General features: G+C 58.6%; 88 protein-coding genes, 1 tRNA gene and 1 pseudogene (2 of these 90 only partly in view). 52 read left to right on the top strand and 38 right to left on the bottom strand.

Going from position 1 to position 115,343, the window contains the following annotated elements; all coding sequences use genetic code 11:
* The 9 genes from I2E69_RS05875 to I2E69_RS05835 all read left to right on the top strand — a co-directional run.
* Positions 1 to 274 carry the 3' portion of a GNAT family N-acetyltransferase gene (locus I2E69_RS05875; RefSeq protein WP_195459850.1) on the top strand. Its footprint begins 347 nt before the window's first position, so 274 of the gene's 621 nt are visible here — the last part of the coding sequence; its start codon lies off the left edge, out of view; the stop codon is at positions 272 to 274.
* 147 nt (positions 275 to 421) lie between these two features.
* A complete protein-coding gene (gene argG / locus I2E69_RS05870) occupies positions 422 to 1,624 on the top strand; it encodes an argininosuccinate synthase (RefSeq protein WP_195459847.1) in 1,203 nt (400 codons plus the stop codon).
* Positions 1,621 to 2,583 (top strand): N-acetyl-gamma-glutamyl-phosphate reductase, encoded by a 963-nt coding sequence (gene argC, locus I2E69_RS05865; protein WP_195459844.1) that lies wholly within the window; start codon positions 1,621 to 1,623, stop codon positions 2,581 to 2,583. The genes argG and argC overlap by 4 nt, the downstream gene beginning before the upstream one ends.
* Positions 2,584 to 2,801: 218 nt before the next feature.
* On the top strand, positions 2,802 to 3,926 hold the full coding sequence (locus tag I2E69_RS05860; RefSeq protein ID WP_195459841.1) for an aspartate aminotransferase family protein: 1,125 nt from the start codon (positions 2,802 to 2,804) through the stop codon (positions 3,924 to 3,926).
* Between the two features lie 124 nt (positions 3,927 to 4,050).
* Positions 4,051 to 5,007, top strand: a complete 957-nt coding sequence (locus tag I2E69_RS05855; RefSeq protein WP_195459838.1) for an N-acetylornithine carbamoyltransferase — start codon at positions 4,051 to 4,053, stop codon at positions 5,005 to 5,007.
* On the top strand, positions 5,007 to 5,774 hold the full coding sequence (gene argB, locus I2E69_RS05850) for an acetylglutamate kinase (protein WP_195459835.1): 768 nt from the start codon (positions 5,007 to 5,009) through the stop codon (positions 5,772 to 5,774). Before I2E69_RS05855 ends, argB begins: the two co-directional genes overlap by 1 nt.
* 139 nt (positions 5,775 to 5,913) lie before the next feature.
* Positions 5,914 to 6,993 (top strand): M20 family metallo-hydrolase, encoded by a 1,080-nt coding sequence (locus tag I2E69_RS05845; protein ID WP_195460085.1) that lies wholly within the window; start codon positions 5,914 to 5,916, stop codon positions 6,991 to 6,993.
* Positions 6,971 to 8,269, top strand: coding sequence for an argininosuccinate lyase (gene argH / locus I2E69_RS05840; RefSeq protein WP_195459832.1), 1,299 nt, complete (start codon positions 6,971 to 6,973; stop codon positions 8,267 to 8,269). Before I2E69_RS05845 ends, argH begins: the two co-directional genes overlap by 23 nt.
* Before the next feature lie 69 nt (positions 8,270 to 8,338).
* Positions 8,339 to 10,234 (top strand): DUF4139 domain-containing protein, encoded by a 1,896-nt coding sequence (locus I2E69_RS05835; RefSeq protein ID WP_195459829.1) that lies wholly within the window; start codon positions 8,339 to 8,341, stop codon positions 10,232 to 10,234.
* A gap of 99 nt (positions 10,235 to 10,333) precedes the next feature.
* Here the strand turns inward: I2E69_RS05835 and I2E69_RS05830 are convergent, their stop codons facing one another.
* Positions 10,334 to 14,326, bottom strand: a complete 3,993-nt coding sequence (locus I2E69_RS05830) for a two-component regulator propeller domain-containing protein (protein WP_195459825.1) — start codon at positions 14,324 to 14,326, stop codon at positions 10,334 to 10,336.
* A 346-nt stretch (positions 14,327 to 14,672) separates the two neighbouring features.
* Between I2E69_RS05830 and I2E69_RS05820 the strand changes: the two are divergent.
* The 11 genes and pseudogenes from I2E69_RS05820 to I2E69_RS05770 all read left to right on the top strand — a co-directional run bounded on the left by I2E69_RS05820 (position 14,673) and on the right by I2E69_RS05770 (position 36,463).
* Positions 14,673 to 16,626, top strand: a pseudogene (locus I2E69_RS05820) (hypothetical protein).
* Positions 16,627 to 16,639: 13 nt separating this feature from the next.
* Positions 16,640 to 19,366, top strand: a complete 2,727-nt coding sequence (locus I2E69_RS05815) for a glycoside hydrolase family 2 protein (protein WP_195459815.1) — start codon at positions 16,640 to 16,642, stop codon at positions 19,364 to 19,366.
* A complete protein-coding gene (locus tag I2E69_RS05810; RefSeq protein WP_195459812.1) occupies positions 19,363 to 21,225 on the top strand; it encodes an FAD-dependent oxidoreductase in 1,863 nt (620 codons plus the stop codon). Before I2E69_RS05815 ends, I2E69_RS05810 begins: the two co-directional genes overlap by 4 nt.
* A gap of 25 nt (positions 21,226 to 21,250) precedes the next feature.
* Positions 21,251 to 22,654: a family 43 glycosylhydrolase gene (locus tag I2E69_RS05805; RefSeq protein WP_195459808.1), complete on the top strand. Its 1,404-nt coding sequence runs from the start codon at positions 21,251 to 21,253 to the stop codon at positions 22,652 to 22,654.
* A 48-nt stretch (positions 22,655 to 22,702) separates the two neighbouring features.
* Positions 22,703 to 23,899 (top strand): glycoside hydrolase family 105 protein, encoded by a 1,197-nt coding sequence (locus I2E69_RS05800; RefSeq protein ID WP_195459807.1) that lies wholly within the window; start codon positions 22,703 to 22,705, stop codon positions 23,897 to 23,899.
* A gap of 12 nt (positions 23,900 to 23,911) precedes the next feature.
* The gene (locus tag I2E69_RS05795; protein WP_195459804.1) at positions 23,912 to 25,216 is read left to right on the top strand and encodes a glycoside hydrolase family 105 protein; all 1,305 of its coding nucleotides are present in this window, start codon (positions 23,912 to 23,914) and stop codon (positions 25,214 to 25,216) included.
* Between the two features lie 160 nt (positions 25,217 to 25,376).
* A complete protein-coding gene (locus I2E69_RS05790; protein ID WP_195459801.1) occupies positions 25,377 to 28,553 on the top strand; it encodes a SusC/RagA family TonB-linked outer membrane protein in 3,177 nt (1,058 codons plus the stop codon).
* A gap of 16 nt (positions 28,554 to 28,569) precedes the next feature.
* Positions 28,570 to 30,405, top strand: coding sequence for a RagB/SusD family nutrient uptake outer membrane protein (locus tag I2E69_RS05785; protein ID WP_195459798.1), 1,836 nt, complete (start codon positions 28,570 to 28,572; stop codon positions 30,403 to 30,405).
* Positions 30,406 to 30,433: 28 nt separating this feature from the next.
* A complete protein-coding gene (locus I2E69_RS05780) occupies positions 30,434 to 32,101 on the top strand; it encodes an Ig-like domain-containing protein (protein WP_195459795.1) in 1,668 nt (555 codons plus the stop codon).
* Between the two features lie 75 nt (positions 32,102 to 32,176).
* Positions 32,177 to 33,400: an Ig-like domain-containing protein gene (locus tag I2E69_RS05775; RefSeq protein ID WP_195459792.1), complete on the top strand. Its 1,224-nt coding sequence runs from the start codon at positions 32,177 to 32,179 to the stop codon at positions 33,398 to 33,400.
* 111 nt (positions 33,401 to 33,511) lie between these two features.
* On the top strand, positions 33,512 to 36,463 hold the full coding sequence (locus I2E69_RS05770) for a glycosyl hydrolase 115 family protein (protein ID WP_195460082.1): 2,952 nt from the start codon (positions 33,512 to 33,514) through the stop codon (positions 36,461 to 36,463).
* Between the two features lie 61 nt (positions 36,464 to 36,524).
* On the opposite strand, the gene I2E69_RS05765 is transcribed toward I2E69_RS05770, so the two are convergent.
* Positions 36,525 to 36,824, bottom strand: coding sequence for a helix-turn-helix transcriptional regulator (locus I2E69_RS05765; RefSeq protein ID WP_229095396.1), 300 nt, complete (start codon positions 36,822 to 36,824; stop codon positions 36,525 to 36,527).
* A gap of 376 nt (positions 36,825 to 37,200) precedes the next feature.
* On the opposite strand from I2E69_RS05765, the gene I2E69_RS05760 reads away from it, so the two are divergent.
* The gene (locus I2E69_RS05760) at positions 37,201 to 37,752 is read left to right on the top strand and encodes a hypothetical protein (RefSeq protein ID WP_195459789.1); all 552 of its coding nucleotides are present in this window, start codon (positions 37,201 to 37,203) and stop codon (positions 37,750 to 37,752) included.
* A 135-nt stretch (positions 37,753 to 37,887) separates the two neighbouring features.
* Here the strand turns inward: I2E69_RS05760 and rplS are convergent, their stop codons facing one another.
* Complete coding sequence (gene rplS / locus I2E69_RS05755) at positions 37,888 to 38,268, bottom strand: 50S ribosomal protein L19 (protein ID WP_195459786.1); 381 nt, start codon at positions 38,266 to 38,268, stop codon at positions 37,888 to 37,890.
* A 359-nt stretch (positions 38,269 to 38,627) separates the two neighbouring features.
* On the opposite strand from rplS, the gene surE reads away from it, so the two are divergent.
* The 3 genes from surE to I2E69_RS05740 are packed head-to-tail and all read left to right on the top strand — an operon-like array spanning position 38,628 to position 41,063.
* A complete protein-coding gene (surE, locus tag I2E69_RS05750; protein ID WP_195459783.1) occupies positions 38,628 to 39,401 on the top strand; it encodes a 5'/3'-nucleotidase SurE in 774 nt (257 codons plus the stop codon).
* A gap of 43 nt (positions 39,402 to 39,444) precedes the next feature.
* Complete coding sequence (locus I2E69_RS05745) at positions 39,445 to 40,425, top strand: sensor histidine kinase (protein WP_195459780.1); 981 nt, start codon at positions 39,445 to 39,447, stop codon at positions 40,423 to 40,425.
* Entirely contained in the window at positions 40,425 to 41,063 is a 639-nt protein-coding gene (locus tag I2E69_RS05740; RefSeq protein ID WP_195459778.1) for a response regulator, read from the top strand. The genes I2E69_RS05745 and I2E69_RS05740 overlap by 1 nt, the downstream gene beginning before the upstream one ends.
* A gap of 118 nt (positions 41,064 to 41,181) precedes the next feature.
* Here the strand turns inward: I2E69_RS05740 and cls are convergent, their stop codons facing one another.
* Both cls and I2E69_RS05730 read right to left on the bottom strand, forming a co-directional pair.
* A complete protein-coding gene (gene cls / locus I2E69_RS05735) occupies positions 41,182 to 42,597 on the bottom strand; it encodes a cardiolipin synthase (RefSeq protein ID WP_195459775.1) in 1,416 nt (471 codons plus the stop codon).
* Between the two features lie 54 nt (positions 42,598 to 42,651).
* Entirely contained in the window at positions 42,652 to 43,656 is a 1,005-nt protein-coding gene (locus tag I2E69_RS05730) for a DUF4837 family protein (protein WP_195459772.1), read from the bottom strand.
* A gap of 118 nt (positions 43,657 to 43,774) precedes the next feature.
* Here I2E69_RS05730 and I2E69_RS05725 point away from each other — a divergent pair, with 118 nt between their 5' ends.
* Positions 43,775 to 44,347 (top strand): polysaccharide deacetylase family protein, encoded by a 573-nt coding sequence (locus I2E69_RS05725; protein ID WP_195459769.1) that lies wholly within the window; start codon positions 43,775 to 43,777, stop codon positions 44,345 to 44,347.
* A gap of 111 nt (positions 44,348 to 44,458) precedes the next feature.
* The gene (efp, locus tag I2E69_RS05720; protein ID WP_195459766.1) at positions 44,459 to 45,046 is read left to right on the top strand and encodes an elongation factor P; all 588 of its coding nucleotides are present in this window, start codon (positions 44,459 to 44,461) and stop codon (positions 45,044 to 45,046) included.
* A 231-nt stretch (positions 45,047 to 45,277) separates the two neighbouring features.
* Here efp and I2E69_RS05715 read toward each other — a convergent pair whose 3' ends face one another.
* Complete coding sequence (locus tag I2E69_RS05715; protein WP_195459764.1) at positions 45,278 to 46,564, bottom strand: MFS transporter; 1,287 nt, start codon at positions 46,562 to 46,564, stop codon at positions 45,278 to 45,280.
* A gap of 42 nt (positions 46,565 to 46,606) precedes the next feature.
* Complete coding sequence (locus tag I2E69_RS05710; protein WP_195459761.1) at positions 46,607 to 47,596, bottom strand: polyprenyl synthetase family protein; 990 nt, start codon at positions 47,594 to 47,596, stop codon at positions 46,607 to 46,609.
* An 87-nt stretch (positions 47,597 to 47,683) separates the two neighbouring features.
* Between I2E69_RS05710 and I2E69_RS05705 the strand changes: the two genes are divergently transcribed.
* From I2E69_RS05705 to I2E69_RS05660, 10 genes are all read left to right on the top strand, one after another.
* Positions 47,684 to 50,170, top strand: a complete 2,487-nt coding sequence (locus tag I2E69_RS05705) for a YfhO family protein (protein WP_195459758.1) — start codon at positions 47,684 to 47,686, stop codon at positions 50,168 to 50,170.
* 4 nt (positions 50,171 to 50,174) lie between these two features.
* Positions 50,175 to 51,056, top strand: a complete 882-nt coding sequence (locus I2E69_RS05700) for a cell division protein FtsX (RefSeq protein ID WP_195459755.1) — start codon at positions 50,175 to 50,177, stop codon at positions 51,054 to 51,056.
* Positions 51,057 to 51,317, top strand: coding sequence for a DUF3098 domain-containing protein (locus I2E69_RS05695; protein WP_195459754.1), 261 nt, complete (start codon positions 51,057 to 51,059; stop codon positions 51,315 to 51,317).
* Between the two features lie 83 nt (positions 51,318 to 51,400).
* The gene (locus I2E69_RS05690; RefSeq protein WP_195459751.1) at positions 51,401 to 52,192 is read left to right on the top strand and encodes an undecaprenyl-diphosphate phosphatase; all 792 of its coding nucleotides are present in this window, start codon (positions 51,401 to 51,403) and stop codon (positions 52,190 to 52,192) included.
* Positions 52,192 to 52,908, top strand: a complete 717-nt coding sequence (gene truB, locus I2E69_RS05685) for a tRNA pseudouridine(55) synthase TruB (RefSeq protein ID WP_195459748.1) — start codon at positions 52,192 to 52,194, stop codon at positions 52,906 to 52,908. Before I2E69_RS05690 ends, truB begins: the two co-directional genes overlap by 1 nt.
* A gap of 142 nt (positions 52,909 to 53,050) precedes the next feature.
* Positions 53,051 to 54,100 carry a tRNA preQ1(34) S-adenosylmethionine ribosyltransferase-isomerase QueA gene (queA, locus tag I2E69_RS05680; RefSeq protein ID WP_195459746.1) on the top strand — a complete coding sequence of 350 codons (1,050 nt, stop codon included), beginning with the start codon at positions 53,051 to 53,053 and terminating at the stop codon, positions 54,098 to 54,100.
* Between the two features lie 38 nt (positions 54,101 to 54,138).
* Positions 54,139 to 54,945, top strand: a complete 807-nt coding sequence (locus tag I2E69_RS05675) for a glycogen/starch synthase (RefSeq protein WP_195459743.1) — start codon at positions 54,139 to 54,141, stop codon at positions 54,943 to 54,945.
* Positions 54,929 to 56,587, top strand: coding sequence for a DUF4270 domain-containing protein (locus I2E69_RS05670; RefSeq protein WP_195459740.1), 1,659 nt, complete (start codon positions 54,929 to 54,931; stop codon positions 56,585 to 56,587). The genes I2E69_RS05675 and I2E69_RS05670 overlap by 17 nt, the downstream gene beginning before the upstream one ends.
* Before the next feature lie 78 nt (positions 56,588 to 56,665).
* On the top strand, positions 56,666 to 58,963 hold the full coding sequence (topA, locus tag I2E69_RS05665; RefSeq protein ID WP_195459739.1) for a type I DNA topoisomerase: 2,298 nt from the start codon (positions 56,666 to 56,668) through the stop codon (positions 58,961 to 58,963).
* A gap of 83 nt (positions 58,964 to 59,046) precedes the next feature.
* Positions 59,047 to 60,258 carry an aminopeptidase C gene (locus tag I2E69_RS05660; protein WP_195459736.1) on the top strand — a complete coding sequence of 404 codons (1,212 nt, stop codon included), beginning with the start codon at positions 59,047 to 59,049 and terminating at the stop codon, positions 60,256 to 60,258.
* Positions 60,259 to 60,561: 303 nt separating this feature from the next.
* Here the strand turns inward: I2E69_RS05660 and I2E69_RS05655 are convergent, their stop codons facing one another.
* Entirely contained in the window at positions 60,562 to 61,206 is a 645-nt protein-coding gene (locus I2E69_RS05655) for a pentapeptide repeat-containing protein (protein WP_195459733.1), read from the bottom strand.
* A 137-nt stretch (positions 61,207 to 61,343) separates the two neighbouring features.
* Here I2E69_RS05655 and I2E69_RS05650 point away from each other — a divergent pair, with 137 nt between their 5' ends.
* Positions 61,344 to 62,762 (top strand): BamA/TamA family outer membrane protein, encoded by a 1,419-nt coding sequence (locus I2E69_RS05650; RefSeq protein WP_195459731.1) that lies wholly within the window; start codon positions 61,344 to 61,346, stop codon positions 62,760 to 62,762.
* Here I2E69_RS05650 and I2E69_RS05645 read toward each other — a convergent pair.
* The 22 genes from I2E69_RS05645 to I2E69_RS05535 form a co-directional block, all read right to left on the bottom strand.
* Positions 62,759 to 63,325, bottom strand: coding sequence for a 4'-phosphopantetheinyl transferase family protein (locus tag I2E69_RS05645; RefSeq protein ID WP_195459728.1), 567 nt, complete (start codon positions 63,323 to 63,325; stop codon positions 62,759 to 62,761). The two genes, I2E69_RS05650 and I2E69_RS05645, sit on opposite strands and share 4 nt — an antisense overlap.
* Positions 63,322 to 64,602, bottom strand: a complete 1,281-nt coding sequence (gene gldE / locus I2E69_RS05640) for a gliding motility-associated protein GldE (protein WP_195459724.1) — start codon at positions 64,600 to 64,602, stop codon at positions 63,322 to 63,324. Before gldE ends, I2E69_RS05645 begins: the two co-directional genes overlap by 4 nt.
* A 16-nt stretch (positions 64,603 to 64,618) precedes the next feature.
* On the bottom strand, positions 64,619 to 65,947 hold the full coding sequence (gene ftsZ / locus I2E69_RS05635; RefSeq protein ID WP_195459721.1) for a cell division protein FtsZ: 1,329 nt from the start codon (positions 65,945 to 65,947) through the stop codon (positions 64,619 to 64,621).
* Between the two features lie 200 nt (positions 65,948 to 66,147).
* Entirely contained in the window at positions 66,148 to 67,632 is a 1,485-nt protein-coding gene (gene ftsA / locus I2E69_RS05630; protein WP_195459718.1) for a cell division protein FtsA, read from the bottom strand.
* Between the two features lie 12 nt (positions 67,633 to 67,644).
* Positions 67,645 to 68,745, bottom strand: coding sequence for a cell division protein FtsQ/DivIB (locus I2E69_RS05625; protein WP_195459715.1), 1,101 nt, complete (start codon positions 68,743 to 68,745; stop codon positions 67,645 to 67,647).
* 143 nt (positions 68,746 to 68,888) lie between these two features.
* A complete protein-coding gene (murC, locus tag I2E69_RS05620) occupies positions 68,889 to 70,271 on the bottom strand; it encodes a UDP-N-acetylmuramate--L-alanine ligase (protein ID WP_195459712.1) in 1,383 nt (460 codons plus the stop codon).
* A 2-nt stretch (positions 70,272 to 70,273) separates the two neighbouring features.
* Positions 70,274 to 71,371: an undecaprenyldiphospho-muramoylpentapeptide beta-N-acetylglucosaminyltransferase gene (gene murG, locus I2E69_RS05615; protein WP_195459709.1), complete on the bottom strand. Its 1,098-nt coding sequence runs from the start codon at positions 71,369 to 71,371 to the stop codon at positions 70,274 to 70,276.
* Positions 71,372 to 71,430: 59 nt separating this feature from the next.
* Positions 71,431 to 72,972, bottom strand: coding sequence for a YifB family Mg chelatase-like AAA ATPase (locus I2E69_RS05610; protein ID WP_195459706.1), 1,542 nt, complete (start codon positions 72,970 to 72,972; stop codon positions 71,431 to 71,433).
* A 45-nt stretch (positions 72,973 to 73,017) separates the two neighbouring features.
* Complete coding sequence (gene dnaB, locus I2E69_RS05605) at positions 73,018 to 74,574, bottom strand: replicative DNA helicase (RefSeq protein ID WP_195459704.1); 1,557 nt, start codon at positions 74,572 to 74,574, stop codon at positions 73,018 to 73,020.
* 245 nt (positions 74,575 to 74,819) lie between these two features.
* Positions 74,820 to 75,542: a ComF family protein gene (locus tag I2E69_RS05600; RefSeq protein WP_195459701.1), complete on the bottom strand. Its 723-nt coding sequence runs from the start codon at positions 75,540 to 75,542 to the stop codon at positions 74,820 to 74,822.
* A complete protein-coding gene (gene priA, locus I2E69_RS05595) occupies positions 75,526 to 77,784 on the bottom strand; it encodes a primosomal protein N' (protein WP_195459698.1) in 2,259 nt (752 codons plus the stop codon). Before priA ends, I2E69_RS05600 begins: the two co-directional genes overlap by 17 nt.
* Entirely contained in the window at positions 77,784 to 78,677 is an 894-nt protein-coding gene (locus I2E69_RS05590) for a YitT family protein (RefSeq protein ID WP_195459696.1), read from the bottom strand. Before I2E69_RS05590 ends, priA begins: the two co-directional genes overlap by 1 nt.
* 19 nt (positions 78,678 to 78,696) lie before the next feature.
* Positions 78,697 to 79,662, bottom strand: coding sequence for a TIGR01212 family radical SAM protein (locus I2E69_RS05585; protein WP_195459693.1), 966 nt, complete (start codon positions 79,660 to 79,662; stop codon positions 78,697 to 78,699).
* Between the two features lie 2 nt (positions 79,663 to 79,664).
* Complete coding sequence (locus tag I2E69_RS05580) at positions 79,665 to 81,188, bottom strand: DNA/RNA non-specific endonuclease (RefSeq protein ID WP_195459690.1); 1,524 nt, start codon at positions 81,186 to 81,188, stop codon at positions 79,665 to 79,667.
* A 76-nt stretch (positions 81,189 to 81,264) separates the two neighbouring features.
* Complete coding sequence (locus tag I2E69_RS05575; RefSeq protein ID WP_229095395.1) at positions 81,265 to 82,740, bottom strand: DNA/RNA non-specific endonuclease; 1,476 nt, start codon at positions 82,738 to 82,740, stop codon at positions 81,265 to 81,267.
* 19 nt (positions 82,741 to 82,759) lie between these two features.
* The gene (gene dtd, locus I2E69_RS05570; RefSeq protein ID WP_195459687.1) at positions 82,760 to 83,212 is read right to left on the bottom strand and encodes a D-aminoacyl-tRNA deacylase; all 453 of its coding nucleotides are present in this window, start codon (positions 83,210 to 83,212) and stop codon (positions 82,760 to 82,762) included.
* 12 nt (positions 83,213 to 83,224) lie between these two features.
* Complete coding sequence (locus I2E69_RS05565; RefSeq protein ID WP_195459684.1) at positions 83,225 to 83,911, bottom strand: RluA family pseudouridine synthase; 687 nt, start codon at positions 83,909 to 83,911, stop codon at positions 83,225 to 83,227.
* Positions 83,912 to 83,920: 9 nt separating this feature from the next.
* Positions 83,921 to 84,376: a cytidine deaminase gene (locus I2E69_RS05560; RefSeq protein ID WP_195459682.1), complete on the bottom strand. Its 456-nt coding sequence runs from the start codon at positions 84,374 to 84,376 to the stop codon at positions 83,921 to 83,923.
* A 300-nt stretch (positions 84,377 to 84,676) separates the two neighbouring features.
* Positions 84,677 to 85,366, bottom strand: a complete 690-nt coding sequence (locus tag I2E69_RS05550) for an SIMPL domain-containing protein (protein WP_195459676.1) — start codon at positions 85,364 to 85,366, stop codon at positions 84,677 to 84,679.
* Positions 85,367 to 85,615: 249 nt separating this feature from the next.
* Positions 85,616 to 87,028: a 23S rRNA (uracil(1939)-C(5))-methyltransferase RlmD gene (gene rlmD, locus I2E69_RS05545; RefSeq protein ID WP_195459675.1), complete on the bottom strand. Its 1,413-nt coding sequence runs from the start codon at positions 87,026 to 87,028 to the stop codon at positions 85,616 to 85,618.
* Between the two features lie 132 nt (positions 87,029 to 87,160).
* A complete protein-coding gene (locus tag I2E69_RS05540) occupies positions 87,161 to 88,294 on the bottom strand; it encodes a hypothetical protein (protein ID WP_195459673.1) in 1,134 nt (377 codons plus the stop codon).
* A gap of 30 nt (positions 88,295 to 88,324) precedes the next feature.
* Positions 88,325 to 89,149: an alpha/beta hydrolase gene (locus tag I2E69_RS05535; RefSeq protein WP_195459670.1), complete on the bottom strand. Its 825-nt coding sequence runs from the start codon at positions 89,147 to 89,149 to the stop codon at positions 88,325 to 88,327.
* 171 nt (positions 89,150 to 89,320) lie between these two features.
* Here I2E69_RS05535 and I2E69_RS05530 point away from each other — a divergent pair, with 171 nt between their 5' ends.
* The 10 genes from I2E69_RS05530 to I2E69_RS05485 all read left to right on the top strand — a co-directional run bounded on the left by I2E69_RS05530 (position 89,321) and on the right by I2E69_RS05485 (position 96,961).
* Positions 89,321 to 89,989 (top strand): MBL fold metallo-hydrolase, encoded by a 669-nt coding sequence (locus tag I2E69_RS05530; protein WP_195459668.1) that lies wholly within the window; start codon positions 89,321 to 89,323, stop codon positions 89,987 to 89,989.
* Between the two features lie 38 nt (positions 89,990 to 90,027).
* On the top strand, positions 90,028 to 90,759 hold the full coding sequence (locus I2E69_RS05525) for an FkbM family methyltransferase (RefSeq protein ID WP_195459665.1): 732 nt from the start codon (positions 90,028 to 90,030) through the stop codon (positions 90,757 to 90,759).
* Positions 90,749 to 91,426: a tRNA (guanosine(37)-N1)-methyltransferase TrmD gene (trmD, locus tag I2E69_RS05520; protein ID WP_195459662.1), complete on the top strand. Its 678-nt coding sequence runs from the start codon at positions 90,749 to 90,751 to the stop codon at positions 91,424 to 91,426. Before I2E69_RS05525 ends, trmD begins: the two co-directional genes overlap by 11 nt.
* Positions 91,427 to 91,429: 3 nt before the next feature.
* Positions 91,430 to 92,062, top strand: coding sequence for a hypothetical protein (locus tag I2E69_RS05515; RefSeq protein WP_195459659.1), 633 nt, complete (start codon positions 91,430 to 91,432; stop codon positions 92,060 to 92,062).
* A complete protein-coding gene (lpxB, locus tag I2E69_RS05510) occupies positions 92,059 to 93,198 on the top strand; it encodes a lipid-A-disaccharide synthase (RefSeq protein WP_195459657.1) in 1,140 nt (379 codons plus the stop codon). The genes I2E69_RS05515 and lpxB overlap by 4 nt, the downstream gene beginning before the upstream one ends.
* A gap of 6 nt (positions 93,199 to 93,204) precedes the next feature.
* Positions 93,205 to 93,519, top strand: coding sequence for a DUF3784 domain-containing protein (locus I2E69_RS05505; protein ID WP_195459654.1), 315 nt, complete (start codon positions 93,205 to 93,207; stop codon positions 93,517 to 93,519).
* Positions 93,520 to 93,528: 9 nt separating this feature from the next.
* Positions 93,529 to 94,164, top strand: a complete 636-nt coding sequence (locus I2E69_RS05500) for a fumarylacetoacetate hydrolase family protein (RefSeq protein WP_195459652.1) — start codon at positions 93,529 to 93,531, stop codon at positions 94,162 to 94,164.
* On the top strand, positions 94,164 to 94,760 hold the full coding sequence (locus I2E69_RS05495) for a Maf family nucleotide pyrophosphatase (RefSeq protein ID WP_195459649.1): 597 nt from the start codon (positions 94,164 to 94,166) through the stop codon (positions 94,758 to 94,760). The genes I2E69_RS05500 and I2E69_RS05495 overlap by 1 nt, the downstream gene beginning before the upstream one ends.
* Positions 94,757 to 96,742, top strand: coding sequence for a S46 family peptidase (locus tag I2E69_RS05490; RefSeq protein ID WP_195459646.1), 1,986 nt, complete (start codon positions 94,757 to 94,759; stop codon positions 96,740 to 96,742). Before I2E69_RS05495 ends, I2E69_RS05490 begins: the two co-directional genes overlap by 4 nt.
* A gap of 135 nt (positions 96,743 to 96,877) precedes the next feature.
* Positions 96,878 to 96,961, top strand: a tRNA-Leu gene (locus I2E69_RS05485).
* Positions 96,962 to 97,071: 110 nt separating this feature from the next.
* Here the strand turns inward: I2E69_RS05485 and I2E69_RS05480 are convergent.
* The 8 genes from I2E69_RS05480 to I2E69_RS05445 all read right to left on the bottom strand — a co-directional run bounded on the left by I2E69_RS05480 (position 97,072) and on the right by I2E69_RS05445 (position 105,885).
* Positions 97,072 to 97,569 (bottom strand): toxin-antitoxin system YwqK family antitoxin, encoded by a 498-nt coding sequence (locus I2E69_RS05480; RefSeq protein ID WP_195459644.1) that lies wholly within the window; start codon positions 97,567 to 97,569, stop codon positions 97,072 to 97,074.
* Positions 97,570 to 97,586: 17 nt separating this feature from the next.
* Positions 97,587 to 98,273: a hypothetical protein gene (locus tag I2E69_RS05475; protein WP_195459641.1), complete on the bottom strand. Its 687-nt coding sequence runs from the start codon at positions 98,271 to 98,273 to the stop codon at positions 97,587 to 97,589.
* 7 nt (positions 98,274 to 98,280) lie between these two features.
* Positions 98,281 to 98,907 (bottom strand): RHS repeat domain-containing protein, encoded by a 627-nt coding sequence (locus tag I2E69_RS05470; protein WP_195459639.1) that lies wholly within the window; start codon positions 98,905 to 98,907, stop codon positions 98,281 to 98,283.
* A 313-nt stretch (positions 98,908 to 99,220) separates the two neighbouring features.
* Positions 99,221 to 100,012, bottom strand: a complete 792-nt coding sequence (rhaD, locus tag I2E69_RS05465) for a rhamnulose-1-phosphate aldolase (protein ID WP_195459637.1) — start codon at positions 100,010 to 100,012, stop codon at positions 99,221 to 99,223.
* Between the two features lie 12 nt (positions 100,013 to 100,024).
* A complete protein-coding gene (rhaT, locus tag I2E69_RS05460; protein WP_195459634.1) occupies positions 100,025 to 101,050 on the bottom strand; it encodes an L-rhamnose/proton symporter RhaT in 1,026 nt (341 codons plus the stop codon).
* A gap of 6 nt (positions 101,051 to 101,056) precedes the next feature.
* Positions 101,057 to 102,310: an L-rhamnose isomerase gene (locus tag I2E69_RS05455; protein WP_195459631.1), complete on the bottom strand. Its 1,254-nt coding sequence runs from the start codon at positions 102,308 to 102,310 to the stop codon at positions 101,057 to 101,059.
* Between the two features lie 38 nt (positions 102,311 to 102,348).
* Positions 102,349 to 103,836, bottom strand: coding sequence for a rhamnulokinase (locus tag I2E69_RS05450; protein WP_195459628.1), 1,488 nt, complete (start codon positions 103,834 to 103,836; stop codon positions 102,349 to 102,351).
* 1,140 nt (positions 103,837 to 104,976) lie between these two features.
* A complete protein-coding gene (locus I2E69_RS05445) occupies positions 104,977 to 105,885 on the bottom strand; it encodes an AraC family transcriptional regulator (protein WP_195459625.1) in 909 nt (302 codons plus the stop codon).
* Positions 105,886 to 106,397: 512 nt separating this feature from the next.
* On the opposite strand from I2E69_RS05445, the gene I2E69_RS05440 reads away from it, so the two are divergent.
* The 5 genes from I2E69_RS05440 to I2E69_RS05420 form a co-directional block, all read left to right on the top strand.
* Positions 106,398 to 109,328, top strand: coding sequence for a SusC/RagA family TonB-linked outer membrane protein (locus tag I2E69_RS05440; RefSeq protein ID WP_195459622.1), 2,931 nt, complete (start codon positions 106,398 to 106,400; stop codon positions 109,326 to 109,328).
* A gap of 30 nt (positions 109,329 to 109,358) precedes the next feature.
* Positions 109,359 to 111,077, top strand: coding sequence for a RagB/SusD family nutrient uptake outer membrane protein (locus tag I2E69_RS05435; RefSeq protein ID WP_195459620.1), 1,719 nt, complete (start codon positions 109,359 to 109,361; stop codon positions 111,075 to 111,077).
* Positions 111,078 to 111,097: 20 nt separating this feature from the next.
* Positions 111,098 to 111,478, top strand: coding sequence for a hypothetical protein (locus I2E69_RS05430; RefSeq protein WP_195459618.1), 381 nt, complete (start codon positions 111,098 to 111,100; stop codon positions 111,476 to 111,478).
* 29 nt (positions 111,479 to 111,507) lie between these two features.
* Positions 111,508 to 114,054 (top strand): hypothetical protein, encoded by a 2,547-nt coding sequence (locus I2E69_RS05425; RefSeq protein ID WP_195459615.1) that lies wholly within the window; start codon positions 111,508 to 111,510, stop codon positions 114,052 to 114,054.
* 65 nt (positions 114,055 to 114,119) lie between these two features.
* Positions 114,120 to 115,343 carry the 5' portion of a calcineurin-like phosphoesterase C-terminal domain-containing protein gene (locus tag I2E69_RS05420; RefSeq protein WP_195459612.1) on the top strand. 387 nt of this gene lie beyond the right edge of the window, so only the first 1,224 of its 1,611 coding nucleotides appear in the window; its start codon is at positions 114,120 to 114,122; the stop codon falls past the right edge of the window.

The raw sequence follows: 115,343 nt of genomic DNA, 5'->3' as shown, positions 1-115,343 counted from the left end.
CAGTATCACCACGTCGTTGCCGGTCATGAAGCTCAACTCGCGGATGGGTTACGTCCCCGTGACCTTCTCGGAACTGACCGAAGACGAGGACTTCTGGCGCGGCTGCGAAGGCTGCTGCAACTACGACATCCTGCAACGCAACCAGCGGCGCATGTGCCTCTGCACGGGCATGCTCTACGATCCGGCCAAAGAACCGGTGGAAAAGCAGTCGCGGCTGGCTCCCTACCGGATGTTCTTTAAGAACAAGTTCAAAAAGCTATTTCACCTGAAGTAAAAATCCGGACCGCGACGCGACGAGTCCCTCCACGGAGAAGAGGTTCGGAGCGGGGCCGGAACGGAGTACGACGCCAAAGGCGGCGACAACGACCGGAAGATTTGCGAACCGGTCAAAACGAGTAAAAAAATTAAAACTGACATATCTATGGAAAAGAAGAAAGTAGTTTTGGCATTCAGCGGAGGTCTCGACACCTCGTTCTGTGTAAAATACCTCTCCGAGGAGAAGGGTTACGATGTCTACACGGCAATCGCCAACACGGGCGGATTTTCGAAACCCGAACTGGAGAAGATCGAGAAACGCGCCATGGAACTGGGCGCCACGGCGCATGCGACGCTCGACATCGAGCAGGAATACTACGAAAAGAGCATCCGCTACATGGTCTTCGGCAACATCCTGCGCAACGGAACCTACCCCATTTCGGTAAGCTCGGAGCGCATTTTCCAGGCCATCGCCATCATCGAATACGCCAAGCAGATCGGCGCCGACGCCGTAGCCCACGGCTCGACCGGCGCAGGTAACGACCAGGTGCGCTTCGATTTGACATTCCAGATTCTCGCTCCCGAAATCGAGATCATCACCCCGACGCGCGACATGACCCTCACACGCGAATACGAGATCGACTACCTGCGCAAGCACGGCATCACGGCCGACTACAAAAAGATGGAATACTCGATCAACAAAGGCCTGTGGGGCACGTCGATCGGCGGCAAGGAGACCCTCCACTCGGAACTGACGCTGCCCGAAGAAGCATATCCCAGCCAGGTGACGGCCGACGGCGAGGAACGCCTCACGATCTCCTTCGAGCAGGGCGAAATCGCAGCCGTCAACGGCAAGGCATATGCCGACAAGGTCGAGGCAATCCGCGCCGTGGAGGCCATCGGCTCGAAATACGGCATCGGCCGCGACATGCACATCGGCGACACGATCATCGGCATCAAGGGCCGCGTAGGCTTCGAAGCCGCAGCGCCGATGCTGATCATCGCAGCGCACAAGATGCTCGAAAAGCACACGCAGACCAAGTGGCAGATTTACTGGAAGGACCAGGTGGCGACGTGGTACGGCATGTTCCTCCACGAAGCGCAGTACCTCGAACCGGTGATGCGCGACATCGAGGCGATGCTCCTGTCGTCGCAGCGCAACGTCACGGGAACCGTGGAACTGATCCTGCGTCCGCGCAACTATACGCTCGTGGGCGTCGATTCGTCGTTCGACCTGATGAAGACCGACTTCGGCGAATACGGCGAGGTCAACAAGGCCTGGTCGGCAGACGACGTGAAGGGATTCACGAAGATCCTGGGCAACCAGATCAAGATTTTCTACAACGTCCAGAAACGCAACAAGAAATGATCCGCGCCGGTATCATCGGAGGCGCCGGGTACACCGCCGGCGAACTGATCCGGTTGCTGGTCAACCACCCGCAGGCCGAAATTGCCTTTGTACACAGTACGTCGAATGCAGGCAACCGCCTTTCGGACGTACACGGCGGACTGGAGGGCGACACCAACATGCGGTTCAGCGATTCGTACGACCTCGGGGCGATCGACGTGCTGTTCCTCTGCTCGGCCCACGGACAGAGCAAGGTCTGGATGGAGGAGAACGACATCCCGGCCGGGCTGAAAATCATCGACCTGGCACAGGACTTCCGCGACGAGACGTGCGGATTCGTCTACGGCCTTCCGGAACTGACCCGCGAACGCATCCGCCGTGCGGAGCGCGTGGCCAATCCGGGATGTTTCGCCACGGCGATTCAGTTGGCTTTGCTGCCGCTGGCTGCCGCGGGACTGTTGCAGGACGAAGTGCACGTGACGGCAGTGACGGGTTCGACGGGCGCAGGCGTAAAACCTTCGGCCACGACCCATTTCAGCTGGCGGTCGGACAACATATCGGTTTACAAGGCCTTCACGCACCAGCACCTGCTGGAGATCGGGCGCAACCTGCGGCGGCTGGAGCCGTCGTTCGGCTATGAAGTGAACTTCGTGCCGATGCGCGGCGACTTCACGCGGGGCATCCTGGCAAGCGTCTACACGACGTGTCCGCTCGACAACGAGGCGGCGTTCAGGCTCTACGCCGATTTTTACGCCCCCTCGGCATTCACGACCGTATCGGAACGCGAAATAGACCTCAAGCAGGTAGTGAACACTAACAAGGGGCTGCTCCACGTAGCCAAACACGGCGGCAAACTGCACATCGTGTCGGCTATCGACAACCTGCTGAAAGGCGCTTCGGGGCAGGCCGTGCAGAACATGAACCTGATGTTCGGGCTGGACGAAAAAGAAGGTCTGAAACTGAAAGCAAGTGCATTTTAACCGGCGGCTTTCAACCGCCGCACGACAACCGCTTTTTGGTCGGCAAAAAGCGGTGCAAAAACCGACCGGCTGACAAAAAAAGCTGAAAGACGCGGCCTAACGCTGGCTCCGGGCGACTATTCGCGGGTTTGCAAGCAAACCGTCCCCTGCGCTCGCGCTTTTAGTCCGCATCTTTCCCGACGCTTTTTTTGCCGGGCCGGACACCAAAAATTACGACAATGGAATTATTCAACGTATATTCGCTATATCCGATCGAACCCGTCCGGGGCAAAGGCAGTTTTGTCTACGACGCGGCAGGAACCGAGTACCTCGATCTCTACGGCGGCCATGCCGTCATTTCGATCGGCCATGCGCAGCCCGACTACGTACGGGCCGTGCAGGAACAGGTAGCCCGGCTCGGGTTCTACTCGAATTCGGTCGAGAACTCGCTCCAGACGACGCTGGCCGAAAAACTGGGCCGCGCGTCGGGATACGACGATTTCCGGCTCTTCCTCTGCAACTCGGGAGCCGAGGCCAACGAAAACGCCCTGAAACTGGCGTCGTTCCACACGGGGCGCGCCAAAGTGCTGGCCCTCTCGAAGGCTTTCCACGGACGCACGTCGGGAGCCGTCGCCGTGACGGACAATCCCGCGATTTCGTCGCCCTTCAACCGCACGCCCAACGTGGAGTTCGCACCGCTGAACGACATCGAAGCCGTGCGCGCGAAACTCGCCACGCGGGAGTTCGCAGCGGTGATCGTCGAAGGCATCCAGGGCGTTTCGGGCATCCACTGCCCGACGGACGAGTTCCTGCGCGCCGTACGCGCCGCAGCGACCGAAACCGGGACGCAACTCGTATTGGATGAAATCCAGTCGGGATACGGCCGCACAGGACGTTTCTTCGCCCACCAGGCGGCAGGCATCCGGCCCGACCTGATCACCACGGCGAAGGGTATGGCCAACGGATTCCCCATCGGCGGCGTGCTGATCGCACCCCACTTCGAAGCGCGTCCGGGATTGCTCGGAACGACCTTCGGGGGCAGCCACCTCGCCTGCGCAGCGGCAATCGCCGTACTCGACGTGATCGTACGCGACGGACTGGTGGAGAACGCGGCGCAGGTCGGCGAATACCTGCTGGCCGAACTGCACAAGATCGGCGGGCTGAAAGAAGTTCGCGGACGCGGCCTGATGATCGGCATCGAGATCGAGGGTTCGGGAGCGGAACTGCGCAAGCGGCTGCTCTTCGACAAACACATATTCACGGGCGGGGCGGGCGCTTCGACCGTGCGGCTGCTGCCGGCATTGTGCCTGACGCGCGAACTGGCGGACCGCTTCCTCGAAGCGTTCCGGGAGACGATGGGATAACGGCAGCCAGCACAAACTCCCGCCGAGGCCGGGCAGACCCCTAAACGGCACTTTTGCCGCCGGCGACAGCCTCCCGAAGCGGAACCCGAAACAATTAACAAGGAACGAAAAAGAAACGGAATCTATGGATAAATTTACCTGCGTACAAGACATAGGCGACCTGAAAACTGCCGTCGCCGAAGCGCTGGAGATCAAGCGCGACCGCTTCCAGTTCACAGGACTGGGGCGCAACAAGACCCTGCTGATGCTCTTCTTCAATTCGAGCCTCCGCACGCGCCTCTCGACCCAGAAGGCGGCGATGAACCTCGGCATGAACGTCATGGTTCTCGATGTCAACCAGGGAGCGTGGAAACTCGAAACCGAAAGGGGCGTGGTGATGGACGGCGACAAGGCCGAACACCTGCTCGAAGCCATTCCGGTCATGGGATCGTACTGCGACGTGATCGGCGTACGCTCGTTCGCCCGGTTCAACGACAAGGCCGAAGACTACGAAGAGCGCGTCCTGGAGCAGTTTATCCGCTACGCGGGACGCCCGGTCTTCTCGATGGAGGCTGCGACGCGCCACCCGCTGCAAAGTTTCGCCGACCTGATCACCATCGAGGAGCACAAGGCCACGGCACGTCCGAAGGTCGTGATGACCTGGGCCCCGCATCCCAACGCCCTGCCGCAGGCCGTACCGAACTCGTTCGCCGAGTGGATGAACGCCGCGGACTACGATTTCGTGATCACCCATCCCGAAGGCTACGAACTCGACCCGAAATTCGTGGGTACGGCGCGCGTCGAATACGACCAGCGCAAGGCCCTCGAAGGCGCCGACTTCGTCTACGCCAAAAACTGGGCGGCCTACACCGATCCCAACTACGGCAAAGTCTTGTCGAGGGATCGTTCGTGGACGGTGGACACGGAGAAAATGGCCCTCACCAACAATGCTTACTTCATGCACTGCCTGCCCGTAAGGCGCAATATGATCGTGACGGACGACGTGATCGAATCGCCGCGTTCGCTGGTGATTCCCGAGGCTGCGAACCGCGAGATCTCGGCCCAGGTGGTACTCAAACGACTGTTGGAGGGACTGGAATAATGGAGAAAATCACGGTCGTAAAAATCGGCGGCAACGTCATCGACAACCCCGAGGCGCTGAAGCGGTTCCTCGAAGAGTTCGCGGCATTGCAGGGAGCCAAAATACTCGTACACGGCGGCGGAAAACTGGCCACGCGCCTCGCCGAACGGCTGGAACTGAAGGTGCAGATGGTCGACGGACGCCGCATCACCGACAAAGGCACGCTGGACGTGGTGACGATGGTTTACGCCGGGCTGATCAACAAGCAGGTCGTGGCCGGACTGCAGGCCGCAGGATGCAACGCACTCGGCCTGTCGGGCGCCGACGGCAACGCCGTGACGGCCCGCCGGCGCGACCCCAATCCGGTCGATTACGGATTCGTGGGCGACATCGAACGCGTGGACTCAGGATTGCTGCGCAGGCTGCTGGAAGGGGGCATCACGCCCGTCTTTTCGGCCATCATGCACGACGGACAGGGGACGCTCTTGAATTGCAACGCCGACAGCGTGGCTTCGGCCATTGCGCTCGGAGCAGCGGAAATTGCACCTGCGGACCTGGTTTTCTGCTTCGAGAAGAACGGCGTGCTGCGCGACCCGGAGGACGACACGACGCTGATCCGCGAGATCACGTCCGAAACCTACGCCCCGCTCAAGGCCGACGGCATCGTGAGCAAGGGAATGATTCCCAAGATCGAAAATGCCCTGAAAGCCGTTGAAAAGGGAGTGCGGAGCGTTACGATCAAGCACTCGGAAAACCTGCTGAACGAAATCGGAACAACTATAAAATAACACCGTTTTGCGGCACGGGCCGTCTTGTTCACGACCTTTGGTCGTGTTTGCAAATCCGACCCCGCCCTAAACCCTCCCTCAGGGAGGGACTTAATGCCGCAAACGGCAAAATCAGCGCTCCGGAATGCCGAACTCGAAAATGAACATGAAGACCACGGAAGCCATCGGGTTACTGAAACAACTTATTGCGACACCCTCCCTCTCGCGCGACGAAGCGCGTACGGCGGACCTGCTTTTCGCGTTCCTCGCAGAGCGCGGAGCGACGCCCGAACGGCTGCGCAACAACGTTTGGGCCCGGGCGGAAGGATTCGACCCGGCACGGCCGACGCTGCTCTTGAATTCGCACCACGACACGGTGCGTCCGGCCGCTTCGTACACGCGCGATCCCTACACGCCCGCCGTCGAAGGCGACAGGCTTTACGGCCTCGGCAGCAACGACGCGGGGGCTTCGGTGGTAAGCCTCACGGAGACCTTCCTGACGTTCCGCACGCAGCCGCTGCCCTTCAACCTCGTGCTGGGCATCTCGGCCGAGGAGGAGTGCATGGGGGAGAACGGCATCCGGGCCTTGCTGCCCGCGCTGGGAAAAATCGACATGGCGCTGGTGGGAGAACCGACGGGAATGCAGGCAGCGCTGGGCGAGCGGGGACTGGTCGTCCTGGACTGTGTGGCGCACGGCAAAAGCGGCCATGCGGCGCGCGGCGAAGGGGTGAACGCCCTCTATATCGCATTGGACGACATCGCACGGCTGCGCGGATTCCGCTTCGAGCGGGAATCGGAGCTGCTCGGACCGATCGGCATCGCTGTGACGCAGATCGAAGCGGGCACACAGCACAACGTCGTACCCGACACGTGCCGGTTCGTCGCGGATATCCGCACCACGGACGCCTACACCAACGAAGAGACGGTCGAAATCCTGCGGGCCGCGATCCGTTCCGAAGCGACGCCCCGGTCGACGCGCATCCGCGCTGCGGCGGTCGGCGAAGGGCATCCGCTGGTGAAGGCGGCAAAAGCCGTCGGACGCGAAACCTACATTTCACCGACGACTTCGGACCGCACGCTGATGCCGTTCCCGTCGCTCAAGATGGGTCCGGGACAATCGTCGCGGTCGCACACGGCCGACGAATTCGTGCTCCTCACGGAGATCGCGGAGGGAATCGCCGTTTATGAAAAATACATCGAAAAATTGGCACAGGAATATGGCAACCAAACTTTGGGATAAGGGCTTCGAGCCCGACAGGATGATCGAGGAGTACACCGTAGGCAACGACCGCGAACTGGACATGCGGCTGGCAAAGTACGATGTCGAAGGGTCGCTGGCGCACATCGCCATGCTCGAAAAAATCGGGCTGCTGACGGCGGAGGAACTCGAAAAACTCACCGGGGGACTCCGCGAAATCGCGGCAGAGATCGAAGCCGGACGTTTCGAAATCGAACCCGACACCGAAGACGTGCATTCGCAGGTCGAGCTGATGCTCACCCGCCGGCTGGGCGACGCGGGTAAAAAAATCCACTCGGGGCGTTCGCGCAACGACCAGGTGCTCGTGGACCTCAAATTGTTCCTGCGCGACGAACTGAGGCAGATAGCCGACGCCGTGAAGGCCGTGTTCGACCGCCTGCAGGAGCAGAGCGAGAAATACAAAGAGGTGCTGATGCCGGGTTACACCCACCTGCAGATCGCCATGCCCTCATCGTTCGGACTGTGGTTCGGGGCTTATGCCGAAACGCTGATCGACGACATGCGCCTGGTGGCCGCGGCATGGCACATCGCCAACCAGAACCCGCTGGGGTCGGCGGCCGGATACGGCTCGTCGTTCCCGCTGGACCGCACGATGACCACCCGCCTGATGGGTTTCGAGGCGCTGCACTATAACGTCGTGGCGGCGCAGATGAGCCGCGGCAAAAGCGAACGCGCCGCCGCGGCCGCCATTGCCGCCGTGGCCGCGACGATCGGCCGCCTGGCGATGGACGTATGCCTGTTCATGAGCCAGAATTTCGGGTTCGTAACGCTCCCCGACGAGTTGACCACCGGGTCGAGCATCATGCCCCACAAGAAAAATCCCGACGTTTTCGAGATCATGCGCGGACGCTGCAACCGCCTGCAGTCGGTCCCCAACGAAATCGCACTGCTGACGACGAACCTCCCGGTGGGTTATCACCGTGACCTGCAGTTGCTGAAAGACATCCTTTTCCCGGCGACGAGCGAGATCAAACGCACGCTCGGAATGTGCGATTTCATGCTGGCGCATATTCGTGTAAACAAAAACATCCTCGACGACAAAAAATACGACTACCTCTTCACGGTGGAAGATGTCAACCGGATGGTACTCGCAGGTACTCCCTTCCGCGAGGCTTACAAGCAGGTGGGCATCGCTGTCCAGAAGGGCGAATACAGCCCCACGCGCGAGGTGAGCCACACCCACGAAGGCAGTATCGGCAACCTCTGCACGGCGGAAATCAGGCACAAGATGGAGCGCGTGCTCGAAGAGTTCGAGTAGAAGCCCGAACGCTTGGCTATTCGGAATATTTTCCTAACTTTGTTTGAACCAATCCAAACCGACAAAGTCATGGAGATAAAACGTATGCTGTTGCTGCTGCTGGGACTGGCCGCAGCGACCTCCGCAGCCGCGGGACCGCAGAAGGTGAAAACCGCCGTAGAAAAAGTAACCCTGTTCATCGACGGCGCGCAGGTGACGCGCACCCGGCAGATCGACCTCCCGGCCGGAAACTCGACGGTCGTATTCACCGGCCTGTCGCCCTACCTGGACGACAAAAGCATGCAGGTAAGCGCCAAAGGGAAATTCACGGTGACGGCCGTCAACCGTCTTTTCAACCATACGGACAGCCTCGAACGTTCGACGCGCCAACAGGCGCTGGAACGCGAAATCGCAGAAACGGAGCGGCAGCAGAAACAACTGAAGGCCTCGCGCGAGGTGATCGAAGCCGAGTATGCCATGCTGAAAGTCAACTGCTCGGTCGGCAACCGGAATGTCGCCACCCCGCTGGCCGGCATCAAGGAACTCAACGAGTACTACACGACGCGCCTGCAGGCCCTCAAAAGCAAAGAGTCGGGCATCAACGAAGAAGCGGCGAAACTGGACGCCCGCGAACGCCGGCTGAGGGCGGAATTGGCGGAACTGGGCGGCAGGCAGTCGGTTCCGATGAGCGAAGTGGAGGTCCGGATCGAAGCCCCCGCGGCCTGCAAGGCATCGTTCACACTGACCTACTACGTTCGTAACGCAGGCTGGTTTCCCTCCTACGACATTCGCTCGGGCGGGTTGTCGGAGCCGGTCGAAATCTCCTACAAAGCCAATATTTTCCAAAATACCAAAGAGGAGTGGAAGAACGTCGAACTGACGCTCTCCTCGTCGAACCCCAATACCGGGAGCATCGCCCCGCAGTTGCGGACCTACTGGCTCGACTACGGCCTCGCAGCACCGCGTTACAACGTCAACCTGACAAACAACACCGTTTCAGGTATCGTATTCGACAGCCGACGCGAACCGCTCGCGGGCGCCAGCGTACTCGTTCCGGGAACGACGATCGGCGCCATCACGGACACGCAGGGCCGTTATTCGATCACCGTTCCCAACGGTGCGACCAGCCTGCAATTCAACTACCTCGGCTACAAGCCCCGGACGCAGGCGATCTCGGGCAGCACGATGAACGTAACGATGCAGGAGGACATGACCGCAATGGACGAAGTGGTCGTTATGGGATACGGGACCCAAAAGAAGAATATGCTGGCGGGAGCGGCAATTCCGAGAAACGACAGCAAAATGCGGGTTACGGAAGTAGATTTTGCAGAATTTGACGCCGAGAGCGCCGTGATGGATGTCGAACAGACGCAGAACCAACTGGGCTACGAATTCGAAATCAAGCAGCCCTACACCGTTGCCTCCGACGGCAAGAGCGTCACGGCGGAGATCGGACGGTTCGACCTGCCGGCCGCCTACACCTACCAGAGCACGCCGAAGATCGACAAGGACGCCTTCCTCGTGGCGGAAGCGACCGACTGGGAGAAACTCAACCTGTTGCAGGGCGAGGCCAACGTCTATTTCGAAAACACGTTCGTCGGCAAGAGCATCCTCGACCCCAACCAGACGAGCGACACCCTCCGCTTCTCGATGGGCCGCGACCGGAATATCCGCATCGAACGCACCAAGGAGAACGACTATTCTTCGCGCCGGGCCATCGGATCGAACCAGACCCAGACCACGGGGTGGAAATTCGTCATACGCAATACGCGCACGGAACCCGTCGTGCTGACGCTTGCCGACCAACTGCCCGTGTCGCGCAACAGCGCCATAAACGTCACCGCCGAAGAACTGAGCGGAGGACAGTTGGACAAGGAGAGCGGCATCGTCACCTGGAAAATGGAACTCAAACCCGGCGAGCAGCGCGAACTGCGCCTGCGCTATGCGGTGAAGTATCCCAAAGGGCGGATGCTGGTGATCGAGTAACCCGGGAAACGCACGAAAACAAAAAGGACGGATTCAAATCCGTCCTTTTTGTTTTGAGTCCGGTGATATGCGGTTTGCAAATACATACCGCCCGCTGGGCTACTGCTCGGTATCGGTCACGAACTTCTTCGGGAGTACGCCGAACTGCTTCTGGAAACATTTGGCGAAGTAGGACGTGGAACTGAAACCGACCATATAGCAGACCTCGTTGATGTGGTAACGCTTGTCCTTGAGCAGTCGGGCCGCGGTTTTCAGGCGTTCGAGCCGCAGGTAGTCGTTCGGGGTCATGTCCAGCACACCCTTGATCTTGCGGTAGAAGCTCGCCCGGCTCATGTGCACCATCTCGGCGATGTCGTTGATCTTGAACTCGGGATTGTTAAGGTTGGCGTGGATGATCTCCTGCAATTTGAGGATGAAATCCGTATCCGCCGAGGAGGTCGCCATGGTGTTGGCCAGCACCAGCGGATTTTTCGAGAAAGCCTCGCTCAGTTTCTGCCGGCTCTTGATCAGGTTGGCGATCACCGACAACAGGTAATCCGACGAAAACGGCTTCTCGACATAGGCGTCGGCCCCGGCGTCCATGCCCGAAATCTTCGAATGGAGGTTCGTCTTCGCAGAGAGCAGGATGAGCGGGATATGGCTGTAACGCAAGTCGTTTTTCACCCGCCGGCAAAGCTCGATGCCGTCCATCTTGGGCATCATGATGTCGGAGATGATCAGGTTTATGTAGTTCTTTTCCAGCAGTTCCAGCGCCTCGACGCCGTTTTCGGCCGTGAGTACCGAGTAACCGTCGGACACCTGCCGTTTGATGAAAGCGCACATCTCGGGATTGTCCTCGACGATCAGGATGCTGTAAGCCTCCCAGCCGAGGTCACCCCGCTCGTCGGGAATGTTCTCGGGGTTCTCCTCCAAAGCGACATCCGCAGCGTCCGCAGCATCCTGCCGGCAAAGCGGGATAGTCAGGATAAATTCGTTGATATCCGTGTCGGCGCCCATGGCCAGCGTACCGTGGTGCAGTTCGGCCAGCGAGCGGGCCAATGCCAGGCCAATCCCCGTTCCGGTCGATTCACTCTTCCGGGTATGTCGGAAGAACGGGGCGAAGATAGCCTCGCGCATCTCCGGAGGTACGACCTCGCCGTCGTTGGTCACCGTGATCCGGAACGTAGTGTCCTGCACCGTCAGGCAGACCCGGATCAGCGTTTCAGAATATTTCAGGGCGTTGTTCAACAGGTTGCTCAGGATTTTGGTGAAGGCCTCCTTGTCGATCTGCGCGCAGGCCTCTCCGCTGCCCAATTCCAGTTCGAAGGTCTTGTGCTGCTGCTTGGCCGAGGAGCTGAACCGGTAGAACGTCTCCTCGACGATATCCGACACGTTATGCCGCGCAAGGTTGAGCGACAAATGTTCCTTCTCGATCTTCTGGAAGTCGAGCAGTTGGTTGGTAAGGTCCAGCAGCCGGTTGGTATTGCGGTCCATGACGATCAGGTCCTCGGCCATGCCCCGGTCGACCGTCGGCCGGGCCAGGATGTTCTCCAGCGGCCCTTTGATCAGCGTCAGCGGAGTGCGTATCTCGTGTGCGATATTGGTGAAAAAACTGATCTTGGCATTGTAAAGCTCCCGCTCCTTCTCCCGTTCGAAGGTCTGGATATGCTGTTGCTGCCGGCGGATGTTACGGCGCGAATAGTAGACGTAAACCAGTGCCAGGCCACCCAGCACGATCAGTCCGTAGACGACATAAGCCGCCAGGGAGAGGTAAAACGGCGGGGAGACTTCGATGAAGAGCCGTTTTTCGGGCCCCGGACCGGGTTTGCCGGTTCCGTCGGCCAACCGGACCCGGAAACTGTATTTGCCGTAGGGGATTTTCGAATAGGTGATCGTGGCGCTCCCGGGCGAATACTGCCGCCAACGGTCGTCGAAACCTTCGAGTTTATAGAGCAGGCGGTCCGTCTGCGGCTCGCGGTAGCTCAGGGCGGCGATTTGCAGCGACAAGGAGTTCTGGTCGTGCTTCAGGCGGATCGAATCCGAATAGATGATGCTTTTGCGCAGCGGGGAGTTCCGGCCCCCGACGACGACCTCCTCGTCGAGCAGCGAAAAACCCGTGATGTAGATCGGCGGCACGTAGTCGGTCCTGTTGCTGACGAGCGTTTCGGGATCGAAGGAGATCAGGCCTTCGATACAGCCGAAATAGATGATCCCCTCCTCGGATTTGTAACCCGACTTGTAGTTGAACTGGTTGCTCAGCAGGCGGTCGGTAACGGTATAGACCCGCCTGACGCTCCCGGTCCGGGGATCGAACAGCGCCAGCCCCCGGTCGGTCGTGATCCAGAAATAGCCCTGGTTGTCCTCGATGATCTGGAAAACGACATCGCTGGGCATTCCGTCGGAAGAACTGTAACGGACGAAGGTTTTTCCGGCCGGATTGAACCGGCAGAATCCCGAGCCTTCGGTGGTGAGCCATATCTGTTTGTTGCTGTCCTCGAAAATACTCGTGATATTGTCGTAAGGAAGCGAATTTTCATTGCCTGCATCGTGCAGGAACTGCGACCAGACATCGTTGCGCACATCGTAGAGGTAGACGCCGTTCGACAAAGTTCCCACCCAGAGGTTTCCGTTCGAATCCTCCCGGATGTCGTTGACCATCTTGCCGCCGTTGATCTGGGGAACATGAAGGAAACGGTCCGTCTCCCGGTTGTAATACTGCAATCCGTGCATGGTTCCCACGTAGATGCGCCCGCTGTTGGTCTTGCAGAGCGCAAAAACGTAGTTGCTGAAAAGACGGCCCGGTTTGTTGTCGTTATCGTATTTGCGGATACGGCGGGTCTTGGTGTCGATCACCCGGATACCGTTCGAAAACGTACTCACCCACAGATCGTCCCCGTCCATCAGCAGCCCGTGGACATTGGAGAAATCGCGGCTCGGAGCAAAGAAGTCGAACGACCGGGTCGCGGGGTCGAACGTGTAAAGCCCGGCGTCCTCCGTACCGACCCAGAGCCTTCCGTCGTTGCCCGGGCAAATCTCCCGCACGCGCCGCCCCCGAAGGCTGTGTACGGCATCGGTGTGGTAGTACTTGTCGAAATCGGAATTCCGCTGGGGCAGGTAGTTGATGCCCCCGAAGAACGAACCGATCCACAATCCGCCTTCCCGGTCTTTGTAAAGCGAGTAAACAGCATTGTCCGAAAGCGAATAGGGATCGTAAAGGGAACTCTGGAGATGCTGGTAACGCCGGGTGCGGACGTTGTAAACGACGATTCCCGACTCGGTCCCGATCCACAACTCGTCGGCCGAATACTGGAGGATATGCCGCACGAACAGCGGCGCATCGGGGTTGTCCGACAGCCGCAGGCGGGTAACCGTTTTCGTAACGAGATCCACCTCCGCCACACCGTGCTCCTCCAGTCCGAGATACATCCGGTTGTAGTCGCTCAGGCAGATGTAGGAGATGATGTCCTTGGGGTAAATCTCCTGTCCGCCGGCGTCGAGGAACGGCTTTACATGCTCGAACCCATCCTCGGTCCAGTAGAGGCCCCCGCCGTAGCCGGAGAACCAGATGACCCCGTTTTTGTCGGTCGTGAGGCTGCGCAGGGTCGTCCGCGGTTTGTAACGGCATTCGATCAGGCGGGTGTGGGGATCGTAGCAGAAGACATCGTTATTCCCCACGACGATCCAGACGCGGCCCTCCCGGTCGCAGTCCAGAATCGGAATAGGCTTGGTGATCGGCTTCCCGTCGTCGTCGTAAAGCGGCACGGCGGCAAAACTTTCCAGTTCGGGATCATAGATGTAAAGCCCCGAGTCTGTGCCGACCCATATTTTGTGATCGTGGTCCTGGACGAGCGATTTAATGAGGCTGTTCCCCAGTCCGGTTTTGAGACGGGGATCGTGCATGAAGGTCTTGAACGACTTCCCGTCGTAGCGGCACAATCCGTCTTTCGTGCCGAACCACATGAAGCCCTTATCGTCCTGGATGATCGAGGCGACCGTATTTTGCGACAATCCGTCGTTGATGTCCAGCCGATCGAAATGGATCGACTGCGCCCGGCCCGGAAAAAGGCCGCAGGCACAGAAAAATGCAAGGACAAACGGATAAAATTTTCCCATACGAAGTTCAGGTTGGTGAAACAAATATAGGTAAATAAAATCACAAATGGAGCGCCCCGGACAGGACGCCCCGAGACTGATTAAATAGACAACACATTAACAATAAGCAATATACACAAATTAAGAATTCCTTTTTAACCGGATACAAGACAAAATTGAGATAATTTTTGTGTTAATAGCGACTATATTTTCTCACTCCGGTTTTCCCTTTCATACCTTTGTTCCAACTAAACTCACCTAACTTAAAACGGCACGCCGAAAATGGCTGCCGGTTCGAACGGAACCTATGAAAAAGTACTTCTTTATTCTGTCTGCATTTTGCGCAATCGCCGGTGAAACCTTCGCCATGGAGGGCCGCCTGTCACAGCGAATCACGCTGAAGACCCCGGGTAATCCGGCCATAACCCACGAGCTGCGCGAATCCGCAGCCGAGGGGGGGGGGGAATTTAGAGGCTGACCAAGAACTGCCGCTGACCATCCGGCGGCAAAAAACAGAAACAGACAACGAAATCAGGATCGTACTCACCCTGACGGCGAACGATCTTCTATATTATAATGTAGAGCAGTTATTCCGCACCGGCCTCATTCACGAAAACTGCCTCTTCTACATGCCCGGGTTCTGGTATCACAAGAACCTGCGGTCGCCCAAATCGGCTCCTTCGTTCCACACCAGCGACAGTTGGCAGGTCCGCGAAGACCGCCTCAGCACACCCCTCACGGGTATCTACGACGAGGAATCCGGAACTTACTACACGGTGCTCCGCACGGATAAGCCCGACCGCGAGGCCCTCGCCTGTCACAATTACGGGGAGGTCATCCTCTCGGGCGAAACGTCGCTGGGATTCACCGGATTCCGCAACGCGGACACGCACGCCGCGCTGGTCTTCGGATTCCCGTACAGCGAAGCTCCGAAATCCTACATCCGCAAGCTGACGCTCGCCCCGGCGGTCCAGGCATTCGAAAAACTCGAAAAAGGCGAAACTCGCCGCCTGACGTGGACGATCCGCAAAGGCAGCAGCCCCTCCTACTCGTCGTTCGTCGCCCAAGTCTGGGACGACTCCTTCGACACGCTCGGCCCCCGTCCCGTCGAATCGCGCTACACCCCCGCCGAGGCCAAAAGCATACTGGCCGAATATTTCGTCCAGAGCTACGTCGGGGACTATCCGCTCAAATACACCTCCGGCGTGGAACTTCGCACGGCCGACTGCGAAAGCACGGGTATCGCCGAGATCGGGTTCGTGGGCCGCGTCCTGCTGAACGCCTTCAATGCGCTGGAGTACGGCGAAGCCAACGGGCGGAAGGAGCTCGCGGCAAACGCCAGGTCGATCTTCGACAGCTACCTGCAATACGGATTCACGCCCGGCGGACTTTTCCGCGAGGTAGTCGACTTCAAACGCAACCGGGAAGCGGACGTTTACAGCATCCGCCGCCAGTCCGAAGGCATCTATGCGATACTGAACTACCTCGACTACGAGAAACGCCGGGGCCGCAGCCATCCCGAATGGGAAGCCCGCATCCGGACCCTATTGGAAAAGTTCCTGACGCTCCAGAACCCCGACGGCAGTTTCCCCCGCAAATTCCGGGACGACCTGAGCGTGGTGGACGCTTCGGGCGGCAGTACGCCTTCGGCCACCCTGCCGCTGACGATGGCATCCGTCTATTTCAAAGCCCCGGCCTACCGGAAAAGCGCCCGGCACACGGCCGATTACCTGGAAAAAAACCTGATCTCCAAAGCCGACTATTTCTCTTCGACGCTCGACGCCAACTGTGAAGACAAGGAAGCGTCGCTCTACGCCTCGACGGCGATGTATTACCTGACATTCGTCGCCAAGGGCAAGGAGCGGCAGCACTACATCGACCTGTGCCGCGAGGCGGCCTACTTCGCCCTCTCGTGGTACTACCTGTGGGACGTGCCCTTCGCACAGGGTCAGATGCTCGGCGACGTGGGATTCCGCTCGCGCGGCTGGGGCAACGTGTCGGTCGAGAACAACCACATCGACGTTTTCATCTTCGAGTTCGCGACAGTGCTCGACTTCCTGGCCAAAGAGTGCGGCGAACCCCGCTTCGCCCGCATGAGTGCCGTGATCCGAAGTTCGATGCTCCAACTGATGCCCGTCAAAGGGTCGATGTTCGAAATCGGCCGCGCGGGCTACTACCCCGAAGTCGTGCAGCATACCGCCTGGGATTACGGCAAGAACGGCAAGGGCTTCTACAACGACATCTTCGCACCGGGCTGGACCGTAGCGTCGCTCTGGCAAATGCTGAGCCCCGACCGCGTGACGACATTTTTCGCCAACTAAAAACGACTGAAAAATGGCAAGAATACTACCGCTTCTCTTCCTCATTATCCCGATCGCCGCACCGGCACAGACCGCGCAGAAAGAGCGCGAGTACATCCACACCCTGACTTCGGCGGACGGCCACGGCGGGCAATTCGTCTGGAAAATGAAGCGCGCCGGCGAAGTCGGCGTCCGCTCGGAGGAGGTTTCCACGGACAAACTCACAACAGAAGACTGGCTGCCGGCAATAGTGCCGGGAACGGTGCTCAACTCACTGGTTTACGACGGAGTCTATCCCGAACCTTACTACGGGCTGAACAACAAACTGGAATCGGAGCTTATCCCCGATCTTTACCGCGTCGGACGGGATTTCTACACTTACTGGTTCCGGACCGAGTTCCGGCTCGACAAAAAGGCATACGGCGGACGAAAAATCTGGCTTCAGGCCGACGGAATCAACTACCGGTCCGAAATATGGCTTAACGGCAACATGGTGGGCAACACGGCCGGCATGTTCCAGCAGCGCGTGATCGACATTACCGACAAAGTCTCGTTCGACGGAGCGAACGTCCTGGCCGTAAAGGTCTATCCCGTAGACATGCCCGGCACGATCCGCCCCAAGGGCGGCAAGTCGTTCGGCGCCAGCGGCGAGTTCCAGAACGGCGGCAACGGCGAGATCGGCCGCAACGTGACGCAACTGATGACCGTAGGCTGGGATTTCTTCTACCTCGACGGCATCCGCGACCGCAACACCGGCATCTGGCGCGACATCTCGCTGTTCGCCACCGGACGCGTCCGCCTGGCCCATCCCTTCGTAAAATCCGAACTTTCCAAGCCCGGTTACGACGTGGCGCGCCAGACCGTCTCGGTCGAAGTCGCCTATCCCGACTACATTCCGCAGAACGTCTGGCGCAAAGCCAAGGTCAGCGGCGAAATCCGGGGCGAAGGCATCCGCTTCGAAAAGGAGGTGTCACTCTACCGCGGCGAAGTGAAAGAGGTGGTTTTCACCCCCGAGGAGTTCCCGCAGTTGGTGATCCGCAACCCGCGCCTGTGGTGGCCGCTGAACAAAGGGAAACAGGAACTTTACGACCTGACGCTGAAAGTAGAATTCGACGGCAAGGTCAGCGACTCGATTTCGACGCGCTTCGGCATCCGGGAAATCGCCTCCACGACCGCCACGCCGGACCGTTCGCGCACGTTCAGCATCAACGGCAAACCGCTCTTCATCCGAGGCACGAACTGGCTGCCGGAGGCCATGCTCCGCACGTCGGACGAACGCACCTACGCCGAACTGCGCTACACGGCCCAGTCGGGCGTGAACCTCATCCGTTTCTGGGGCGGCGGCATCACCGAATCGGACTATTTCTTCCAGCTTTGCGACTCGCTGGGCATCCTCGTATGGCAGGAGTTCTGGATGACGGGCGACACCAACCACCCCAACGACGAAGGCATCTACTATTCGAACGTGATTTCGACGGTGAAGCGCATCCGCAACCATCCATCGCTGGCCTACTACGTCTCCTCGAACGAGAGCACGGAGATGCCGCAGACGGAGCGGCTGCTGGCGCGCCTCGACGGCACGCGCGGCTACCAGATGCAGTCGGAATGCGGCGGCATCCACGACGGCAGCCCCTACAAGCAGGTCAACATCATGAGCCACTACGAAGACAAGGCTTCGCCGCGCGGCAGCCGCGTCTACGGCTTCAATCCCGAATACGGCGCCCCGTGCCTGCCGACGGTCGAATGCCTGCGCGAAATGATGGACGACAAGGACCTGTGGCCCATCAACAAAGAGGTCTGGGACTACTCCGACGGCAACGGCTTCCACCTCATGTCGACACTCTACACCGACATGACCAACGAATACGGCCCCTCGAAGAGCATCGAGGAGTTTGCCGAAAAGGCGCAGTTCCTGGGAGCGATGAATTACAAGAGCATCTGGGAGGTCTGGAATTACAACAAACTCGGCTACGGCGACCGCTACACCTCGGGATTCCTTTACTGGTATCACAATTCGGCCATGCGCCAGGTAGCCGGACGCATGTGGGACTGGTCGCTCGAACCCACCGCAGCGCTTTATGCCGCACAGAATGCCTGCGAACCCCTCCACCCGCAGTTCGACTACCTGAAAAACACGGTTTCGGTGGTCAACGACCATTACCGCGCCTACCGCAACTACAAGGTCTCGGCCGAGGTCTACGACCTCGACATGCGGCGCATCGATGCGCAGTCGGCAGTGGTCGACCTCCCCGAGGACGGGGTTGCGAACGACGTGCTGACGCTGAACTTCGCGGCGTCGAAGACCCCGGTGCAGTTCATCAAACTCAAACTCTTCGACGAGAGCGGCAAACAGGTGGGCGACAACTTCTACTGGCGTTCGGACAACGAATACAAGGGAGCCAACACGCTCACCGGCCCGGCGACGGCGGGATTCCAGTCGCTCGGGAAACTCGCCAAAACCAAAGTCGCCGCGGCTTATCAAACCTCGGCGGACAACACAAACCACTACATCGACCTCCGGCTGAAAAACACGGGCCGCACAGTCGCCTTCTTCACGCAGGTTCAGTGGCTCGACGAGCGGCGCAAGCCCGTACGTCCCTCGTTCTACACCGATAATTTCCTCTGCCTGATGCCGGGCGAAAGCCGGACGGTCCGCATCGAAACGGCGCTCGACAAACTCCCCGGGGAGGAATACACGCTCGTCGTGCGGGGCTTCAACCTCGACACGCGCGAATTCAAGGTCAAAATCAAACGCCCGTGAAACTTTCGCTGCATATCCTCTTCCTCGTGCTGGCCCTGGGAACCCAGGCCCGCACACGCTCCTACGACGTAGTGATCGTAGGCGGAACTCCCGCAGGGATCACCGCCGCCATCGCCGCCGCACGCGAAGGAAAAAGCAGTGTCATCCTGGAACGCTCGGCCCACATCGGCGGACTCCCGGCCAACGGACTGGGAGCCACGGACATAGCTACACGGGGCGCTACAACGGGACTGTTCGCCCGCTTCGTGGCGCTGAACAAAGCCCATTACACCGAAAAATACGGCGCGGATTCCCCGCAGGCGCGCGATTGCAGCGACGGATACCATTTCGAGCCTTCGGTAGCCGTAGAGAGTTTCCGGCAAATGCTCGCCGAGGCGGGCCCCGGACGGATTACGGTCCTGACCGGCCGCCAGTTCGACGCCGAGGCGCGCTACGTCGAGAAGCGGGGCGAGCGGATCGTCTCGATCCGTATCCTCGACCGTACGACGGGCCGGGAGGAGCACTACCGCGGCGCGGTGTTCATCGACGCGACCTACGAGGGCGACCTGGGCGCCGCAGCCGGGGTTCCGTTCCGGACCGGACGCGAAGGGGCCGACGAATACGGCGAACCGTGCGCCGGGAAGATTTACCGCTGGTGGAAACACGGCCCCGACGCCGAGGGCACGACCTACGAGGGCGACGACGCCATCCAGGCTTACAACTACCGCCTCTGTTTGACCGACGACCCGCAAAACCGGCTGGCCGTCCCCAAACCCGAAAACTACGACCGTGAAGAGTTCGCGTCGTTGGTCGGCGACGTACTGGACGGCCGCAACACGGATGCCCGTTACCGGAACGCAGATTCGGCGACGATCGCCCGGAACCGCCGGCGCATCGAAGCCGGGGAGCGGACCTCGGCTCCCGGCGACGCATGGGGGATGGCCAAAGTGACGAGTATGACCCGGCTGCCCAACGCCAAGACGGACGCCAACAACCAACACCTCGCGCTTATTTCCACCGACCTGCCCGAAGAGAACTGGCCGTGGCCGACCGCCGGCTGGGCGTGGCGCGACCGCTTCGCCCGGCGCCTGCGCGACTACACGCTGGGCCTGCTGTGGTTCGCCCAGCACGACGAGTCGCTGCCGGCGCACTTCCGCAAAGAGTGCCTACGGTGGGGCCTCGCCGCCGACGAATACCGCGACAACGGCGGATTTCCGCGCCAGGTATACGTCCGCGAAGGCCGGCGGCTGGAGGGTTGCTATTTTTTCACCGCCAAAGACGCCCTGCCCGAAGCCGAGGGGAAGCGTCCGCCGCTCCACAGCAGTTCGGTTACCGCAAGCCACTATGCCCTCGACTCGCACGCCGTGCGCAAACGCGAGGCGGGGCGCATACACCTCGACGGTTTTTTCAGCCACCCGACGGCCGTCTATACGGTTCCTTACGGCGTGATGGTCCCCCGGAAGATCGAAAACCTGCTCTTCCCGACAGCCGTTTCGGGCAGCCACGTCGGATTCTCGACCCTGCGCATGGAACCCTGCTGGATGGCCCTGGGCGAAGCTGCCGGGACAGCCGCGGCGCTGGCCATCGACGCCCGGACGGACGTTCGCGGGATTGCGGCGGATTCGCTGCAGGGACGGCTGCTCCGCCACGGGGTGACGCTGGTCTACCTGCGGGATATGAAACCCGGCGATCCCGATTACGCCCAAGCGCAGCGGCTGGCGCTGCGGGGCTTTTTCCCCGAATGGGAAGCCGGGCTCGACCGCGTGACGGACGAAAGCACGGCCCGGTTGTGGAGTTCGCTCGCGGGGCGCGAGGTAACGGCAGACGGCAAAACCACCCGGCGCGAATGGTTACGCCGGTTACAAACCACTTCGAAATAATCCAATAACCAACACGAAAGCGTATATGAAACACAAACTCTCCTTTTTCAGCATTTTTATGATCGTCGGAACGATGATGTTGTGCTGCAACAACTGCAGCAAGGACGATTCCGGCAGCAGTAACACCGGAAAGTCGTACCTGCGGGTCAGCTTCAGCGAGAAGATGGTGGGCAACGGCTCCGGTTCGTTCGAGGTCTTTATCTCGTCGAATGCCGAATGGACCGCCGAACCGCGCAGCAAATGGCTCAGCGTAGACCGCAGCAAAGGCAAAGGCGACCTGGCGGTCCGCATCTCCTTCGAAGCGAACGACACGGAGAAACGCACGGGTATCGTCCGTTTCAACGCCGACGGGGTCAACCCCGTCGAGGTGGCTGTCACCCAGTCGGCGCTGACCTTCACCAACCCCATCACCATCGGGGGCAATATCGCGACGATGCCCGACCCGTATATCGTACGCGACGGCGATTATTACTACACCTGCAAGGCGAGCGGCAACGGCATCGCCATCTCGCGCTCGACGCGGCTCACCATGATCAACAGCACCACCAAGAAGTGGAGCCTGCCCTACGAAGGTCCCACCAAGCCGTGGAACATCGCCGACCTCTGGGCGCCCGAACTGTTCCACATCGGCGACCGCTGGTATGTCTACTACGCCGCCGGACGCCGCGGCCAGGACGGAATCGAAGGGTACGCCACGCAGCGCAGCGGCACGCTCCGCTCGAAGACCGACGACCCGCTGGGCGAATGGGAAGACATGGGCATGCTCTACACGGGAGACAACTACCAGCCCGGCATCAAACCCACGATCGAGAATACGGAATATGCGATCGACCTGACGACGTTCGAGCTCAAGGGACAGCGTTATGCCGTCTGGTCGGGCAACGAAAAGACCAACAGCATCCAGCAGATCCGCATCGCCAAGATGTCGAACCCCTACACCATCTCCTCGTCGCTTGTCGAAATCTCGACCCCGACGCAGTCCTGGGAAACAATGGACGGACGGCAAATCAACGAGGGTCCCGCCGTGCTGATCAACGAGGCGAAGGGAAAACTCTTCATCGTCTACTCCTGCAATCCCTCGTGGACCAAGAACTACCGGCTGGCGTGGCTGATGCTCGACATGAACAGCGGCGACCCGATGAACCCCGGCGACTGGCAGAAGTCGAGCAATTACGTCTTCTGGCGCTGCGACAACACGAAAGACCCGGTATCGGGCGTCAACGGACTGGGCCACTGCACCTTCACCAAGTCGCCCGACGGAACCGAGGACTGGATCGTCTATCACGCCATGCGCTATTCCGACGGCGGTTGGGGCGAACGCTACCCCTTCGTCGAGAAATTCACGTGGAACGCCGACGGAACGCCCGACTTCGGGACCGGCGCCGGATGGGGCGAATCCCTGCTGCTGCCTTCGGGAGAAACCCTCTAAACACCACCGTATTCGTAAACCAAACTGAATAATACCACCGAAAACCGCATGAAAAAGTTTATTTTAGTTGCACAGACCCTGCTGTTGCTCGCAACGGCCTCGAATGTCCAGGCGCAGAAAAGCTACGACCTGAAGCATTTCCCGAAAGGCTGCCAACCCGAAGAGATCGGCGTGAGGCTCACCGAGCGCTACCTCCAGACCCCGCATTCGCACTGGGGCGACATCAAATCGAAATACAAGGTGACGCTGATCACCTACCCCGACGTTTGCGCGTGGCTGGGCGCCCTGTGGTTCACCACGGGAACCGGCAACGACAGCCTCTACACCCGGCTCGTGGAGCGTTTCGAACCGCTGTTCACCACGCAGAAGAACCTGCAGCCCGAGCTGTTCCCCAAGGCCCACAACGTCGTCGATTTCTACGTCTTCGGCGCCGTGCCCCTGGAGATTTACAAGCGCAACCACGATCCGAAATACCTGGAACTGGGTATGAAGTACGCCGACGGCCAGTGGGAACTCCCCGAGAACCCGCAGCACTACAAACAGTTGTCCGAGGCAAAGCAGTACGCCGAACAGGATTACTCGTGGCAGACGCGCCTCTGGGTCGACGACATGTTCATGATCACGGACCTGCAGGCCCAGGCCTACCTGGTCACCGGCGATAAGAAATACATCGACCGTGCAGCCCGCGAAATGGCGCTCTACCTCGACCGCATCCAGCGCCCCAACGGACTCTTCTACCACCACACCAGCACGCCCTTCTTCTGGGGCCGCGGCGACGGATGGATGGCTGTCGGCATGGCCGAGATGCTGCGGATGCTCCCGAAGGACAACCCCTATCGTCCGCGCGTCGAAAAGGCTTACCGGCAGATGATGGAGACGCTGCTGCGCTACCAGGCTTACGACGGCATGTGGCGGCAGATCATCGACGACCCGAACTCGTGGAAGGAGACCTCCTCGACGGCGATGTTCACCTATGCGATGATCCTCGGCGTGAAGAACGGCTGGCTGGACAAGAAGATCTACGGCACGGCTGCCCGCAAAGCGTGGATCACGCTGCTCTCCTACCTCGACGAGCAGGACAACCTGCGCAACGTCTGCGAAGGGACGGGCGCCAAAAACAGCGCCGAGTGGTACCAGAACCGCCGCCGCCTGACCGGCGACATGCACGGACAGGCCGCCCTGCTGTGGTGCGCCTATGCGCTCTCCTGCGACGTGAAACCGTATAAACTGGCCCCGAACCGGTAAACAAATCCCATTATGAGCAAAATCCTGAAATCAGTCCTCCTCGGAATCACCCTCGCCGGGCTGTGCCTGGCGGCGTGCACCGAAAAGGCGACCACCGGCACGGGCGTAAAACCCAAGCCTACGCCCGACCCGACGCCCGGAGTCGAAGATTACGACCTGGTCAACTTTCCCGACCGGAAAGACCCCAAGACCGTGGGCGAAGGCGTCGTGGAACTCTTCATCCGCTCGGGAAACTCCAACTGGGGCGACATGCACTCCAGTTCGAAAAGCACGCTGACCTCCTATCCCGACATCTGCGCCTGGCTGGGAGCGTTCTGGTATGCCGAAGCATCGGGGAACAACGACCTGTTCAACCGCCTGGTAGCAAAATTCGACCAGTTCCTCGAAGTGGACGACAAGAGCATCGAGCCCAACAAGAGCCTCGTGACGAAGATTCCCCGCACGGAAAACAATGCCGTAGACTACAACATCTTCGGTGCTGTGCCGCTCCACATCTACTACGTCAAGAAACAGCGGGGCGCGGCCGAAAAGGACATCAAAAAGTACCTCGACCTGGGCCTTCGTTACGCCGACCAGCAGTGGGAACTGCCGACCGACACGAAATACACCGAGAAACTGCCCAATGCAAAAAAATGGCACGACCAGGGCTATTCGTACCAGACGCGCCTGTGGATCGACGACATGTTCATGATCACGGCGCTCCAGGCACAGGCTTACCTGGCTACGGGCGACGAAAAGTATATCGAACGCGCTGCCAAGGAGATGATCCTCTACCTCGACCAGTTGCCGGGCGAGAACGGAGTCTTCTACCACGCACCCACCGCCAAATTCTTCTGGGCCCGCGGCAACGGATGGATGGCCGTGGGTATGCCCGAGATGCTGCGGATGCTCCCCAAAGATGCGAAATACGACGCCTACCGCAGCCGGATACTCGCCGAATACAAAAAGATGATGGCCACGCTGAGCGCCTATCAGTACGACAGCGGCCTGTGGGGGCAGTTGATCTATCCCAACCAGGGCGACATGTGGGAGGAGACCTCCGGATCGGCGATGTTCACCTACGCGATGATCCTCGGCGTGAAGAACGGCTGGCTCGACGAGAAAACCTACGGCGCCGTGGCCCGCAAAGGCTGGCTGGGACTCCAGACCTATCTGCGGACCGACTTTGAAATCCGGAACGTCTGCTGCGGAACCGGGGCCGGCTCGAGTTACGCCTACTACCGCGACCGGGAAAAATACACCGGCGACCTGCACGGACAGGCTGCCGTGATGTGGTGCGCCTACGCACTGACCGAACTGGCAAACGAACAAAAATAAACATCTCGAAAACAAACCTAAAACTCTCCTGCAAGCCTATGAAAAAACCACAGCAGACCGAATGAAGGAACATTCGGTCCGGGACGAAACCCTCCTCCCGGACCGCGGGCTCCACAGCCCGAACAACCCCGAATTATCATCATCAATCATCTAAAACCGTATGGCAAATTTTTATAAAACAAGCATCGGGCGCGCCAGAACCCTGAAAAGCGTAAGCCTTGCCCTGCTTCTTATGTTGTTCCTGTCGGTGAACGTCGGCGCTGCATATGCACAGGGCGCCTCCGCACAACCGGGAAAACGACGCATCACCGGAACCGTCACCGACACCGACGGATCGCCGCTGGTCGGCGCCACCGTCTACATCAAGGACACCAACGTCGGAACGACGACCAACACCGACGGACTTTTCGTCATCGACGTACTGCCCAAACAGCAGATCACGGTCAGCTACATCGGCTACCTGTCGCAGACCCTGCCGACCGACGGCCGCGAAGTGATCAACGTCAAACTCAAATCCGACACAGACCTGCTCGAAGAGGTCGTCGTAGTGGGCTACGGCAAGCAGAAACGCCAGGCGATGGTCAGTTCGATCGCCACCGTCGGGTCGCGCGACCTGATGCAGTCGTCGTCGAGCAACCTGACGAGCAACCTCGCCGGACAGCTCGCCGGCCTGATCAGCATCCAGCGCAGCGCCGAACCGGGACGTGACGACGCCGAATTCTGGATCCGCGGTATCAGCACCTTCAAGGGCGGAACCAACCCGTTGGTGCTCGTCGACGGAATCCCCCGTGATATCAACAACATCGAGGCCGACGAGATCGAGACCTTCAGCATCCTCAAGGACGCCGCCGCGACAGCCGTCTACGGCGCCGAGGGCGCCAACGGCGTCATTCTCGTAACCACGAAGCGCGGTACGATCTCCAAACCAAAAATCTCGTTCCGCATCGAGCAGTCGGTCGCCTCGCCGCAGCGCCTTCCCGAGTTCGTCGACTCGTGGGACTACCTCGAACTGGCCAACGAAGCCCGGTTCAACGACGGACTCACCCCCAGTTTCAGTTCTGCGCAAATCCAACTCTACCGCGACCGCGCGGACAACGACCTTTACCCGAATACGCAGTGGATCGACGAACTGGTCAAGAAAGCGGTGCACAGCCAGCGCTACACGCTCAATTTCCGCGGCGGCGCCGAGAACGCCAAATATTTCGTCTCGATGGCTTATTTCCAGTCGGACGGCGTCTTCAAGGAGAACCCCAACGGCAAGTATGACAGCAACTTCGGCTTCGAGCGTTACAACCTGCGCAGCAACATCGACCTGAAAGTGAGCAAGACCACGCGCCTGGGCGTCGACCTCTCGGGACAGTACGTACACCGCCGCACGGCCAACCGTTCGGCCGACGACATCTTCAGTTTCATGCTCCACACGCCGTCGTACCTCTTTCCGGCCATTTACAGCGACGGCACGCTGGCCTCCTACGAGAAACAGGCCGATTCGAACAACCGCAACCCCTACAACATGCTCTACAACCAGGGCTACCGCCAGGAGTGGGGCGTCAAGATCCAGTCGAACATCAAACTGGAGCAGGACCTGAAATTCATCACCCCGGGCCTGAGCGCCCGCGGAAGCGTCAGCTTCGACTACGACGGCAGTTCGCAGACGCTGCGCGACTATTGGCCGAGTCTCTACCACGCCAGCGGCCGCGATGCCGACGGCAACCTGGTCTTCACCACGACTGCGTCGGGATCGCCCGAAATCGTGGACCCCAAATTCACCTCGACGAGCTACCTGCGTAAAATCTATATCGAAGGCGCCATCAATTACCAGCGTGTCTTCAACTACGTCCACAACGTCAGCGCCATGATTCTCTACATGCAGAAAGAGCAGCAGAAGAACGATCCGGTGCTTCCCTACCGCAAACAGAGCATCGTGGGCCGCGTGACCTATTCGTACGACAACCGCTACTTCATCGAGGGTAGTTTCGGCTATACCGGCAGCGAGACTTTCGCCAAGAAAAACCGTTTCGGATTCTTCCCGGCAGTCGGTCTGAGCTATTTCGTCTCCAACGAGAAATTCTACCCCGAAGGACTGAAAAAGGTGATGAACAACGCGAAAATCCGCCTCTCGATGGGTCGCACGGGTAACGACGACACGGGAACCGACCGTTTCCTTTACCGCGCAACGTTCAACACCGAGGGCCACACCTTCAACCAGGGCATCGGAACCTCGGCCTCGAACGGCATGGGCGCCGGTATCTACGACCTGCGTTTCATAAACAACGACATCCATTGGGAGATCGAAACCAAACGTAACGTCGGCGTCGACCTGGGCTTCTTCGACAACCAGATCGAACTGACGGCCGACTACTTCAACAACCGCCGCAAAAGCATCCTGCTCGAACGCAACACGATCCCCGGCGTCGCCGGCTTCCACGCCAAACCGTGGCAGAACTACGGCATCGTGGACAACTGGGGCGTCGACGCCAGCCTGAACGCCCGCCACGACTTCGGCAAAGTCCGCGTCAGCGCCCGCGGTACATTCACTTTCGCCCGCAACAAGATCGTCGAGTACGACGAACTGAAACAGCTCTACGACTACCAGCGGATCACCGGCACGCGCGTGAACGAGAACACGCTCTACATTGCCGAGCGTCTCTACACCGAAGATGACTTCATCCGCACGCAGAACCCCAACGGGACCTATTCCTACGAACTGCGTCCGGGTCTTCCGCGCAACGCATTGCAGGGAACCCTCGGCCCGGGCGACATCAAGTACGCCGACCTGAACCACGACGGCGTGATCGACAGCAACGACAAGAAGCGCGGCGTGGGACATCCCTACAACCCCGAAATCAACTACGGTTTCGGCCTCAACGTCGAGTACAAAGGCTTCTACGTGAGCGCCTTCTTCCAGGGCACGGGCAACTCGTCGGTGCTGCTGGCCTCGGGCAACAACCACTTCTGGCCTTTCAACTGGTATGAGGACAAGTCGAACTACCGCACGCTGTTCCTCGACCGCTGGACGGCCGACAATCCGCGCCAGGACGTTACGATGCCCCGTCTGCACAGCCATTACAGCCACAACGTCAACAAGGAACCCAGTACGTGGTGGCTCCGGAGCGGCAACTTCCTGCGCTTCAAGAACCTCGAAATAGGCTACAACCTGCCCAAGACCTTCCTCCGCAAACTCCGGCTCGACGCCGTGCGCGTCTACATGCTGGGCAACAACCTTTGCGTCTGGGACGACATCAAGTATTGGGACCCCGAACAGGGCAACCGCAACCAGGGTATGAGTTATCCCATGTCGCGCACCTTTACGCTGGGAATCGAAGTGAACTTCTAATCAAGGAGAACGAACTATGAAACAGAAATTTGTAAAAATACTTTCCATCGGACTGCTGGCCTGCACGGTCTGGTCGTGCAGCTTCCTCGACGTGTCCGACGAGCTGGCCGGTGGCATCTCCGACATTTCGCAGGTATTCAGCAATGTCGACCGTACCAAAAAATGGTATTCGCAGGTCTTCAACAACCGTCCGGATTATTCGGCCGTATGGGTTACGAGCAGCCCGATGGGCAATCCCTGGACCGCGTATGCCGACGAAATCTATACGCGACTGGCCAACAATGCGGGCAAGTACACCGAATGGAACTCGGCCAACGGCAACTCGCAGCGCTGGAACACACTGTATGAGAGTATCCGCCAGGCCAATATCTTCCTGGAGCGGGCACATGCCATCGTGGACGAAGGCGGTCCCGACGCCGCCCGTCTGACCGAAGACGAAATCAAGCTCTACAAGGCCAACGTCCGCTTCATGCGTGCGGCTTACCATTACTACCTGATGGAGCTCTACGGACCGGTTCCCATCGTCGACCATTCGATGGAACTGGGAGACGATCTCGACCTTCCGCGCAACTCGCTGGACGAAGTGATCCAATTCATCGACCGGGAGTTGAAAGAGTGCATGGAGGAGATGGCGCAGGAGCCTTACCATAACACGGAGAACCTGCGCGCCGTGCCTACCAAGGGCGCCGCGCTGGCGCTGCGTGCGAAATTGTGGGTTTATGCGGCCAGCCCGCTCTTCAACGGCGGCTGGCCCGAGGCCGTGGCGCTGACCAACAAGGACGGCAAGCGGCTCTTCCCCGACCGGGACGAATCGAAATTGCAGACGGCGGTGGACCGCCTGCGCGATCTGCTCGACTATGCCGAGCAGGGCAACCGCTATGCACTCCTCAACACGGGCAATCCGGCCGACGACCTCTACAAACTCTTCCAGGAGTATAACACGGAGATTATCTGGGCCACGTCGACCAACTCGTGGGGTAAACTGGGCGACCAGGCCTTCGACACCTTCGCAACTCCGCGTTCGCAGCCCCAGGGACAGGGCGGTTTACACGTTTTGCAGGAGCTTGTCGACGACTTCTACATGAAGGACGGCAAACCCATCAAGGCTACCTCGTTCCTGGACAAATCGGAGCTCTACCCCGGTAACGAAACCGAGATGGGAACCTACAACGGCGTTACGGTGTCGAAAATATACATCGACCGCGAGCCCCGTTTCTACAACACCGTCACCTTCTCGGGCATGAAGTGGCACATGAGCAATCAGGAAATCCAGTTCTACCGGGGCGGCAAAGACGACAACTCGGTGGCCGACGGCGCCCCGCTGACGGGTTATATGCTCTACAAGCGTATGAACCGCACCGTCTACGGCGGGAACATCTCGGGCGCTGTAACCTCAAAGTACCGTCCGGTAATTATCTTCCGCCTGGCGGAGTTCTACCTGCTCTATGCCGAAATGCTCAACGAGGTGGATCCGGGCAACGACGACGTGCTTAAATACGTCAACCTGGTGCGCCGGCGCGCCGGAGTAGAAGACCTGGACGTACTCAATCCCGCCATCAAGGGTAACCAGACGTTGCAGCGCGAGGCCATCCGCCGCGAAAGCCGCATCGAACTGGCCACCGAAGGACAGCGTTACTTCGACGTGCGCCGCTGGATGATCGCCGACAAGGCGCCCGGCGAAGGCGGTCAGGGCGGTGATTTCACCGGCATGAACGTCGATCAGCCCCAGCCCGCCTACTACACCCGCACGAAGATGCAGACCCGCGTCTTCAAGAACAAAAACTACCTCTACCCCATTCCGCTGGACGAGATGAAGCGCAGCGACCTGCTCGTGCAGAACCCCGGCTGGTAGACCTATGTAAACCGAAAAACTTATGACAATGAAAAAAATCAGTATATTCCTGTTCGCAGCGGCCACATTGTTGGGTGCAGGCTGCGAGGACAGTTCCGACGCGGACAAGGTGATTCCCGTCTCGGCGATCGCCCTGGATGCGTCGCTGAGCGGCGGCGTCTCGATGGAGGTCGGCCAAACGATGAACATCGCCGGCAAAGTGACCGTGCTTCCCGAAGATGCCACCGACAAGACCGAATCCTACGAGTCGTCCGACACGAAGATCGTCACGGTCGACGAATCGGGCGTCGTGAAGGCCGTCGACCCCGGTCTGGCGATGATTACCATCAGTGTGGGCGGCAAACACTCGCATTTCGAGGTGAAGGTCGAAGCGAAGAAGATTCCCGTCGAGACGATTACGCTTCCCGACGAACTGACCGACGGCGTAACGCTGAAGGTCGGTGAAAAACTCGACATTGCCGGCAAGGTCACGATCACGCCGGGCAATGCCACGAACACGGAAGAGAGCTACGAATCGTCGGTTCCGATGATCGCATCGGTCAGCGACGAAGGCATCGTAACGGCAATTGCAGTCGGCGAAACGACCATTACGGTCACCGTCGACGGCAAGTCGGCCCGCTTCGGCCTGACGGTCGAGAAAGTCGCCGTAGAAACGGTCACCCTGCCCGAAGAACTGACCAAGGGCGTCACGATGATCATCGGTGAAGTACTCAATATCGCAGGCAAAGCGACGATCGCACCCGAAAATGCCACCAACAAGGCGGAAAGTTACGATTCGTCGAAACCGGAGGTTGCCACCGTCAGCGATACGGGCGAAATCAAGGCGCTCTCGGAAGGAAAAACGACCATCACCGTCGAGGTCGACGGAGTCAAGGCGTCGTTCGAACTCAATGTGGAGAAAGAGACCGTAGTCATTACTTCGATTGCGTTCACAAACGCGAGCGAAGAGGTCGAGTTCAAGGAATCCGGTTCGGAACTGAACCTGGCGCCGCTGATGACGATCCTGCCCGCAGATCACACCGAAGGCGTAGTCTTCGCATCCTCCGACACATCGGTAGCGACGGTCGATGAAAACGGTAAGGTTACGTGTCTGAAAGTCGGTGAAGCAACCATCACGGCATCGGCCCGGAACCACGCCGCCGTGAAGGGAGAAGTGAAGGTCATCGTCTGCGGCGATTACGACCGCACGGGATGGGAAATCAGCGCGACTTCGCATAAATTGCCCACGACACCCACGAATAACAGCAAAACAGCCGCTTTCGACGGTGACGCGAACGGGAAGTCGAATTTCGGCCAGACCCGTCCCGGCAAGATGTCCGGAGGCGTGGATCTGAGGTCGCAGCCCGACATCCAGATCTGGTTTGTGGTCGACATGCAGAGCGCCCGCAAAGTGAACTGTTTCCGCATCCGGCACATCTCCACGACTCAGCCCGATTTCGGAACCCGCTGGCTGAAGTTCGTCGAGATTCTGGGCAGCAACGACGGCGAAAACTTTACGCCGATTGCCGCCGATGTCAATTTCGAGAGCCAGTCGGCCGTATTGGCGAACCAGGAAACGAGCAACGTCCGGATTCCCATGTCGGAATACCGCTACCTGAAATTCGTCAGCGACAAGAACTGCTTCAACCCGACCGGAAATACAGCCCAGATCAATGAGCTTTACTTCGGCCGCGAAAAAGAAAACACGGGGGAATAAACTTTCCGGCTCCGACGGCCGGAGACACGGTCGCCGGAGTCAGGAATCTTTAACCGAAAAAACTACATTTCAATTATGAAAAAGATAAGTATTTGTCTGTTTGCCGCGGCGGCCCTGCTGGGCGTCGGCTGTGAGGACAATGTACCCGAACCGGGAACGATGGAGGTCCCCGTAGAAAGCGTCACGCTCGACGAGGAGCTGAGCGGCGGCCTGGTCATGGAAGTCGGCAAAACAATGGATGTTTCGCTGAAAGTAAAGGTGCTGCCCGTAAACGCCACCGACCTGGCGGAACTCTTCTATTCATCAAACGTCGAAGTGGCGACGATCAGCCCGAAGGGCATCGTAACAGCACAGAAGGCCGGTATCAGCATGATCTCGATCTATGTGGGCGGCATCGAAACCTACTTTACGGTGACGGTCGTTGACCAGATTCCGGTCGACATCGAGTCGCTGGTATTTACGGCCGGCGAAAAAGAGATGGAACTCGGAGGAAACGCTTTGGACCTCGCGTCCCTGCTTTCGACCCTGCCCGTGAACCAGAACGAGAGCGTTATCTTCTCCTCATCCGATCCGACGGTCGCCTCGATCGACCAAAACGGCATGCTCCACGCCCTCAAGATCGGCAAGACGGTCATCACCGCCGTACCCAAACGTCACGCCGATGCAGGTCCGGAACTGACGGCCTCCATGACCGTCCGGGTCGTGAAGATCATCACCGAAGACTGCGACCGCAGCGGTTGGACGATGACCTTCTCACACGACATTTGTAAGGACGCAAGTATCGGAAGCAGCGCAACCGCAGCCATCGACGGCAACGAGAATACGACGTTGTCACTGGTGCGTCCAGGCAAATCGTACAACAACGGTCCCAACCTTTCCGGGACCCCCGAAGCCGATATCTGGTTCCAGGTCGACCGCGGCGACAATCCGGAAAAAGTCAACTACCTGCGGATCCGCCATCGTCCGGAATCGAGTAACAACAAGAACATCCTTGTCCGCTGGTGGGGATTCAACCGCATCGAGGGCAGCAACGACGGCACGAACTTCGAGACTCTCGCCGAGTACATCGCGCTGACGCCCGATCCGAACGTATACGAGAACCTGCTGACGGACAATATCGCGATCCCGGAGAACAACTACCGTTACCTGCGTTTCATCGGCCAGAACGATGTCAGCACGACAGCGCCGTTCCTGGGCTTCTACTGCGCGCGCGGTAAGAACAACGGCGGCATTGACCCGGGCAGCACGATTCAGATCAACGAGTTCTACCTCGGTCTCCAAACCAAGATCACGGAATAATTCCCCGCGCCGAACGGTCGGTCCGCCCGATTTCCGGCGCACTGCAAACGAAAAGGCCCAAAGAAGCGTTCTTTGGGCCCTTTCTTTCACTTTCGGAAACAATAGACAATGATGCGAAAAAGTATATTATGCTTAACTTTTCTGTGCCTGCAGGCCGGTGCGCTGCGAGCGCAGGTAACGCTGGCCGAACGGGCTTCGGGCCGCACCGACTTCGAATTAGTCACTGCTGATTCCGGCTCCCCCGTCTGTTACGATGCGGCGGACGCCGCAGTCGTGGGAACCGCCGCGGGACTTTTCGCCGCGGACGTTGCCCGTGTAACGGGCCGTGAAATACCGGTCGTCGCCGGACAGGAACTCCCCGCCGGGACCCGCTATGCGGTAATCGTCGGAACGGTCGGCCAAAGCCGCTGGATCGACGAACTGGCCGCCGCGAAAAAACTCGACGTTTCGGCCATCGAGGGCGGCTGGGAGCGCTACACGCTCCGGCTGGTCGACCGTCCGGGCCACGGACTGCGCAAAGCGCTGGTCATTGCGGGCAGCGACCGCCGCGGCACGGCCTACGGACTGCTCTCGGTATCGCGTGCCATCGGCGTGAGTCCCTGGTACTGGTGGGCGGACGCTCCGGTGGAGCACCGGGAACGGCTGACGCTGCGCGTCGCGGATTACACGTCGGCGGCCCCTTCGGTAAAATACCGCGGCATCTTCATCAACGACGAGGACTGGGGGCTTTACCGCTGGGCGAAGGAGAACTTCGAAAAGGAGTTGGGCAACATCGGCCCGAAGACCTATGAGAAGGTGTGCGAACTGCTGCTCCGCCTGCAAGCCAACTACCTCGCCCCGGCGATGCACGACGCAACGACGGCATTTTACAAGATTCCCGAGAACCGGGCGATTGCCGACCGCTATGCCATTGCGATCGGCTCGTCGCACTGCGAACCGCTGGGGCTGAACACCGCCAGCGAATGGGATTCGAAAACCAGGGGCGAATGGGATTATGTCAACAACAAGGCGGGGGTGGACCGGGCGCTGAAAGAGCGCGTCGAGACATCGGCTCCTTATGAAAACGTCTACACGCTGGCCCTGCGGGGGCTGCACGACCGGGCGATGGCCGGCAGCGAGGACCTCGACGCGCGGAAAGCCACCATGCAGGAAGCCCTGCTGGCGCAGCGGCAGATTCTGGCCGACGTGCTGGGCAAACCCGCGGAAGAGATTCCGCAGGTGTTCACACCCTACAAGGAGGTTCTCGACGTTTACAACCGGGGATTGCAGCTCCCCGACGACGTGACGATCATCTGGCCCGACGACAACTACGGCTACATGAAACGGCTGAGCAGTCCCGAGGAACAGCGGCGCTCCGGACGTTCGGGCGTCTACTACCACTCTTCCTACCTGGGCCGGCCCCACGACTACCTGTGGATGAACACCACCTCGCCGACACTGATGTACGAAGAACTGCGCAAAGCCTACGATTCGACGGCCGACCGTGTATGGCTGCTGAATGCGGGCGACATCAAATCCTGCGAATTTGCGGTGGATTTCTTCCTGGCGATGGCTTATGACATCGATTCGTTCGATTTCCGGCGCGCCGCGACCTACCGCGCGGAGTGGATGAGCGGCCTGCTGGGCCGGGAATATTTCGACGAGTTCCAGAAAATCGCCGACACGTTCTACCACCTCGCATTCGTCCGCAAACCCGAATTCATGGGCTGGGGCTACCAATGGGCTACGGACAAATACGGCAAGGAGCGGAACACGGACACGGACTTCTCCTTCGCCAATTACCGCGAAGGCGACCGGAGGCTGGAAGCCTACACCCAAATCGCCGGACGCGTAACCTCGCTGCTGGAGCGAATGCCTGAGGAGAACAAGGCATGCTTCTACCAGGTGCTCTACTACCCCGTGAAGGCGTGCGAACTGCTCAACCGGATGGTGCTCAGCGGGCAGCAGAACCGTCTGTATGCGACGCAGCAGCGTGCCGCGACGGAATCGCTGGCCGCCGAGAGCCGTATGTGCCACGACAGCCTGCGGGTAATCACGGCAGGTTACAACGCCCTGCTCGGCGGCAAGTGGGACCATGTAATGACGATGAACCAGGGTTTCGCCGCCTCCTATTTCCAGTTGCCCGAATTGCGGAGCGCTTCGCTCGCCGGGCAGGCCGAACTGGGGATCACGGTCGAAGGCGAGGACGTGACGAAGGGCATGCGGAGTTTCCACGCATTGCCGGCGTTCAACACGTTCCTGAGGCAGTCGTACTTTGTGGACGTTTATAACAAAGGGGCCGAACCGCTATCTTGGAACGCCTCGGCAAGCGACGACTGGATCGTGCTGAGCCGGAGCGCAGGGACGACCCGCACCGAAGAACGGATCGAAGTCTCGGTCGACTGGGAGCAGGTTCCTGCCGGAGAAAGGGTCCTGGGAAGCGTAACGTTCCGCGGCGCCGGCGGCGAAGAGCTGGTACTAGTTTCGGTCTTCAACCCCGCTTCGCCCTCCCGCGAGGAGGTGGAAGGCCTCTATATCCAGCACAACGGGTATATTTCGATCCCGGCGGCGAATTTCCACCGCAAGCACGAAAACGACGCGATCCGCATCCGTCCCGTCCCCAACCTCGGCGTCGAGAATGCGGCGATCCAGTTGGGCGACCCGGCGGCCGCGAAACAAAATACCCGGCGGCGGGATGTCCCCGGCGTGGAATACGACTTCTACACCTTCGAGCAAGGCTCGGTCGACGTTTACACCTACGTACTGCCGACCTTCGTGATCAGCGCCGACCGGGGATACGCCGGACACGAGGCGACGAACCTCGAAACCCAGTACGGCGTCTCGATCGACGAAGGCCCGGTGATGAATCCCTCGACCTCGTCGATCGAGTATGCGCAAATCTGGTACGAAAGCGTCCTGCGGAACTGCCGGGTGAACAAAACGACGCTGCACATCGGCAAGCCCGGCAGGCACACGCTGAAAATCCTGTGCGGCGACGCCGGCACGGTGCTCCAGAAGATCGTGCTCGACTTCGGCGGCATGAAACGCTCCTACCAGGGGCCGCCGCCCACCCGGGTCGAATAGATAACGAAAAAAGGTCCTTTCCGAAGGACCTTTTTTTATGGCTGAAAGTTATCCGAACGGGTTATTCCTTCGGCGGATAGTTCAGAGGTGCGAAAAACTCATCGAGGGTAATCTTGTAGAATTTGCAGATGATAGAGATCGTTGTTATATTCGGAAAATTCTCGCCTGTTTCGAGATTAGGAATATTCAACCCTGTACCTCCAACCAATTTCTCTTGGGTATGACCGTGAATACTGCGGAGTTCCTTTACCCGCAATACGATTTTTTGAAGTAATTCCTCATCACGCCGTTGTTTCTGCCTTTTCATTAATACAAATGAAAAAGTGAAATCAAAAATTTGCGCTAATACATGTATTAACATAAAGAAATAATACTTATATTTGTATTAGTAAACTCTCAAATGCAGAAATTATGCTAACTTTGTTGCGACATAACACGACTTGATCGAGTCGTTAATATAATAGGTAAACAACTGCCTATACCTTAGCAAAAACTTGGGAACCTCTCCGGAGGATGTTTAATCAGGTATAATAGTTGTCAGTCCTTGTTATGTCCTGCCCGTTCTGCGGACAGGGCTTACAAGGGCGCAGGACAGCTTCTGATTAAGGGTTTCCCAAGACCTTTGCTAAGGGGCTGCTAATGCGCCCTCTTTTTTTGTACCTACCCTCTTCCGTTATACAATAAAACATTTATTATTAAACAATGTTTTATTCAATAAACAAGCAATAATATATTGTATGTGCGATTCCCGATTTATCAGCGCCCCCTATCTTGAAACCCTGTTTGCCGAACTGCGCGCACAGGCCCACCCCTTCTATGCGTTTCTCGCGGGGCTGCCGAAGGATGATTTTTACCTGTTCTGCGCTTACGATTACCGCCGGAAATCGGAGACCTACGAAGACTCCGGGCGTTACCGGTTCTCCCTGCCGGAATTTCTGGCCAAAGCCGGAGAATTCGATCCGCAGGACGAGTTCTGCATCTATTTCGTCGGAATGGGAGCACAGGAAGAGGAGGACAGCCCCGCCAGAATAGAACTGCTTTCGTGCGAAGATGCGACCGTCGGAACGCTTACGGAGCTTGCCGCGGAGTTTATGGCCCCCTATTGCGAAAAATGCCTGCGGACCGACACTCCGTTCCGGCTGGATGCCGAAACCATTGCCCGGCATGGATTCACGCCGGAAGATGTCGCCGCCCTCAGCGAGCCGGCAGAGCGTTGCAACGCCGCGGCCGCGGCCCGTTTACAGGCCGAATACGACGCACTGAAAAAAATCGGCAGCATCGACCGATAGCATTCGGAGCAGAGTCCGTCCGCCATTCTATCCCTCTCAGCGTCACTGACCGGCGGGCGGTTCTGCTCCTTTTCGGACACGAAAAAACAGGATGCCGCAAGCGGCATCCTGTTTTTTCGTTCTGACTGCGACGGATTATTTCTTCTCCGTACGGGTCATGCGCTTCTCCTTGATGCGGGCTTTCTTACCGGTCAGGTCGCGCAGGTAGTAGATACGTGCACGGCGTACGACACCGATCTTGTTCACCTCGATCTTGTCGATGTGAGGCGAGTAGAGGGGGAAGATACGCTCCACGCCCACGCCGTTCGAAATCTTACGGATCGTGAACATCTTGGTCTTGCCCGAGCCCTTGATCTGGATAACCACACCGCGGAAGCTCTGCACGCGCTCTTTGTTTCCCTCGATGATCTTGTAGGAAACGGTGATCGTGTCACCTGCCTTGAACGACGGAACGTCGGCGTCCGTCTTGGCCCACATCTGCTCGTTAACGAGCTTGATGATTGCGTCTTTGTTCATTGTTGCAACAATTTTTTTTATTTCGCATTCGACATTCCCGCTGCACCGTGCTTACCATACGGGGCCTTTGCCCGTAATCCCGCGTGGTCCGTCTCGGCCGTCCGTCTGCACCTGCATCCGCCGCCTTCGTCCGTCCCGCATCTGCGTAGTGCCCAATGAAAGAGGTTGATATACGCCCTGAAAGGGACTGCAAATATAGGAAGAAATTTCGGAACGGCGCAAGTATTGCATGAAAAAAGCGCAATTTATCACTATCTTTGTCAAAATAACATCGGCCCGGACAGGCCGCGCCCCGGCAAACGAAACGGCCGGGCTGCGTCCGGATTACACGGTTCCGGCCGGAAAACAAGCGAAAAAATATGAACGAAAAACTGATACTTGTAACCAACGACGACGGATACGATTCGAAAGGCATAGCGGCAGCCATCGAGGTCGCCCGGGCCTTCGGCCGGGTGGTGGTCGTGGCTCCCGAAACGACGCAAAGCGGCATGAGCCAGGCCATCACGATGTACAACCCCCTTTACCTGCGCCGCATCCGCGAGGAGGAGGGACTCGAGGTCTATGCTTTCTCGGGAACCCCGGTCGACTGCGTGAAGATGGCCTTCGACTACCTGCTGCGCGACGAACGCGTCGACATGGTGATCTCGGGCATCAACCACGGTTCCAACTCGGCCGTCAACGTGCTCTACTCGGGGACGATGGGCGCGGCCATGGAGGGCAGTTTTTACAGTTGCCCGGCCGTCGGTCTGTCGCTCGACGACCACGAGGCCGACGCTGATTTCGACGCCGCGGTGCTTTTCGGCAAGCGGATCGTAGGCGACATTCTCGCCGCTCCGGAACTCGAACTGCCGCTGTGCCTGAACGTGAACGTGCCCGTCGGGCGGCCCGAAGAGATCCGGGGTATAAAACTCTGCCGCCAGAACCGCGGCTTCTGGCGCGAGGAGTTCTACCGCCACGAAGACCCCCGGGGCCGGGAGTATTTCTGGCTCACGGGCGCATTCGTCAATGCCGAACCCGAAGCCACCGACACCGACGAATGGGCGTTGGCCAACAAATACGTGGCGGTGGTTCCCGTGCAGGTAGACCTGACGGATTACCGGCAACTGAAAAATCTTGGCAATGTGCTGAAATAGTAGTATATTTGTAAAAAGATAATCTTTACATACCCCGACGCCTATGCTGATCAAGGTCCTGCTCGTCATCTCCATCGCCATTCAGTCCCTCGCTACGGTCTATGCGCTGCGGCTGGTGCGCACCACCAAGTACAACTCGGTGTGGATTCTCTTCATCGTGGGCTTCTCGCTGCTGTCGGTCGAACGTCTCGTGCAGTTGCTGGCCGTCTCCGGTTTCCAGGTCGAGCCCCGCTGGTGGTTCGGTTATCTGGGCATCGTGGTTTCGGTCTGCCTCTCGATCGGCGTGATGTACGCCCACAAGCTCTTCAAATACATCAACCGCCTCAACCGCCAGCGGTCGCTGCTCAACAAACGCATCCTCACGGCCGTGCTCCGCACCGAGGAGAAGGCCCGTTCGCGATTCTCCAAGGAGCTGCACGACGGCCTCGGGCCGCTGCTCTCGTCGGCCAAAATGTCGCTCACGGCCCTTTCGCGCGAGGAACACGACGCCGAACAGCGCGAGATCATCGACAATACGACCTATGTGATCGACGAGGCGATCCGCTCGCTGCGCGAGATTTCGAACAACCTTTCGCCGCACGTGCTCAACGACTTCGGGCTGGCGCGGGGCGTGCAGAACTTCATCGACAAGAGCGCCGCGATGCACGACGTAAAGATTCGCTTCACGACCAACCTCCGCTCAGAACGTTACGACACCGACATCGAGGTGATCCTCTACCGCGTGATCTGCGAACTGATCAACAACTCGCTCAAGCACGCCGCCTGCTCGGAAGTCAACCTCTCGCTGTCGCAGAACGGCTCGGAACTGGCGCTCGACTATACCGACAACGGCCGCGGATTCAATCCGCAGGCGATGATGGACTGCGGCATGGGCCTCTCGAACATCGCGTCGCGCATCAACTCGCTGGGCGGCACATTCGACATTGCATCCGCCAAGGGCAGGGGCATGCGTGCGGCCATCCGCGTCAATACGCAGCAGGAGCCTGCGCCGCTGAACCGAAACCGTAAACGCCGCCGCAGGTAATGGAACCGCATAAAATCATCCTGGTCGACGACCATTCGCTCTTCCGCAACGGACTGCGGGGGCTGCTCGAACGCTGCACGGAGTGCCGCGTCGTCGGCGAAGCGGCCAGCGGCGAGGAGTTCCTGGCGATGCTCGACGGCGCCGACACCGACATCGTGTTCATGGATTTCGCCATGCCGGGGCTCGACGGGGCGCAGACGACCGAACGGGCGCTGGCGCAGCGTCCCGACCTGAAGATCATCACGCTCTCGATGTTCGGCGAAGAGAGTTACTATTCGCGGATGGTCGAGGCCGGGGCCCGGGGCTTCCTGCTGAAAGACTCCGATATCGGCGACGTGATCGAAGCCATCGACACGGTGATGGCGGGCGGCAGTTATTTTTCGCCCCAGTTGCTGTCGTCGCTCACAGGGCGTATGCGTACGCGCGAAGACGCCGCGGACGAACAGCTTTCGTCGCGCGAACGCGAAATCCTGGTGGCCGTCTGCCGGGGATTGTCGAACCAGGAGATCGCCGACGAACTCTTCATCTCGAAGCGCACGGTCGACAAGCACCGCGCCAACATCCTCGAAAAAACCGGCTGCAAGAATACCGCTTCGCTGGTAGTTTATGCCATCCGGAACGGCATCGTGGAGATTTAGTTTCCGATTCTCACAGGTGCGTCCGCACTACCTTATCCCGCCGCCCTGCATCAGGACGCGAAATTTGCTTTTCGGCAATTAAAAACAATTACCTGCCGAGCGGAAAAAACCGCAACACTTACAGCAGCGGGGAAAACACCCGCATGAACGACTCCGCCAGGCGGCGTTTGCGGGAGCGGTTGAACCATTCGCCGGGCAGCAGCGCGTGGCAGCGCGCGGCGTCGTCTTCGAAGACCGCAGCCATGCGGGCCGTAAATTCCGTGTCGTAGACGAAGGCATTGACCTCGAAATTGTGTTCGAAACTGCGGAAATCCATGTTCGCCGAGCCGATGACGGTCAGCCCGTCGTCGATAATCAGCAGTTTGGAGTGCAGGAAACCGGGTTCGTAGAAGAGTATTTTCACCCCTGCTTTCATCATGTCGTCGAGGTAAGAATGCGACGCCAGGTCGACGACCTTCGAGTCGGAGCGCGCCGGGAGCATCAGCCGAACATCGACGCCGGCCAGCGCTGCCACCTGTAAGGAGGAGTTCAGCACGTCGGACGGAAGGTAATAGGGCGTCTGAATCCAGATGCGTTTCTGCGCGTTCGAAACGGCGTAACTGTCGGCCTGCAGCAAAGCCCGCCACTTACCGAACGGACCGCTCGGCACGATCTGCAAAATATCGTTCGTATAACGTTCCGCCGCAGGATAATAGGCCGCAGCATAGATATTCTGTTTCGTGGTCGCCGACCAGTCGCTCAGGAACGACGCCTGCAATCCCGCCGCACCGTTGCCTTCGATCCGGAAATGGGTGTCGCGCCACGATCCCCACTCCGTGCCCCGGACATAGCGGTCGGCGATATTCATACCGCCGATGAAACCCACACGCCCGTCGACAATGGCGATTTTGCGGTGATTGCGGTAGTTGACCTTACTCGTAAAAAGCGGGAATTTGACGTGCAGGAAGGAGAACACCTCGATACCTTCGCGGCGCATACCCTCGAAAAACGCTTTTTTCACACCGCTGCATCCCACGTCGTCGTAGAGGATGCGCACCATGACCCCCTCCCGGGCCTTCGCAACCAGCGCATCGCGCAAGCGGCAGCCCGTCCGGTCGTCGCAGAAGATGTAATACTGGATATGGACATGGTGTTTCGCGCGGGCTATCTCCGCCAGCAGCGCCTCCATCTTCGACGCCCCGTCGGTGTAGGGGGTGATCCGGCTGCCGTAGAGCGGCACGGAGTGAATCGTAGAGGCGAGCAACGTGGCCAGCGGACGGTATTCGGCAGGAATGTCGGGCTGTTCGGCGTCGTGGGCCTCTTCGAGCTGCATGGTGATGCGCTTGCGCGTGCGGCGCGAGATGATGCGCTGCTTGGAGAGGTTCTGGCCGAAGAAAAAGTAGAAAATCAGCCCCACGACCGGGGCGAGCACCAGCACGATGATCCACGGCAGGGTCTTCAGCGGATTCCGGTTGTCGGTGATGATAACCAGAACGATACCGAGGATCGTGACCGTATAGATTACGAGAAAAGTATATGTCAGTATTTGCTGCATATCCATCGGTTTCTTCTCATCGTGCGGCCCGGAACCCGCGCCGGGGACGGGGTGTTACTGGTTCGGGAACTGCACCGAATAGAGCAGATGCTCGACGCCGCGCATGTAATTGCGCTTGCGGGGCTTGTTGAGATCGGGAGCGAAGACGTAGCAATCGAGCGTGAAGACGCGGTTGGTGGCCGTATCGACGGTCGTATAGCTGACGAACGGACCGCCCATGAAGTCGCCGTGCACGTCCCAGAAGCCGCGCAGTTCGCACCACAGGCGTCCTTCGAGCCGGAACAGGCGGTAATCGGGTTCGATCACGTCCGAAGTGGTCATATACGAGCCGTCCGACGGACCGGGAATCCGCGCCGCAAACTTGTTGCGTGCAGCGATCAGGGCCTTTTCGGTAAGCGCCTGCTTGCCTTCATAGGGGTAGGAATAGATGAAAAATCCCTGGCTCGCGGTAGGATATTCGTTGCGCGCCCAGAGGAAGTCGCCTTCCAGTTTGGCCTGGGTATATCCCTTCGGGACCTTCATTTCGACACCGAACGTCTTGAGGATATTGGCCTCGATCGAGGGGTTGCCGTAAGCGGCGTTAGCTTTCAGCGAGCGGTTGCGCTCGGCCTGTTCGAGTGCATAGACGAGGCTTTCGCGGTTCTCCGAAAGGTAGGCCACCAGCGCCTTGTCGTCGGGGCTCTGCACCGTCATCACGATCTGCGGCTCGGCCGTCACATCGTACTGCACGGCGGTATTGCTCTCTTTCACAGCCGGATCGACCAGGATCTTGAGGATATTGCGGTGGTCGGCAACCATGCCCGAAAATCCCCGCTCCTGGACGCGCAGCACGTCGAACAGCGGTTCTACCTGGTTCAGGTAGGGAACCGGAGCAGTGAAGATTGCGCGCAGCGTATCGCCGACCTCGCCCGTCCACTCTTTCTGGGGACAAACTACGATCAGTTCATAAGGTCTCCCCTGTGCACTTTTTTTCGGTTTGGTCAGGGTGTGGAAGGCATCACAGCCTGCCATCGTCGCGACGAGAAGCGCCGCAAATGCAATACGGTAAAACATTTTCATAGCCGGTCGATTCGAGTTGTCTTTTTACAAATATACGTATATTTTTTCCAAATGGCACGGAATTTCACTATTTTTGCGGGCTATGCGTTTGAAACCGCCAAAAATAATCCGACGACTGATGCCGGACCTGATCTGGGAGATCGACGACGAAGACGGCGTGTTCCTGACCTTCGACGACGGTCCTACGCCGGGTGTCACGGAGTGGATTCTCTCGACGCTGGACAAGTACGATGCCAAAGCGACCTTCTTCGTACTGGGCAAGAACGTCGAGATGTACCCCGACCTCTACCGGCGCATCCTCGACGCCGGGCACAAAGTCGGGAACCACACCTATTCGCACCAGAAGGGATGGGGCATGAGCCTCGAACGCTATACGGAGGACGTGGATTTCGCCAACGACCTGATACACAGCGAACTTTTCCGCCCACCCTACGCACGCATCACTCCGGCGCAGGCGCGGTTCCTGGGGCAGCGCTACAAACTGGTGATGTGGGACATCATTTCGCGCGACTACAACCGCCGCCTCTCGCCCCGCACGTGCCTGAAGAACGTCACGAAATACCTCGCACCGGGCGCTATCGTGGTTTTCCACGACAGCGAAAAGGCCTTCCGCAACATGCGTTACGCCCTGCCCCGCACGCTGGAGAAGATTCGCCAGATGGGCCTCCGGTGCAAACCGATCGAGCTTTAAATCCGGGCTGACAGCCCTGCACACAGTCCCGAAAAGGAGCGTGTAGGATTTCCGGGATTTTTTTATTAACTTTGCGCCCGTGAAAGATAATAATTGTAAACTTATAATCCTATGACAATTACAGCCGCTGATATCAAAATCGGCATGTGCGTCGAAATGGACGGCAAGACGTTTCTCGTAGTCGATTTCCAGCACTGCAAACCGGGCAAAGGTCCTGCTTTTGTCCGTTCGAAACTCAAGAACCTCGAAAACGGCCGCGTGCTGGACAACACCTTCTCGTCGGTGGGCCAGAAGATCGAGCAGGTACGCGTAGAGCGCCGTCCCTACCAGTTCACCTACGAGGACGACCTGGGTGCGCACTTCATGCACACCGAGACCTTCGAGGAGATCAACATCGACAAGAACCTGATCAACAACTACGACCTGATTACCGACGGCCAGATCGTCGAGGTGATGTTCCACACCGAGAAGGAGAGCGTCCTTTCGGCCGAGCTGCCCCCGATCGTCGACATGGAGGTGATCTACACCGAACCGGGCATCAAGGGCGACACGGCATCGACCAACTCGCTCAAACCCGCCACGGTAAACTCCGCGACCGCAAAAGACGGCGCCACGATCCGCGTGCCGCTGTTCATCAACACGGGAGACAAGATCCGCGTAGATACCCGCACGCGCGAGTATTACGAGCGTATCAAATAGTTTTCGATTCTTACGGGCACTGCTGCCCTGCAATAAAAAAGGTCCTTTCCGAAGGACCTTTTTTATTTGCCCTTCGGCGCGGCCGGGACATATTCTTCGCCTGAAGAACGGAAAGCGACATACCCCGGTTTCCGGATTCAGGAAAGCGGTTAATTAAACGGAATGTGGCGCGAATGGGAAACCCATCCGCGCCACACGGGAACAAGAGCAAAAAGCTCTGTATAATCGGAACTACTCCTCTACGGGAATGTCCTTGTTGACGTTCTTCGAACCTACGAGTGCGTAGAAGAGCATGTAGGCCAGACCGGCGATGATTACCCAGTAGCTCGACAGGTAGTTGGAGATGTCGGCAACATAGCCCTGGATCAGCGGGAGGATACCGCCGCCGCAAACCATCACCATAAAGATACCCGAGCCCATGGAGGTATATTTGCCGAGGCCCTCAACCGCGAGGTTGAAGATACCGCCCCACATCACCGACGTGCAGAGGCCGCACAGCGTGAGGAACATGACGCCGATGGGAACTTCGATCATGGCAAAGCCCGTACCGGTGAACACCGGCATACGGCCCATCGTATCGATCGGGGCGAAGATACCCAGCAATACGAAGGCGAGGGCCACGACGGAAACCACCGTCAACTGAACCTTACTCGACACCTTACCGCCGATGACACCGCCGATCAGACGGCCGCACATCATCAGGAACCAGTAAGTACCCACGAGCGAACCGGCCGCAGCCGCAGCCATTCCGACACCCGGCGTCGCAGCGTCGGGAGTAGAAGTCAGGAACAGGTTCATGAAGTTGGGGATACCCACTTCGACACCTACATAGATAAAGATAGCCACCGTACCCAGTACGAAGTGGCGGAACGACATGGCGCTGTGCTTATCCTTCTTCTCGGTCTTGGCGCTCTGGATTGCGAAGGGTTCGGGAATGCGAACCGCTGCCAGCACGAAGAATACGACCGCGAAGATACCCATAGCGATGAACAGGGCGGGAGCCGCATCGCTGATCGTCGCATTGGCTGCATTACCCATCAGGTAACCCACGAGGATCGGCACGATAGTCGCCGAAATCGAGTTGAGCGAGCCGCCGAACTGGATAAGCTGATTACCCTTCTTGCCGCCGCCGCCGAGCGTGTTGAGCATCGGGTTCACCACCGTATTGAGCATACACATCGAGAAGCCCGAAACGAAGGCGCCGATCAGGTAGACCGAGAAACTGCCGGCAACACCCGAAAGATACTGGATGCCCACACCGACGAAGCCCACGACCACGGCGGCCAGCGCCGTCTTCTTATAGCCGATGCGCTTGAGCATCATACCCGCCGGAATACCCATCACCGCATAGGCGATGAAGTTGGCGAAGTTGCCCAGCTGCGACATCCAGTTCGCCACGGCAAACTGATTCTTCACGATGACGCCCAGCGGATTCGAAAGTCCCGTCACGAAGGAGATCATTGCAAAGAGCAAGAACATCATGACGATGGGCAAGGTGTAATTTTTCTTTTGTTCCATAAAATTTATCAATGTTTAGGTTAATAAGTTTTCAGGGAGGGGTTATCGGTCCCGTTCGGCGATATAGGCGCAGAGGTTGACCAGCGCCGAGCGGTATTCGGAATCCGGATAGTCGGCGAGCATCTCCACGGCGCGGGCGATGTAGCCCTGCATCACCTCGGCGGCGAACGCAAGGCCGCCTTCGTTCTCGACCGTGGAGCGCAGGTATTCTACATCCTCGTCGTTCTCGTGGCAGCGGGCCAGCCGTTCGAGCAGCTCCTTGCGGCGGGATTCCGAGGCGCGGTCGAGCACGGAAAGCAGCGGCAGGGTGATTTTCCCTTCGCGCAGGTCGTTGTTGGCGGGTTTTCCGGTGTGGGCCGTCGGGGTGTAGTCGAGAATGTCGTCCTGGATCTGGAAAGCCATGCCCACGGCTTCGCCGAAGCGGCGCATCGTGGCCACCTTGTCGCGCGTGGCGCTCACGGCCAGGGCTCCGGCCGACGCGCTGACGCCCAGCAGGCTCGCGGTCTTCTTATAAATAATGTCGAGGTAGGCCTGGCGGGTCATCGTGCTGTTGGCGGCGCATTCGTCCTGCAGAACCTCGCCTTCGCACAGTGCGGCCATCGACCCGCAGACGTGCGTCACCAGGTCGAACTGTCCGCTCTGCAAACCGATATTCATATTTTTGGCAAGGATATAATCGCCCAGAATTACGGCTTTGTGCGACTGCCAGCGGGCGTTGGCCGACGGTTTCCCGCGGCGCATGTCGGCCTCGTCGATCACGTCGTCATGGATCAGCGACGCAACGTGGACCATTTCGACCAGCATGGCCGCGAGACAGGCCCTGCGGCCCGTAGCGGCCCCTTTGACCGGGGCGTTCATCGCCGCCGAAAGCATGACGAGCATGGGACGGATGCCTTTGCCGCGCGCCGAAAGGGCGTAACGCAGCATATCGGAGAGCAGCTCCCCCTCGGCCGTAAACTGGCGGCCTACGAATTCGTCGAAGGCCTCCAGTTCCGCAGTCACGGGTTTGCGGATGTCATCGAGTGTAATCATATCCGCAAAGATAGTCATTTTTCGCAATGAAGACACGGACTGTCAATGTTTTTTCGTACCTTTGGCAATCGGTTAAGATACGCTGAAATGGATTTTTCGAACACTATAGGATCAAAACTGCTGCCGGCCGCGGCGGCCCTCGCAATCTTCTTCGTAGTGAGCGCCGCCTATTTCGCCCCGCAGTTCCGGGGCGAGGTGCTGCCCCAGCACGATGTCATCCAATACGAAGGTATGGCCAAGGACATCAGCGACATGCGCGCCGCGACGGGCGAGGACCCGCAATGGACGGGCGGCATGTTCGGCGGAATGCCGGCCTACCTGATCAACGTTGCCTACCCGGCTCAGTTGGTGAAAAACACCGTGGGCAAAGTGGTGAAAATCATCGACACGCCCGCCGGATTCCTGTTTTTCGCCATGACGGCCATGTGGCTCATGCTGCTGATTTTCGGGGTCAACCCGTGGGTGGGCATCGTCGCGTCGCTGGCCTACGGACTTTCGACCTACTTCCTGCTGATCATCGGCGCGGGGCACGTCACGAAGATGTGGGCGCTGGTTTACGCCCCGCTGATGATGGGCGGCGCATGGATGACCCTGCGGGGCAACGTCTGGTGCGGCGCAGCACTCACGGCGCTCACGGCGTCGCTCGAAATCGGCGCCAACCACCCACAGATCACCTACTATTTCCTCGTGGCGATGGCCGCATTCTGGGTCAGCGAAGGCATCGCCTCCTTCCGGGAAAAACGGATGAAGAATTTCGCCCTGCGTACGGCAGCCCTGGCTGCGGCGGGCATCCTGGCCGTAGGATCGAACTTCTCGCCCCTGTGGTACACGGCCAAACATTCGAAGGAGACCATCCGCGGCGGTTCGGAGCTGGCCGCGACGGCCGAAACCTCGACGAGCGGCCTTGCCCTCGACTATGCCACGGCGTGGAGCTACGGCAAAGCCGAGACCTTCAACCTGCTGATTCCCGACTTCATGGGCCGCGAATCGGGCACGACCTTCCCGGCCGACGGACAGACCGCAGCCGTACTGAACGACTACGGGCTGCGCGGCGCGGCGCAGCAACTGGGCGTATACTGGGGCACGCAGCCTTACACGGGCGGCCCGACCTACCTCGGAGCCGCCGCCATATTCCTCGCCGCGCTGGGCATCGCGCTGGCCCGGGGCCGCAACAAATGGTGGATCATCGCCGCATGCGTGCTGATGATCCTGCTGGCCTGGGGCCGCAACCTGATGGGATTCACGGAATTTGCGTTCAAATACCTGCCCGGCTACAACAAGTTCCGCACCGTGTCGATGACGCTCGTCGTCGTGCAATGGGCCGTGCCGCTGCTGGGGGCGTTCGCCCTGATGCGGCTCTGGAAAGGCGAAATCCCCCGCGAACGGCTGCTGCGCGGACTGGCGTGGTCCGCAGGAATCACCGGGGGCCTCTGCCTGCTGTTCGCCGTCGCCGGAGGCCTGTTCTTCGACTTCGGGCGTGCGCAGAGCGCCGCCGAGATGACCGATACGTTCCGCCACATCTTCGAGAGCAACAACATGCAGTCGTACATCGACCGCGGGATGGACGTGGAATGGGCGGAAGCGACAGCCGACGCGATGGCCGCCGACCGTGCGGCGATGATGCAGGCCGACGCATGGCGTTCGCTGCTGATGATCCTGCTGGCGGCAGGCAGCGTGGCGCTGTTCGCCCTGCGAAAGATCAACAAATACATGCTGACGGGCCTGCTCGGGGCCGTGATGCTGCTGGACCTCGTGCCGGTCGACCTGCGGTTCCTTTCGTCGGACAATTTCGTTTCGACGCAGCGCAACCGGGTGACGGCCTCGGCGGCCGACAAGGCGATCATGCAGGACACGGACCCGGGTTACCGGGTGCTGAACCTCACGGTCAGCCCCTTCAACGACGCTACGACCTCCTATTTCCACCGTTCCGTAGGCGGTTACCACGGTGCGAAACTGGCCCGCTACCAGGACCTGATCGACCGTTACCTCTCCCGGGTCGACGACGGCGTGCTGGACATGCTCAACACACGCTACCTGATCGTTCAGGGCAAAGAAGGACAGCCCGAACCGCGCATCCGTACGACAGCCAACGGGGCGGCGTGGTTCGTGGACAGCCTCGTATACGTCCCGACGGCACAGGCCGAAATCGATGCGCTGGAAACCATCGACACCAAAACCACGGCGGTAATCGCCGCCAAAGACGAGACGCTGACTGCCGGAATTGCCCAGGCGGCTCCCGGCGCCGATTCCACCCGCACGATCGCACTCACGGAATATCGCCCGAACTACCTTAAATATGAATACACCGCACCGGAAAAATCGGCGGCGGTCTTCTCGGAGATTTTCTACGACCACGGCTGGACGGCCTATGTCGACGGCGAAGAGACGCCCTACTTCCGGGCCGACTACATCCTGCGGGCGATGACGCTCCCCGCCGGAACGCACACCGTCGAATGGCGGTTCCGCGCCCCGGGCTGGACAACCGTCGAAGGCGTAACGCTCGCCGCATCGCTCGCGATCCTGCTGGGCGCGATTGCCGCACTGGTATATTGTTTCCGCAAGAAAAAAGCGTAAAGTTATGAAAGACGACAAGCGTTTAAAACGAAAGGTACGCAACTCCTATATCGTATCGACAGTGAGCATCACGCTCGTGCTGTTCCTGCTGGGATCGGTGGGTTATCTGATGGTCGCGGCACTGAAGGTCGCCGACACGCTGCAGGAGAGCATCGCCGTCACCGTGGAACTGAAAAACGGGCTTTCGGACACGCAGAAGGAGGCCATCAACAAACGCCTGACGGGCGAAGAGATGGTCGCGACGATCGCCTACTCGGCCAAGGAGGAGAAGGTCGACGACCAGGAGTTCCGCAAGATGTTCGGCAGTTCGTTCGAAGAGGTCCTGCAGGAGAATCCGCTACTGGATTCGTTCGAGCTTACGCTCACGTCGGCATCGGCCGACAAGGAGCTGCTCGACTCGTTCATCGCCGCCGTCGGGCGCATCGAGGGCGTCGACCGCGTATCGTATCCGGCGCTGATGGCCGAACGGCTGCACGCCACGGTGAATAAAATCCGCCTCGTGCTGCTGCTGTTCGGCGGCGCGCTGCTGGTCATCTCGCTGATCCTGCTGAGCAACACCATCCGGCTGGCGATCTTTTCCAAAAGATACCTTATCAACACGATGAAGCTGGTGGGGGCTACCAAGTGGTTCATCATGAAACCCTTCCTGGGAAGCAGCGTCACCCAGGGAATCCTGGCCGGCACGGCCGCATCGGCACTCTTCTGCCTGGCGGTTTACGGGCTGAACGAAGCTGTTCCCGAACTGATGACCATTGCCGAGGCCGGCAAAATCGCCATCATTCTCGGCTCGATGATTGCGGGCGGCATCATCATCTCGGGGCTCTTCACCATCGCAGCCCTCAACAAATTCGTCAATATGAAGTCGAACAAGATATATCTTTATTAAATGAAAAACGAACAGAAAAAAGCACAGGCCCCCCTGCAGGAAGACCCGCGCATGCCCCTTACGCGCCGCAACTACATCCTGCTGGCGATCGGGTTCGCAGTTATCCTCCTGGGCTTCATCCTGATGGCCGGCGGAGGGAGCGACTCGCCCGACGAATTCAACTATGCGATGTTCTCGTGGCGGCGCATCACGCTGGCTCCGATCCTCGTGATCGGCGGTTTCGTCATCGAGATTTACGCAATCATGAAACGCTACAAGTAATTCCCGCCGGGTCCGGGATACCCGGGTCCGGTGCGCAGGCTCCGAAAACAGAACACCCGAAAATTTACACCCTCTCTGAATAAATGGATACACTACAAGCTATCCTGCTCGGTATCGTGCAGGGTATTACCGAATTCCTGCCCGTTTCGAGCAGCGGCCACCTGCAGATCGCCAAAGAGGTGCTGGGCGTACAGCTCGAAGAGAACCTCACGTTCGACGTGGCACTCCACGCCGCCACGGTGCTGAGCACGGTCGTCGTGCTGTGGAGCGAAGTCTGGCGGCTCCTGAAAGGACTCTTCTCGCGCCGGTTCAACGAAGAGCAGGCCTACGTGCTGAAACTCGTCCTCTCGATGATTCCCATCGGGTTCGTCGGATTCCTGCTGAAAGACCGGATCAACGACCTGCTCAACGCTCCCTATATCCTTGTGGTCGTAGGCGCCATGCTGCTGCTGACAGCGGCACTGCTGACCTTCGCCTACTACGCCAAACCGCGGCAGAAGGAGACGATCTCCTACCGCGACGCCCTGATCATCGGACTGGCACAGGCGTGCGCCGCCATGCCGGGACTCTCGCGGTCGGGTTCGACCATCGCGACGGGCCTGCTGCTGGGCAACAAGAAAGCCGCTGTGGCACAATTCTCGTTCCTGATGGTGTTGGCGCCGATCCTGGGCGAAACGCTGCTCGAAGCCATGAGCGGCGATTTGACCGCCGGCGTAGCTGCGACTCCGCTCGTCGCCGGATTCATCGCCGCATTCGTCACGGGATGCCTCGCCTGCAAGTTCATGATCGAAATCGTGAAACGCGGCAAGCTCATCTGGTTCGCAATCTACTGCACCGTCGCCGGACTGGTGTCGATTATAAGCTATTTCTGCTGATGAAAGAAACGCTGGACCTCCGCGGCATCAACTTCGAAGACGGATACATCGCCGTACTGGACAAGCCCCTGCGCTGGACCTCGACCGACGTGGTGCGCAAAATCAAATTCGCGCTCCGCAGGCTGGGCTACCGCAAAATCAAGGTCGGACACGCCGGAACGCTCGATCCGCTGGCCACGGGCATCCTGCTGGTCTGCATCGGCCGCGCCACGAAACTCGTCGACTCGCTGCAGGCCGAAGAGAAGGAGTATGTGGCCGACGTGATGCTGGGCGCCACGACCCCGAGCTACGACCTGGAGCACGAAATCGACCAGACCTATCCGTGGGAGCATATCACGCGGGAAGCCCTCGCCGAAGCCCTTGAGTCGCTCACCGGAGAGCGGCTGCAAACCCCGCCCGTCTACTCCGCCAAGAAGATCGACGGCACACGCGCCTACGAGCTGGCCCGCGCCGGGGAAGAGGTCGCCGTCCGCCAGGCGATGATCACCATCTACGAAATGGAAATACTGGAGTATGCCCTGCCCCGCGTGCGCATCCGCATCCGTTGCAGCAAAGGGACTTACATCCGCTCGCTGGCCCATGAAATCGGACAGGCGCTCCACAGCGGCGCACATCTTGCCTCCCTGCGCCGGACGCGCAGCGGCGGCTTCACGCTCGAAAAGTCGTATGAATTGGACGAATTTCTTGAAAATCTGCAAAATCTTGAAACAAAATAGCCTTTTTTGCGTATAGAAAATAATCTGTCTTGTTTTTCGGGACCATCCCGTGAAGCCAAGGCGGCAACAAACCTGCGCTTCGGGCGATTGTCCGGCACAGAAAATGTCGAATGAAATTCAACGTAAAAAAGAGCGTCTATTTATGAAATTATCGCAGTACGGGTATGACTTTTCACCCGAAATGCTGGCCAAATACCCGGCCAACAATCGCGACGAATCGCGTCTGATGGTCATCAACCGCGCCAAAGGCACAATCGAGCACCGTATCTTCAAGGACATCATCGAATATTTCGACGAAAAAGACCTTTTCATTTTCAACGATACGAAAGTCTTCCCGGCACGCCTCTACGGCAACAAGGAGAAGACCGGAGCCGAAATCGAAATCTTCCTGCTGCGGGAACTCAACCGCGAACTGCGGCTGTGGGACGTGCTGGTGGACCCGGCGCGCAAAATCCGCATCGGGAACAAACTCTACTTCGGCGACGACGACCTGCTGGTGGCCGAAGTGATCGACAACACCACCTCGCGCGGCCGCACGCTGCGTTTTTTGTTCGACGGCTCTTACGAAGAGTTCAAGCAAACGCTCTTCTCGCTGGGCGAAACGCCCCTGCCGAAATGGGTGCGTGAAAAGGTCGAGCCCGAAGACGCCGAACGCTACCAGACCATCTTCGCGGAGAAAGAGGGAGCCGTAGCCGCCCCGACGGCCGGCATGCACTTCTCGAAGCACCTGATGAAACGCATGGAGATCAAAGGCATCGACAAGACGTTCGTGACGCTGCACGTCGGGCTGGGGAACTTCCGCACGGTGGATGTCGAGGACCTCTCGAAGCACAAGATGGACTCCGAACAGTTCTTCGTCGAAGATCCCGCCGCAGCGTCGGTCAATGCCGCCAAGCAGCAGGGACGCAAGGTCGTGGCCATCGGTACGACGGTGATGCGCACGATCGAGACTGCCGTATCGACCAACGGCATGATCAAACCCATGGAGGGCTGGACCAACAAGTTCATTTTCGCGCCCTACGAGTTCACGGTGGCCGATGCCATGGTGACCAACCTCCACCTGCCCTACTCCACACAATTAATGATGGTAGCGGCTTTCGGCGGTTACGAAACCGTGATGAATGCGTACAAGGTGGCCAAAGAAGAGGGGTATCGTTTCGGTACTTACGGAGACGCAATGCTCATTCTTTAATTTTTTTTCACTACCTTTGTGCTATAAACCCTCAAAACATGGCAAGCAAGATACTGTACGTATGTCAGGAGATCACCCCTTATCTTCCGGAAACGGAGGGTTCCGGGCTTTGCCGTGCACTGACGCAGGCGATGCAGGAACACGGCAACGAAATCCGAACTTTCATGCCCCGTTACGGTTGCATCAACGAGCGCAGGCACCAACTGCATGAGGTTATCCGGCTGTCGGGCATGAACCTCATCATCGACGACAACGACCACCAGCTGATCATCAAGGTGGCGTCGATCCCTTCAGCGCGCGTACAGATTTATTTCATCGACAACGACGACTATTTCTCACGCAAGGCCGTACTGACCGACGACGCGGGCAACTACTTCCCGGACAACGACGAGCGGGCCATCTTCTTCGCCCGCGGCGTACTGGAAACCGTCAAAAAACTCCGCTGGACACCGACGGTGGTACACTGTCACGGCTGGTTTACGGCGGTAATCCCCGTCTACCTGAAACGGATTTTCGCCGACGACCCGATCTTCCGCGATGTCAAGGTCGTGGTATCGCTTTACGGCGACGGTTTCACCGGGGAACTCGACCCCGGATTCGCCTCCAAGATCGCCGGCGAGGGCGTCAAGGACAAAAATCTTGCGATTCTCGACACTCCGTCATACGAAAACCTCTGCCGCTTCGTTATGGATTATGCCGACGGTGTTGTGGCCGCATCCCCGGATGTCGACCCCAAGGTATTGGAGATGGCCCGCGCAAGCGGAAAGCCGATGCTCGAATATCAGTCGCCCGAGGCAGAGGACTTTTTCGATAATTACAACCGTTTTTATGAAGCAATTCAATAACTTCCGCCGCAGGCTGCTCCCCGTTGCAGCGCTGGCTGCCACGATTGGACTGATCCTGCAGGGCTGTACCAAGGTGGATGATACGCTGGGCGGAAACCTCATCCCTGACAATCAGCAGATGAAGGCGGGATTCGTGACGCTCCCCCGGGCCAACGAAATAAACCCGAAAAAATACGTCGAGACGCGCCTGTTCCAGACTGACTCGATCGTCAGTTCGAACATCACTTACGGCTATTTCGGCTCGATGCTCAACGACACGCTGGGCCGCCGCTCGATGGGCTTCCTCTCGCAGATGGTCAACTATTACCTGGTCGATTCGGGATATTTCGGCTACAAGCCGATCTTCGACTCGGCGCAGATCATGCTCAAGGTGACCAGCTTTGGCCGCGACTCGCTGACCGAGCAGTCGTTTGCCGTCTATGAGGTCCTCAGCAACAAGTACCTCACCGATAAACCCATAGCGCCCAACAAATCGGAGCGCGACTCGACCTTCTACCTCAATTTCGATCCCGCAACGGAAGGCGTCTATAATCCGGACGAGCCGCTCTTCACCTTCTCGCTGGGCGGCGAGGGTAAATATCCTTCGACCACGACGGCCGTAACGCTGAAACCCACCGAGGCCGGTAAAAAGTATATCAGCCGCCTGATGCTCCAGGAGGGCAAATATGCAGGCGACTATTCGATTTACAGCGCCGACAGCCTGAAATACTGGGTCGAGGAGTTCCGGGGCCTCTACATCGCCCCGGACCCGGCCAAGCCGCTCACGAAATACGGCAAAGGTACGATCTTCGCCACGGACCTGACCTATTCGGGCCTGTCGGTCTACGGACGTAACCGCGTGAAGGACGACCCCTCGCTGATCAAGGATACGATCGGCATGGTCTACTACTTCTACGAAGACGGCGCTGGATTCGGCAATGTTTCGGTGAACAACGTCAAGCGCGACTACACCGAGGCCACGATCGCGGACAAGATCGATATCGAGCAGGCCAAGGAGACAGCCACGACCCGTCTTGAGAATCCCCGTCTCTATGTCGAAGGCATGGGCGGCGTAGTGACCGAAATGACCTTCACCCCGGAGTTCTTCGCGGAACTGGAGGCGGAGATCACCAAGGGCAACAAGGACGGCAAGGATTTCAAGACCCTCGCCTTCAGCCAGGTCCGCATGTCCGTCTATTTCGAAGACAGCGACTACGAATGGGAGAAGATCGCGGAAGCCGACAACATCGTGCGCCTGACCGACCAGATGAACGCATACCCGAGCCGGCTGGGCATGTACACCAATTACAAGAAACTGACGCCGATTTCGGATTACGCCTACGTCTACGAGCAGAATTACAGCACGGAACTCGCCTATTACGGCAAGATCAACCGCAGCCGCGGCTGTTACGTAATGGACATCACGGGTTACATGCAGCAGCTCTGGAACAGCTACATGCAGGCCAAGGCCGATGCGGGCGGGGTAGTCGAAAATATCGACTGGAGTAAAGTCACCAACCTCTCGGTTTACATCGGACCCGAAGCATACAGCCTCTACACGACGACGTTCGGCGTGTTGCAGGGCATGTCGACGGAGGCCGGGGCAACCGTATCGAACAACGCTCCGATCCGGTTTACCATGGCGTACAACCTGATTAAATAAACAACAGATAAACCCTTTTGCGGAACCTAAGTGTAATGCTTAGGTTTTCGCATTTCTGAAAAGCCATCAAAAACAGCAATGCAGGAAAATTTAGTAATCGTAGAGTCCCCCGCCAAGGCCAAGACCATTGAAAAGTTCCTCGGCAAGGATTTCGTCGTAAAATCGAGTTTCGGACATATCCGCGACCTTGCGAAGAAGGACCTCGGCATCAATATCGGCGAAGGCTACAAGCCGGTCTACGAAATTCCCAGCGACAAGAAGAAAGTGGTCGACGAACTCACCAAACTGGCCAAATCGAAAACCGTCTGGCTCGCATCCGATGAAGACCGCGAAGGAGAAGCCATCGCATGGCACCTGACCGAAGTGTTGGGTCTCCCCGTCGACCAGACCAAGCGCATCGTCTTCCACGAGATCACCAAACGGGCAATCCTCGAGGCTATCGAGAAACCGCGCACGGTCAACATGGACCTGGTGAACGCCCAGCAGGCGCGCCGCATACTCGACCGACTGGTCGGTTTCGAACTGTCGCCCGTACTGTGGAAGAAGGTTCGCCCGTCGTTGTCGGCAGGCCGCGTGCAGTCGGTAGCCGTACGCCTGATCGTGGAACGCGAACGCGAGATCATCGCCTTCCGCTCGACAGCCTATTTCCGCGTCGTAGCACAATTCTACGCCGCCGCAGACCCCGAAAAAACGCTCTTCAAAGCCGAGCTCTCGTCGCGTTTCGAAACCGAAGCGCAGGCGGAAGCATTCCTGAAAAGCTGTATCGGTGCAACGTTTACGGTGGCCAAGGCCGAAGAAAAACCCGCGCAGCGCTACCCCGCGCCTCCGTTCACGACCTCGACGCTCCAGCAGGAGGCAGGCCGCAAACTGGGCATGTCCGTTTCGCAGACGATGTCCGTGGCACAGCACCTCTACGAACAGGGTCTCATTACCTACATGCGTACCGACTCGGTGAACCTCTCGCAGCAGGCGCTGGCCCAGTGCAAGGAGGAGATCACGAAACTCTACGGCGAGAAATACTCCCGCTGGTTCAATTACAAGACCAAGACCAAAGGCGCCCAGGAAGCGCACGAGGCCATTCGTCCGTCGTATATCGAACGCGATGCGATCGAGGGTACGCCCGCCGAGAAGAAACTCTACGACCTGATCTGGAAACGCACCGTCGCTTCGCAGATGGTCTGCGCCGAACTGGACCGCACGACCATCACCATCGACATGTCGGGTTCCTCGCACCAGTTCGTCGCACAGGGCGAAGTCGTCCGTTTCGACGGTTTCCTGCGCCTCTACTCCGAGTCCACGGACGACGACCAGGCCGCCGAGAGCGGCGAAGGACTGCTCCCGAAACTGACGGCCGGCGACCGGGTGCTCCCGTCGCAGATCACCGCCACGGAGCGCTTCACCTCGGCTCCGGCCCGCTACAACGAGGCTTCGCTCGTAAAGCGCCTCGAAGAACTGGGCATCGGACGCCCTTCGACCTACGCCCCGACGATCACCACGATCATCAACCGCGGCTACGTCGTCAAGCAGAATAAGGACGGACAGAAACGCAACTACGCACAACTGACGCTCACGGGCGAGAAGATCGCCTCGAAGACCCTCTCGGAGAACTACGGCAAGGAGAAAAACCGCCTCTCGCCGACCGACATCGGCATGGTGGTCAACGACTACCTGGAGGAACAGTTCGGCCCGATCATCGACTACAACTTCACGGCCAACGTCGAGAAGGAATTCGACCGTATCGCCGAGGGAGACATCACCTGGGACAAGATGATCGACGAGTTCTACGGACCTTTCCACAAGATGGTCGACTCGGCCATCACCACACAGACCGCCAAGACACGCGAGGTCCGCATCCTGGGCAACGACCCCAAGACGGGACACATCGTAAAGGCCCGCATCGGCCGCTACGGCCCGATGGTCGAGATCGAAGGAAACGAAGGCGAGAAGGGTCGCTTTGCGTCGCTGAAGAAGGGCCAGCTCATCGAGTCGATCACGCTCGAAGAGGCGCTGGAACTCTTCGCCCTGCCCCGTGACCTGGGACAACTCGACGGCGAGGAACTGACCGTCGGCATCGGCAAATACGGCCCTTATGTGCGCTACGGAAAATCGTTCGCATCGCTGGCCAAGACCGACGATCCCTATACGATCGGCTACGACCGCGCCGTGGAGATCGTCCGCGCACACCAGACAGCTGCCGCAGCGGCCAACACGCCCCTCAAGAGCTTCCCGGAGGACGCCGACATGCTGGTCAAAAACGGCCGCTACGGCCCCTACATCGCTTACAAAGGCAAGAACTACCGCCTGCCGAAGGGAGCGAAACCCGAAGAGCTCAGCCTCGACGAATGCCTGAAGATCGTCGCAGGATCGAAGAAATAGGCAAGCCGGGGCGGCCGGAATCCGCCGGAGTGGAACCAGAGAAGCCTCCGCAAGAAGGAAAAACTCAAAAAACCGAACGATAGATGAAAAAACTGATTCTCGCAGCACTCGCGCTTTGCTCCGTACTCGGGGTTGCGGCGCAGAAACCGGCCCCGGCCGAAGCCGAAGGCTACCGGTTCACCGATGTCAAGATCCTGCCCGTCACCCCGGTAAAGGATCAGAGCCGCAGCGGAACCTGCTGGTGCTATTCGACCCTCTCGTTCCTCGAAAGCGAAATCCTGCGCGCCGGAGGTCCCGAACTGGACCTTTCGGTGATGTGGATCGTGCGCAATATCTATTTCGAGAAGGCGGTGAAATACGTCCGGCTGCACGGCTGCCTGAACCTCGCCGTCGGCGGACAGGCCCACGACGTACTGCACGGCATCGAGGCTTACGGCATCGTCCCGACGGAGATTTACCCGGGACTGAACTACGGCTACGACAAACCCAATTTCGACGAGATCGACGCCGTGATCAAGGCCTATGCCGACGCGGTGATCACCGCCGCCGAGAAGCGCAAGGACGGCGGTAAGCTCACAACGGCCTGGCAGGCCGGACTGAACGGCATCCTCGACGCCTACTTCGGCGCGATGCCCGAGAAGTTCACCTACAAAGGCAAGGAGTACACCCCCGCATCGTTCGCCGCATCGCTCCCGATCGACCTCGGGGACTATGTCGAATTCGCATCGTTCACCCACCACCCCTTCTACACGGAATTCGCCATGGAGGTTCCCGACAACTGGAACTGGGACAAGGTGTGGAACGTGCCCCTCGACGAGTTTATGGAGATCATCGACAACTCGCTGGAGAAGGGTTACACCATCGCCTGGGGAACGGACGTAAGCGAAAAAGGCTTCAGCCGTACCAAAGGGCTGGGCATTATTCCCGAGGCCGACATCGGAGGCATGGAGGGAACCGAGGCCGAGAAATGGGGCAAACTCACCCAAAAGGAGAAGGAAGACGCCCTCTACAAGTTCGACAAGCCCGGCAAGGAGCGCACCATCACACAGGAGCTTCGCCAGGAGGGTTACGACAACTACGAAACCACCGACGACCACGGCATGCAGATCGTGGGCACAGCCGTCGACCAGAACGGCACTCCTTACTACAAGGTCAAAAACTCGTGGGATGTACGTCCGCCTTACGACGGATACTGGTATTTCTCGCGCCCGTTCGTCGCCTACAAGTCGATGACCGTGCTCGTGAACAAGAACGCCGTACCGAAGGCAATCCTCAAGAAAATCGACCTCAAATAGGCGTCGGAATCCCCGTAACGACAAAACAGCCCGGCTTTTGCAAGCCGGGCTGTTCGTTTATCGAAGTTTTGGTTTCTTTCAGTGTAAAAGGGAGATTTTACATCTCGCGCAATTTAATGCTCTCTCCCAACATGATCAGGGCGGTACGGAACCACTCGTTAATCTTTGCTTTCATACTAAATAATTTTAATTAATTCTTAAAAATCTTTATCATTTAAGACGAAGCAAAAGTACTACGCAGAAAGCAAACTTCCAAATATTTTATTAATATTTTTTATAAAATATGTAAATTTTTTGAAAAACTTATTCCCCTTCGATCTCCACGCCCAGCAGACGCACCAGCTCGACAGCTTGCAATGAATTGATTTTTAAACCTTTCAACTCAAACGATTCGAGTTCCCGGACCCGGATGCCGCGAATATCCGAATCGGCAAAAGAAAGCCCCCGCAGGCGCGTTCCGAAGAATTCGGCCAGTGTCAGGTCGCATTCGGTGAATTCGACACGCTCGAAACGGCAGTCGCCGAAAGAGGCGCTGTGCATCGGACAGCCCGCAAAACGCACCGCACGCAGCCGCGCAAAGGCGAAATTAGCAAACTCGCCTTTACAGCGCCCGAACGACAGGTGATTGAGCGTGGTTTCGGCGAGGTTCGTTCCCGAGAGTTTGCAGTCGGAAAACTCCACGCGGTGGAAACTGCTCCCCTGCAGGTCGGCATTCGAGAAGTCGCAGTTGCGGAAAACGACATCCGAAAACTGCGAATGGGCAAGTACGCTTCCGGCGAAAATACATCCCGCAAAGAGACATCCCTGCACCGAGAGGTGCTCGCGGTCGAGCGATGCGAAGTCCGCGCCGCGGAACGAAGCGTCGGCAATCTCTTCATCACAGGTCATCCGGACGGGATCGGAGGGTTTTTCGGGTTCCGGAAGCAGTTGCGGGCGGGCGATTTCCATAGGATGCAAATTGTTTGAATTGCTACAAAGGTAGGAATTTTTACCCGTTTCGTTGCGACTTTCGGGGGTTCGGATTGTTCATTTTGCGCAACCGGAAATATTGGCTATCTTTGTGTTCAACTCCGATCTCTATTTGAATGAAAAAGACCTATTTACTTCTCCTTACCGTTCTCCTGGCAACGATTTCGCTGCACACGTCGGCCCAGAGCACAGATACCTCGAAGGAGAATTTCCCCACGACCGAAAAGACGCTCTCGCAGATCGGGCAGGCAGAGACACACCCGAATACCAAACCTATTCCGCAAACCGATACCGCAGATCTCGCGGCAACCGTGAAGCGGCCGGGACTGATCCGCCGCATCATCGACTATTACAGCCGCTCGAACGTCGACCGCACCTTCGAAAAGAAAATCGACTGGAGTATCGCCCCGGGCCCCAACTACTCGTCGGACGTAGGTTTCGGCATCGGGTTCCTGCTGGCGGGCCTCTACCGGCTCGACCGCACGGACTCGATTACCGCCCCGTCGAACATCTCGATTTACGGCAACTTCACAACCGAGAAATTCGTACTCCTGCGCTTCTCGGGAGACAATATCTACCACCACAACAAGCAGCGGCTGAGTTACTCGGGGGCATTCGTCTACTTTCCCGGAGCTTTCTACGGCGTAGGTTACGAGGCCGGCAAGGAGGGCTATGCCCAGGATCTCACGACGACCATGGGCATCTTTCGCATCTCCTACTGCACGGCGCTCGTGGGCCGCTTTTACATCGGCGTCAGCGGAGGCATCGATTACACCGGAGCCAAATACAAGGGCTCGGGGATGGCCGATTACATGCAGCGCATCGACAACGGCGAAGTAGCAAAGCCCGGCGGGCAGGTCGGCGAGATGTACGACCTCTGGAAAGACGGGAAACGTTACGACCCCGAAAAGCAGGACCCCTTCTCGAATTTCATCGCCACAACGGGCGACAAACCCAACGCCTTCAACACCAGCCTCGGGCTTTTCGCCCAATACGATACGCGCGACGTTACGTTCAACGCTTCGAAAGGCGTCTTCATCAAGGCCGAAGCCAAATGGTATCCCGAATGGCTGGGCAACACGCGGCGCACGTTCGGACGCTTTACGCTGACCTTCGATTTCTACCAAAAACTCTGGAAAGGCGCCATACTGGCCTATGACCTCTACGCCGACGCTACGGCCGGAACGCCTTCGTGGCACATGTATGCCAAAATGGGCGGCATGGAGCGCATGCGCGGTTACTACGAGGGCCGCTACCGCGACAAACGACTGGTGGAAACGCAGATCGAACTGCGGCAGAAAATTTACCGCCGCCACGGCATCGTGGGATGGATCGGCGGCGGACAGGTCTGGGGTACAGAGGCCTTCCGCTGGGGAAATACGCTTTGCAGTTTCGGATGCGGCTACCGCTTCGAATTCAAGAACCGCATGAACATCCGCCTCGACTACGGCTGGGGAAACTTCGGCAACCAGAACCTGCCGTGGGACCGCAAACGCTCTTCGGCGTTCCTGTTCACCGCATCGGAGGCTTTTTAAAGGATATATACGACGATATAGCCGTCTTCACGGCGTACGGAGAGCCCGACAGGTTCTCCGTTTTCGATCCGGCCCGTCAGCATGCCGGCGGCAAGGTCGACCTGCTCGACACGGAGGTCCCTCCGGAAATCCAGTTCCCGGCGGCCGGAATACTTGTAAAGTGCCTCTTTCGCACACCAGACGATTCCCGGCCAGAAAGGATCGCCGGAAAGGGATTTCTCTTCGGGCGTCAGGTAGCGGCTCACGGCGCGGCTGAAATTGCGCGTCTCGGGCTCGATATCCACAGCACAACGGTCGGGGGAGGCGCAGACGGCGATGCGGCCTGCGCAATGGGAAACGGAAATATGGACGGGTAGGTCGGTCACGACCGGAGCGCCCAGCGAATCATAGGCGATCCGCACGTCGGCGCCCAGTTCGCGGCGTACGACGGCCCGCCACGAAAGGAACTCGGCACGGCGGTGTTCCGATGCGAATGCAGCGGCCTGCGTCCGCTCTTCGGAGGTCGTCCACCGGGCGGCCTCTTCGGCACTCATCGGCGGCTCTATCCACAGGGCGGGGATCATTGGAGGTCGACGCGGATTTTGTCGACGCGATGGCCGTCCATCTCCTGCACCGTGAAACGAAGGTCGTGCGAGGTGAAGACATCGCCCTTGCGCGGGAAGTCGCGTTTGAGTTCGAGCATCAGCCCGGCGAGGGTTTCGGCTTCACCCCGGACATCGGCGAAAACATCCTCGCCGATGTCGAGTATCCGTTCGAAATCCCCGAGGTGGGTCTTGCCCTCGAAAACATAGGATTTGGCGTCGAGGCGCGTATAGAAACATTCGTCGTTGTCACTCTCGTCGGAAATCTCGCCAACGATCTCCTCGATAATGTCTTCGAGCGAGACCAGGCCCAGCGTCGAGCCGTACTCATCGACGACAATGGCCATGTGGACCTTGTTCGTCTGGAAATCGGCCAGCAGGTCGTTGATTTTCTTGTGTTCGGGGACGAAATAGGGTTTGCGGATCAACTGCTGCCACGCGAACTCGCTGCCGTTGTTGATATAAGGCAGCAGGTCCTTGACGTAGAGCGTTCCGCGGATGTTGTCCACATCCTCCTCGTAGACCGGGATGCGCGAGAAACCCGACTCGATGATCGTCTTCTTGACCGTCTCGTAATCGTCCTTCATATCGAGCACCGTGATGTCCACACGGGGTTTCATGATCTCCTGCACCTCGGTATTGACGAAGTTGACGATGCCCGAAAGCATCACGTGTTCTTCGGGGCTGGAACCCTGCGTCATATCGACGGCGTCGGCCAGTTCGCCGAGCGAAATCTCGCTTTTGTGCGCGGCCTTCTCGCTGATACGGCTGCTCGTGCGGACCAGCGCATAGGAAAGCGGATAGAAAATCCACCGCAGCACCACGAGAGGCCGGGCCACCATCGAGGCGAAGCGCAGGGGAATTGTCTGCGCCAGCACCTTGGGCAGAATCTCACCGAAGAGCAGCAGCAGGAAGGTCACCAGCACGGTTTTGAACAGGAATTCGAAACGCAGGAACGTAAAGAGCGAATCGATGATACCGGCCGTGAGGATGACGATACAGATATTCACCAGGTTATTGACGACCAGGATCGTAGCCAGCAGCAGGTCGACATTCGACAGCAACCGCAGCATGGCTTCGGCCGATGCGCTCCTGCGGTTCTGCACGCGGCGGATGTCGTTGTGCGACAGGGAGAAAAAAGAAGTCTCGGCCCCCGAAACGAGCGCCGAAACACACAGCAGACAAAGCGTCACCGCGCAAAGCACGGCGATATGGGGTGAAAACCCGTTGAAGGTAATCCAGGAATGAGCGTCTTCCAAATTGAAAATCGGTTAGTTAATCAAACAGCGAACCGCCTTGGGTCTCCTCCTTCTGCGGTTGCGCATCGGCTGCATCGTCCTTCAGCACCTCCTTGCGGCTGCCGGGGACACGCACGACGAACTTCGAGTTGCGCGACTGGTAAGCCGGTTTGGCCAGCAGGGTGTCGATGTTGCTGTAACGGGTCGGCTTGGCCCCGAGCATCACCAGTTCGGGCTGGCGCTGGACGGGTTTGGGAGGCAGGGGCTTGATCGGCTCCAGCACGGGAGAGGCAGCGGGCGTCTCCTTGGTGACCGGCTCGACGGTACGGGCCGGGGGAATGATCTGCTTCATCACACCGGGCTGTGCGTCGCCTTCGAATCCCGTGGCCACGACCACCAGTTCGATGAAGTTACCCAACTGCGGCTTCTCGCTCGTACCCCAGATGATGTTGGCGTTATGGATCACGCCGTGTTCGTCCTGCACGCTGGCATGGGCCTGGATATATTCCAGGATTCGCACGACCTCGTCGTACATCAGGGCGTCGGCATCGGACACCGAGATATTGAGCAGGATATTTTTGGCGCCCGAAATCAGGTTGTGATCGAGCAGCGGCGAACGCAGCGACGCTTCGGCAACGGTCTCGGCGCGTTTGTCGCCGTCGGCCGTAGCCACGGCCATGTGGGCCCGGCCGCTGTTGCGCATCACCTTCGAAACATCGGCGAAGTCGACGTTGACCAGGTCGCTCTCGACGGTGATGATCTCCGCGATGCCCTTGGCCGCCGAAGCCAGGATGTCGTCGGCTTTGCCGAAAGCCTGCTTCAGCGAAAGGCGGCCGTAAATCTCCAGGATGTTCTCGTTGTTAATGATCAGCAGCGAATCCGTGTTCTGGCGCAGCTCCTCGATGCCGCGGAATGCCTGTTCATAACGGATTTTACCCTCGACGGCCAGCGGCGAGGTGACGATGGCCACGGTCAGCAGCCCCATCTCCTTGGCCAGTTTGGCGATGACGGGCGATGCGCCCGTACCCGTTCCGCCGCCCATACCGGCCGTGATGAAGAGCATCTTCGTACCGGCCTCTTCGAGCACCTGGCGGATTTCGGGCAGTGACTCGACGGCCGCACGGCGGCCGTTCTCCGGGTCGTTGCCGGCCCCGAGGCCTTCGGCTCCGAGGCGGATTTTTTCTTCTACGGGACTCTTGTCGAGCGCCTGCTGGTCGGTATTGCAGACCATGAACGTAACGCCCTTGATCCCGAGGTTCCACATATGGTTTACGGCATTGCCTCCGGCGCCGCCGACGCCGACCACCGTAATGATCGGGCCTTTCGCACGCGGGGCTTTGATTTCCGACATCAATTCGTCTGTCATATCGTAATCTCCTTTCTTTCTACAACATTTATATTCATTCCGAAGCCCCTGTTCCGCCGCTCGCGGCGGATATAAGTTCTCCCCGGGGAAGGGGTTTGGGGCGGAGTCGGATTTGCAAACACGGCCAAAGGCCGTGATAACCCGACCGGCGCTCTTCGGAAAACGGCGGCATATCACCACCACCGTATTGAAGGCTCCAACTAAATCTCCTCGTCCTCGGCCGCCGAGAAACTCTTGTTGATCTTGTCGAAGGTCTTTTGGAAGATCGCACCCCAGTTGCGGTTGCGTTTGGGTTCGATCATCGGCGGTTCGTCGTCAAATCCGTCTGTCGGCCGGTCAGCCGTTTCGGGTTCCGACGGCGAGTCGGGGTCGGGAGCAGCCGCCACAGGCGGCGTATAAGGCTGTGCCGCACGGGGCTGCGGAGCCTTGAACCCACCGGCCGCCGGCTGAGGCTGCGGAGGCGTGAAGGGTTGGCGCGGAGTTGCTCCCGGAGCAGCGGCTGCGGGAGTAACAGGCCGTTCGATAACGGTGCAGCCTCCCAGTTCGGCGCCCTTGATGAGGATACCCACGGCAGTCGAGAACGCCGCGTCGGCGACCTTCTCTTTCGACTCCTCGGTGATGCCCGTTTCGGGAACGGCGACACGTACGTCCATGCCCGTCACACGGCGGAACAGTTCGTCGAGGTCCTTGAGTTTAGCCGAACCGCCCGTCAGCACGATGCCGTAGGCCAGTTTTCCAGCATAGCCGGAATCCTTGATCTCCTGCATCACGAATTCGGCAATGTCCGTAGCACGGGCCTCGATCACCGTCGCCAGATTGCGCAGCAGAATATCTTTCGCCTCGCGGGCCGTACGGCCGTTAACGCGGATCAACTTGTCTTCGGGGGCCAGTTCAGCAACAGCCGAACCGTATTTCTGTTTGAGGCTCTCGACGTGTTTTTCGGGAACGCTCATCGTACGGATGTCGCGGTTGATGGCCGACGCACCCATCGGGATCGAAGCGATGTAACGTACCACGTTGCGGTAGTAAACCGTCACGTCGGTAACCCCCGCGCCGACGCTAACCACGGCGACGCCCTCCTCCTTCTCATCGGGCAGCACCACCGCCTCGGGCGTTGCCAGCGCATCGGACATAACGTCCAGCATCTTGATTCCAAGCCGCTTAAGCGCCATATCGAGGCGCTGCATCGGAGTTTTGAGGCAAAGGATGAAATTGAACGTCGACGAGAGTTTCTTACCGAACGAACCCACCGGATTGCGCACCTCCTGGCTGTCGTCGACCAGGTAGTTCTGGGGCACACGCTCCATGATGGTCTCGTCGTCGGGAGCCTGAACATTGCGCATGCGGTCGAACAGGGCGTCGACATCCTTCTGGTTGACGCCGTTCTGAGGGTCGTAGACAAAGACATGGTCGGTGTGGCGCGCACAGCGCACGAAATCACCCGAGATACCCGCATACGCCTCCGTAATGCGGATTCCGAGTTGCTGCTCGGCTTCCGACACGGCTTCGCGGATGGCGCGGCTCACCAGTTCGATATTCTCGATCCGGCCCGCGTTCACCCCTTCGACAGGCTTCGTGACGATGCATGCCACGTCAAGCAGGCCTTCGGGCGTCTTCTCCCCGACGGCCACCACGACCGACGAGCAGCCTAAATCGACGGCAACGGTATAATTCTTTTTTTCCACGGTATAATCCTTTTACTTCTTGCAGACCACCTGGTCGTTATATCTGATGTCAATAGTACGGTATTCGCTCCAGCCGATCGACGAAAGGCCGCTGCGGTAGAACCTCAGCAGTTTGTCGAACTTACGTTCCACGTCGTCCAGCCGGCCGAAGAGGATGGTGTAGCGGCCGCTGCGGGGCGTAAGTTCCACCTCCAATGCTCCGCTGGGGGTCGTTTGGGCGGTGATCTGCACCACTTCCGACCTCCAGAAATCATCGTCTTCGACAGTTTCTACAAAGGTAAGGAGTTTCATGAAATCTTCGTAGCTTTTCTCCAACTTTTTTTGTTTCCGTCGTTCAGCCTCCTGCTGTGCGGCGATATGCTCGATCTGCTGGCGGATCACGATAGAGCGGTAGCGGTAGCTGCGGCGCAGTTCGGCCTTCTTTTCGCGCAGCGCATCGACCCGCGCATCGAACTCCTGCGAGCCCTCCAGCCGCCACCACTGCCGCTTGAGGCGCATCCGCCGCAGGGCCGAAATATTACGGTCGTTTTCCAGTTCACGACGGTAAAGGGGGTATTTGTCGCGTTCAAGCTCGGCGATGCGGTCGTCGATCTCGCGCAGGCGGTGGTCGATATGGCCCCGTACGCTCCCCACATACGACGCAGGGAAGGGCGGGCGGTAACTTCCGGTGACCACAGGCACGTAAAGCGACGACGCCCGCGGCGCCGCGAAGACATAACCGTCGCTCGTCACATAGGCGTTCATGCCGTCGGTCAGCAGGCGCAGCAGCGGCTTGCGCTGGCTGATCGTAATATGCAGGGTCCCCTCGTAAGAGACATAGGCAGCCGTTTTATCCACGAATCCGTTGCGGGCGATCAACTGTTCGATCGCCGTCAGGTCGACAGCGTCAACCGCCGTGCCAAGCGTCTTGATTCCGCTGTGCGAAATCCACGCGCGAACCATCGCCGCCGAGACCAGGTGGCCCTGCGAAGAGCTGTCCACCACCTCTATCTCCATGCTTCCGACCTTCTTCGACAAGCGCACACGGCGTGCCGCCGAGCCTGCAAAGACAATGTATGCAGCCACGGCGACCCACACGAGGGTCAGGAGCGAGTATCGGAGGTAGCGGGACATCAAATCATAAATTAAAGATTAAGAATTAAAAATGAAAAATTATTTAAGCCACGTAAGAAATCGTTTCTGCCAAACATAAGATAACTTACCAATTCCAGCCGGAAACGAAAATGCCCAAAAGCATATACTTGTATTTTTAATTTTTAACTTTTCATTTTTAATTGCTCCGCCAATGCGGAGCAGCAGGCGTCGATATTGCCTGCCCCGAAACTGATCACAACGTCGGTGTCCATCGCGGCTACCTCATCGGCAAGCCGGTCGCGGTCGACGATCCGGCACGGCACGGCGACCCGTTCGGCGATGATCTCGGACGTGATGCCCGGAATCGGCTCCTCGCGCGCCGGATAAATCGGCAGCAGCAGCACTTCGTCGGCATGCGACAACGCCTCGGCGAACTCCGCATACAAATCGCGCGTGCGGGTGTAGAGGTGGGGCTGGAACAGCGCCGTGATCCGCCGCCCGGGGAACATCCGGCGGACGGAGGTGAGCGTCGCGGCCAGTTCGCGCGGATGATGGGCGTAGTCGTCCATATAGACCTGCCTGGGCGTGTTGACGTAAAATTCGAACCGCCGTTTGACCCCCGAGAACGAGGCCAGCGCATCGCGCAGTTTGTCCGCATCGAGCCGGGCCCCCTCCGCCTTCGCGGCGCACCACGCCGAAGCAACGGCCGCAACCGCATTCTCGATGTTGACCCAGCCCGGGATACCGAGCGTGCACCCCTCGATCACACCCGACGGCGTTACGAGGTCGTAGCGGTAATGACCGCCTTCGAGCAACTGCACATTGCGGGCGTAGAAGTCGCACGTCTCGTCGAACGAGTAACGGTAGACGGTGATTTCCGGGTTGTCGACTACGATATCGACACCCTGTTTGAGGATCAGCGAGCCGCCCGGCCTGATCTGCCGCACGAACTGCGAGAAGGCCTCCTTCACCGCCTCGTGCGTCCCGTAAATGTCGAGGTGGTCGGCATCGGCCGAAGTGATGACCGCCACGTCGGGATAAAGCCTGAGGAACGAACGGTCGAATTCGTCGGCTTCGACAGCCAGTCTCCGGCCACAGCCCAGCACGAGGTTACCGCCGAAATTCTTCGAAATGCCGCCCAGGAATGCACTGCCGCCGCCCGTGAGGACCCGGTTGAGCCATGCCACCATCGTCGAAGTCGTAGTCTTCCCGTGCGTACCCGCCACGGCCATCACGTATTTGCCCTCGGAGAGGTGGCCCAGCATCTGCGAACGTTTTTCGATGCAGAAGCCGTGTTCGCGGAAATAACAGTACTCGCTGTGGTCCTCGGGCACGGCGGGCGTGTAGACCACCACCGTATCCGCAGGATCGAGAAACTTTCCGGGGATCAGCCGCACATCGTCCTCGTAGTGGACTGCGGCTCCTTCCGCCCCGAGTTCGTCGGTCAGGTGCGAGCGCGTACGGTCATAACCCGCGACAGCATAGCCTTCGTGCAGGAAATAGCGGGCCAGGGCACTCATGCCGATCCCGCCGATACCCAGGAAATAGACGTTTTTGAATTCCATTATTACATCACTTTTACAATCTCATCCACAATATCTTCCGCAGCGTCGGGCTTGGCCAGCGCCTCGAGGTTGCAGCTCATCGCCTGCAACTTCTCCCGGTCGGCGAGCAGTTCCATCGCCTGCCGCATCGCTTTCGCCCGGCACTCGGCATCGGGGACGACGACCGCAGCTCCCCTGGCTTCCAGCGCCCGGGCGTTCTTGGTCTGATGGTCCTCGGCCACGTTGGGCGAAGGCACGAACAGCACCGGCTTGGCCACGAGGCACAACTCCGAAACCGTCCCGGCCCCGCTGCGCGAAACGACCAGGTCGGCAGCGGCGTAGGCGTAGTCCATACGGTCGATGAAAGCCCCCTGCCAGACATGCCCGGCAGGATGCGCGGCCAGAAAAGCCTGCATCTCGCGCTCGTAGTACTTGCCCGTCTGCCAGATCACCTGCACGGGAGCTTCGCCGCCCGTTTCGACGATCCACGCCTTCATCATCTCGTTCAGCGTCCGCGTGCCGAGCGACCCGCCGACCACCAGGATCACCGGAAGATCGGGCTTAAAACCGTAGTATTCCAGCGCCTCGGCGCGGTCGGCGCCCTCTTTCGAGAAGCGGCCCCGCAGGGGGTTGCCCGTCAGGACGATCTTGCACGCCGGGAAGAAACGCTCCATGCCCTCGTAAGCCGTACAGATGCGCCGCGCGCCCTTTGCGAGGATCTTGTTCGTGACGCCCGCGTAGGAGTTCTGCTCCTGGATCACGGTCGGCACGCCCATCCGCTGCGCGGCCCACAGCACCGGGGCGCTCGCGTAACCGCCGAAGCCCACAACGACATCGGCCCCGAAGTCGCGGATGATCTTTTTCGCCATCCGGATACTCTTCACCGCCTTGAACGGCACGGCAAGGTTGTGCCAGTCGAGCCGCCGCTGAAGTCCCGCGATAGGCAGGCCCGCGATGCGGTAGCCCAGCGCCGGAACCTTCTCCATCTCCATCTTGCCCTCAGCCCCGACGAACAGCAGTTCGACTTCGTCGCCCAGCCGCCGTTTGAGCGCTTCGGCAACAGCCACAGCCGGGTAGATATGGCCGCCTGTTCCGCCGCCGGAAAGAATTATGCGTTTCATTATGTCGAATTTTTAATTCTTAATTCTTCATTTTTAATTGATTCCGGCTTTTGCCGGAATCACCGTCCCCAGTTTCCCCGGTCCAGCGACCGGTAGTTGATCGCCTCGGCGATATCCGCCGGGGCGATGTCGTCGCGCCCGGCCAGATCGGCAATCGTGCGTGCCACCTTCAGAATCCGGTCGTAAGCCCGCGCCGAAAGCGATAGCCGCTCCATCGCCCGTTCCAGCAGCGCCGCCGAAGCCGCATCGAGACGGCAGTATTCGCGCAGCATCGCGCTGGTCATCATCGAGTTGGTGTGGACGCCTTCCATTCCGCTAAAACGCGCCGCCTGCACCGCCCGGGCCCGGATAACCCGCTCGCGCACCGCAGCGCTCGGTTCGCCCGGAGCCGCTGCCGACAGTTCCTGCGGAGCCACGGGCGTCACCTCGACATGCAGGTCGATGCGGTCCATCAGCGGCCCCGAAATGCGGCCCATGTAACGGTGGACCGACCCCGGGGAGCAGGTGCACTCCTTCGTCGGGTGGTTATAATAGCCGCACGGGCAGGGATTCATCGCCGCCACGAGCGTAAAATTCGCCGGGTATTCGACACTGTACTTCGCCCGCGAAACCACGATCTTCTTCTCCTCCAGCGGCTGCCGCAGCACTTCGAGCACACTGCGCCCGAATTCTGGCAGTTCGTCGAGCAGCAGCACCCCGTTGTGGGCCAGCGACACTTCGCCGGGCCGGGGCGACTGTCCGCCGCCGATCACGGCGACCTGCGAGGTGAGGTGATGCGGAGCCCGGAAAGGCCGCCGGGTCATCAGTCCGCCCGTCACACCCACTTTGCCCGCCACGGAGTGTATCTTGGTCGTTTCGAGGGCTTCTTCGCGCGAAAGGGGCGGCAGGATCGTCGGCAGCCGCCGCGCAAGCATCGTCTTGCCCGACCCCGGGGCGCCGATCATAATCACGTTATGCCCTCCCGCGGCAGCGATCTCCAGGGCGCGCTTCACATGCGCCTGGCCCCGCACGTCGGCGAAATCCTCGGCATAGCGCGTCGCCGCCGCATCGAACGGTTCGTCGGCGGCAGGCACGGCAGGCGCGATCTCCGTCTCGCCGTTCAGGTAGCCGACGACCTCGCGCAGCGTCGTGACGCCGATCACCCCGATGCCGTCCACGACCGCAGCCTCGGCGGCATTTTCCACCGGCAGCACCACACGCCGCAAACCTTCCGAGCGCGCCCGGATCGCAACGGGCAGTACGCCCCGCACGGGTTTCAGCGAACCGTCGAGCGACAATTCGCCGACGAACATCGTTCCGGCTACCGCCTCGGCGTCGATGCGCCCCATCGCCGCGAGAATCCCCACGGCGATCGGCAGGTCGAAGCCCGAACCCTCCTTGCGCAAATCCGCCGGGGCGAGGCTGACGACCACTTTTTTACCCGACATCCGTTCGCCCGAGTTCTCGAACGCCGCCCGGATGCGCTGTTCGCTCTCCTTCACGGCGTTGTCCGGCAGTCCCACGAGGTACATGCCCAGGCCGCCGCCCGCGATGTTGACCTCGACGGTCACCGCCACGGCGTCGATCCCGACGACTGCTCCTGCATAAGTTCGGACAAACATATTCCCGCAATCTTTAATTATGAACCGTGCATTCTGAACGGTGCGTCAAAACGGCGCCTCTTCGTCGATCTTCGCCGAACGGTTCACGTCGAATTCCCCGCCCATCGCCGCACCGAGGCCCGATGCGGCCGAAGGGTTGTTCGAACCGCTGGCGTAGTCGTCGTAGGCCTGCTGGCTCTCCGTCGCCTGTGCGGGCGGCAGCATCGAATCCTCCACGTCGGCAAAACGCGCCTGTTCTTTCAGGAAGCGCAGGTTCACGTCGCACACCGCACCGTTACGGTGCTTGGCGAGGATGATCTCGGCCATACCCGCCGTGGGCATGCCGTTCTCGTCCTGGTTGATGCCGTAATACTCCGGACGGTGAATGAAGGCCACGATGTCGGCGTCCTGCTCGATGGCGCCCGACTCGCGAAGGTCCGACAACTGGGGGCGCTTCGAGCCGCCGCGCATTTCGGTGGCACGGCTCAACTGCGACAGGGCGATCATCGGCACGTTCAATTCTTTGGCGATGGCCTTGAGCGTACGCGAGATGAAAGCCACCTCCTGCTCGCGGTTACCCTTCGTATCCTGGTTGCCGGTCATCAGCTGGAGGTAGTCGATAATGATGATCTTGATGTCGTTGTGAATCTTCAGGCGGCGGGCCTTCGAACGGAACTCGAAGACCGAAAGGGCCGGGGTGTCGTCGATGAACAGCGGCGCGGAGCCCAGCGGCTTGGTGGCCGATTCGAGATGCCGCCACTGCTCGGGCGTCAGGCGGCCCGACTTGACATCGTTACCGCTCAGGCCGGTTTCGGCGATGATCAGACGCATCATCAACTGCACGGAGGACATTTCGAGCGAAAAGAACGCCACGCCCTGCTCGTGGTCGACGGCCATATTGCGGGCCATCGAAAGCACGAATGCGGTTTTACCCATCGAAGGACGTGCGGCGATGATCACCAGGTCCGACAACTGCCAGCCCAGCGTCACACGGTCGATAGCCATAAAGCCCGACGGCACGCCGCTGAAGGCGCTGGTGTTCTTCGACGCCTCTTCGATCTGCATCAGCGCACGGGCCAGGATGTCCTTCGACGACTGCACCGAACGCTTCACATGCCCCTCGGCAACCTTGAAAATCTCGCCTTCGGCATAGCCGATCAGTTCGGTTACGTCGGTCGATTCGTCGTACGACCGCTTCTGGATTTCCGTTGCCGAACGGATCAGCTCGCGCTGAACGTATTTCTGGGCGATGATCTTGGCGTGGAACTCGACGTTGGCCGCCGAACCGACCTTCTGGGTCAACTGGGCCAGGTACGAAGCCCCGCCCACCTTCTTCAGTTCCTTCTTGGCCTTGAGCCGCTCGGTCACGGTGTAGAGGTCGATGGGCTTCAGTTCCATCGACAACTCGTTGATCGCCTTGTAGATCAGCCGGTGCTCCTCGGTATAGAACGCATCGGGGGAGACAAACTCCTGCACCGTGATGATGCAGTCCTTTTCGAGCATCAGCGCACCGAGCACGGCCTCCTCCAGCTCGACCGCCTGCGGGGGTACATTGCCGACGGTATCGGTCATCGCCTCGAACGCCTCCCGGTTACGGGAGGAGGGTGTAAAATCTTTCGCCATGTATAATCGGATTCTTTCAAAGGTCAAAAGTAAGCATAAGCGGGGAGAAATCAAAACCGAACGGAGGCCCAGTTTGTCGAAAACTATGTTTATAACATAGCTTTCGACAGCGAACGCCAAAACGACCCGGACGCCGGACCACCGAAGACCGCCCCGTTTACAACCCGGCCCCGCTCCAAGCCCCGCCCACGGCAGGCGTTTGCCGCGTGCGGCCGGAATAGGGTCCTGTTGATAAGTTTTTAAATCTACTCCTTCACACCCAGTTCGCGCTGCGAAACGGCAAGGGCGGCGATGCTGATGCGGCAGCCGGGCGCGTCGCGCAGAATGGCGGCGGCACACGAAAGGAGCGTCGACCCCGTGGTCATCACGTCGTCGACCAGCAGGACGTGCCGCCCGGCAAGCCGTTCGGGCCGACGGACAGCAAAGGCGTCTTCGACATTCCGGGCCCGTTCGCGACGGGGTTTGAGGGCCTGGCTGGCGGTGTTGCGCGTGCGGCGGACGCTGCCCCGGTCGACCGGAACACCCAACTGCGCGGCAATTCCTTCGGCAATGTATTCCGACTGGTTGTACCCCCTCCGGCAACGCTTAAAAGGGTGCAGCGGCAGCGGAACGACCACTTCCACATCGTCGTAGAGGCCGCTTTCGCGCAGATAACGCCCGTACCACTCACCCATCGCCCGGGTCGTACGCCAGGCGCCGCGGTACTTGAAGCCGTGAATCAGCCGCCGCCAGCCGCTTGCGTGGACGAAGAAGAGGAAACCCGAAGCCTGACTGACAGGAACCATCCCCCAGCATTTGCGCACGACGGGATTATCGGCCTCGCGCCAGTACCCTGTCAGCGGCGCCGTGGCGCGGCAGAAGGTGCAGACCGTCCGTTCGCCGCGCGCGAGCGGCTCCCCGCAAACGGCGCAGCGCGGCGGGAACAGCAGCGACGCGATGTCGTGCGCAAGGTCACTGAGGATCGACATTGACGACGACGGTAATCGATTTGAACGCAGGATTTTCGCCGAAGGCCTTCAGTTCGGCCGAAAGCAATTCGCGGGCGCGGGCCGACGATGCACCGCTCTCGATTTTCAGCAGGAGCCCCACGAGGTATTCGCCGCGGATGCGGTCGACGGGCGGGGTCATCGGCCCCAGCAGCCGGCGGCCGAAACGAATGCGCAGGCGTGCGGCCAAGTCCATCACCCCACCCCGCAGCACCGAAGGATCGCGGTGGCGCAGCACGAGCGACGTGAGCCGCGCATAAGGCGGATAAAAGAAGGCTTCGCGCTCGGAGAGCTGCGCCCGGGCCATGGCGCCAAAATCGCCCTCCGCAACCTGCCGGATAACGGGATGCCCGGGTTCGGAGGTCTGAATCACCACCTCGCCGCCTTCAGAACGGCGTCCGGCACGGCCCGCCACCTGCATCATCAGTTGAAAAGCCCGTTCGGCGGCCCGGAAATCGGGGTTATTCAGCAGGTTGTCGGCATTGAGGATGCCCACGAGCGACACCCCCGCGAAGTCGAAACCCTTGGTGATCATCTGCGTACCGACCAGAATGTCGGTCCTGCGGGCCTCGAAATCGGCGATAATGGCATTGAAAGCCCGTTCGGAGGTCACACTGTCGCGGTCCAGACGAGCGACACGCGCTTCGGGGAAGATTTTGGCGATCTCTTCCTCGACCTTCTCCGTCCCGAAACCCATCGGAATCACGTCGGTGACCTTGCACGAAGGACATTTCGCCGGAACGGACTCCGTATAGCCGCAGTAGTGGCAGACGAGTTTCTGTCCGCCCTTGTGGTAGGTCAACGTCACATTGCAGTGAGGACAGCGGGCTGTCCAGCCGCATTCGGAGCACTCGACATAGGGTGAAAACCCGCGGCGGTTCTGGAACAGCATCACCTGCTCGCCCCGGTCGAGGGTCTCGCCGATCTTGTCCAGCAAAAGTTTGTTGAAATGGGCTTTGCGCTCGCCGCGCTTGGCGGCCCGCAGGGTGTCGGAAACCAGAATTTCGGGCGGCCGGGCGTCGCCGTAACGCTCGGTCAGCTCCGCACGGCCATACTTGCCCGACGAGGCGTTGAGCCACGTTTCGAGCGACGGCGTGGCGCTGCCGAGCAGCGTCCTGCCCCCGCCGAGACGCGCCATCACCACGGCGCAGTCGCGGGCGTTGTAACGCGGCGCCGGATCGGCCTGTTTGTAGCTGGCGTCGTGCTCCTCGTCGACAATGACCAGTTGCAGGCGCTTCAGCGGCAGGAAGATCGACGACCGCACACCGACCACGAACTCGCCTCCCTGGGAGCGGTTCAGCCGCAGATAGGTCTCCGTACGGCGGTGGTTGGTGAGTTTCGAATGATAAGGGGTGACGCGGCTGCCGAAGATGCGCTCCATGCGCTCGATCAGTTGCGCCGTGAGGGCGATTTCGGGGACAAGCAACAGCACGTCGCCGCCCCGGGCCAGCACTTCGGCAATCAGGTGGATGTAGATTTCGGTCTTGCCCGAGCCGGTGATGCCCTGCAACAGGGCCGTGGTTTTCCCGGCGGCGAACTGTTCGCGCAAGGCATCCAGCGCCGTGAGCTGCTGCGGGGTCAGCTCCGGAAGGCGGAAGGCCGAGCCACCGCGTTCGACGGTACGTTCCCGCTCCGTACAGACGATGTATTTCTTGCGTTCGAGGGCGTGCAGCACGGCATAATCGGCCCGGAGCAGGCGGCGGGCGATTTCACCCGTCGAAATACGCGTCTCGTCGCCGGCCGAGGCCAGTTCGAGCAGCGCCTCGTATTGTTTGGGGGCGCGGCGTTCGATTTTTTCGCAGATTTCGTTAAAACGGCCTTCGTCGTGGAGCTCCGGAGCCAGCGACACGTAACATTCGGTCCGGGGACGAAACTCCTCTTCGGAAAACTCCTCCTCCGTGTCGCCCGAAGGTTTCATCAGCGCCGGCAGCGCCACGCGCATCACCTCGCCCAAGGAGCACATGTAATACGAAGCGATCCACTCCCACAGCGCCATCTGCTGCGCCGAGAGCAGGGGCACGTCGTAGAGTATGCGCTGAATCGGTTTTACGGTCTTGAAGTCAGGCCGGCGGTCATGAACCCGCCACACGATGCCCGTATAGAATTTGCGGGCGCCGAACTGCACCGCTACGGCCTGCCCCGCCGCGGCCTCCATGCCCTCGGGCACAGCAAACGTGTAAGCGGGCTGCGCCAGCGGCAGGATTATATCGGCATAGCGCTGCATCAGCCTTTGCTGATTGCCTGGAATCCTTTACCGTAAACGCCCATGACCGAGCCGACGGTCATAAAGGCTTCGGGGTCGATGGTCTTGACGAATTTGAGGATCATCGCGGTCTCGCGCTTGCGGCAGACCACCATGACGATTTTGGACTCTTTTTTCGAATACCATCCCTGCGAGTCGATGAGCGTCACGCCGCGGTGGACGTTGTCGACGATGGCCTGGGCCATTTTCTCGTAGTCGTGCGTCACGATAAAGACCTGGCTCGACTGCTGGCTTCCGGCCATGATCATATCGACCGTGTAACCCACGACGGCCGTCATGACGTAACCGTAGATCACCGCGCTGATACCCATTCCCACGAGCATTGCGGAGGCGATGATGACGAAATCGGAGTAGATGAGGATTTTGCCGTAGCTGACCGTGCGGTACTTGTTGATGATCATGGCCACGATGTCCGTGCCGCCCGTCGAACCGCCCTGCGAGAAACACAGCGCGATACCCGCACCGGCCAGGATACCGCCCATGACGATCGCCAACAGGTTGTCGACCCCGAGGAAATTGCCCTCGGGGAGCACCTCCTGCCAGAAGTTCATGCCGATGGAGATCACCACCACGCAGAAAATGGTCTTGAGGCCGAAATTCCATCCTACGATAAACCCGGCAATCGCGAGCAGGATCGCATTGACGATGAAGACCATCGTACCGATCTGCAGGTCGATTCCCGCCGAAGCGAGGGCGTTGCACAACACGAGCGACAGACCAGCCGCGCCGCCGCCGACGCCGCCCGCCGGGAGAATGCAGCCGATCCAGCCGAAAGAGTACATCAGCATGCCGACGGCCATCAGGATATACTCCTTAACAGGCTTCAGCACGATATCCGGATTGATGGATTTCATAGGGATGGGGTTATTCGGGTTATTCGGTATTTTCTTCCGCAAAGGTAGTAAAAAATTCGCCTTGATAAGTATTGCGTTCTTCCAATCTTTTTTCGAGCATCGCAAGCAGTTGTTCGTTGCGCAACAGGCCCCAGTTGCGGCCGTAATGATAACGCGGCGGAGCCTCCGAAGCGAAGCGTTCGACGACCAGTCCGGGGCGCAGCCGGCGGAGAATTTCGACGAACAGGTCGATGTATTCTTCCGGCTCCCAGAAACGGAAACGCTCCGGCGCGGCGTCGTACTCGGCAGCCATCGGCGTCGAGCGGAAAACCTGCAACTGGTGGAACTTCACGGTCGTGAGCGGCAGGGCGTTGATCCGCGCCGCCTGGTCGAGCAGCATCGCATCCGTTTCGCCCGGAAGCCCGAGGATAAAATGCGCTCCGACATGCAGACCCCGCCCGGCGGTCATCTCCACGGCACGGCGGGCGCACGCGAAATCGTGGCCCCGGTTGACGGCGCGCAGCGTAGCGTCATACGTGGATTCGATGCCGTATTCCACGGCGACATACCGATCCCGGGCCAGCTCCGCGAAGTAGTCGAGTTTGCGTTCGTCGACGCAGTCGGGACGCGTACCGACGACGATACCCGCCACGTCGGGATGCGCGAGGGCCTCGCCGTAAAGCTCCCTGAGCCGCTCCAGCGGAGCGTAGGTGTTGGAAAAGGACTGGAAATAGACCAGGTAGCGCTGCGCCGTGCGGTAGCGGTTGCGATGGAATTCGATCCCTTCGGCGATCTGCTGCCCGACGCTTTTCGAGGGCATGCAATAAGAAGGGGTGAACGCTCCGTTGTTACAGAACGTACACCCTCCCTTGCCGATCGTCCCGTCGCGGTTGGGGCAGGTGAAGCCCGCATCGACGGAAAGTTTCTGCACCCGGCAGCCGAACAGACGGCGGAAGTACCCCGCATAGGAGTTGAACCGCCTCGTATCGCCCCACGGGTAGATCATCGCTACAAGCCCCAGTCCGAAGCCTTATAGGAAGCCTTCGGCGCGTTGGGCACGTTGGTGAAGAATGCGTGCCCGGTGAGTTTTTCGAGGTCCGTGATCGACATCATCTCCTTCGAAGTCACCTTCTGGCCCTTGAGGCCGTTGTTGTGCGCGCGCACGAACGCCACGCACATCAGTTCGTCGGCCGAACAGTTCAGCACCGATTTGCCGGTGTCACCCCGCTTGGTGCGCAGTGCGGCGATGTAGAACATCGTGGGGCACGACACGTCGCTGCGACCGCCGAACGAAATTTTCTTGGGCGAGGCCGACATGCCGTAACCATCGGTATAGGACTCGAAGTAAGTGCCGATGACCAGATAGGTCGTATCGCGGCAGACCTTGCCGTCGATCCAGTCCTCGAGCGTATTCCATCCGCCGCCTCCGGTGTTGTATCCCGAGGAGTACTGCGGAGCGATATTCGTATAATAGAAGACCTGTTTGTTGACCGCCGAAGTGGTTTCGCGTTCGGCCGAACCGAGCATATGGCCCTTGTTGCAGCCACCACCCGTGCTTTTACTTTTGTATTGTATGTCCGCAGAAATATCGGGGTCCTGACGGTAGGCATTCGTGCGTCCGGAATTATTCTGGTAGCAGGCATGACGCGGCGCCGCCACCCAGACGGGACAGTGGTGCTTGGCGCTGAAGCAGACCGTATAGTTACGCGCTTTGTGGCCGCCTACCGAAAAGTCGGGGCAGATGTGGTAAGCGTAATGATAGTCGCTGTTCGACTTATTCTCCGGAACAAGCTCGGGCCATCCCGAATACTTGGCCAAACCCGTATTTCCGCCACCGCCGCCGTCCGACGAGGTGGTAAAGGTCGCCGCAGAGCTGGTGTAGGTCTGCCCGCCCCAGTCGGCGCAGAGCGCGAATTCATAGGTCGTGCCGGGCGTCAGGCCGCTCAGGGCCGCCGTCTTGGTTCCCGTTCCCGTCGAAACGGTTACCCGGTCATAGCTGCCCGACGAAACCGGCTTATACCGGAAATAAACGTCGTAGTCGGCCGTATCGTCAAAACTGAACGTACAGCTCAGCATCGCCTCGGTCTTCGTCACGCCCGACGCCGCAGGAGTTCCGAAAGCGGGCCGGTCGGGATCGGGGTCGGGCATGTCGTCCTGCCCGGTTTTGAAGACCGCTCCCTGGCTCTGAACGCGTCCGGTCGACAGGCCGGCATAGGCGAAAACCAGGTAATTCGTTTCGGGCTGAAGCCCGGTCAGCGTAGCGGCAATGCCGGCTCCGTCAACCGCGGAACCCGCCACATCGGCAAACGCGCCGATTTTATTATCGACAATGGTAGCATAGGAAAAGCCCACGCTCGTGTTTTCGAGCACGCCCTCGCCGAAACGAGTTTGGCAGCTCAGCCCGACCGTTGTGCCGTTGACCTCGGCCACAGGCGTCAGGAACCAGTCTGTTCCGGTCTCCGTCTTTTCATCCCCGCAGGAGACGAAGGCCACGGTAAGGCCCAGGAAAAGGAGTGTAATTATTTTTTTCATCGTAAATTGAAATTGCTTCATCGGCACAACAATCCCGGCGAAGAACGAAAACCGTCCTTCGTCGGGATGCGTGTATTTATATTTTCCAGAAAGAGCCGTCGAGGGTCGCCTTCGGCGCATTGGGCACGTTGGGGAAGAACGTCTGGCCGGTCTGCTCCTCGATCCACGAAACCGACTTGATAAACTGCGACGGCTGGGACCCCGAATAAACCTTGTGCTCGAACCAATAACCCGCACATTCGATCTGGTCGGACGTGAGCGTCCAGATCGGCTTCCCGGTATTGCCGCTCTTCGAGCGGATCAGCACCTTGTAGTAGTGCGTCGGCACGGTAACCGTATTGTTGTCGTTATCCTTGCAATGTTTGTTTTCGTTGGCGAAATAAGCTCCTGTAACCATATAAAGCGTATCGGAACAGATCATCTTGTGGCAGTTCTTTTCGAGCGTCGACCAGATGCCGCCGTTGAATCCGTCCTGAATCTGCGGCGACATGTTGGTATAGTAGAACGTCTGTTTGTTGGTCGGCTTGTCCGACTGCCGGTCGTTGGAGGCGAGCATGTGCCCGCGCGAGAAGCTGCCGTCGCCGCTGGCCTGGTAGGACGAACTCAAATCGGGCTGCACCGAGGCGGGGATAACGGGATCGTATCGCCACGACTTGTTCTGCCCGCCGGCCGAACCTTCCGTATAACTCGTGTGCATCGGATAGGCCACCCAGACTGCGCCGCGCATCTTCTTGCTGTAACATACCGAGTAGTTGCGACCGCCCGGCGCGCCGTCGCAGTAGTGCGCGGCATAGTAATAATCGCCGGGACGATCCTGTACGACAGGCAATTCCGCCCACTGCGAATACTTCGCCAGGCCGGAAGTTCCTCCGCCCGGCGTTGTGAAAGAGCCCTTCCCGCTGTAATAGAACTCGCCAGCCCATGCCACACAAAGCTGGAATTCATAGACCGTCGCAGGGGTCAACCCCGTCAAACCGACCGTCTTGGGGCCCGCCCCCACCGGAACGGAGACCTGCAAATAGTCGCCTGCCGACACCGCCTTGTAACGGAAATAGACGCTGTAATCAGTGGCATCCCGGTCGAACGATAAATCGCAGTTCAGCGTGGCCGTCGTCGTCGTTACGCCGGTCGCCGACGGGGTTCCGAATACGGGATCGGGGGCGGGAACCTCGCCGTCCCCGGTTTCGAAGGAGATGACAGGACTTTCCACACGGCCCGTCGAAAGATCGGCGAAGGCGCGGACAACATAGGTCGTTTCGGGAGCGAGGCTGCTCAGCGTGGAGGAGATCAGGCGGCCGTCGACCCGGCTGTTGGTCGATTCGGCAAACGAACCGATCGTACCGCTGATAACGGGCGCATAGGTAAATCCCACGTGGACGTTGTCCAGCACGCCGGCGCCGAAACGGGTCTGGCAGGTCATTTCGACCGTCGTACCGCTGACGGCGGCTTCGGGTGTCAGGAACCACTGGTTGTCATCGCCTTTCTTGTCGTCTCCGCAGGAAGCGGCGATGACTGTAAGGCCCAGCAGCAAAAATGCAACTATATTTTTCATTGGAATGAAAATGAGGTGTTTACTCTTTGTTTTTCGAATCCATCCAGATCGTCACCGGGCCGTCGTTGACCAGGGAGACCTGCATGTCGGCCCCGAATTCGCCCGTGGCGACCCCGTGGCCGGAGAGTTCTGCGACGCGTGCCGTAAAACGTTCGTAAAGGGGCCGCGAAACGGCTTCGGGGGCCGCCTTGATATAGCTCGGGCGGTTGCCCTTGCGCGTCGATGCTTGTAGTGTAAACTGGCTCACGACCAGGATTTCACCGCCCGTCTGCACGACATCGAGGTTCATCACCCCGGCTTCGTCGTCGAAGATGCGCAGCCGCACCAGTTTTCCGGCGAGGTATTCGATATCCTCGTCGCCGTCGTCGCTCCCGACGCCGACCAGCACCAGCAGTCCCGCCCCGATCCGGGACCGGATATCACCGCCGATGGTGACGGAAGCGTGTTTTACACGCTGAATCAGCAATCGCATAGCCGGAAAAGTTTAGCGGGTTTCGAAATAAGCCCACAGGTTGTCGCCCGCAGGCACGGGGGCGGTCACCGAGAGGGGTTCGCGGCGCACGGGGTGTTCGAACTCGACCCGGCGCGAATGGAGCGAGATGCCGCCTCCGGGCAGGGAGCGTTTGGCCCCGTATTTCAGGTCGCCGCGGATCGGGCATCCGATCTTCGAGAGCTGGGCCCGAATCTGATGGTGGCGGCCCGTAAGCAGTTCGACCTCCACGAGCGTGTAGTTCGTTCCCGCCCCGAGCGTTTCGTAGCGCAGGCGCGCCTGCTTGGCGTCGCCCTTCGGGGCGTCGTAGGCCCGCGAACGGTTGGTTTTGCCGTCACGCAGGATGTAGTGGCACAGTTCGCTGCTCTCGGGCTCGGGAGTCGCCTCGGTAAGCGCCCAGTAGACCTTGTGGATGCGGCCCTCGCGGATCATCTCGTTCAGGCGGACAAGGGCTTTCGAGGTTTTGGCGAAAATCACGACCCCGCTCACCGGACGGTCGATACGGTGCACCACGCCGAGGAACACCTCGCCGGGCTTCGCGTCGCGCTGCTTGATGAAGGCCTTGATCTGGTCTTCGAGGGCGCTTTCGCCCGAGGGATCGGGCTGCACCAGATCGCCGCAGCGTTTGTTGACGATCAGCAGGTGGTTGTCTTCGTAAAGGATATCGTCCGGGTTGAACATCGTCGGAAATTACAGGATAAAGGTGAATGGCAGCAGTTTGGAAGCCGAATCGACCGCCGTCACCGTGCCGTGGCCGCTCATCAGCACCCGCATCGGGACGCCCTGGCGCCGCTCGACATCGACCATCACCTGCCGGCACTGGCCGCAGGGATAGCACTCGCGCTCCGAAGGATTCGAGGCGATGGCCAGCGTCTCGATCGGATCGTCGGCGTAGTTGGCCTGGGCATAAAACATCAGCGACCGCTCGGCACAGAGGCCCGCGGGATAAACTTCGCTTTCGAAGTTGCTGCCGTAAAGTATTCTCCCGCTGCGCAGACGCGCGGCGGCGCCTACGTGAAAGATCGAGTAGGGCGCATGCGCATTGGCCGTGGCCCGTTCGGCCTCGGCGACCAGCCTGCGGTCCGCTTCGGGAAGTTCCGACAGCGCCGCATAATGTTCATAGTCGAAACAAAACTGCTTTTCCATAACTCCTCCTTTTTTACAGGGGTGAACTACAAAGATAATGAAATTTTCAGAAATTGCTTACTGAATCGTACTTTTTCAGCCTCTCCGCTTTCAACCCGAATCAATCGTTTCATTTTCAGGCCTTTTTCGATCCGCGAAAAAGGCTTTGCCGTCGGGACAGGTCCGGCGGGGTCCGCGCAGGCGGCATCCGAACGGTTTCCGGTATCGGGAAGAACGAGGCGGACGGGCAGTACCGAAGTACGTCCCATTCGCCTCGGACAAAGGATGTGCGGAAAATGCCGCTTATAAATCGAAACCGGCCTATTCGAGGACGAACTTCGCCTGCACGTTGTACTGCAACTTGATGGTCTTGAAATCGAGCGGTTCGTCCGCCGCGGCGTCCTCGGCAGCACCCATCGCCTTGGCGCTGCGCATCACGGCCATGTTATCGTAGAAGACGGGCATCACGTTGTTGTTCGAATCGTAGATGTAGAAACACTTGCCGACCTTCTGCCCGATGGCCTCGGCCAGCGTCGCGGCGCTCTGTTTGGCGTTCTGCATCGCCTCGACGCGCACTTGTTCCTTATACTCCTCGATCTTCGAATGCGACACCTTCAGGATCGAGACATTCGAGATGCCCAGTCCGTCGAGCGCCTGCCACACCTTGGCGACCATTGCCGAGGAACCCAGTTGCAGTTGGTATTTGGCCGTAGCCACAGAGGTATTTTTCTTGAAAAACTCGCTCGACAGGTTGGCCATCTTGAGCTGCTTCTCGACATCGACGCCCGCGCGCCTGAGCGCTGCGATCATGTCGCGCTGCTGGCTCTCGACCGAAACCTTGCCCTTCGAATCGCGTTCGTTGATGATGATCTGCAAATAGAACTCGTCGGGCGTAATCTCCTTCTCGGCGCGTCCGTTCACCTGGATGTAGCTGGGGAAAGCCTCCTGCATCTGAGCCGCTGCGGGGAGCGCGAAAAGCGCCACCGCCGCCATTAAAATCAGTCGTTTCATAATTTCTTCGTTTTAGGTAAACATCTTACAAAGATGGTGCAAGCCGCGGCATCCTGCCGGAATTATTTTCGGACAAGGCCCGTTACCATCCTTCTGTGTTCAGTAAAACGCCGGAAAACCAAAATACTGCATCCCGGAGCGAAGTTTCGCCGGGCTGCGGGCGGATTCCGCGCAAACAAACCGATTTCGCTCCCGGACCGGACATGCAGCGGACAGGCCGGGCACGGCCGTGGGTTCCGGCCCGCCGCCCTATCGGCGGCGCACGAGCTTCACGACGTTCTCCACATGATGCGTATGGGGGAACATATCGACGGGCTGCACGGCCTCAACACGGTATTCGGCGTCCATCAGCGCCAGGTCACGGGCCTGCGTAGCGGGATTGCAGCTCACGTAGACGATTCGCTCGGGCGCAGCGCGCAGGATAACGCCGATCACCGGCTCGTCGACGCCCGCACGCGGCGGATCGAGGATGATCACATCGGGACGGCCGTTCTCAGCGACGAACCCGTCGTCGAGCACCGCTTTCATGTCGCCGGCATAGAAAACCGTGTTGCCGATGCCGTTGAGTTCGGAGTTGACCTTCGCATCGGCGATCGCCTCGGGAACATACTCGACGCCCACGACTTTGGCGCAGCGGGCAGCGCAGAAATTGGCGATGGTTCCCGTTCCGGTATAGAGGTCGTAAAGCACGTCGCCGGGCTTGAGGTCCGCAAAATCGCGGGCCACCTTGTAGAGTTCGTAGGCCTGTGTGGAGTTGGTTTGGTAGAACGACTTGGGCCCCACCTTGAAACGCAGCCCCTCCATCTCCTCGATAATGTGGTCCTTGCCTTTATAGCAGACCGGGTCGAGGTCGCCCACCGAGTCGTTGAATTTCGTGTTGACGATGTAGAACAGCGACGTGATTTCCGGGAACTTCGCAGCCAGATGGTCCAGCAGGGCCGTGATGCGGGGCCGGTCGTCGCTGTTGAAAACCACGATCACCATTACCTCGCCGGTCGAAGCCGTGCGGACGATCATGTTGCGCATCAGCCCCGTATGTTCGCGGGCGTTGTGGAACGTATAACCGTTTTCGATGCAGAAACGCTTGGTCTCCATGCGGACGGCGTTCGACGGCTCGGGCTGGAGCCAGCACTTGTCGATATCCAGCACCTTATCGAACATGTTGGGAATGTGGAATCCCACGGCAGGCGCGTCGCCGATGTCGCCCGCGGTCTCGATCTCCTCGCGCGTCAGCCAGCGGCGGCCGGCGAAGGTGAATTCGAGTTTGTTGCGGTAGAACTGCGTATGCGCCGAGCCCAGGCAGGGCGCGATTTCGGGCAGGGCGATCTTGCCGATGCGCGTAAGCTGATCGCGAACCTGCTCGGTTTTGAAGCGCAGTTGCTCTTCGTAGGGCAGATTCTGCCACTTGCAACCGCCGCAGACCCCGAAATGTTCGCAGAACGCCTCGGCGCGCAGGGGCGATTTCTTCACATAGCGGACGACGAAGCCCTCCATGAAGCGGCGGCGCTTGGATCGAATCTGCACGTCGACCACGTCGCCCGGGACGGTCAGCGGAACGAAGACCACCACGTCGTTCCAGCGCCCCATGGCCTTGCCTTCGGCGGCCAGCGTCGTTATTTCGAGCCCCTCGATCAGGGGATAGTTCGCTTTCTTTCTTGCCATTCTTGCCATAAATTCGAGTTTGGGTTGCAAAGGTATAAAAAAGCCGGACGGGTTCAAACCCAAATCAAAAGCGATGCGGTAAAATTTTCCGCCGGATAAAACGGATCGTTACGACACCGAAGGCCGCAGGAATCAACTGTTTTCCGCCTTCCTCGCTTTTGCGCGCGCCCGTACCCCGCCGAGCCAGAAGCCCAGCGCAAAAGGACCGCCGACCAGCACCGCGAGTGCCAGCACGACATAGAGCAGGATTTTACCGACGAGTCCCGGCAGGGCGTCGAGCATCGTCCGGACCAGGTCGCCGCCCGTCGTCCGCAGTTGTTCGACCAGCGCCTCGCGTTCGCGCGAAACGTATTGCTGCAACTCGCCGCGCTGGCGGTCGAAATCGGCAAAGGCGTTGTCGACCGAAGCGTTCATCGTCCAGATCAACTGCGTGGCCTGCCGGTTCAGTTCCTCCAGCACCTTGTCCGAAATCTCGGGCAGGTTTTCGGCCACGGCCACGATGCGCGCAAAACTGCGTTCGAGCGAATCGAGCTGCGCCCCGACCTGCATGCGCAGGCTGTCCTGCCCGAGCCGCATTTCGAAGATATCCTTCGACCAGCCGATACTGTTCGACATCTGCTGGGTCTGGCCGCTCAGGCGGTCGTTGACATCGGCCAGCACTTCGGCGATCGAACCGGTGGCGTAGCCGCTTTCGACGCCTGCGGCCCGGAGGTATTCGAGCCACGCAAGGGTCGTATTGTCGGTCTCGTCGCCTTCCGAGGCGGGATTTTCACGTACGTAATCCGCAACGAACCCCTCCATCAGAGTATAGCGGTCGTCCGGAAGCACCTGCCGGGCAAGCCGTCCGGCCCGTCGGTCGAGCCGCCGGGCGGCGTCGCGGGCAATATCACTCTGAGGTCCGAACAGCAGCGAATCCGGCGCCCCGGCAAAGGCTTCGTTCATGCGGCGGCACAGAATCCACAGGTCGGCCAGCGCCACGTCGGGAATCCCCTGCATGGCGGCGGTCACCCCGGCGCGCGTGGCGCGGATTTTCCACCGCACGGCCGCGATGCGCACGTTCACATCGGGCGACGCGGCGACGATCGAATCGGCCGCACGGGCCACCTCGCCGGCCATATCGTAGTAAAACCCGCGCGTCATGGTCCGCACGTTCATCTGTTCTTTCGAGAGGGGATCGCCCGTAGCCACGGACACTTTCAGCAGCGAACATCCCGTGAGCGACACCGCAGCGAAAAGCGCGGCCGCCAGTTTCATCCATCCTTTCATCTTATTCCGTTTATGAGGTCCGGACCGCAATTACCTTTCCAGTTTTTTCACAAAGTCGCGGATATAGCGCACCGCAACGTAATGACCCGCCTGGGGCATGTTGCCGTGGTTGAACCCGTCGAACTCCCGAATCTGCACGTCAGGATGACCCGCAACCTGCATCATGCGCCAGAAATAGGCATTTTCTTCGTAGCGGCCCAGCATCTCCTGTTCCCGGTCACCCGAGAGAATCAGGATCGGCGGGCAGTCGGGCCGCACGTAGTTCAGCGGCGCCATGTCGTCCACGACGACCTGCGTGTCGGGAATGCCCATTTCGCGGCGGCGTGCAAAGTGGGTCACGACCTGCCCGCTGTAAGGAATCAGCGCCGCGAAGGCCGTGTCGGGGTCGATGCCGTAGGGCGCCATCCAGCGTTTGTCCAGGCCGATCATCGACGTAAGGTAACCGCCCGCCGAGTGCCCGGCGATGAAGATCAGCTTCGGATCGCCGCCGTACGAGGCGATGTTTTTCACCACCCACGCCGCGGCCGCGGCGGCATCCTCCACACAGTCGGCGACCTTTACGCGCGGAGCGAGGCGGTAATCCACACCCACCACGGCAAAACCTTTATCGCACAACGCCTTCGGAATATCGCGCCGCCCGCCCGTCAATCCGCCGCCATGAAACCACACGACGGTCGGAAACCCTTTCAGGTCCTCCGGATAACAGATATCCAGCCGGCAGAGCGAATCGGCGTAACCGTCGCCCGCAGCGTCGCGGTAGGCGATATTTTTTTCAGTCCTGTAAGCAGCCGTTTGGGCCGAAAGCCCCGCACAGAAGAGCGTCAGCGCGAAAAGAAGCGCAAAAAATCGTTTCATGGGATCGAGTCGTTTAGGTCATAAAGATAGGTAAATTCCCACAAAAAGTACTATCTTTGCAAAAGTAAACTTTCGCCGGGACGAGCGGCGCCGTCGCACATCCGGGAAACCGGACGGATGGGCCCGCAGTATCCTCGCGAAAGTACGGACTGCACCAAAAACAGCCTTTATATGAAAATCGCCTGCCTGCAATTCAATCCGATACAGGAAAACACCTATGTCGTCTGGGACGACACGAAAGAGTGCGTCGTGATCGACGCCGGAAACAGCAATCCGCACGAGGACGCCGCGCTCGACAACTTCATCGCCGAGCACGGGCTGAAACCCGTCATGGCGGTCAACACCCACGGCCATTTCGACCACACGCTGGGCGTCGAGCACCTCAAACAGCGCTACGGCATTCCCTTCGCCCTTTCGTCCAAGGACGGCTTCCTGCTGGACAACGCCGCGACGAGCGGTTCGGTCTTCGGCGTGAAGATCGGAGCCATGCCCACGGCGGACATCGACCTCGACACGACACCCGAAATCCGCTTCGGCCAAACCGCCCTGCGCGTAATCCACACCCCGGGCCACACCCCGGGCCACGTGGCACTGTACGAACCCGAGTCGAAATCGCTCTTTACGGGCGACACGCTCTTCCGCGAATCGATCGGCCGCACGGACCTTCCGGGCGGCGACTATTCGTGGATCATGCGTTCGATCCTCGACAGCCTGATTCCGCTGGGCGAAGAGGTCCACGTCTACCCCGGCCACGGCCCCGAATCGACGATCGGGCATGAAATGCTCTACAATCCCTTTATCGTCGAGGTGATGAACGAGGAGGTGAACTATCGGAATTGAATTCCGATGATTAAAAATGAAAAATTAAGAATTAAAAATTGGGGAAATTCATCCATAAGATTCTCTACCGGATCCTGCCGTTAGAAGGTTATCTGCGCGTTGTGAGCCGCCTGTTCTTCCTCTGGCAGCGGCTGGGCATCGGGCGTTACGCCCCCGCTACGGAATACGTCTACCACCTGCCGCAACTGGTCCGCCCGGGCGACACGGCGATCGACATCGGCGCCAATCTGGGCTATTACGCCCGTACGATCTCCCGGCTCGCAGGTCCTGCCGGGAAAGTCTTTGCCGTCGAGCCCGTGGCGCCGATCCGCAAAGTGCTCAGCCGCAACCTGCGCCGCTGCGGGAACGTCGAGATATTCCCCTACGCCCTCGGCACGGAGTCGAAACCGATCACGATGGCCAACGACTCGGCACGCGAGACAGGCTATTTCGGGACGGGGCAGAACTTCGTCAACGAAGACGGCGGCAAAGCCGACGTGGAGTTCACGGCCCAGATGCGCCGCGGAAGCGAACTGTTCGGAAAACTCGGGCGGATCGACTTCATCAAATGCGACATCGAAGGTTACGAACTCGTCGTGATGACCGAGATGCGTCCCCTGCTGGAACGACACCGACCCACGGTGCTGATCGAAACGGGCGGCACGAACCGTCCGCAGATCACAGCGCTCTTCCGGGAGATGGGTTACACGGGTTACACGCTCCGGCGCGGACAGGAGGTCCCGCTGACCGAAGAAAGCACCAAAGACATTATTTTCAGATATGCGCATTGACATCATCACGGTAGTTCCCGAACTCGTGACCTCACCGCTCAACGAGTCGATCCTCAAGCGGGCGCAGGAGAAGGGACTCGTCGAGATCGTCGTACACAACCTGCACGACTACGCCCACGACAAACGCAAGACCACCGACGACTACCCGTTCGGCGGCGAAGCGGGCATGGTCATGAAGTGCGAACCGGTCTTCGAACTGGTCGAGAAACTCCAGAGCGAGAGACACTACGACGAGGTTATCTACACCTCTCCCGACGGTAACCGATACAACCAGCACGAAGCCAACCGTTTGTCGACACTCGAAAACATCATCATCCTCTGCGGCCACTACAAAGGCATCGACCACCGCATCCGCGAGCACCTCGTCACGCGTGAAATCTCGATCGGCGATTATGTGCTGACGGGCGGCGAACTGGCGGCCTGCATCATCGCCGACTCGGTCGTAAGGATCATCCCCGGAGCCATCGGCGACGAGGCTTCGGCCCTGACGGACTCGTTTCAGGACAACCTGCTGGCGCCCCCGGTCTACACGCGGCCTGCGGAGTTCCGCGGCTGGCGGGTTCCCGACGTACTTTTGTCGGGCAACTTCGCCGAAATCGCAAAATGGCAGGACAACGAGGCCTACGAACGCACCAAGCGGCTGCGACCCGACTTACTAAACGAATAGCCCATGAACCCGTTATCCATCCTGCTGTTTACGCTCGGCATTTGTTGCATACGGCCTACCGCCGCACAGGAACCCGTCACGGTTTCATTCTCCAATCCGGTCCTGCAGGAGAGCGAATTTATACAGGCTTCGGCCAACCTTCAAAGGATATACGCCCTTAAAACTCTTATTACGGGCAAAATAGCAGGAACCCGATACCGACTCGACCTCGTTCACATCACCGACGGCAAGGAAAGCCGCCGGTTGCCGATGAACGACCTTATCTGCGAATCCGATACGCTGGAATTCTTCCTTGCATCCCAACCCGTCAGCACCGATTCGGTCCATATCATTCTCCGGTCCCCGATAACAAGACTCTGCGCATTGGGAATCCCCGGAACGGACAAGTGCATCCTGATGGAGACCATCCCCGGAAAAAGGCTGACCACGGACGACGCTATTCCCGTCGCTGCATTTTGCCAGGGCGAACCGATCGAAATACCGATGAAAGACGGGACCGTGCTCAAAGGGCTCCACTATTGCCATGTCCGCGACAGCCATCTCCACCCTTCGAAATGGCACGAACGGTTCAAACTGAAGAACTACCTCTATTTCGAAATTAAATTTACGAAACCCCAACGACCGGAAAATAAATGAAGTATTACCTCATCGCCGGGGAACCTTCGGGCGACCTGCACGGTGCAAACCTGATCAAAGGGCTGCTGAAAGCCGATCCCGGGGCGGAACTCCGTTTCTGGGGCGGGGATTATATGGCCGAAGCGGGCGGCGAAGCCAATCTGCGGAAACATTACCGCGAAACTTCGTTCTTCGGCATCGTACAGGTGCTGAAAAACCTCGGGACCATCAAACGCCAGATGCAGGAGTGCCAGGCCGATGTCGCAGCATTCGCTCCCGACGTGCTGATCCTGATAGACTACCCCGGATTCAACATGAAAATGGCCCGCTGGGCCAAGGAGCACGGCATCCGCACGTTCTACTACATCGCCCCGAAAGTCTGGGCATGGCGCGAATGGAGGGTGAAGGCCATCCGGCGGTATGTGGACAAACTGTTCATCATCTTCCCCTTCGAACGCGACTATTTCCCGCAGCACGGCCTCGAGCCCATCTTCGAAGGCAACCCGCTGGTCGACGCCATCGAAGCCCGGCAGGCGTCGCTTCCGACGCCTGCGGAATTCCGCAGCCGCAACGGGCTCGACCATCGCCCGATCATCGCCCTGCTGGCCGGCAGCCGCCGGGGCGAAATCCGCGAAAACCTGCCGCTGATGGCCGCTTTGGCGCAAAAATTCCCGGAACATCAGTTTGTGGTGACGGGCGTGATGTGGCTCGACCGGGCGCTTTACGAACAATATACCGCCGGAAGCGGTATCCGCTACGTCTGCGACCAGACCTACGAAACGCTGGCGGCAGCCGAAGCGGCAGTGGTGACCTCGGGCACGGCAACGCTCGAAACGGCACTGCTGGGCATCCCCGAAGTGGTGGTTTACCGCACGGTGTGGTGGCAGGTGTGGCTGAGGCCCTATGTGCTGAAAGTACCCTGGGTGTCGCTCGTCAACCTCAACCTCGGACGCGAGGCCGTTACCGAGATCATCCAGTCGGGACTCTCGACCGAACGGGCCGAAAAGGAGTTGCGGGCAATCGTCGCAGGAGGTTCCAAACGCGAAAAGATGTTCGCCGACTTCAGCGAACTGCGCGCGATTATCGGCGGCCCGGGCGCCAGCGAGCGGTTTGCCGCACGCATGGTCGCAGAACTACACGCACAGAAAATAAAATAGCTTCCGATGAACGGCCCTCTCGCTCCTCTGCTCGCCGGAGCATTTGTAATCGTATGCGGCCTGCTGGTCAAACGGTTCCCGATGCTGATCTCGGGTTACAACACCCTGTCGAAGGAGAAACGCAAAAACGTCGACATCGACGGTCTTTCGTCGTTCATGCGACGACACCTGGTGATAATCGGAGGTTTATTGATTTTATTTACAACAATACTCGAACTGACCGGCCAGCAGGAGGCCTTTACGATAATCCTCGCTGTCTACCTGCCGGTTTACGTGATCTGGATAGTGGTCCGGGCACAGCGCTACGACCACAATAAATAAGGAGAGAGCATGAAAATCATCTGCATAGGCCGCAACTACGCCGAACATGCCGCCGAGTTGCACGAGCAACTGAACGACAACGGGAAACTCCCCGAAGAACCGTTGTTTTTCCTAAAACCCGACACGGCGCTGCTGCGCAACAACGACCCGTTCTACGTACCCTCCTTCTCGCAGGAGATACATTACGAATGTGAGCTGGTCGTGCGGATCAACCGCGTGGGCAAGGCCATTGCGGAGCGTTTCGCCCGCCGTTATTACGACGAAGTGGGTCTGGGTATCGACTTCACGGCCCGCGACCTCCAGCGGAAAGCCATTGCCGAAGGCCTGCCGTGGGAGAGCTGCAAAGCCTTCGACCGCTCGGCGGCGATCTCGCCGGAGTTCATCCCGCTGGCCGAACTGGGCGGCGACATCCAGAAACTGCACTTCACACTCGACGTGAACGGGGAGCGCCGCCAGAGGGGCGACACAGCGGAAATGCTCTTCACGGTAGACCGCATCATCGCCTCGGTCTCGCAGTACATGACCCTGCGCATGGGCGATTTGCTCTACACGGGAACGCCGGCCGGCGTCGGACCGGTAAAGCCCGGCGACAACCTGTGTGCGGCACTCGAAGGACGCGAACTGTTAAATTTCGACATACGATAATGCTGCTCAACGACAAACTCAAACCTTTCCGCCTGCTGCTGGCTTCGCAGTCGCCGCGGCGCAGGGAGCTGATGACGGGCTGCGGGCTTCCGTACGAACTCGCCCCGAAATATGATTGCGAGGAGATTTACCCCGAAGACCTTCCGGCCGAACAGGTCCCGCTTTTCCTCTCGCGCCTGAAAAGCGAAACTTACCCCGTGCCGCTCGCCCCGAACGACATCCTGCTGACCGCCGACACGGTGGTCGTGCTCGACGGCGAGGTCCTGGGCAAGCCCCACAGCCGCGACGACGCCCTGCGGATGCTCGGCCGCCTCTCGGGACGCCGCCACACGGTCGTTTCGGGCGTCACACTGCGCACGGCCCAGCGGATGCACTCGTTCGAAGTACGGACCAGCGTCTGGTTCCGAACGCTTGCGGCCGAAGAGATCAAACACTACGTCGACACCTATCGTCCTTTCGACAAAGCGGGGTCATACGGCATCCAGGAGTGGATCGGCTATGCGGCCATCGAACGCATCGAAGGCTCGTTCTACAATGTCATGGGACTCCCCATCCAGAAAGTATACACCGAATTAGATAAATTTTTAGATTCATGAAACGCACCCTGCTGACCCTGCTCGCCGCGATCGCCCTCCTGCCCGCACTGGCCGATGAGGGCATGTGGCTCCCGAGCCTGATCTCCGGACGCATCGACGACATGCGCGCAAAAGGCTTCCGCCTCACGGCCGAAGACATTTATTCGATCAACAAAGCATCGATGAAGGATGCCGTCGTTCTTTTCAACGGCGGCTGTACGGGCGAACTCATCTCGCCCGAAGGCCTGCTGCTCACCAACCATCACTGCGGCTACAATGCCATCCAAAAGCACTCTACCGTCGAGCACGACTACCTGACCAACGGTTTCTGGGCCATGTCCCGGGCCGAGGAACTGCCCAACGAAAAACTTTACGTCCGCTTCCTCGTCCGCATGGAGGAGGTGACCGACCGCATGGCGGCAGGCGAAACGGCGGATGAGATCGTCAAAAAGGCCGAGGCCGAAGGCACGGGCTACAAAGCCTCGGTCGAGCAGATGTACTACGGCAACCAGCAGTTCCTGTTCGTCTACGAACAGTTCGACGACGTGCGCCTCGTGGCCGCTCCGCCCTCGTCGATCGGCAAGTTCGGCGGCGACACCGACAACTGGATATGGCCCCGCCACACGGGTGATTTTTCAATGTTCCGCGTCTACGCCTCGAAGGACAACAAACCAGCGGCCTACTCGCCCCAGAACGTTCCCTACCGTCCGAAGAAACACTTCAGTATATCCACGAAAGGGGTTAAAGAGGGCGATTTCACGATGATTTACGGATTCCCGGGCAACACGCAGGAGTACATCCTGTCGGACGCGGTAGCCTATATCGCCGAGCGTTCCGACCCGGCCAAAATCGCTATTCGCACGGGCCGCCTCGACATCATTTCCAAAGCGCAGGAGTCGGACCCCGCGCTGCGCATCCACTACGCCGCCAAGCACGCCTCGATCGCCAACGCCTGGAAAAAATGGCAGGGCGAAGCGCTGGGCATCAACCGCCGCGGAACCGTCGCCTCGAAATTCGATTACGAGACGCAGTTCGGACTCGCCGCCGTGGGACACCCCGAATACGCCGGCGTAGTGATGGGTCTGCGCGTCGAATACGACCGGATCATGGACGCCTATTTCGCTTACGAAATCACGCGCGAAACGCTCGGAACGCTGCCCGCAGCCTACACACCCGAAGAACGGGCCGAGGAGTGCTTCGCCCGGCGCAAGCCCACCGAACAGGCGCTCTGGCGCCATGCGTTCCGCGAATATGGCCGTTGCCCGAAGGTTTACCGCACGCCCTCCTACGCCGAAGGCATGGCCCGCTACAAATCGCAGGAAGCCTACGCCGACGCCCTTTTCGAAGCCGTATGGGAAGGCTCCGACAGCGTGGCCATGCAGCCCGCCGTCCTGCTTCGGCAAGATACCAAGCGCATGCTCGACCATATCTCGTGGATGCTGGGAACCAAGTCGCTGCGCAACCTTAACAGCAAAATCCTCAACGATCTTTACACTACTTATATAAAAGGGTTGCGCGAATGGGACCGGAAGCGGGCCTTCTATCCCGACGCCAATTTGACGCTCCGCGTGGCCTACGGCTCCGTGGCCGGGTACGAGTATGCCGACGGCGAGTACCACAAACCGCAGACGACACTCGACGGCATCATCGCCAAGGACAATCCCGAAATTTACGACTACGATATTCCGCAGTCGCTGCGCGACCTCTACGCTTCGAAGAATTACGGCCGCTGGGGCACGGTGATCGACGGCCGCAAGACGGTTCCGGTCTGCTTCCTGGCGACTAACCACACGACGGGCGGCAACTCGGGTTCACCGGTGCTCAACGCCGAAGGGGAACTCATCGGCATCAACTTCGACCGCACGTGGCGTTCGACGATGAGCGACATCGCCTTCGACCCCACGATCTGCCGCAACATCGCCGTAGACATCCGCTACGTGCTGTTCGTCGTGGACCGCGTCGGCGGCGCGGGCTACCTGCTCAAGGAGATGAAACTCAAATAAAGCACCGCCCGGGGCCTGTGCAGGAATGCCTGCACGGCCCTTTCGCAAATTTTAACGTTTTTCACGCAAAAATTTTGCGATTCGCAAAATAGTATCTATATTTGCACTCCCGAAAGTTGTATTCGGGAATGTAATGCCCAGGTGGTGAAATTGGTAGACACGCTACTTTGAGGGGGTAGTGGCGGTTACGCTGTGCAAGTTCGAGTCTTGTCCTGGGCACAAAACAAAAGAAACTCCAACTGATTATCAGCCAGTTGGAGTTTTTCTTTTTCTCAGTAGTCAAACAACCTGAAAAAATTGATTATATCGCAATATACCTTTTTCTATAATCAATTATACAATGGTTTAACCGTTGGCGGCAAAGGCAGATAATGATGATCTTCTAAAATATAAATCAAAGTATCATTTCGGTATAGAAGACGTTTATCCAAACGCCCATCTTCAATGTATGTTTCTTCAATGCCATCCCGGAGCCCCATTTTCCAATTAGTTACTCGTTCCGTCTTCCCATCATTATAATAATAAACAGATTTTCCATTATAGTCTCCATTTACACAATAGGATTCTTGGGAAATATTACCATTGGGATAATAGAGAATAAATGGCCCCGTCTGCTCTCCATTCACATAGCAACTTTCAATCTCGCGCCGCCCTAATGAATCGTAATAAATACATAGACCGTGCATTACCGAATCGATTGCCATGTAAACCCGTTCCCCGCCATCGGGCAAATATGACCGAATTAACCTGACATCGCTCATCGGCTTTTGTGCATAAGCTGCACTCAAGAACAACCCGAATACCACAACTACGATTAATTTACGCATGCTCCCAATAGCCCCGATTAATTTCTTTTTACAAAAGTATCCCCCTTCCAAATGATAGAATCACCCTCTATTCTTGCATACTCACCTTTTGCATAATATCTTTCGAAAAAAGAATCATCCACTCCCGGTATTTCAATCTTTATGGAATTAGTATCGCCGTCAATCTGATATGCTTCATTCGAGTCAAATCCGACAACCCCATAAAATAACCCTTCGAAAGAATGTTGCAATAAATATTCAGGGGAAATATGAAATTGAATTGATTTCGCATCACTTGGAATATTTAATTCTTTATTATTTTTCGAATAAGTCAGACGATATGTTTTGAAAGTTCCTGTATAAACTTCTATTTTCAAATCACTTCTCTGATACGGGATCGAAAAAGACACTTTTATACTATCCTGAACATTGGGATCATAAGACTGAGTTATACTCAGCCCTTTGTGTCCAACAACATAAGCCGGAACAGATGAATTCAATTCTATAAAATGATCATCGACCCGTTTGATAGTACTTTGCAACAAGGTATCATTATTATATAATACCGGAGGGGCCTGGGGAACGATAAAATAAAACACACCATTCTCTATTTTGATACACATGCCGGATTTGTTATAATAGACGCCGGATAATTTCTCTTTAGCCAATAAAGCGACATGAGAAAATAGGCAAACTAGTATAAACAAAAATATTATCTTTTTCATATTGATTTTATTTTGCATTTAACATTTTTTGCTGTCGTTTTTGATATTTAACTAAATCTTGAGAATAATTGTTTATCTCAGGATATACATACGGACTTACCGGATAATATTTTTCCGCCAACAGATCGCTTCCGTTCCAGCCGAGACCAAACCTTGACTCGTACATTCGAGCGCCATAATCTGTATAAGGCAATCCAATAAACGACTGTTCTTCCTTGCCATTGTAACGGTAACGGTTACCGGACAGCAAACCTTCATCCCAACGAAGTCCAAACGGATAGTAGTCGTTGCGTTCGACAACCTCTCCTGCATTATCGACAATTACCCGAACGCTCCCCAGATGATCGGTCAAATGATACTGCGGGGAATAACTTATGCCTCCAGCTGTCGCAGCGGCAAAAATTCGTCCACTGCTAAAAGCGGCACTCTCCAGCGATAAAACCCCGTTACAGGACTCATATACCAAAGAACCCAGGTAATACAGTCCGTTGGCTCCTGTATCCAGGGCCGCAAGTTTAGTATTATCCGAAAGATACGAATATTTTACCAACGTCGCACCGTCTTGTTCTGCTTTTTCGGTCAAATTCAAATGGTTGTAGAACAAAGCGAGATTATTGGCGCCATCGTGGATCATATTACCGTTTTTTGTCATATGAAAGGCCCCGCTCGACAAATTGACCGGATGCTGCACAATGTATTATGTCAGAAAAGGCCATCGTAAGCAATGGATACGCCATGCCGTACACCATCCGAGCCCCACATTCGAAGAGCACATGTCCACGATATACTGCGCCTCGGCCGCAGGCAGAGAGCGATCAGTTCGACGACCTTAAATTCGAACATATCGGAGCGTCTACGCCCCCCTTGGTGATATAGCCTTCGATGGCGTGCGTCAGGGCATCCATTCCCGTTGAGAATGATTCTGCCGACAGCACTAACGGATCGGTTTAAAGGTTGAACGCATCTTTCAGTTCCTGCATTTGGGTGTCGCTCATGCCCGCAGGCTGGAAGCCCATCGCACAGCCCGACATATAAATCTGGGCGGACTTGGAGAGCGTATCGATCATATCGAAAGGTTCGACGACATTTTCGCCCACACCCAGCGCGCCATGCTTCTCCCAAAGCACCACGTCGTATTCGTCGAGTTGCACGATGGTCGCATCGGCCAGCCCGATCGAGCCCGGCAGCGTATAGGGGACGATGCCCACCCCTTTGGGGCAGAACGCCCGGGTTTCGGGAATCATGCTCCATAACAGCCTGCTCAGTATATCCTTACCCAGAAACGCCTCGTTGTGGGTCATCGCCACCAGTTCGGTGGGATGGGTGTGAATCACGGCTTTCTGATTGCAGCCCTTGCCGATCAGGTAATCGTGGATCGAAAGGTGCGACGGCAGTTCCGATGTGGGATGAATATACTTTTCGGCCACGATCGCATAGCTACGGCCGTCGTCGGAGATACGGATGATCGCCATATTGTCCATCGGCGAGGACGAGACATAGCGCATCCGGCGGTTAGTACCGGTCACCAGGAAAAAATGACTGCGCAAGTTTTCAACCGGACGCGCCAGGGCGATGGATTCGCCCAGCGGAGTCAGGGCCCGGACCGCATCGTCGACCACATCGGTGACATTGTACGAAATATTGCCGCCGTTACGTTCGGCCCAGCCTTTCTGCCAGAGGTATCCGGCCACTTCGGCCACTTCGGCGATACGTTCCGCCAATTGTTCGTTGTATTTCATGATTTGCAGATTTTAAAACAGCGAAGGGAAAAAGATCGAGAAAAGCAGAATCGCGAGACCCAGCACCAGCATCGAGACCGCCCGCACACCGCTCCCCTTCCATTCTTTGAGGGCAATCCCCCAGAAATTGGAAAACAGTACATTGAGCGACATGAGGATACACCACGAAAACGCCAGCAGGACGGGCGTGCCCGCAAGGAAACTCCGTCCCATTTCAAGCCCGAAAAACTGCGAATACCACAACACGCCGGCCAGTGCGCAGAAGAACAGGTTCACGGCAAACTGACGGCCTTTCACGGCAAAATATTCACGGCCCGTATGGTGCTTCAGGTTCTCGCGCAGGCAGTAAACCGCGTTGGTGAGGAAGCCACCGAATGTCACGAGCAGAATCACAGGCAATCCGGCATAGAGGACATCGGCTCCTGCGGCCTGCATGGCTGTACGAATCGGCGCACCGGCATCGAGCCCCAGCGCGAAGCAGGCGCTCATGACACCGGCCAGCAAGGCCACCAGCAAACCTTTCGTCAAGGCGAAGTCGCGGACAGTAACCCGCTTCTCCTCCTCGCTCATATTGCGTGCGCGCAGCGACCCCGCATAACCGATCACGGCGATGCCGGCCAACGTGACGCATACACCCGACAGCAACAGCAGTCCGTCACCGTGGAGCAGATCCGTCCCGGCGAACAGCGCGGGCAGGAGCGTCCCGAACGCAGAGCAGGTCCCCAGCGACACCGACTGCCCGAGCGCTACGCCCAGGTAGCGCATCGACAGTCCGAACGTCAGTCCCCCGACACCCCATAAAGCGCCGTAGACAACCGCCTTCAGCGCGCCCCCGGTGCCCAGCAGGGCGAAAAGCGAAGCGCCCGAAGGTACGGCGGCCAGCGCTCCCGCCAAAGGAAACAACAGCCACGCAAAGGTGCCCTGCACCAGCCAGAAACTCTCCCAGCTCCACTGCTTCACCTTGCGGATGGGCACATAGGAACTGGACTGTCCGAAACTGCCGACGGCAATGATCAACAAGCCGAGAAACGTGTTCATGGTCGGCTAACGTTTCGAGGTGACTTCGCGCTCGTACGTCTCCACCTCGGCGATATAGTCCTCTCCCGCAGGAACACCGTTCTTCAGGCAGAAATAGTTGTAAACGTCGGCCCACGGCAGCGACTTGCTCTCTTCGAGGAGCGCCAGGCGCTGAAAATAGCGACCGTCGGCCTCGTATCCGCGCAATTTTTCGATCGGCGTGAGCATCGCCAGCAGGAACGCCTTCTGGGTGGCGCGGCTGCCGATGACATAAGCGCCGATCCGGTTAATCGAAGCATCGAAGTAATCCAGTCCGATATTCACCCGGTCGAGCGCCCCGGCCCAGACAATCTCCTGCGCCAGCATCTGTACGCTGTCGTTGAAGATCACCACGTGGTCGCTGTCCCAGCGTACGGGACGGCTCACGTGGAGCAGTATTTCGGGCGAGAAGAGCAGCATCGACGAAATCTTGTCGTACACGTCCTCCGTCGGATGGAAGTGCCCCATGTCGAGCGTCGCCATCAGGCCGTTGCTGACTGCATAGCCCATGTAGAACTCGTGCGAACCGACCGTGAAGCTTTCGAGCCCCGTGCCGAACAGCTTGCACTCCACGGCATCCTTGACATGGGCGAACTTGTGTTCGAAAACCCGATCGAGCGACTCCTTCAGCAACGAACGATAGCAGTAACGATTCACCGTCAGGTCTTTCGACCCGTCGTGAACCCAGATGTTATGGCATGCCTTGCTGCCCAACTGGCGGCCCATCTCGTCGGCGATACGGCGGCTGCGGATGGTGTGCTCGACCCAGAAATTGCGAATCGCCTTGTCGGGACTGGCCAGCGAAAGGTCACCGCTCTTGGGGTGTGAGAACGAAGTCGAGTTGAAGTCGAGCTTCATGCCGTTGGCGCGGGCCCAGTCAATCCAGCTCTGGAAATGTTCGGGTTCGATCTGGTCACGGTCGACCTTTTTACCCTTGAAATCGCCGTAAATGGCGTGCAGGCTCAGGCGGTGGCTGCCAGGGATCAGGCTCTTGGCCTTCTCGATGTCGGCGCGCACTTCGTCGATGTTGCGGGCCTTGCCGGGGTAATTGCCCGTGGCCTGGATGCCGCCTGTGAGCTGGCCTCCGGAATTTTCGAAGCCCGTCACATCGTCCGTCTGCCAGCAATGCAGCGAGAGTGAAATCTGCTGCAAGGCAGCAAGAGTCTTGTCGGTATCGATGCCCATTTCGGCATAACGCATCCGGGCGGCCTCGTAGGCTTTGGTGATTTGATCCTGTTTCATATTGATTGTTGAATGATTGTTATTACGCTATTTTCTTGTCATGCAGTCACGCCTGTGATCCGGGCTTTGAATTTTTCATACGCAAGGTTCCACGCCCGGGTGTCGCCGGGCAGGAACGTCTCGGTCGGAACGCAGCGGCCAATCAGGCGGCGCATTTCGGCCAGCGACCCGACCCGGCCTGCCGCCCAGGCTTGCATCATGATATTGCCGATCGCGGTCGCTTCAGCCGGGCCCGCAACGACCGGAATCCCGATCGAATCGGCCGTAAACTGGTTCAGGAGGGCATTTTTCGACCCGCCGCCGATGACGTGAAGTTTCTCGATCGGGAACGGAGTCAGCGACCGGAATTCGTCGAGCACCATGCGGTATTTCAGGGCCAGACCCTCGAAAATCGCACGCACCATCTCCCCATGCGTCTGCGGCACCTTTTGTCCCGTCCGCACGCAGTATTCGGCAATCGCGGCAGGCATACACCCCGGATGAGCGAACGATTCATCGTCGGGGTCGATGAAGACCCCGAACGGCACGGCCGAACAGGCCATCCCGACCAACTCGGAATAGGTATATTCCTTCCCCTCGCGCGCCCACGCTTTGAGGCACTCCTCCAGCAGCCACATGCCGGTAATGTTTTTCAGCAGGCGCGTCGTACCCCCGACACCGCCTTCGTTGGTGATGTTGCAGGCTGCCGTGCGTGCGTCAATCACCGGTTCGCGTACTTCGATTCCCATCAGCGACCAAGTGCCGGAACTAAGATAAGCGAAGTGCTCGTTTTCGGCCGGCACGGCCGCTACGGCCGACGCCGTATCGTGTCCCGCCACGGCTACGACGGGAATCCGGCCCACACCGGTTTCGGCCGCCAGATGTTCGTTCAGCAGGCCGATCCGATGTCCGGGCATCACGATATCGCAAAACAGCGAAGGGTCGATTCCCATCCCCTCCAGCAATTCAGGCTCGATCTTCCTTGTCCGCGGGTTCAGCAACTGCGAAGTTGAGGCGATCGTGTATTCGGTAACCATTTCGCCCGTAAGCAGGTAGCTCAGTGCATCGGGCATGAAGAGCAGTTTTGCCGCTGCCGCCAGTTGCGACGCTCCTTTTTTTCGCAGGGCATAAAGCTGGTAGAGCGAATTGAAGGGCATGATCTGTATCCCCGTGCGGGCATACACTTCCCTACGAGACAGCACGTTGGCGAAATACTCGGCCGGAGCTCCCTCCGTATGAGGATCCCGATAGGCATAGGGCATTCCCAGCAACGAACCGTCGCCGCCGACGAATGCGAAGTCGACACCCCACGTATCGATCCCGACCGAAGTGATCGCGACACCTTCGCGCGCAGCAGCCCTGAGCCCGTCGCACAAGTACTCGTAGAGCGAAAATATGTTCCAATAAAAGTGACCGCCCAAAGGCAGTGTCTGATTCGGGAAGCGGGTCAGTTCCCGGATACGGAGTTCCCCGTTCGAAAGCATTCCCAGAACAGTTCGGCCGCTTGTGGCGCCCAGATCGAACGCAATGAAATGTTGAGGGTTCATTTTCGGCAAAAATTAGTCTTCTCCAAGCGCTTTTTTACGGATACTCCGGACAAAAAGGATTAGGACCGGTTTTGCTTTTTCTGCGACTTGCCTCCTGCTCATAGACGGGTGAAATTTAGGTTAATGCTCGGGTTCAATAGGAGCAATTTTAAGTTTTAAACAAAATTAGAGCGGATTTACACAAATATTATTAATCATTTTGACAGAAAAATTCCAATAAATGACACGATACCGGATTCAGACATGCACCGAAGTCACGGGACGCACGATTCAACAAGGCCGGCAGCCACTCCCGGTGGTAAATCCACCCGTCCTCGACAAGGCCGGCATCGGCGAAAATCCGCGTCCGAACCCTCCTGCAAATCATCTTTTCGTTTTGCGCTCCTGCACGTTCGAGATTTTCTTGATAACTTGCCGCAATGTTTCTTCCGAATCCGTACGAACACACAGCCGAGGAGGAAACACGCCTTTGCCGCATTACGGCACAGGAGGGCGTCAACCGATTGGCGCCGGTATCAAACCGCAACCCATATTCGATAATTTCAGAAAGAGATGTCAAGCGCTTCTGTCACAGGCATTCCCGTCAACGACGGCCCGGATAGCTTATCCGGCCTGTACAACAGGTATGCAAATGCACTCTACAACTACGGAGCGGGACTCGGGTTTCCGAAGGATACCTGCATGGACGCCATCCACGATGTCTTCTGCAAACTCACCCGCGACAAGGCGCAAGAACGCTTTCCGACCCGACCTGTGATATCCCGGTCAGCAGCGAAATCTACCTCGAAGCGGCGAAAAGCCGAACGATCCTTTCGCGTCCATACCGACGAGCCCGATGTACCTTGGGGCGGCGCCCCAAGGTACATCGGCTCTCTATCGCAACGAAGAGTCTGGAGAACGACCGGTTCCAAGTCTGATAGCGTGTGCCTTCACCGCCGGAACGGTCAAGGTCATATCCCGCAAAAACAGGTGCGAAGTACTAACCCGGGACATCCATACGGCAGGTTTGGCAACGAGCATCCGGCCGACAGTGAACCACAACCAGATCGGGGCCAACGAAAAAGATTTGTCATTTATGATTCCCAACGCCGACAATCGCGTCAAAATCGGAACGGACTTTCTTTATAATCCGATTGAAGATCACTCCCCGATGCGGAAATTTCCCTGCGTTAACTGGCGGTAAGCCGTCGGCGTCGTGCCGTTCTTTTTCTTGAAAACCGTGAAAAAATATTCGTAATTCTCAAATCCCATCATGTAGGCGATCTCCTTGATGGGAATCGGCGTATTCGCGAGCAGTTCCTTCGATCTGGTAAGCCGTATTTCCAGAATATACTGCGCCGGGGCGAACCCGGTATATTCCTTGAAAATTTTACGAAAGTTCGAATAACTCATGTGCAACTCGGCGGCAATCTCCTTCGGATGAATATCCTTAAACCGCTCGGTTATGAGAATCTTAGCCCGGTTGATCTGCGTCAGTATTTCCGAGGTTTCGAACACGTAGTTCTTGTCGTAGGAATAAGCCAGCCCGAGCAGGTAGTTGACGATTCCGGCCAAAATCTGCTGGAATCCCGATTTCTGCTCGGCAGCGACCTGGATGGCTTGCTGGTAAAGTTCCACGATGCGGCTGTGAATACCTACATTATAGACCGGCTTCTCCCGGTGGAAGAAATTGTTGGCCATCCAATAATCGATGTGGCTGCCCTGAAATCCAATCCAGAACTCATCCCACCCCGTCTCTCCGTCGGGGCTGTAATTGTGCCATTCGCCGGGAAAGAGCAGGAACATATTGCCTTTGGAAAGAGGGACGAAATGGTCCGCGCCAATGCTCCTGGAGGTAAAATGGCCCTTGCCGCGGGTGATATAAAGCAACTGAAATTCATTGAGGATACGCCCGTAATTCGTGGAAAAACTGTAACGCGACGGATGCACGTCGGGCGGATAGGCCATGCCGGGGGCAATACTCTGGAAACCGACCGAATTGGTCGTCATGCCCCAGTTCAAGTCGGTCTGGCTGATTGCCAGATATTGTATATGGATCGAGTCGTCCATACCGGAAAAAGTTTAGGTTAGCGATTTTGCAAGATAGAAAAAAATAGCAGAATCAGCCGTGTCACAATTGCAATATTTTATAATACCCTACCTGGAAAATCCCCCGAGAAATCACAAAAAGAAAGTTCTCCACCGAAGACAAAAAGCCAGAAATCCCCTTTCAGACGCGTACAAACGGTTTATTTTTAGAAATAGTCAAAAAATCAGTTGGAAGCGACAAAAGAAAGCCATAATAGAAACGCGTTTTTATTTTTGTCAAAAAACAAAGTACTTGTGTCAAAATCAGCATATACGATAGGAAAATACAGCATACATTTGTTTACAGCAATAAAACCACAAACAGAAAACACGCTCTTTCCTTTATAACACTATTCCATTCGAAACAATGATCGCTGCGACCAAAACATAAAAAAGCAAACCACAATCGACCGAAAACAATTAACCTAACACTTAACTCTATGAATGAAAAAAGTTCTACTTTTATCCGAAGAAGAGCGACAATCTGCTTTAAGTTGCTCTGTGCCTGCGTGAGCCTGCTGCTGCTGGATGCACAATACGTCCGGGCAGCCGAGCAAGAGGGGGGGGGTGATCTACTCTCCGTCCGGGGTGTGGTAGTCGACACCAAAGAACCTCCCACACCGCTCGTCGGCGCCACCATTATCGTAAAGGGAACTCCTGCGGGGACGACCACCGACGGCAGCGGTTTCTTCTCCATCAAGGCAAAAAAAGGCGATCTGCTGGTCGTCAGTTATCTCGGTTACCAGACCAAAGAGGTCCGCGTCAATTCGTCGATATCGAACATGTCGATCGCGCTGGCCGAAGATGCCACAGCGCTCGAGCAGGTCGTCGTAACAGGCATGACCTCACAGGCGAAAGTCAAAATCGCATCGTCAGTCGGCATCGTCGAAAACACTAATTTCACCAACAAACCCATCACCCGACTGTCGCAAGCCCTCCAGGGCGGCACGACCGGCGTTTTCGTATCGCAAAGCTCGGGTATGCCGGGCGGCGATGGTGCAAAGATCAAAATCCGCGGCGTCGCGTCGCTGCTGGGTTCCGACCCGCTCATCCTGATCGACGGCTTCGAGTCGGACATGGACAAGCTCGACCCCTCGACCGTGGAGTCGATCTCGGTGCTCAAAGACGCCTCGGCAGCCTCGATGTACGGCGCCAAAGCCGGTAACGGTGTAATCGTCATCACGACCAAACGCGGTACGGCAGGACGCGTGCAGGTGGGCTACAACGGCTACTACGGCATACAGCAGCCCCTCTACATGCCCAAGTTCGGCGATGCCGTCGACTACATGAACTACTACAACGCCGCCTCGGTCAACAGCGGCGCCACCCCGAGCTATACCGATATCATGATCGAGACCACGCGCAACGGCTCCGACCCGATCAACTTCCCCAATACCGACTGGACAAAGGAGACGATGCACGAATTCACCAACATTCAGGAGCACAACCTCAGCGTCTCGGGCGGTAACACTACGGCCCGCTTCGCGCTGGCAGCGCAATACATGAAGCAGGACGGCATCTATAAATACATGGACAACGGCTTCGAACGCCTTTCGGTACGCCTGAACACGACCATCAACCTCTCGAAGACGCTCTTCACCTATGTCGACGCCTTCGTCAACCGCGACACCCAGCGCCAGCCCAACACCACCAACAGGTCGCTCATCGATTTTATCTACCGCACGCCGCCGACCGTCGCAGGCATCTATCCCCGCAAGGAGGGCCAGCGCGAGAACATGGTCTATTACGGCATCTACCAGACCGTGCAGAATCCGCTCTACAACCTTCAAAAGGGTATCAAGCGCGAAGAGTTCAAGGACTACGTAACGCTGAACATCCGTCCCACGTGGTACATTATCCCGGAGCTGGTCCTCAAAGGCCAGGTAGGCTACCGCCTCTCGTCGGGACTCACGCGCCGTACGCGCCCGGCCTTCCAGCTGATCGACTACTTCACCGACGACATCGTTTTCGACAGCGGCAAGATGAGCGAAACCTCCTACCCCAACCGCCAGTCGTACTGGACGGCCAACCTGATGCTCGACTGGAACAAGGATTTCAGGAACGGCCACACGCTCAACTTGATCGGCGGCTGGTCGGCCGAATACGACATGCGCAACGCCTGGGATGTAGTAACACTGGTTTCGTTCTTCGGAAAAGCCTATTACAGCTACGATGACCGTTACATGCTGGAGGTTTCGGCCCGCGGCGACGGCTCGTCGCTCTTCGACAAGGGCCACAAGTGGGGTTTCTTCCCCTCGGCCGCCCTGGGATGGAACATCGCCAACGAGTCGTTCCTCAAGGATGTCAACTGGATCAATACGATGAAGCTGCGCCTCTCATACGGCAAACTGGGTAACAACCACGTAAGCCCCTACAAATACCAGAGCCTCGTCAGCAGCAGCGGCAACGAGACCGTCAACGGCAACCCCAACCTCACGTGGGAGGTCGTCTCGATCTGGAACGCCGGTCTCGACCTGAGTTTCTTCGACAACCAACTGGACTTCACCGTCGACGTTTTCCGCAAGAAGACCACCGACCTGATCGTCAACACCCCCTCGACGCTCAGCTCGGCGTTACTCAACTCGTTCCAAAACGCCGGCGACGCGAAAGTCGACGGTTTCGAGATCAGTGCGGGCTACAACCACAATTTCAACAAACACACGCGCATCAGCTTCAACGTCGGCTATTCCTACACCAAATCCAAACTGACGAGGGTGATCAACAACAAAATCATCTCCGGCGACCGAATCTACCAACAGGGCCGTGCCATCACCGAATACTACGGCTACGTGGCCGACGGCCTGCTGACCCAGCGCGACATCGACAACAACTACCCAATCATCGGCGGTTACAATTCGGCATCACTGTCACAGCAGCCCGGCGACGTGAAATACGTCGATATGAACGGTGACGGGGTGATCAACGACAGTGACCGCGTGCCCATCGGGCGCGTCGATCCCGAATCGGTTTACTACATGAATCTGTCGTTCTCGTGGAAAAACCTCGACTTCGAAGCACAGGCCAACGGCGTGGGTTCGGTCCCCGTCTTCTACACCAACCTGATATCCAACCCGCTCGACGGCGACAACGGCGGCAAACCCCAGCAGTGGCATTTCGACTACTGGACCGAAGATCATCAGACGGCCCGCTTCCCGCGCCCGACGCTCCAGGCCGGCAACAACGGACTCTTCTCGACCTTCTGGCGGGAAAACGGCGCTTTCCTGCGCGTACGCTACATCCAACTGGGATACAGTTGCCCGTGGCTGGCCAAAAAAATCCGCGCCGAAAGCATCCGCATCTATGCCAACGTGCAGAATCCCTTCACCTTCACCAACGTCGAACTGATCGACCCCGAAAGCAAGGGAACCTACTCCACCTACCCCATGTTCCGCACCTACTCCGTAGGCCTGAACGTACGGTTTTAATCCCTGTTAACCAAAAGAAAGCATACACGTATGAAATTTCAGCATAAAATCGCAAAATGCCTCACGGCCGCGTTCCTGCTCGGAAGCGTAACCATCCTGACAGGGTGTGAGGATTTCCTCCAGAAAGACGTACCCAACGACACCACCGAAGAGGAGTGGTGGCAGACGGTCGGACAGCTCAACACCGCCCTGAACAGCATCTACAAAACCATTCCTTCGGGGCTGATCCTCTACCAGAACTCGGACGACAGTTCCACCACTCCCGGAGCCGCCAGCAACACGATCGTGGAGCGGGAGGCCCTCACCGACAATTGCATCGGCAGTCCCGACTACATCAATTTCAGCAGCTACGACAGCGGTACGGTTCCCACCAGCGACATCCTCGCCCGCACGCTGTGGTTCAACCGCTGGAGGGGTATCCGCCGCGCCTGCCGGTTTCTGGAGAACTACCACCGAGCATTCGTCCCCACCTCCTACAAGGCGCAGGTAACGCGCATGGCCGCCGAAGCGCGCGCCTGCCGGGCCTTCTACCACCTCGACCTCTTCCTGCATTTCGGGAACATTCCCATCGTCGAGACCCCCACGCTGCCCTCCGAACAGGAACTGAGCCGCGAGAGCGCCGACCGGATCGTGAGCTGGATCGCCGCCGAATTCGAAACCGCAGCCGGCAACCTGCCGGTAAAAGGCGGTCCCGGATACACGGCCACCGAGGCCTGGCGTTGGACGCAGGACGCCTGCTACGCTTACATGTCTTATCTCTACCTCTACGTCGGCGACTGGGCGAACGCCAAAAAGTGGGCCTCGAAAGTGATCGACGAGGGCAGATATCAACTCATGCGCGTCGAAACCGACGAGGGTACGGCTCCCTATGCCGTACACCACAGCGCCTACTCGACCCTGTTCATCGCCAAGAACTTCGAGGGAACCGCCGCCGGCAACAATACTGAAGCGATCTTCATCAAGAACAACGGTGCCCAGCAGGTCCGCGCCCGTTTGGCTCCGTACGGAAACACATCCGGCGGCTCGGTCGATTCGCCGACGGCCTCGCTGGTCAACGAATACGAACTGCTCGACGGGCGCACGCTCGACGAATTGGACGACGCGACGCGCGACGCGCTGATCCGCAACCCGAAAGCGCTTCCGCGCGACCCGCGTCTGGAAGCCACCGTTCTCTTCCCCAACGAAAGCTTCATCAACGTACGCCCCGACCCCTGGACCTCCGGCAGCCTCGACCAGGTCGGCCGCATCAACTCATCGATGACAGGCTACTGGGTGAAAAAATGGGGCAACTACCGCGACTGGGTCGACAAGCGAGGCGACACGCAGGGTATCAACGACTTCTACCTGATGCGCTACGCCGTAGTGCTGCTCAACTACGTGGAAGCGGCCATCGAACTGAACCAGCTTTCTGACGAGAACATCTACACCTACCTGAACGACATCCGCACCCGTGCAGGCATGCCCGAAGTCGACCGCGAGAAGTATAAGACGCAGGCGAAACTGCGCGAACTGGTTCGCCGCGAACGCCGCGTCGAGCTGGCCTTCGAAGGCCACCGCCTGTTCGACATCCGCCGCTGGAAGATCGGCACGCAGGTAATGAACGGCCCCGTCCTCGGAGCCTACAACCCCAATACAGGAAAACAGCATCAGGCGAAGGTACGCGTGTTCAACGAACGCGACTACCTGTGGCCCATTCCGGCCGAGGAAATGTCCATGAATCCCAATATGGAGCAGAACCCCGGTTATTAACGAATTAAACGAACAAAGCTATGTTGAAGAAAACAATATCGATGGGAGCGGTTCTGTTGCTGGCCTTCGGAATGACCTCCTGCAAACTCGACAAAGAGGAACCGCACGGCAAAATCCAGTTCCAACTCTACGAAGGGGCTTTCCAACTGGAGGGCACCCAGCAATTCAAATTCGGAGAAACAAAGGAGTATAAACTGCACAGTTGGTATGTCACAACGATGAAGATCGTTACACCTTTCGGTTGGGAAGCCGAGTTCTACAACGGCGGCAACGACGGTTCGGTGGTGATCTCTGCACCGGCCAGCGTAGAAGTCGGCGAAACCTCGGGCGAGATCGTAGTCAGCCTGACCGGCCCCGACAACCAAGAGACAGACTATGTGGTAAAAGTCGTTGCCCTGTGAACCGGAAAAACGAATACAAACTTCAATGAATGAGTAAAATGAAAGCGAAAACCATTTCACGTATTATAAGTTACGCGATGGCTGCCGTCCTCTGCTCGGCCGGTCTGTGGGCATGCGAATCCGACGACGAGAAGCTGAACGAAGGCACGATGGTCTTTGAACTCGTCGAAGACGACACGCCCGTCAGCGGGACGCAGGAGTTCGTCTTCGGGACCCCGCGCAGCTATATCGTCAAGGCCGAAAACATCGCTTCCGCGACGACGGAACGTCCCGAAGGTTGGATCATCAAAACCAACCTCCGCGACAAACAGTGTATCATCGAACCGCCGATGGCCGCCTACCTGGACGGCAACGAGAGCGGCAACATCGTCTTCACGCTCACGTCGCCCGCAGGCCGCACGACGAATTACACCGTTACGGTAGCCGCCGCCGAGGTGCGTCTCGACTTCGGATTCGAAAACCCCGGAGCGACGAAATTCGCCTATGCCTCGACCCGCAGCTATGCATTCACGGCCAACGAGAGCTTCGGCGGCTTCGACTTCCAACTGCCCGAGGGCTGGACGGGCAACTACAAGAAGGGGGAAACGTTCTTCACGATCACCTCGCCCGACGAAGAGGACAAAGGCGCCGTACTTTCGGGCGACCTTTCGATCACCCCGCTGAGCGTACGCGGACAGCGGGGCGCTACCACAACGTTCCGGGGAACCGCCGTCGATGCCCATGACCCAGCCATGACGCTGGAAACCGACAACGCACGCTTCAAGTTCGAAACGCCCGTCGCAATCGGCTATACGGGACAATATGTCGCCGATATCGTCATCGCCGACAAGCCGGAAGGCTGGGAGGTCGCGCCCGATGTCACCGCCAAGAAGATCATCATCACGGCCCCCGGCCCCGACAACCACACGGCGTACAGCGGGAAGGTGATACTGAAAACCTACAACGAGTTGGGCGACGAAGAATTCGCACAGACCTACACGATCGACGTGCGGCTGGACGGCATCGCCGGCGAGGCTGAGGCCACGGCCTTCCGCACGGCTTACAGCGCCTACCTCAAGGACAAGAACGCCGCGGGGCTCTCCCCCTACATGCAGAACGGCGAGATCGTACTGCTCGACGACATCGACTTCGGGTACAAGGCCCGCCCCTACCTGTTCGTCGAGAAGAACGAGACCTTCGAAAGCTCGTTCAACGGCCTGGGGCATACCGTTTCGGCCGAGATCGTTACCTCGGAACGCTATTACGGCATCCTGATGCACAAAATGACCGGAACGGCCGAGATCAAGAACATCACAGTCAAAGGCTCGATCAGGAATTCCGACGCCGCCAACTGGGCGGCCTGCGGCGGCGTGCTGAGCGAAGCGCCCGCAGGAGCCCGGTTCACGGGCGTCAAAGTCGCTGTAGACTTCTCCTACGAGCCCACGACCTGGTCCAAATTCGACGACACGCGCTACGGCGGCATCGTCGGCCTGGCCAAAGGAGCCGTGATATTCACCGACTGCCACGCCATCGGCGGCTCGATCACCATGAAGAACGGCCTGATGCGTTACTTCGGCGGACTGGTGGGCCACGTGGACGACGCCGGAGGCATCACATTCACCAACTGCTCCAACGCCTCCGACATCCTGGTCGCCCCGACCAGCAACGACTGCGGCGCCTTCAAGTTCATCGGCGGCCTGGTCGGCGGAACCCGCAAAACCTTCGCCGGAACTTTCACCGACTGCACGAACACCGGCAGGATCACCATCGACGGACAAGGTAAAAGCGGCCTGCGCATCACGTGCGGAGGTATTGCCGGAGCCGTCTACGGAACCTACGAAAACTGCGTCAACCGCGGCGTGATCGACGCTTCGACCTGCAACACCAACTTCGACTTCTACGGAGGCATCCTCGGCGCCCGTCCCGACCAGGGCGACGCGGCGACCGGAAAGATCGACCTGATCGGCTGCCGCAACGAAGCCGACCTGACGATAGCGGCGCATTTTGTCGGCGGCATCGCCGGAGGCATCGAGAAATGCGTTTCGGCAACGCTCACGAACTGCACCAACGACGGCGACATCACCATCTTGAAAACAGGCAACTACCTGGGTGGCATCGCCGGTTATTTCGCCGGAACCCGGATCGAGAACTGCACGAACAACGGCAAGCTCGGCGGCGTGCTCTCGCTCGCAGCGGGCGGCATCGCCGGACGGGCGGACAATCCGACGGGTCAGAACAACGGATCGGTCGTTTCGGAGGTGAAAAACTGCACGAACAACGGCGATTTCGACCTGACGACCCAGCGCACCGCGCTGGACGGGGGCCGGGCCTTCCCGATCGTGGCAGGCGTCTGCGTCGTGGCCGCGGCCAACGAGAACAACGTGCAGTATTACAACTTCGAGAACTGCCGGAATACCGGGGCGCTCAAAGCCGAGGTCAACAAGGCGGGCTGTGTCCAGAACGTCTGGGCCTTCTCGCACAAAGTGCGCGCCGCCGATCCCGGCAGCGTGAATGACCCGACCCTTCAGGACACCGCAACCGAGGCGTCGCAGAACGACCGTTCGAAAATCACGGAAATTCTGAAAAACAACCAATAGTCAGCAGGTGCTCCCGGCTCCTGCCGGGACCTGGAGCAGCAAAAACAAAAAAACGACCGAAAACAATGAAAACATTCCGCATATTGACAATGTGTATGCTGGGGGCCTTCCTCGCCGTGGGCTGCGGCGTAAAAGAGGAGCAGGGCGGCAAAGGCGGCGGCGAGATCGACTACTCGCAAATCGAGGTGAAACCCGCCGTCGGCAAGGATCTCTACGGACAGATCACCGACACCAACGGCAAACCCATCCGCGGCGTAGTGGTGAGCGACGGTACGACCAGCGTAGCGACCAACACCTACGGCATTTACCAAATCAAACGCAACCCCGAGGCGAAATTCGTCTACTACTCGACGCCCTGGGATTATGAGATCGAAGTGGCGGAGGACTGCTCCGCGGCGAAATTCTACGCTGAAATCCCCGAAAACGCAGGTGTGCACCGCCAGGACTTCTGCCTGCGCAAACGCACGGGCAATGCCTCCGACTTCACCGTAATCGGCATAGCCGATCCGCAGGTGAAGGTTCCTGTGGACAACGAGCGGTTTTCGACGGAAACCGTCCCCACGCTCAAAAGCACGGTCAGCAAACAGACTAAGCCCTGCATTATCCTGACGATGGGCGACATGGTCGAGGACAACCTCGACTACATGGCCGCCACACGGCTGAACCTCGGCTCGACGGGCGCCCCGGTATTCTCCGTCGTCGGCAATCACGACAAGATGCGTTACGCCTCCGATCCGACGCGCCCCCGCAACACCAACGATCACAGCACGCTGTGGGGACCGACCGACTACTCGTTCAATATGGGCAACTACCTCTTCGTCGGCATGGACAACGTCATCTACGAGAACGGCTACGACTATCACGGAGGCTTCACCGACGAACAGGCCGCATGGCTCGAACAGCAGGTAGCGCCTGTCAGCACGGACCGTTCGGTTATCCTCTTCTGCCATGTCCCGATGTACAGTTCGAGGAACTCGGCACGGATTCTCGACATACTCAAACGGTTCAAGTCGATCGATGTATTCTGCGGCCACACGCACGACCACCGCAATATTGAAAACGACACCTATTTTGAGCATGTCCACAGTGCTGCAAGCGGCTCCTGCTGGTGGAGCAACCTGAACAACGACGCCACGCCGCAGGGATTCATGGTTCACGAAATAGCGGGTAACTCGATCAAGAACGCCTATTTCCAGCCCACCAAACACGACCGCAGTTTCCAATTCCGCCTCTATCGCGGCAACCAGGTCTACAAAGGCTGGGGCAACCCCAATGACCTGTACGGCGCA

It is taken from the genome of Alistipes sp. D31t1_170403_E11 (genome assembly GCF_015553985.1).
In the GTDB taxonomy this organism is placed as follows: Bacteria; Bacteroidota; Bacteroidia; order Bacteroidales; family Rikenellaceae; genus Alistipes; species Alistipes montrealensis.
This window is presented reverse-complemented; position numbering and strand designations above follow the sequence as displayed.

Coding starts and splice junctions, on each gene's coding strand:
- rplS (WP_195459786.1), bottom strand. CDS start 38,268: ATGAACAAAGACGCAATCATCAAGCTCGTTAACGAGCAGATGTGGGCC.
- argC (WP_195459844.1), top strand. CDS start 1,621: ATGATCCGCGCCGGTATCATCGGAGGCGCCGGGTACACCGCCGGCGAA.
- dnaB (WP_195459704.1), bottom strand. CDS start 74,574: ATGGCGAAAGATTTTACACCCTCCTCCCGTAACCGGGAGGCGTTCGAG.
- I2E69_RS05705 (WP_195459758.1), top strand. CDS start 47,684: ATGGATTTTTCGAACACTATAGGATCAAAACTGCTGCCGGCCGCGGCG.
- I2E69_RS05530 (WP_195459668.1), top strand. CDS start 89,321: ATGAAAATCGCCTGCCTGCAATTCAATCCGATACAGGAAAACACCTAT.
- I2E69_RS05495 (WP_195459649.1), top strand. CDS start 94,164: ATGCTGCTCAACGACAAACTCAAACCTTTCCGCCTGCTGCTGGCTTCG.
- I2E69_RS05690 (WP_195459751.1), top strand. CDS start 51,401: ATGGATACACTACAAGCTATCCTGCTCGGTATCGTGCAGGGTATTACC.
- I2E69_RS05695 (WP_195459754.1), top strand. CDS start 51,057: ATGAAAAACGAACAGAAAAAAGCACAGGCCCCCCTGCAGGAAGACCCG.
- I2E69_RS05760 (WP_195459789.1), top strand. CDS start 37,201: ATGTGCGATTCCCGATTTATCAGCGCCCCCTATCTTGAAACCCTGTTT.
- I2E69_RS05765 (WP_229095396.1), bottom strand. CDS start 36,824: ATGTTAATACATGTATTAGCGCAAATTTTTGATTTCACTTTTTCATTT.
- lpxB (WP_195459657.1), top strand. CDS start 92,059: ATGAAGTATTACCTCATCGCCGGGGAACCTTCGGGCGACCTGCACGGT.
- I2E69_RS05585 (WP_195459693.1), bottom strand. CDS start 79,662: ATGATCTACCCGTGGGGCGATACGAGGCGGTTCAACTCCTATGCGGGG.
- I2E69_RS05830 (WP_195459825.1), bottom strand. CDS start 14,326: ATGGGAAAATTTTATCCGTTTGTCCTTGCATTTTTCTGTGCCTGCGGC.
- I2E69_RS05590 (WP_195459696.1), bottom strand. CDS start 78,677: ATGAAATCCATCAATCCGGATATCGTGCTGAAGCCTGTTAAGGAGTAT.
- I2E69_RS05860 (WP_195459841.1), top strand. CDS start 2,802: ATGGAATTATTCAACGTATATTCGCTATATCCGATCGAACCCGTCCGG.
- cls (WP_195459775.1), bottom strand. CDS start 42,597: ATGCAGCAAATACTGACATATACTTTTCTCGTAATCTATACGGTCACG.
- I2E69_RS05670 (WP_195459740.1), top strand. CDS start 54,929: ATGAAGCAATTCAATAACTTCCGCCGCAGGCTGCTCCCCGTTGCAGCG.
- I2E69_RS05435 (WP_195459620.1), top strand. CDS start 109,359: ATGAAATTTCAGCATAAAATCGCAAAATGCCTCACGGCCGCGTTCCTG.
- I2E69_RS05560 (WP_195459682.1), bottom strand. CDS start 84,376: ATGGAAAAGCAGTTTTGTTTCGACTATGAACATTATGCGGCGCTGTCG.
- I2E69_RS05550 (WP_195459676.1), bottom strand. CDS start 85,366: ATGAAACGACTGATTTTAATGGCGGCGGTGGCGCTTTTCGCGCTCCCC.
- I2E69_RS05475 (WP_195459641.1), bottom strand. CDS start 98,273: ATGAAAAAGATAATATTTTTGTTTATACTAGTTTGCCTATTTTCTCAT.
- I2E69_RS05580 (WP_195459690.1), bottom strand. CDS start 81,188: ATGAAAAAAATAATTACACTCCTTTTCCTGGGCCTTACCGTGGCCTTC.
- murG (WP_195459709.1), bottom strand. CDS start 71,371: ATGAAACGCATAATTCTTTCCGGCGGCGGAACAGGCGGCCATATCTAC.
- I2E69_RS05675 (WP_195459743.1), top strand. CDS start 54,139: ATGGCAAGCAAGATACTGTACGTATGTCAGGAGATCACCCCTTATCTT.
- topA (WP_195459739.1), top strand. CDS start 56,666: ATGCAGGAAAATTTAGTAATCGTAGAGTCCCCCGCCAAGGCCAAGACC.
- I2E69_RS05565 (WP_195459684.1), bottom strand. CDS start 83,911: ATGTTCAACCCGGACGATATCCTTTACGAAGACAACCACCTGCTGATC.
- priA (WP_195459698.1), bottom strand. CDS start 77,784: ATGCAGCGCTATGCCGATATAATCCTGCCGCTGGCGCAGCCCGCTTAC.
- I2E69_RS05725 (WP_195459769.1), top strand. CDS start 43,775: ATGCCGGACCTGATCTGGGAGATCGACGACGAAGACGGCGTGTTCCTG.
- I2E69_RS05780 (WP_195459795.1), top strand. CDS start 30,434: ATGAAAAAAATCAGTATATTCCTGTTCGCAGCGGCCACATTGTTGGGT.
- I2E69_RS05815 (WP_195459815.1), top strand. CDS start 16,640: ATGGCAAGAATACTACCGCTTCTCTTCCTCATTATCCCGATCGCCGCA.
- I2E69_RS05600 (WP_195459701.1), bottom strand. CDS start 75,542: ATGTCGATCCTCAGTGACCTTGCGCACGACATCGCGTCGCTGCTGTTC.
- I2E69_RS05770 (WP_195460082.1), top strand. CDS start 33,512: ATGCGAAAAAGTATATTATGCTTAACTTTTCTGTGCCTGCAGGCCGGT.
- I2E69_RS05715 (WP_195459764.1), bottom strand. CDS start 46,564: ATGGAACAAAAGAAAAATTACACCTTGCCCATCGTCATGATGTTCTTG.
- argG (WP_195459847.1), top strand. CDS start 422: ATGGAAAAGAAGAAAGTAGTTTTGGCATTCAGCGGAGGTCTCGACACC.
- I2E69_RS05710 (WP_195459761.1), bottom strand. CDS start 47,596: ATGATTACACTCGATGACATCCGCAAACCCGTGACTGCGGAACTGGAG.
- I2E69_RS05795 (WP_195459804.1), top strand. CDS start 23,912: ATGAGCAAAATCCTGAAATCAGTCCTCCTCGGAATCACCCTCGCCGGG.
- I2E69_RS05610 (WP_195459706.1), bottom strand. CDS start 72,972: ATGTTTGTCCGAACTTATGCAGGAGCAGTCGTCGGGATCGACGCCGTG.
- I2E69_RS05450 (WP_195459628.1), bottom strand. CDS start 103,836: ATGAACCCTCAACATTTCATTGCGTTCGATCTGGGCGCCACAAGCGGC.
- I2E69_RS05490 (WP_195459646.1), top strand. CDS start 94,757: ATGAAACGCACCCTGCTGACCCTGCTCGCCGCGATCGCCCTCCTGCCC.
- I2E69_RS05800 (WP_195459807.1), top strand. CDS start 22,703: ATGAAAAAGTTTATTTTAGTTGCACAGACCCTGCTGTTGCTCGCAACG.
- I2E69_RS05430 (WP_195459618.1), top strand. CDS start 111,098: ATGTTGAAGAAAACAATATCGATGGGAGCGGTTCTGTTGCTGGCCTTC.
- ftsZ (WP_195459721.1), bottom strand. CDS start 65,947: ATGACAGACGAATTGATGTCGGAAATCAAAGCCCCGCGTGCGAAAGGC.
- I2E69_RS05785 (WP_195459798.1), top strand. CDS start 28,570: ATGAAACAGAAATTTGTAAAAATACTTTCCATCGGACTGCTGGCCTGC.
- I2E69_RS05660 (WP_195459736.1), top strand. CDS start 59,047: ATGAAAAAACTGATTCTCGCAGCACTCGCGCTTTGCTCCGTACTCGGG.
- I2E69_RS05805 (WP_195459808.1), top strand. CDS start 21,251: ATGAAACACAAACTCTCCTTTTTCAGCATTTTTATGATCGTCGGAACG.
- I2E69_RS05455 (WP_195459631.1), bottom strand. CDS start 102,310: ATGAAACAGGATCAAATCACCAAAGCCTACGAGGCCGCCCGGATGCGT.
- dtd (WP_195459687.1), bottom strand. CDS start 83,212: ATGCGATTGCTGATTCAGCGTGTAAAACACGCTTCCGTCACCATCGGC.
- I2E69_RS05445 (WP_195459625.1), bottom strand. CDS start 105,885: ATGGACGACTCGATCCATATACAATATCTGGCAATCAGCCAGACCGAC.
- I2E69_RS05480 (WP_195459644.1), bottom strand. CDS start 97,569: ATGCGTAAATTAATCGTAGTTGTGGTATTCGGGTTGTTCTTGAGTGCA.
- I2E69_RS05500 (WP_195459652.1), top strand. CDS start 93,529: ATGAAAATCATCTGCATAGGCCGCAACTACGCCGAACATGCCGCCGAG.
- I2E69_RS05515 (WP_195459659.1), top strand. CDS start 91,430: ATGAACCCGTTATCCATCCTGCTGTTTACGCTCGGCATTTGTTGCATA.
- argH (WP_195459832.1), top strand. CDS start 6,971: ATGGCAACCAAACTTTGGGATAAGGGCTTCGAGCCCGACAGGATGATC.
- trmD (WP_195459662.1), top strand. CDS start 90,749: ATGCGCATTGACATCATCACGGTAGTTCCCGAACTCGTGACCTCACCG.
- I2E69_RS05645 (WP_195459728.1), bottom strand. CDS start 63,325: ATGATCCCCGCCCTGTGGATAGAGCCGCCGATGAGTGCCGAAGAGGCC.
- queA (WP_195459746.1), top strand. CDS start 53,051: ATGAAATTATCGCAGTACGGGTATGACTTTTCACCCGAAATGCTGGCC.
- I2E69_RS05575 (WP_229095395.1), bottom strand. CDS start 82,740: ATGAAAAATATAGTTGCATTTTTGCTGCTGGGCCTTACAGTCATCGCC.
- I2E69_RS05650 (WP_195459731.1), top strand. CDS start 61,344: ATGAAAAAGACCTATTTACTTCTCCTTACCGTTCTCCTGGCAACGATT.
- I2E69_RS05730 (WP_195459772.1), bottom strand. CDS start 43,656: ATGAAAATGTTTTACCGTATTGCATTTGCGGCGCTTCTCGTCGCGACG.
- I2E69_RS05845 (WP_195460085.1), top strand. CDS start 5,914: ATGAACATGAAGACCACGGAAGCCATCGGGTTACTGAAACAACTTATT.
- I2E69_RS05855 (WP_195459838.1), top strand. CDS start 4,051: ATGGATAAATTTACCTGCGTACAAGACATAGGCGACCTGAAAACTGCC.
- I2E69_RS05470 (WP_195459639.1), bottom strand. CDS start 98,907: ATGATCCACGATGGCGCCAATAATCTCGCTTTGTTCTACAACCATTTG.
- I2E69_RS05535 (WP_195459670.1), bottom strand. CDS start 89,149: ATGAAACGATTTTTTGCGCTTCTTTTCGCGCTGACGCTCTTCTGTGCG.
- I2E69_RS05540 (WP_195459673.1), bottom strand. CDS start 88,294: ATGAAAGGATGGATGAAACTGGCGGCCGCGCTTTTCGCTGCGGTGTCG.
- efp (WP_195459766.1), top strand. CDS start 44,459: ATGACAATTACAGCCGCTGATATCAAAATCGGCATGTGCGTCGAAATG.
- surE (WP_195459783.1), top strand. CDS start 38,628: ATGAACGAAAAACTGATACTTGTAACCAACGACGACGGATACGATTCG.
- I2E69_RS05835 (WP_195459829.1), top strand. CDS start 8,339: ATGGAGATAAAACGTATGCTGTTGCTGCTGCTGGGACTGGCCGCAGCG.
- argB (WP_195459835.1), top strand. CDS start 5,007: ATGGAGAAAATCACGGTCGTAAAAATCGGCGGCAACGTCATCGACAAC.
- I2E69_RS05625 (WP_195459715.1), bottom strand. CDS start 68,745: ATGTCCCGCTACCTCCGATACTCGCTCCTGACCCTCGTGTGGGTCGCC.
- rhaT (WP_195459634.1), bottom strand. CDS start 101,050: ATGAACACGTTTCTCGGCTTGTTGATCATTGCCGTCGGCAGTTTCGGA.
- I2E69_RS05790 (WP_195459801.1), top strand. CDS start 25,377: ATGGCAAATTTTTATAAAACAAGCATCGGGCGCGCCAGAACCCTGAAA.
- I2E69_RS05700 (WP_195459755.1), top strand. CDS start 50,175: ATGAAAGACGACAAGCGTTTAAAACGAAAGGTACGCAACTCCTATATC.
- I2E69_RS05745 (WP_195459780.1), top strand. CDS start 39,445: ATGCTGATCAAGGTCCTGCTCGTCATCTCCATCGCCATTCAGTCCCTC.
- rhaD (WP_195459637.1), bottom strand. CDS start 100,012: ATGAAATACAACGAACAATTGGCGGAACGTATCGCCGAAGTGGCCGAA.
- truB (WP_195459748.1), top strand. CDS start 52,192: ATGAAAGAAACGCTGGACCTCCGCGGCATCAACTTCGAAGACGGATAC.
- I2E69_RS05505 (WP_195459654.1), top strand. CDS start 93,205: ATGAACGGCCCTCTCGCTCCTCTGCTCGCCGGAGCATTTGTAATCGTA.
- I2E69_RS05425 (WP_195459615.1), top strand. CDS start 111,508: ATGAGTAAAATGAAAGCGAAAACCATTTCACGTATTATAAGTTACGCG.
- I2E69_RS05775 (WP_195459792.1), top strand. CDS start 32,177: ATGAAAAAGATAAGTATTTGTCTGTTTGCCGCGGCGGCCCTGCTGGGC.
- I2E69_RS05740 (WP_195459778.1), top strand. CDS start 40,425: ATGGAACCGCATAAAATCATCCTGGTCGACGACCATTCGCTCTTCCGC.
- rlmD (WP_195459675.1), bottom strand. CDS start 87,028: ATGGCAAGAAAGAAAGCGAACTATCCCCTGATCGAGGGGCTCGAAATA.
- I2E69_RS05655 (WP_195459733.1), bottom strand. CDS start 61,206: ATGGAAATCGCCCGCCCGCAACTGCTTCCGGAACCCGAAAAACCCTCC.
- murC (WP_195459712.1), bottom strand. CDS start 70,271: ATGGAATTCAAAAACGTCTATTTCCTGGGTATCGGCGGGATCGGCATG.